Raw genomic sequence first — 115,343 nt, forward strand, 5'->3', positions numbered from 1 at the left:
ATGCTGTGCTCAATGGCGATGGCACCTGGAGTTTTGTCGATCAAACCAGCCACAGCGGCGACTGGGAGATTAAGACCCGGGTCGTGGATTTAGCAGGCAACAGTACGGAGCATTCGCAAGACATTACTCTGGATGCTGTGGCGCCTGATGCTCCTCAATCAGTGAGCCGCAGTGTCGATGAGGTGACTGTCGATCTCACCGACACCAACGCGAAAGCCGGAGACATGCTGTTTGTTACTGTGGGTGACCAGCAATTCAGCCGTGAACTTACACAGGGTGAGATTGAAAGCGGAACATTTCTGATCGATGTCCAGGGTTCGACGGGGGGCGTAGAGAGTTTTATTGTCGATGCCGCTGGAAATACATCGGATATACGGCTTGGCGCGCACACTGCCGTGGAAAGTTTTAACTTAGATCCTCTTTGGGAGATAAATGTAGGTGAAAGTTCTGAGTTTGACTTTTTCACGATGCGTCTTTTCAGCGACAACCCCTTAGATCGCACATACGCTACTCCGGGCGGCGACATGGTTCGGGTAGGGGCGACCACGAATGACACCTCTTTCTTAACTTTTGAGTTGGATAGAGCAGCATCCGAGGTTTCATTTACAGTAAGCGGTGTTAATAGCGCAAATAGTTTCGTTGAGTATAGGGACGACGGTGACAATTTAATTGCTCGTGTCCCGATCCCGGCGGGCACAGGGGCGCAAACAATACCCTTCACTCCTCCCTCCGGCGTATACATCTCAGAGGTTATATTTGAAATATTGGATGGGGCGGGGGTCGATATCGACGATTTTCAGTACGAAGTGCCAGACATCACTGTTCCTCATCCGGCCAACCAATCCATCGAAGATGCCATTCAGTATTTGGGCACCGACGAAAACAATATCTTCTCTGTTGATAACGTTGACCACTTGGACGGTACTGGGTCTGGTATTCATGCCGGCGCTGGTCGTGACACCCTGAAACTCGACGGTGAGAATCAGGTCCTGGACCTGACCGCGCTGGGTGACAAGCTCACTTCCATCGAAGTCATCGACCTCACCGGCTCCGGCAGCAACACCCTCAAGTTGTCCCTGGAAGATGTGCTTAACCATGGTGAAGCCGATCTGTTCCACATCAGCGGCAAGACCCAGATGACGATCAACGGCGATGGGGACGACGTAGTCGACCTGCAAGGCTTGATGGGGGCCGAGGATCCGGGTAGCTGGAGCGCTCAGGGCCAGATCAGTGTGGGGGGCAAGTTTTACGAGGTATACAGCCATTCTTCACTGGGTGCCGAGCTGCTGGTTGAGCAGGGGGTCACCGTCAACCTGGTGTAACCCGGGACCGCTATCCACTTCTCTTCATCTACTTTCTAAAACCCGGGCACCTGTTGGTGCTCGCGGTGGAGTTATGAGCATGTTCAAACGTACGACTTTGTTTCAAGCTGCGCTGCTGGGCCTCGCCCTGTGCAGCGTCCCCAAGGCATTGGCTGTTCAGGCCTTCGGCAACCAATACACGCCCGTCGCTCCGGTGTCTGCCGGGCAGGCGCAGGTGGTGTACTACCGTGCCGCGACGATGGGCGCGCAGAACGGTGCCGCCCATGTGTATGTCGACCGCGAATTCCACACCGGGCTGACGCCGGGTGGCTTTACGACGTTCTGCGTGGCTCCCGGCATGCATACCCTGGGGGCCTACCTCAACGATGCGCCGCACTACAACGGCAAAAACACCGACGTGTATTCAGCCAACCTCGAAGGCGGCAAGACCTATTTCCTGAAGGCCGGCGAAGGCGTCAGTAGTGCACCGCAGGCGATCAAGCGTGAAGACGCCGAGCGTGAAATGGTCGGCAGTCGTCAACAGATTCAGGCCTTGTCGCGGGCATCCGGTGTTCAGGCGTGTAATTACCAGGCCGCGCCGCCAGCGGCCGCACCGTTCAAGGACTATGCGCTGTCCGGTGATGTGCTGTTCAAATTTGGCAAGTCGGGCTACTCGGACATCTCGGTGCAAGGCCGTAAAGCCATCCGCGATCTGGTCAGTCAGCTCAAAACTGAACACACCGCACTGGAGCACGTTGAAGTGATTGGTCACACCGACCCGTTCGGTTCGGTGTCCAGCAACCAGGCCCTTGGCCTGAAGCGTGCGCAGACCGTTCGCCGTCTGTTGATCGACGGTGGCTTGCAGGCTTCGACTATCGAAGCTAGCAGTGCCGGCTCCAGTGAACCGGTGAGCGGGAGCTGTAGCGGCTCGCGTGCCGAGCAGATCGCCTGCTATGCCCAGGATCGGCGTGTGGTGGTACGCATCGACGTGCGTCGCTGATCACTGATATCGACCCACAGGAGCGGCGTAGTCCCTACGCCGCTCCTGTCATGAAGATACCGGTCATGGCAGTCGATCTGTTAATCGATAAGATACTGCAGTTGTGGGTAATCAGTCTTCTCGCACCCGTTGGTGAACAGGTTAAAGAGCGGAGACGTTAACATTTAACACTGACCTGAAATACGGTCATTTCCCCTCCGCGCCAAACGCTGTGACACTCTGCCAGGCCATGCTATGACGAACTCTCTACTGAAACCAAAAAAACGGGACCGTTCTTGCATAGTTATCAGTAGGATTAAGGTGCTTTTTGGGTGTCCTATAAATTAATGAGCAGCAATAATGAATTATTTGTCTTCTTCCGGCAGTTCGATGAGAGTATTAGTCGCCGATCATCAGTGTGAGCAGCGCATTGTTATTGAAAAATCGTTGGGTATCTTAAGGTACTTCAGGGTTTGTCCTGTTGCGTCTTTTCGTGAGCTCACGATGCTCACCCATTACAGTCCCAATCTATATGATCGCTTCGATCTATTAATTGTCAACGCTGACTTGATTTCGGCCGCCGGACTCAACGTCGTGGATTTTTGTGTGAACAATCCACGCTTGAGGCATGTACTTATCTATGGTTCGCGGTCAGGGGGCACCAAAACGTTATCTGATCAGCCGCAGCATCAGGTACGACGGATCGACACTATCAGCTACGAAGCACTGGTGGATTTTCTCTGGTTAATAGATAAAAGCTTCAGTGGTAACAATACAGATCCCACCTCCATTGATCTTGCGTGAAGCTTATTACGCGCTGATGAACTGTCCGACTAACGCCTTTCAGTGGGAGCAGCGGCCTGCGCGAAACTATTCAGTTTAAATAACAGGAATCAGGCAATGAACAATCGGATTGTTATTGTGGACGACCACCCAGCTGTTCGCATGGCCATCCAATTGCTGCTGGCGAGCGAAGGGTTTGACGTCGTTGCGGAAACGGGCGATGGCGCGGATGCACTCAAGCTGGTTGAGATGCTGGGTCCCTTGACAATGATTCTGGATATCGGAATTCCCACTGTCGATGGGCTAACGGTTATCAGTAAAGTCGTTGTACAACACCTGCCGGTGAAAATCGTTGTATTGACGGGGCTGTCGTCGAGCCATCTAGCTGAGCGTTGCCGGCAGATAGGTGCCCACGGGTTCGTCAGTAAACAAGAGCAGCTCTCTGAATTGGTGCGTGCCGTAAGGGCCGTTCGGGCCAACGAAGAATATTTTCCGTCTCTATCCTGTTTGCCGCGCCGTCGAGACGGCGCTACTCAGGAGAACGAGCTATTTGAGCGTTTGTCACTCCGTGAATTCAGGGTCATGCAACAACTGGTACAAGGCATGAACAATAAAGAAATTGCGGGCTGCATGTTGTTGAGCAGCAAGACCATCAGTACCTACAAAAGACGCCTCTTGCTTAAGCTCAATGTCAGTTCCTTGGTGGAATTGTATACATTGGCGAAACGTAATGGTCTAGCTTGACCTGAGCGTCTGGTGAATTAAAGATTCTTCAGGTGAACTTGCAATTTAAAGAGTTCAGTGTCGGTGCGAATCCCCAGTTTTCTAAAAGCCGCTTGTTTCTGCCCGCTGATTGTTTTGCGGCTACGAGAGAACTTGATAGCTACTTGGGAAACAGACAAGCCTTCCAGGCAACAGCGCAATACCTCTCGCTCCTTGGGCGACAGTTCAGGGTTATCAACCAGGGCCTGATCCGCATCAAAGATGTCATTGTTCTCTGTCGATTGTGGTACCGGTAGCTTTTCCAACTCCGCCACCATGGCCGGTGCCAAGTAAATACGGTCTAGAGCCGCCATCCGAACGGCCCTCAAAAGTTCGTCGGTTTCCTGTGATTTGCCCACAAAACCATTTGCACCTGCTCGAATGCACATATTGACCGTCGCGGGCCTTTCCGCCGACGAGAAAATTACAATGCGCAAATCTGGATGCTGGGTACGGATTGACTGGATCAGGCGCAGGCCATCAATCTCACCGTCGGCCAATTGGTAATCGAGTATCAGCAAGTCCGTCGAATGGGTGCGTAATCCCTCGATCAGATCGCGGCTAGTGGTATAGACACCCGTTACTTTGAAGTCTGTTTCCAGCGACAGGCGAATTTTCAACGCGTCACGAATCAATGCGTGATCATCCAGTAGGACAATTCGCAACGGTGATATCACGGACCATCTCATGGTCGAGCTCCTGTTTGCAATTGGATAGGAAAGATCTTACATCGTTCGGAAAGCAATCAGCGCCACATTATCCCAACTCGGCTCCCAAAGAAATCACCTGTCCCCGGTGCTTTACCTATACCCACTCTCTTCATTTTGCCTATTTCTCACGGATCAAGTTGTGGCCGGGTTTGAGACAAGTCTCGTTCTCGCGTGGCAGCACGCTCGTCAGAATTAACCGCATGACTTTAAGGCGACCATGATCCGAGTGCCAACGGCAGAGTAGGAAAACTCTACTTCTGACGAGCACTGATTTCAGGGGGAATTACCGATTTGAATCAGCGCCAACAATATGGAGCGCATATTAACACCGCTCATGAGAAATGAAAAAAACTAGGAATACCCGATATTAGCCTTCATGCATGGATAAAAAATAATCCGAATCATGAAGTTGGGATACATGGCAAAAAGATCGCCTTAAAAGATATGGCCAGGCTTGGGGCCGCTCCAGATACTGCGATCAAATATAAAGTAACGATAGAAGATGGGTTGTGACGCACTCCCATTCAAAAAATCGTTGAATCGAGGCCCTCGCTTGCTTGCTGGGACAATCCAGAGGCTAAGAATATTGCAATACGAGTGATGTTGGTGAGGCCGCGCCAACTCAAAAGTCATCGGATTCGAGTGACGAAGCTTTTGAGTGAGCGAGATCAGATCCGATCTCGCTCAGACATATAGCAGTTTCGATATTCACAATAGGAGGCGCTCTCTTGAGTCAAAGTCTGCGCGCGCGTCGTTTGAATTCAACACGCACACATGCTTTTACCTCCTAGGCGAGATCAGCAAATAACGCGATGAGGTGCGACAATTATCACGACTGGCTAAACATCTTGGGTGTGGCACCGTTACGGGATTTGTTTCGTTCATAGTGCTCGCCACGAAGTGCCCTAGTCTCCGTAGGCACACATATTCCAAGCCTCGCTTGTGCCCTATCTACGCTTAGCACGGTGATCGTGATGTTTTCATCAATGCGTAGTTGTTCATTCGTGAAACGGCTGATTATCAGCATAGTCCATTTCCTTGGAGTGTAGCAGTCCATATTTATTTACCGGGCTGATCAGGACCTTGGTCCTTTCATCACTCAATCCGAGTTGTATTAATTGATATTATAATATTTTTCGTTCGTGGCCCCTGATTGAAGAGTTTGTTTCTAATTTAGTTAGATAGCTATCAGCAGTGCATTGACCTCGATGAGAGCGGATTTTGTCCTGGTTGGGAGAGTGACTGGAGTCTCGAATCGTTAATTCGCAACAGACCTCCTGACGTCATTATCTCCGAAGACATAAGCGCCAAGGTTACGCAGGGAATTATTAGTATTTTTGACTAAAAAATATGTAGGTTTTTTGTAAGCGCTCCATAAGTCTATGGTCAGCGTGTGTATGATTTTTCATCGCCGAGCAGTCTCATGAACTGGAACATATGAACGTCCACCCATGGATACATGGCGTCCAGGAGGACCTTCCCACTGGTGAGACACATTTGCTTTGCTCAACTGCAGTTCTGCGTTCACACCTTCGCTTATCAAATTATCGAAGTCTCATTCAAAATAATTTGTAATCGCCAGCTAGGTTCTGTACGAAAAGTAATGTCGCAAACACCGTATGGCACAAGCCAGTGAGACCATCGCCGCATAACTTTTCGCGAGCTTGTCGAAGCGCGTAACGATGCGGCGGTTCTCTTTCAGCCAGCCGAACATGCGCTCGATGATGTTGCGCTGCCGATACTTTTGGCGATCAAACAGTCTAGGCAAGCCCGGCTTGGGTTTGGGCTTCATCGTGCGCCGGGCATTACCGGCTGCATCCGATAGCGGTCGCAGTAGCGGCGCAAAGCTTCGGCGTCATAGCCCTTGTCGGCCAGCAACCATCGACAGCGTTTGCGGGGGCGACCGCGCAAACTTGGGATGTAAGCCTTTTCCAGCAGCGGTTGCGCATAGGCGATGTCGCTGGCTTGCCCACCTGACAGTAGAAAGTTCAGCGGTACGCCATTGGCATCGCACAGCATGTGAATTTTCGTCGTCAGGCCGCCCCGGCTACGTCCGAGCGCATGGTCTTGCGGTTCTTCAGGCCCCCTTTTTTCCCAGCACCAGAAGAGGCTCGGGTTGCGCGTACCGCTGTGGAGTCAATCATCCAGGTCACCAGATCGATTAACCCTTGCTCGTTCAACCTGATGTGAAGCCGCTTGAGCATCTGGTTGAACGTCCCGCGATTGCGCCAGTCACGAAAGCGTTGATAGACCGTTGACCACGGGCCGAAGCGCTCCGGCATGTCGCGCCACGCAGCGCCCGAGCAGAGCACCCAGAGCACGCCGTTAAGCATCAGACGATCATCTGTTCGTGGGCGCCCGCTACGGCGAGGCTCAGTGAAGATATCCGCAACCAAATCCCAGGCTGCGTCAGGGAGTTCGTACCGTTTAGCAATCGTGGGCTCCTGCCTTTGATGGACGCGGACTCTACTGAATCCCGACGCTTGCAGGGCTCCAATACGTTTCGGCTGATTTCGTACAGAGCCTAGTAGGTAGCGGGAGCCAACAGAATTTTGAAAACACGTACTACAAGGGCTTCCCTGCCCTGCTGTAGTGGTGGCCTGTCCCATCTTCCAGCCCTCGGCTCTGTCGCCAGAGGTGCTCCCAGCCCCGCAGCGAAATGTATTGCAACAGATCGGTGCTCACCGGTTTCCTGCTTCAGACTTTATAGTCTGAATATAATAAAAGTACTGGTTGTAGTCTACCAATCAAAAGGAAGTCATGTTGTCATGTCGTATTATTTTAGTACTCACCATACTTGTTTCCACTCGAACTTTGGCTCTCGACTTTCGCTCCAGTCCGGCTATCGATGAGGTATTCAGTAAAGCCAAAGTAAGCGGTACGTTCGTTCTTTACGATGTCAGTAAGCAGCAGTTAATTGGCCATGATCAAAAGCGCGCAGAGGAGCGCTTTATTCCTGCATCGACCTTCAAAATACCCAATAGCCTCATCGGTTTATATACTGGGGCAGTCAGTAGTGTCGATGAAGTGCTTTATCGTCATGACGGCAACCCAAAAATGTTGAAATCTTGGGAGCATGACATGGGGTTGCGGGAAGCGATGAAGACTTCCAATGTTAATGCTTTTCAAGTACTCGCACGTCGCATAGGCTTAAAGCCAATGCAAGACAATATCAGTATACTAAATTTTGGTGGCGGTGATATTGGTAAGTCAGTGGATACATTTTGGCTTGACGGCTCACTGAAAATCAGTGCTATTGAGCAAACGGCATTTCTTGCGCACTTGGCGCAAGGGCAGCTACCCTACCCTGCAAGCATACAAGCTGACGTGCGTGAAATCATTAAACTAGAAGAAGGTAATGATTGGGCGCTCTATGGTAAGACTGGGTGGGCCAGTAAAGATCAACCTGGTATCGGCTGGCTTGTGGGCTGGGTTGAACAAAGTGGAAAAATATATAGTTTCGCGTTGAATATCGATATCCCTCAAGATACTACGCCACCTGTTTTGCCTACCGCTTTATCAAAACGGATGGAAGTTACTAAGGACAGTCTGCGGGCATTAGGCTTGCTGCACACGAGCAAGCAAGAAATTAAGCGTGTTCAAGTGCCTAACTCTGATGTTCCAGTTTCGCAGGCAGTGGTTGTACCACCGAATGCCAGTACTATTTATCTGAGCGGTATGTTGCCAGGGGTGAGTAATAAAGATGCCCCAAAACACTCATTAGAGGCGTTCGGCGATACTGAGACTCAAACAGTCTCAGTACTTCGTCGCATCGAAGCCGCTCTATCTAGGCAAGACCTAGCAATGGGGGACATTGTTCAACTAAAAGTGTTCTTGGTAGGGGATCCTCGCAAAAGCGGCAGCTTGGATTTCACCGGTTTCCAGGCTGGTTATAGCAAGTTTTTCTCGACCAACGAGCAACCTAATAAACCAGTACGATCGGTCCTCCAAATTGCTGGCCTTGCCCTGCCTGGTGCCTTGGTAGAAATTGAGGCAACAGCAGCAAAAGTGAGGTGACCCCCCAGGGGGATACGCATGAAATCCCCCCCCTCGTTGACTCTACCTAATTCCGTGTGGTTCAAAGAGTCTCTTGTGAATTTGAGACTGGTATGTGTGCGGAGAAACTGCTGGAGCATTTTTCGGGCATGGAAAGTCCACGCTGCGCTGGTAAGGTAGAGCACCGACTGCTGGACATCCTTGGCATTGCGGTCTGCGCAACGATCGCCGAAGCTGAGAGCTGGGAGGACATGGCGCTCTATGGGCGCAGTAAGCAGGTTTGGCCTATTACCTAACTACAGCGACGCACAATGATGCGCGAGTTCACGCGCAATAAATGCCCCTTTTCAAACCACATTAACTGAGACGCTAGCCACATTATGTGATTCCCAGCTGTTGGCGCTGATTGAAAACTGACCCAACAAGTATGTCGGTACTGGCGCCAAGCCCTCAGGCGCCGCAGCCAGCGCAATTGACCGCAATGGTCGCGTTTTGGACACCTCACAAACATCTGTATCCAAAATTCCAGAAATGCACATTCGTATCCCGAGGATCGTTTCGCGTCACGTACCCAAGGCAGGAGCCGTATGCGGTAATTCCGCACGTACGGATCTGGGCGGGGTGGCAGGTAACTGCCATCCCTACCGCGACCGGGGTAACGTCACTGTCGCCCCACGTACATTATCGAATTTTTCAGCAAAACTTCACCGGCTTTATGAACAAGCCCGCCGACTGAGCGCTCCGGAACAGCAACGGCGGATGGAGAAGTACATAACGCGATGGATGAGTTGATTAAAAGGGGGCGATGTCAATACGCGGCCCCACCCCACCGCACAGCGTGTATCCCACCCTGGGCTGGCGTTGTCCCTCCGCGTTAAATAACAATCCCACAGTCGAGCAGGATTGCCGGCGTAAGGGTTAAGCCCGGGAGAAAGGCTGCAAAAAATTCAACACCGGCGCTGTCGAAAGCCCGGTAGTGCTGAAATCATAGACCGCGGCCACCGCCAACTGGCGGAGTAGTGGTGGTAGCAAACACCCACCGGGATCGTTGGCGGCCGCATACTGCGCGGGAGCAACAACGAGGAATGCGCATATCGCAAAGGCGCGCAAAGAAATCCGGGTACAAACGAAACCAACTCGAGTCATCATAACTATACCTCACATCAGGATGGATGATGCCGAGGCGCGTCCTCAACCTCGATGCGGCCGTGGCGTCGAACCTCTCGTATCACGATAGACCACAGGACCGCCGGAGGGGATATCCAACCCGGAAAATATTTAGGATGCATCAAAATTTCTCAATAACGGCATGATAACCGTGTTTTAGGAGTCGAAAAGCACTGTTTTTATAATTCCTGGCGCTCCTGCTTGCTCTCTGTTCGACTCCCAAAGGCCTATTGCTGCATCACTATGATTGAATGAGTTTAGATGACCCCGGCAACGGGTGAAGGCTCTTTCTGTGCCCCCACGAAACCATCCTGGCACCAATACCCTTGCTGGCCCCAGGCTGCTATTGTCATTGTCATTGTCATTGTCATTGTCATTGTACATTGGCCATTGCGCTGATTTTTCTATCAACCCCCCGGTTCGAGAGCGAGGTTTGTGTGACGCGAGGCAGTTTGCTTCATCAACGTCTCTGGCGTTACGCCATAGTTTTCGTGTTAGTGGGGGCGGTACTAGTGGTCTCCCGTATGCGCACTGAACGGGCTGCCATGCCTCGCCCCTGACCGCCACCGTCAGCCGTCAGACGCTGGAAGAAACCGTGTTGGCCTCCGGTATCCTGCAGCCCGTGCGCAAAGTCGACGTCGGCTCACAGGCTTCCGGTCAGTTAAAGAGCTTGTTGGTTCATCCCGGAGATTTTGTTAACAAAGGCCAGCTGTTGGGCGAAATAGACCCGGCACTGTCGGTAAATGCGCTGCAGGATGCGCAGGTGGCGTTAAATAGCCTGCTGGCACAAAAAATGGCCAATGACGCGCAGGTGAATCAGTCTCGTCTGGCCCTGCAGCGGCAGCGGGAGATGTTTGCGCAACAGGCCGCCGCCCGCCAGGATGTGGAGTCCGCTGAGGTCGCGATGCAGGTTCAGCTGGCACAGCTGGCCTCGATGAAAGCGCAAATCCATCAACAGAAAATTCGTGTCGATACCGCCAAAACCAATTTGGGCTACACGCGCATCCTAGCCCCGGTCAGCGGCACGGTGGTGTCGGTGACTACCCAGGAAGGGCAGACCGTGGTGGCCTCTTATCAGGTCCCGGTAATTTTACAAATTGCCGACCTCAGCACCATGACGGTACGCGCACAAATTCCGGAGGCGGATATTGCGCGGCTGCGCATTGGCATGCAGGTGTGCTTCACCACTCTGGGGATAGCCAGCCAGCCGCATTGCAGCACGCTTAACGTCCTAGAGCCGGCACCGGAAAAAATCAACAATGCCCAGTTCTTTAATGCTCTGTTCAACGTCGCCAATACGGACGGGGCCCTGCGCCCGGACATGACCGCCCAGGTCACGGTAGTGCTGAAGCGGGCTGAAAATGTTCTGGCCATTCCGGTCACCGCGTTGGGTACGGCTCTGCCGGATCACCGTTATCAGGTTCAGGTGTTGACTCCCGAGGGGCAGTCGACCACACGCACGGTGCTGACCGGGCTGGATAACACGCTACTGGTAGAAGTCAAAGAGGGGCTGCAACTGGGAGACACGGTCGTTCTGGCCAGTGAAGATACCGCGCAGGCGGCGCCATGAACTCAGTGCCTGCGTCGGCGACAGGCGGCTTTCCGCTCTTGTCCCTGTCCGGTGTCAGTCGGCATTTTCAGGTGGACCAGGCAACCGTCACGGTACTCGATAACATCACGCTGGCGATTGACGCCGGTGAAATGGTGGCGATTATGGGGCCCTCTGGGTCTGGGAAATCCACCCTGATGAATATTCTCGGGTGCCTGGATACGCCAACCCACGGGCACTACCGGGTGGAGGGGCAGGATGTGCAACAACTGGACAACGATGCCCGGGCGCAATTACGGCGTGAACGCTTTGGTTTTATTTTTCAGCGTTATCACCTGATACCGTCATTGTCAGTTTTGGATAACGTGGAAATCCCTGCACGCTATGCCCAGCACACCCGCGCTTTTCGTGAGGATAACGCGCTGCGATTACTCGCCCGTCTGGGGCTGGCTGACTTTGCCCGGCGTGACGTCACCCGCCTGTCTGGCGGTCAGCAACAGCGGGTCAGCATTGCCCGGGCGCTGATGAATGGCGGTGAAATTATCCTGGCGGACGAACCGACCGGGGCGCTGGACAGTCAGCATGGGCGTGAAGTGATGCACCTGCTGCAGGCCTTGCATCGTCAGGGGCACACGGTGATTATCATCACGCATGACCCCCAGATTGCCCAGTATGCCCGACGTATCATTCAGTTGTCCGATGGCAAAATCCTCTCCGACCAGCCCAACCCGGCCCCCGGGGAGCAGGCCAACCTCATCCTTGTGCCACCCGAGACGTTTGCCATCAACACACCGCCTTCAGCCCGGCGGTCATGGCGGGCGCGATGGGACGGGGCAACGGATGTCCTGCACAGTGCCTTTGGCACGCTGCGCGCCCACCGCCTGCGATCCAGCCTGACGCTGTTGGGTATCGTTATCGGGATTATCTCGGTGGTGTCACTGAATGCCGCCGGGGAAGGGGCCAGAAAATACGTACTCAATACGCTGTCAACGCTGGGGGAAACGTGATCACCCTCTATCCCGGAAAGGGTTCGGCGATGACAATGCCTCCGGTGTTCGCTCTCTACGCGTCCGAGACCTAGAGGCGTTGGCCGAACAGCCCTGGGTGAGCGCCGCCACCCCCACGGTCAGCAGTACTCTGCGCATTCGCTGGCAACGGGCGGACACCGATGCCACTGTCAAGGGCGTCAGCGCCGGTTTTCTGAAAGTGAACACCCTGACACTGCACGCGGGGCGCGGGCTGTTGCCACGGGATATTCAGCAGCAGTCATCGGTGGTGGTGATTGATGAAAACCTGCGTAAGAAGCTGTTCCCTGCGACGGTCGACCCGCTGGGGCAAGTGATCCTGGTGGGGCCCCTGCCGTGTAGAGTCGTCGGTGTTGCCCGCAGTCTGTCGGCCTATGGCGGCAACACCCTTACCCTGTGGATGCCCTGGAGTACCGCGAACAGCCGCCTGCTGGGACAGGACTGGTTCAACAGCATTGCCGTCTCGCTGGATGACAACGTCTCGACCCCTGCCGCGAAAAAGATCCTCCAGTCATTACTGACGCGTCGGCATGGACGGCAGGACTTTTTTATCCAGGACAGCGCCGATTTTGTTAACACCATTGAAAAAACCAGCATGGCCTTGACGCTGTTTTTATCGTTGGTTGCGCTGATTTCCTTACTGGTTGGCGGTATTGGGGTAATGAACATCATGCTGGTCTCTGTCACTGAACGGACGCGTGAAACGGGGATCCGCATGGCGGTGGGGGCCCGCCAGCGCGATATTCAGCGCCAATTCCTGACCGAAGCGGTCTTGTTGTGCCTGGTAGGTGCCGTCGTGGGGGTACTGCTCTCGCTGAGTTTGGGGATGCTGCTTTCCTTGTTCATCCCGCACTGGCAGATGGTGTTTTCACCGCAGGCGATATTGATGGCCGTGGCCAGTGCGGTGGTCGTGGGGGTGCTGTCAGGCTGGCTTCCCGCGCGACAGGCCGCCCGACTTGACCCCGCGGAGGCACTGACACGCGAATGATCAAGAGAACGGGTTGCCGACGGCTTTTGGGGGTGCCCTGCTAATGCTATTGAGCGGATGCGGCCTATTACGCGGTTCACCGCCTGCGCCTGCGGTGATGCCCGCCCACTGGCTCACCAACGTGCCGGAGCCTAGCCCCAGTAGGGCGGAGGATTTCTGGTCCTCACTAGGAGACCCAGGATTGCAGACGGCGCAGGCCATCGCACGGCGGCAGAATAATGACCTCAGGTTGAGCGAGCTGCAACTCAAGTTGTCCCGGCTTCAGGCGTCGCTGACGGATCTGTCCCTCTGGCCTGGCGTCTCGCTGGGCGCCAGTGCCGGCGTCTCACGCCCTTTAGCTTCTGTTGGTGATTTCCCACTGACAACCAGTCGTTCTGCAGGGGTTGGTGCGTCACTTAGCTATCCGCTCGATATCTGGGGCGCGCAGCAGGCAGCGCGGCAGGCGGCGCAAAACGATGCGCAGGCCAGCGAAGTTGACTGGCAGACAGTCCGTCTGACGCTCAACGCCGCTGTGGCCGAGACCCGCTGGCAATCGGGCTATCTGAACCGCACGGTAGCCAATGCCAGGCTGGATCTGGAAACGGCGCAGGAAACCTTGCGACTGGCACAGGTGCGCTGGCAGATTGGCGCATCCGCCTGGAGCGACGTGGTATTTGCCCAACAGGCGCTGGAGGGGCAGCAAAGTGCCTTGTCACAGGACCTGCAACAGCGTGATGCCGCCCGGACAGCGTTTGCCGTGCTGATGGGGGACATGCCGGAAACACCGCCTCCGGAGCTCCAAGATTTGCCCGACACGCCGCTGCCCGTGCCGGATGTCGGTTTGCCAGCCAGCCTGCTTGCCCGGCGTCCTGACGTGCGCGCGGCTGAGCTGAGGGTGCGCAGCAGCCTTGCCAACGCCGATGCCACGCGGCTGAATTTTTACCCGTCGTTAGCGCTGACAGCAAACTACGGCACCTCCAGCCCCACACTGACTAATTATCTGAGCAATCCGGTCGGCTCGCTGGCCGCAGCGTTGACACTGCCGTTTGTGCAGTTCAATACCGCCCGCCTAACCAACGCACAAGGGCAGGTTGCAGTGGATATTGCCAGCGTCAGCTTCAGAAAAACCCTGTATACGGCCCTGCAGCAGGTGGAAGATGCGCTATCTGCCTGTCAGCGGCTTAACGAACAGGCGACATCCCTGCGTAAGGGTCTGGTTCTGTCGCGTGAAGCGGAACGCCTGTCGCAGGTGCGCTGGCAGCAGGGGGCCAGTGATATCCAGTCCTGGCTGGACGCACAGCGCGCCCGACGGCAGGCGGAGCTTAGCTTGCTGCAAAATACACTTTTACGCAGAAATAACGCGGTCGATCTGTATACGGCGCTGGGCGGTGATTATCATCAGGTTGGCGCACTACCATAAATGAAGCCCGTGGTGCTCCAATATGGGGGGCTTGGGCAATAAAAAAGGTTCTTCACGGATTACCGGGAAAGAACAAAAAAAACCTAGCACGTCGGCAGCCATCGAGCTTTTTGAACGGGCGTCGGTTCAAGTCCTCCAGCAAGACGGCGATGGCCTGATTAAGCGCATGCAGGCTGAAAAACTGCTGATGCCGCAACCGCGCCATGATCCAGCGCTCGACCACCTGCACCGCCACCTCCGCTTTGGCTTTGTCCTGCGGCTTGCGCGGGCGCGCCGGGAGCATGATGGTGCCGTAGTGCTGGGCGCATTCCAGTGCTGCGCGATTCAGGCCCGGCTCATAGCGGTCAGGCCGGGAAATCAAGGCGCGCGGGTTATCCGGCACAATCATTTCAGGGACGCCACCGAAGTAACAGAGAGCCTGGCTCAACGCCGTCAGCCAGTCCACTTGGGTCTCGCCCGGCGTGGCGCACGCGTAGGTGTAGTTCGAGGCACCGAAGGCCGCCACAAAAATGTGCACCTGGCTGATCTCACCCGTGGCGGCGTCGATCACCGTCAGCGTCGGCCCAGCGTAGTCGATGAACAGCTTCTCGTCGGCGCGGTGCTGCAGGACCTGCCTGGAACTGCTGCGCGAGAGTGTGCAGGAAGCTGGCATATCGGTGTTTGTGGTGGATAACTATTCGAACGATGCAAGCAGCGAATACCTGCGCACGCTGGACTGGATCTACCTGATCGAGCGTAAAAGCACCACTCCTGAAGCGGGGAGTGTTGCTCACGGAAAAGCTCTGGATCTGGCCCTGGAGCAGGTTGAAACCGAGTACCTGTTTTTGTTGCACACCGATACGTTCATTTACGACCCGGCAGTGTTCAGCCTGATGCTCAGCCAGTGCATAAGCCCGCAAGAAGTCGCGGCTGTCGGCTGCCTGGAGCAGCTGAATCGAGGCATGGCCCGATCGGCCTGGCGCCTGACATCACGGTTTTTCAAGCACTACACCCGGCGTAGTCTGTTGGCCTTGGGGTTGAATGCAAAGACGCCGAAGCCATTCAAGGAAGTTCACTTGAAGAGCTTTTGCACCCTGTGGAATGCTCGACTGATCAAACAGCACGGCCTGCACTTTCAAATGGATGGGCGCAATCCCGGTTACGAACTGCAAGATCGAATGGCGGCGTTGAACTACAAGATCGGCTTTATTTCGCCACGCAAGATATTCCGTTATCTGGACCATATTCAAAGCGGGACGGTTTCAGCGATGGGCGGTTATGCGCATAACCATCGCAGGGTCAAGATGTACAACCATATGAAGGGTAGGTTCTGTATGAAATCCCTTGAAATGTCGGGTCGTGTAAAGTCGCCGCCATAAAAGGCAGGACCCCTGATGGTAAAGTGTAGTGGTCTAATGAATCTGGACACCGACTTCGGCGAGAATGTTTTCCAGATCGAGGTGCTGGTCGTCCGTCGACGACGCGAGCGTATCCAATCAACATACGAATTCCCGTTTGTCCGTAGACAATCAGTTACAGTCGGACATTGAAAAATGGAAGCTGATAATGGATGCATTTTGCAGAGTGTCCGACGTAGTTGCGCATTTGGGTAATTGGCATCCGTCAAACCTTCGTTTAATGAACAAACTTCATGTAGCAATGATCGTAGCAATCAAATAGTGATTCCGGGAGGAACCGATCGAATGAACTCCATACGTCACCTTTGCCAGGGCGGAACCGCTGCTGAGCGGGTAAGAACGGTATTAGGCGAAAGTGTGCTCGAGATCCGGGACGATTACGCGATTGGTCCTCTGGTTGACGTTGATTCGTCTTCGCCTGACGCACGAATTGCTTTCTGGGCCGAGCTTTTCGCTTGGGACGAGGAAATACTGTCGGAAATGCGTACCGAATTTCGCGACGTCAACGAGGTGCTGGCGAATCTAGGGCGAGAAGCGACTGAGGTCGTTATCTGGGCTGGCTCGAATCCAATCGAGCAGGCGATGCGTCGCCGTATGCATTGGTGGCTGCAAGATGCACCGGTGTTGATAACGGAAGTACTTGTTGACACTCCGGTAGCAGTCGTTTCCATCGAGCACCTGCACTCACGCTTCGAGCGACGAACGCCATCGACGATTGAAGATCGCAGGCGACTGGCTGCTGATTGGGCAGCGTTGCGGGAGAAGGGGCACGGCGTCAGAATATGGGAAGCCGATTGTCTGTCCGAGCGCCCGATTGACCACTATGATACTCACCTGCTGTCTCTTGTTGGAACCGAGCCTGCGAAATTTCTAAAGGTGCTCGGCCAGGCAATGGCCGCCACAGGGCGAACTGACTCGTTTTGCGAATGGCGCTTTGCAGCGCTCATCCAGACAGGCCAAATGTCACTGACACACGCCGACATGCAGGACTGGCGTTCGGCAACCCGCCCTCGGGTATCCATTAGCATTCGGCATCGCGACTCAATGGTGCGCAGTCTATCCACTTAGAGGACTGTGCGCAGATTTGCGGAGACACCTCTCACAAAAAGCAAAAATGTGCTGTGGCCGCACACCGGCTGAGACATTTGAGGGTGGAAAGAAAATCTGGCAGGCCAAAATGATTAATTGAATTTGACCTGACAGTCACTACCGGAAACCCGGTTACTGTCAGATCAAGTCGGAACGGCTGTCTCAAGGACCAAGTGCAACACCTGATGTAAGGTGTCGCCATGCCAACGAAGTACACACATCTCAGCACTGAGTAGCGCGTCGCCATCATGGTGATGCAGCTTCAACAACTCACTCTGCGAGCTATCGCCGTTTTGCTAAGGCGTCATCCCAGTACCATTAGCCGTGAGATCAGGCGTCACAGCCAACTGGGGCGATACGATTCAGCTCACGCCGCAAGCAGGGCACGAGTGCTACGTCACACTCCGCGCCGTCAGTCTCGCTTGTGCTCTAGCTCTGAGCTGTTCCAAGTGATCATAGAAATGTTGCGCATTGGCTGCTCACCCCAGCAAATCGCCAGCAGACTACGCTGTATCTGGCCCGATCACCCCGAGCGACATGTGAGTCACGAAACCCTCTACCTGGCAATTTATGCCTATCCGCGAGGGGAGCTGAAACGCCAGCTCATCAGCTACTTGCGCCAAGGCAAGGGCAAGCGTCGCCCGCGGACCCAGAGCGCCATACGTCGAGAGCGCTATCCTGCGGAGCTCAGCATTCACTTGCGCCCACCGGAAGTCGCAGACCGCCTTGTCCCCGGCCACTGGGAAAACGACCTGGTCATCGGGGCCAACAATCGCTCCGCTGTCGCCACGATGGTTAAGCGCACCAGCCGTTTCGTGATCCTGGCAAAACTCGACGCACCGACCGCCGATGCAGCCGCTCAAGCCATTACCCGAGAAATGTCGCGGATGGTGCCATCATTGCTGAAAACCATGACACACGACCAAGGCAGTGAAATGGCCCGTCACGCCGAAATCACGGCCCACACCGGCATGAAGATTTACTTTGCAGATCCGCACAGCCCATGGCAGCACGCCAGCACGGCAGCAATGAAAACACCAATGGCTTACTGCGCCAGTATTTGCCAAAAGGCACGGATCTCTCCTTGGTCACCCAGGAGCGACTGGACGAAATTGCCGACATGCTGAACACTCGACCACGCCAGACGCGGAGCTGGAAATTTCCGGTCGAAGTACTGGTTGATTACCTTCAGCTATTAGCGAGCAACAAGCTCGAAACCATCAACTGACTGTTGCACTTGGTCCTTGAGACCGCCCACCCTAGGCTCTGTACGAAATCCGCCGAAACTCATTTGACTCCCACAAACGTCAGGAATCAGTAGAGTCCGCGTCCATCAAAGGCAGGAGCCCACGATGGCCAAACGGTACGAACTTCCCGACGTAGCCTGGGATCTGGTTGCAGACATCTTCAGTGAAGCCCGCCGAAACGGACGCCCACGGGCAGATGATCGGCTGATGCTCAACGGCGTGCTGTGGGTGCTCTGTTCAGGCGCCGCCCTGACGTGACATGCCCGAGCGCTTCGGCCCGTGGTCAACGGTGTATCAACGCTTTCGCGACTGGCCTAATCGCGGGGCTTTCGAGCAGATGCTCAAGCGACTTCACATCCGGTTGAGCGAGCAAGGCTTGATCGATTTGGAAACCTAGATGATTGACGTCTACTGACGTTCGTGCAACCCGAGCCACATCAGGCGCTGGGAAAAAAGGGGGCCTGAAGAACCACAAGACCATGCACTCGGGCGCAGTCGGGGCGGCCTGACGACCAAGATTCACATGTTGTGCGATGCCAATGGCGTGCCGCTGCGCTTTCTATTATCAGTCGGGCAAGCAAGTGATATCGCTTATGCCCAACCGTTGCTGGATGAGGCTTACATTCCAGGCCTGTGCGGTCGTCCCCGCAATCGCTGCCGCTGGTTGCTGGCCGACAAGGGCTATGACGCCGAAGCCCTGCGCCGCTACTGTGATCGTTACCGGATGCCGCCGATAATCCCGCTGCGCAGCATGAAGCCCAAGCCGAGGCCGGGCTCGCCAAGACTGTTTGATCGCCCCAAGTACCGGCAGCGCAACATCATTGAGCGCATGTTCGGGTGGCTGAAGGAAAACCGCCGCATCGTTACGCGCTTCGACAAACTCGCGAAAAGTTATGCAGCGATGGTCTCACTGGCTTGTGCCATGCGGTGTTTGCGACATTACTTTTTGTACAGAGCCTAGAACCTCATCACATCTGACCTGCAAGAGGAGTTCAGTATGTAAATAAGGTGTTTAAATCATAGAGGTTATTAACTTTTTTGTGGATTGGCTTGGAGTTTGTTTAATTTAATCAAATAGTTGGGTTGGGTATTTACATTTTTAGTCGGCAGAATGGCAGAACCCGGCCGGGTAGTCGTAGTGGGCGTGGTGCGTGCCGCCGGCCAGGTGGCAGGCCAGTCCATGTTCCAGTGCTTGTTCGGCCGCCAGCAATGAACCGCCGACCGCCCGCACCGTCCTGCGGGCCAGGGCTTCGTTCCAGGGCAGGCCGAGGCGCCGCTGGTCTTCGCGGGACAACCCGCCGCTCATGTAGCGTTCGATATACGCAGGGTCATGAGCGAGGGCGATAATCTCGGCAGGGCAGAGTTCCGGGCGCAGCAGGTCGGCGTCCCGGGTCAGACCGCTGTCCACCAGGTGATCGCGCAGCAGGCGAAACTTGTCCATGGGGAAGCGATGGCCCGCCGGGAACTCGGGACTGTAGTCTTCGTGGTAGATCAACGGCAGGGGCATGTCGGATTTATCTGGGAAGGCCTGTAGGAATCAGTGAAGGATCCTACCAGCGATGTAGACTCGGAGCATGGAATTGGAGGAGCACGATGGAGCCGATACTGGAACTCGAAAGCGCACGACTGCTGCTGAGGCAATGGCGCGATGAGGATTTGCCGGAGTTTGCGGCGATGTGTGCCGATCCACAGGTGATGCGTTATTTTCCGGCGCCGTTGAGTCGACTGGAAAGCGCTTCGCTGATCGGGCGGATTCGCGGGCATTTTGCCGAGCACGGTTTCGGTCTCTGGGCGCTGGAGCGCAAGGATACCGGCCAGTTCATCGGGTTTACCGGGCTGGCGGAAGTTAACTTCGATGCAGCGTTTGTGCCGGCCATCGAGATCGGCTGGCGCCTGGCCCGCGAGCATTGGGGGCTGGGTTACGCCAGTGAGGCCGCGTGGACCGCTCTGCGCTGTGGCTTTGATCGGTTGGCGCTGAAGGACGTCGTGGCCTTCACCACGCAAACCAATTTGCCGTCGGAGAAAGTCATGCAGGCCATCGGCATGCACCATGATTCAGCCAATGACTTTGAGCATCCGAGGCTCGCGGTCGATCATCCGCTGCGTCACCATGTGTTGTACCGCATCACCCGTGAGCAATGGCTGCAAACCTTGCATGGATAAGCAGGCACGGACGTTTACAATGGCCGCCATTGGCGTGAGCCATTCACTGAGTCGACCGCCGCAGCCAAGACTGCGCGGCATTGCGTTGTGTGAGGAGAGCCTGAATGAGCCAAGTGTTGGAAGATCTGGTAGACCTGCTGACCCTGGAACCGATTGAAGAAAACCTGTTCCGTGGTCGCAGCCAGGATTTGGGTTTCCGTCAGTTGTTCGGCGGCCAGGTGCTCGGCCAGTCCCTGTCGGCGGCCAGTCAGACCGTTGAAGAAACGCGGCATGTGCACTCGATGCACGGTTATTTCCTGCGCCCGGGTGATGCCAAGTTACCGGTGGTGTATCAGGTTGATCGGGTTCGCGATGGCGGCAGTTTCAGCACTCGTCGGGTGACGGCGATCCAGAAGGGCAATCCGATTTTCACTTGCAGTGCTTCCTTCCAGTACGACGAAGAAGGCTTCCAGCATCAGACTGAAATGCCACAAGTGGTCGGCCCGGAAAACCTGCCGTCGGAGCTGGAACTCACCCAGCAGCGCGCGCACTTGATCCCCGAGCACATGCGCGAAAAACTGCTGTGCCCGAAACCGATCGAAGTCCGCCCGGTGACCGAGAAAGATCCCTACAACCCGCAAGCGGCTGACCCGATCAAGTACGTGTGGTTTCGTGCTGACGGTGCCCTGGCCGACTCGCCGGCGCTGCACAAATACCTGCTGGCCTACGCCTCGGACTTCGGGCTGCTGACCACCTCGCTGCTGCCCCACGGCAAATCGGTCTGGCAGAAAGACATGCAGGTCGCCAGCCTCGACCACGCACTGTGGTTCCATTCGGACTTGCGCGCCGATGACTGGTTGCTCTATGCCATGGACAGCCCGTGGGCCGGCAATTCCCGCGGGTTCTCCCGTGGCAGCGTGTTCAATCGCGCCGGGCAACTGGTGGCGTCGGTCACTCAGGAAGGTCTGATTCGCCATCGCAAGGATTGGGCATGAGCCTGGCCGAGGTGCGGCACTGGGTGTTCGACATGGACGGCACCCTGACGGTGGCCGTGCATGACTTCGCGGCAATTCGCGTGGCGCTGGCGATCCCGCCTGAAGACGACATCCTGACCCACCTCGGCGCACTGCCTGCCGAAGAAGCCGCTGCCAAACATGCATGGTTGCTGGCGCATGAACGGGACTTGGCGTTGGGTTCCAAGCCGGCGCCGGGTGCCGTGGAATTGGTGCGTGAACTGGCCGGGCGCGGGTATCGCCTCGGCATCCTCACGCGCAATGCTCGCGAACTGGCTCACGTGACACTGGAAGCAATCGGCCTGGCCGACTGCTTCGCGGTCGAGGACGTGCTGGGCCGTGACGAAGCGCCGCCAAAACCGCATCCCGGTGGTTTGCTGAAGTTGGCCGAGGCCTGGAGGGTGCCGGCGCGCGAGATGGTGATGGTCGGGGATTACCGCTTCGACCTGGATTGCGGTCGAGCGGCGGGCACGCGGACGGTGCTGGTGAATTTGCCGGAAAACCCGTGGCCGGAGTTGGCGGATTGGCATGCGGCTGATTGTGTGGCGTTGCGGCAGATGTTGTTGGTTTGATTTTTAAGATCAAAAGATCGCAGCCTTCGGCAGCTCCTACAGGGGGCGCGATTCCAATGTAGGAGCTGCCGAAGGCTGCGATCTTTTTGCTGTTATTGAAACAACACCTTCTGCCCCTCGGGCGACGTAAACATCCCATCCCCGTCATGCCCAACCCCGGGCACTTCGACCAGGCGCTGATTCACCCCTTGTGGATTGCGCCGCAGCAAATAGTCGAAAAAGTTGTGTCCGCGAATCAGCCGATAAGCCCCTTGAGCCTCAGCTTCGCAGCCTTTGTCGAGCGCCGGATGCTGCGGGTCAGTGTCCTGCTGGCCGAGCAGATAAATCACGTCACGCTTGATGTAATTGCCTTCAATCTGCGAAGCCGTTTGCCCACCGGCATAGATCGGCATGTCCGTCAGACCATACTTCCAGCGATTGAAACCGGGGCACTGTGCATGAATGAACGCCACCGGTCGCTGCTCATTGAAGTAGGCGTAGGACGACGGGTTGGCCACCACGTAGCGAATCTTTACGCCGGCGGCAGTCAGCGCCGGTTGATCGTGCGCCAGCAGCGCATAACGCTGAACAACCTGGCCGCCGCCGGAGTGACCGGCGACGACGATTTGCTTCACGTCCGGAAATTGTCGGCGATCGCTGATCCGCTCGATGATTTGGTCGAGTGCCGCGTAGGCACTCACCGGAAACGGGCCTGTGGATAACCCTCCGGCCATCCAGTCATTGCCATGCCAGCGCAATACGCTGTCCGGCAGCGGGTGACGAACGATGTCGGTTTCATTGAGAAACTGCGGGGCGATCACCAGCGTCGTCGCGCTTTGCCCAGCGGCTTCAGCCGCTTTCTCGCCGCTGCGGCGGTAGGTTTCAGCGTTGCGCAATCGACCATGGATGATGATCAGCACCCGTTCGATTTTCGCCGGCGCCGGGCCGAGGCCCACCGCCATCTCACCTTCTTTCAAGAGTAGGCGCCCGGGGCTGATCTCTTTGACCCCGTGCTCGTCAGCCTGGGCAGTTGCGCAGGCGATCAACAGAACCAGCAGCCATCTATGCATTTACAGGTTTTTCGCCGCAAAGGTATCGCACTGGCCAACCTGGCCCTGGGCGAAACCGGTTTTGAACCAGCGCACCCTTTGCGCTGACGTGCCATGGGTAAACGAGTCGGGGACCACGCGGCCCTGACTTTGCTGCTGCAAGCGGTCGTCGCCAATGGCATTGGCGGCGTTCAAGGCTTCCTCGATGTCACCGGGTTCCAGCCAGTTCAGACGTTTCTGAGCATTGTTGGCCCAGACCCCGGCCAGGCAATCGGCCTGAAGCTCCTGGCGCACCAGTAAACCACCGTCGCCTTCCATCTGCCGACCTTGTTGGCGAGCAGCCTGAATTTTCGCGGAAACGCCGAGCAACGTCTGAACATGGTGTCCGACTTCATGAGCGATCACGTAGGCCTGAGCGAAGTCGCCCGCCGCGGAAAAGCGTTGCGACATTTCCTGGAAGAACGCCATGTCCAGATAAACCTTCTGGTCGGCCGGGCAGTAGAACGGGCCGGTCGCCGAAGTGGCCAGGCCGCACGCTGAGTTCACGCGGTTGCTGAACAGAACCAGGGTCGGGTTCTTATATTGTTTGCCGGCCTGCTGGAAAATCTGGCCCCAGGTGTCCTCGGTATCACCGAGGATCGAGCGCACGAACTCGGCCTGTTCGTCATTGGCCGGTGGCGCCTTGCGAGTCTGTGTCGTGGCCGGCGCCGATTGCTCGGTCATTTGCCCGGTCAGTTGTCCGAGGATCTGCAACGGATCCTGGCCGGTCATCCAGCCGATCCCGACGATCAACAGGATCGCCGTCAGGCTCAAGCCCTTGCCGCCGCCAAAGCGCATCCCGCCGCCACCACCACCACCGCCGCCGACATCACCACCACGGGCATCGACCACGTTGTCGCTGCGTCGGCCTTTTTCCATAGCATGTGAGAATCCTCATGTTGTTCGTGGTGATGAGTGTTGCTGGTGGGTAGGCGTGGCGCCAGTCCGGTCGTCCATCTTTTGCCGTGTACGCTAGCATTACGGCGACGTATTCGACGTTACGGGGAAAACTGCAGCGTTGTATTGAGCGTGAATACCCCGGCGAATTCCGTCAGCCGCCGGGTATTTGTCGGATGGGTGGAGGGATTACTGGTCGAACGCGTCCCACACGGGCGCAAAGTCCGGATTGACCTGACGTTCGCGCTTGGACAAACCGGCAATCAACGTGCGGTCTTCATCATCGAGTTTGACGTCGAGGGCTTGCAGATTAGCCAGTTGATTGGCCTTGCTGCTGGCCTTTGGGATCGCCGCGACGTAGGGCTGATCAAGCAACCACTTCAGCGCCACTTGGGTCGGCAATACGCCGTGCTTGGCGGCGATTTGCTGGATCTGCGGGATGTCCGAAACCTTATTACGCGCCAGCGGCGTGTAGGCCGTCAGCGCCAGGTCGTGTTGACGGGCGTAGTTCAGCAGGGTGTTTTGTCCGAGCAGGACGTGGTACTCGACCTGAATGGCTGACAGCGGTGCGCCCAGTTCCTCGATGACTGTGCGCAGCAGCGGCAGCGGAAAATTCGCCACGCCGATATTACGCGCCAGGCCTTGTTCCTTGAACGACACCAGGGTTTCAATCGTACGCACCAGGTCCCAATCGGTGGTCGGCCAATGGATCATGAACAGGTCGACGTAATCGCTGCGCAACGCCTTGAGGCTACGGTCTATGGAATGACGCATGGCATCTGGTTGCAACTGATCCCACCAGACCTTGGTGGTGACGTGAATCTGCTCACGAGGCGTAGGACTGTTCACCAGTGCTTGCCCGACGGCATCTTCGTTGTTGTAGGCCGCTGCCGTGTCGATGTGTCGATAACCCAACGCCAGGGCTTGCTCCACGGCACGGGTGCATTCCTCGCCGAGCATCGGCCAGGTGCCGAGCCCGAGTTTGGGCATGTTCAAACCGTGTGCGTTAACGATGCGTTGCATGGTCGTTCTCCTGTTCATAAGCCGTGATACCGGCGATGTGGCGTGCGGCGATGTAGCCGAACGTCAGCGCCGGGCCGAGATTGATGCCACCGGCGGGGTAGTGCCCGCCCATGATGCTGGCCATGTCGCCGCCGGCGGCGTACAGCCCGGCGATGGCGTGGCCGCGATCATCGAGGACCTGGGCGTGTTCGTTGACCTTCAGGCCGGCGAACGTGCCGAAGCAGCCGGGCTGGACCTTCACCGCGTAAAACGGCCCTTGTTCGATCGGGGCGACGCATGGGTTGGGATGGTGCGAGACGTCTCCCTGTTTACGGTTGTAGGGCGTTGAACCTCGCCCGAACAACGGATCTTCACCGTTGCGCGCGTGCCGGTTGTATTCGGACACGGTGCTGCTTAAACCGTTCGGGTCGATGCCGCAGGCCTGGGCGAGTGCCTCGATGGTGTTGCCGGTTTTCAGATAGCCGCTACGGATAAAGGACGACAGCGGCACCGGAAACGGCCGGGAGATACCCAAGCCATAACGTCGTTGAAATCCATGGCTGCAGATCAGCCACGAGGTCACTTCTTCGCCCGCCGGGGCCGCGTCGACCATGGCCGTCACGTAGTCGTAGTAACCGTTGGCTTCATTGACGAAGCGCCGGCCGTTGCTTAGTACGCCGATGATCCCCGGCTTGCCGCGCTCGATGATGTGCGGAAAGTGACCGACGCTGCCGTCCGGGTGCGGCACTTGCGAAACCGGCGCCCAGGCCACGGGCGAGGCGATGTCGGTGTTGACTCGCGCGCCAACGCTTTCGCCCAGGCGCAAGCCATCGCCGGATACGCCCACAGGCGGTAACGCCAGGTGCTCATGGCCGGTGGGTGTGCGAGGAAACAGGGCTTTGCGTCGCTCGATGTCATTGGCGAAACCACCGGCAGCGAGCACCACGGCATGTCGGGAGTGGATGCGGATCGAGCCTTTGTCCGTGCTGACGATGGCACCGCGCACATGATCGTTTTCGCGCAGCAACTCCGTCACCGGCGCGGATTCCCATAACAGCACGCCGAGGTCTTCGGCGGATTTTGCCAGCCGCGCCACCAAGGCCACTCCGTTGACCAGTTGCATCGCCCGACCATGAACGGCGAGGTCGAGCAGGTGTCGGGTGAAGCGCTTCGTCACGTGCCAGGCGGCCGGCAGCGAACGGGTCAAGTTAAGGAACGCCGACAGGTCTGCCCCCGCCATGATTGGCATGCCCATGAACGAAGTTTCCCGCATGGTTTTACGAAGACGCCCAAGCAACTTGCCGACTTTTCGTCCGTCATACGGCGCGGCAATCACCGAGCGTCCGCCGGTGCCGGCCCCCGGTGTGTCGCCATGAATGTCGGCAATGGCGTTACCGTCGGCAAACTGCAGGGTCGTGTGTTGTTCGAAGAACTCGACCATCCGAGGGCCGGCCTCAAGGAACGCGTCGATCATGGCTGGCGCGTAATGCTCGCCCAGTTCGTGTTTCAGGTAGGTGCGTGGTCGCTCGATGTCTTCGACGATGCCGGCGCGCCGGGCCAATGGATTGCACGGCACCCAGGCCCAGCCGCCGGACCACGCGGTGGCGCCGCCGAACCTCGAATCCTTCTCGACGACAATCACCTTCAAGCCGTGCCACGCTGCGGTGACGGCAGCCGATAGCCCGGCGGCGCCGGAGCCGACGATCAGGACATCGCAATCGATGTCTGGCAGATGATGAGATTCGGCAGGCATTGTCTGAAGCTCCAGTGCATGTGTTTTTAGAATTTGATTCCAAAAAATATAGTGACGCCGTCCCTCTCTACAACCTTCCAGCTAACAAAACGGGCGGTTATCGGACATTGGGTTCCAGATTTCGCATTCGGCGACTTGTCTTCTAGAATCGACAAAAATTTTCTCAGGAACCTCCCATGGCCGGCAGTCAGATTGAACGTGTTTTCAGCGTGCTGGAAAGCCTCACCAGCGACCCACGCGGCCTGCCGATGCAGACGCTGGCAGAGCAACTGGATATTCCGAAAAGCGCGACCCATCGTCTGCTCGCCGAGCTGATTCGATTGGGTTACGTACGTCAGAATCAAGAGACCTTGCGCTATCACTTGTCGACCAAACTGGTGGCGATGGGGTTTCGTTATCTGTCGAGCAGTGGCGCAGATATCGTGCAGCCGGTGCTTGATCGCCTGGCCCGGAAACCGGTGAGTTGGTGCGTCTCGGGGTGATCGAAGGTGAGCGCCAGATCTGGATCGCCAAGTCCCAGGGCGCACGTACCGGTTTGCGTTACGACCCGGACATGGGCCGGGATGCGCCGTTGTTCTATACCGCGTCCGGTCATGCCTGGCTGGCCTGCATGAGTGATGCCGAGGCTTTATCGCTGGTGGAGCGCCAAGGGGCAGAGCGGCCTGAAAATCTCGGGCCGAACGCACCGTGCTCCAATATTGAATTGCTTGAGCGTCTGCGGCTGGCGCGCGAGCAAGGCTATGCCTGGGTGGAGGAGAGTTCGGCGGTGGGGACCTCGGCGATTGCGGCGGTGGTCCGTCATCCGGGCGATGGGCGGGTGATTGGCGTGCTCAGCATTGCCGGGCCGAGCGCACGCATGCCCGGCGCACGGTTGCACGAGTTGGCGCCCGTGTTGTTGATGTTTACCGAGGAGTTGGCGGTGGCGAGCCTGGCCTCTGAATTGTTCGTTTGATTAAAGAGGGTGTGCGCTGTTCGCACACTTTTGCGGTTCACGAGTGTAAGAATCTGGAACCAGATTCTAAATTGTACGAGTTCACCCTCCAACAATAATCACAAGAGGATCGCTCCATGACTTCGCCCCTTCGCATCGCCCTGATCGGCGCCGGCAACATGGGCCAGCAGCATTACCAGCATTTGAAAGATCTGACGGAGGCGACCCTGTGCGCCGTGGCCGATCCAGGTTCGCAAGCGGCGAGCCTGGCGGCGGAATGGGGCGTGGGATATTTCGCCGATCATCGTCAGATGCTGGAACACGTGAAGCCAGACGCCGTGATCATCGCCAACCCGAACACGCTCCACGTCGGCACCGCGCTCGATTGCCTTGCTGTTGGTGTGCCCGTGCTGCTGGAAAAACCGGTGGGTGTGCACTTGAGTGAGGTTCGTGAGCTGGTGGCAATGTCGACAGCGACGGACGTGCCGGTGCTTGTCGGCCATCATCGCCGGCACAATCCGCTGATCGTCCGCGCTCACGAGTTGCTGCAAAGCGGCGCATTGGGGCGACTGACGACGGTCACGGCGCTCTGGCAGCTGCGCAAACCTGATGGCTATTTCGAGATTCCCTGGCGGCGAGAGGCGGGTGCCGGGATGTTGCTGACTAACCTGATTCACGACCTCGACCTGTTGCGTCATCTGTGTGGCGAAGTGCTGCAGGTGCAGGCCATCACCAGCAATGTGGTGCGCGGTTTTGCCAATGAAGATTGCGCGGCGGTATTGCTGCAATTCGCCAACGGCGCACTGGGTAGTTTGACCGGTTCGGATGCGGTTGCGGCGCCCTGGAGTTGGGAGCTGGGTTCCGGGGAGAACCCTGTGTATCCGCGCCAGGTCGATCAGCCGTGTTATTTGCTGGCCGGCACCGGCGGTGCCTTGAGTATTCCGCAGCTCAAGCGCTGGCATTACGCCGGGGCTGACGGGGGATGGCATCAAGCGTTGCTGCCGGTACAGGAAAATTTCAACGCCGATGATGCCTTGCGTTTGCAGTTGCAGCATTTCGTACGCGTTGCGCGGCGGGAAGTCGAGCCACTGGTGAGCGTCGCCGATGCTGCCCGGACCTTGGCGTTGATTGAAGCCATCCGCGAAGCCGCCGAAACCGGTCGCGCCTGCGCACCAGAATTGATCGAGGGATAAGCATGAACGAGCGAATTTTCTCCCTGGCCAGCCTGACAGTGTTGGAATTGTCACCGCCGGACATGGTCGATGTCGCCGCCAGGGTTGGTTACAGTCATGTCGGATTACGGCTGGTTCCGGCGACACCTGAGGAACATCACTTTGCGCTGGTAGCCGATGTCGATTTACGACGTAGGACTCTGGCCCGTCTGCGTGACACGGGCATTCGTGTCCTGGATGTGGAAATCCTGCGGCTCAAGCCGGAGACTGTCGTCGCCGAGTTGGAGAACATTCTGGCGGTCGGCGCCGAGTTGGGTGCCAGCGAGTTGCTGGTGGCCGGTAACGATCCTGACGAGCAGCGGCTCACCGAAAATTTCGCCAGACTGTGTGATCTGGCGGCGCGTTACGGGCTTCATCCGCATCTGGAGTTCATGCCCTGGACCGATGCACGCAATCTTGAGCAGGCTGCACGCATTGTCGAAAGCGCCGGCCGTGAAAACGGCGGGGTGTTGGTGGACGCCTTCCATTTCGACCGTTCGGGTTCGCGGCTGGAAGATCTGGCCAGGGTCGCCCCGTCGCGGTTACGGTATGCGCAGTTGTGTGATGTCGCGGGGCCGAGGCCGGCGGACATGACGGAGATTCTGCGCCAGGCACGTAATGAGCGGCGATTCCCTGGGGATGGCGATTGTGATTTGCCGGGTTTGCTCCGGTGTTTGCCGGCCGATATACCGTTAAGCCTGGAAATCCCGACCGTGCAATTGCTGGAACAAGGCGTCAGCGGTTTGCAGCGGGCGCAGATGGCGTTGAGTAAAACCCGCGAGTTGCTGGCGCGACTGTAAGCAGCGCTGCGCACCTATCGCGGGCAAGCCACGTTCCCACAGGTTCGCTACTGACTTTGGGGGGCGCGTGGCTTGCCTGCGGTGCTTTTGACTTTAAAAAAGGAAATCACATGACCATCAGCACCCCCTCTCTGGTGTTAACAAACCCTTCAAGGGGATTTTACTGATCGTCGCCGCGACCTTCCTGTTTTCCAGCCATGACGCGTTGTCGAAATACCTCTCCGGGTTCTACCCGATCATCATGGTGGTCTGGGCCCGTTACCTGGTCCACACCTTGTTGATGGCGGGGATTTTTCTGCCGCAATCCGGGTTGCGCGTCCTACGCACCAAACGGCCATTGCTGCAGTTGGCCCGAGCGTTGTGCCTGCTGGGCACCAGCCTGTTTTTCACCACCGGTTTGTTGTACATCCCTTTGGCCGAAGCCACGGCGGTCAACTTTCTTGCACCGGTACTGGTCACCGCGCTGTCGGTGCCGCTGCTCAAGGAACACGTTACCCGTGGCCAATGGATCGCGGTGATTTGCGGTTTTGTCGGCGTGCTGATCATCGTCCACCCCGGGGGAGAACTGTTCACCCCGGCGGTGTTGCTGCCGTTCTGCTCGGCGATGTTTTTCTGCTTCTATCAGTTGCTCACCCGCAAGCTCAGCCAGATCGACAGCCCGACCACCAGCAACTTCTTCGCCGGCTTGTGCAACACCCTGGTGATGAGTGCGCTGGTGCCGTTTTTCTGGCAGTTGCCAAGCCTCGGTCATGGGGTGTTGATGCTGGCGCTGGGGAGCTGCGGGATGACCGCGCATTTGTTCCTGACCCAGGCGTTCCGTTACGCCGCACCGGCATTGCTGGCGCCGTTTGGTTATTGTCAGATTGTGTTTGCCGGGCTGCTGGGCTGGCTGGTGTTTTCCCATACGCCGACCCTGACCACGGTGGTCGGTATCGCCGTTATTTGTTGCAGCGGCCTGGCGGCGGCGTGGCAGCAGAGTCGTCGGTGAAAGACCTGTGGGAGCGAGCCTGCTCGCGAAGGCGATATACCCATCAACATCGATGTTGAATGACAATCCGCTTTCGCGAGCAGGCTCGCTCCCACATGGTCAGTGATTACTTTCTTACTCGGTGACGGCAGGAATCTTGCGCGGTGCCATGAAGTACATCCAGATCAGCGCGATGAAGTACATCGCCGGAATCATGGTGAACAGCACGGTGTAGTTGTTGTTGGTCACCGTCAGGATGTGCCCGACCAACTGCGTCATGAACATCCCGCCGACGGCCGCGCACATGCCGCCGAAGCCGAACACCGTGCTCATCATGTGTTTAGGCGTGTAGTCCATCACCAGGCTCCAGATGTTCGCGGTCCAGGCCTGGTGCGCACCGATGGCCAGGGAGATGGCGAACACCGCGACCCACAAGTTGCTGGAACCCGCCGCCATGATCACGCCGATGATGCAGCAGGCGAACAGGAACATGGACATCAGTCGCGCCTTGATCGGGTTGACTCCGCGGCCGATCAGGAACGAGGACAGAATCCCGCCGCCGACGCTGCCGAAGTCCGCCGTCAGGTAAATGATGATCAGCGGGATGCCCATCTGGGTCACGTTGATGCCCAGGTTGTATTGCTGATTGAGGAACGGAGGCAGCCAGTAAAGGTAAAACCAGAACACCGGCGCGGTCATCGAGTAGGCGAGGGCGAAGGCCCAGGTGCCACGCATGCGCAGGATTTTCGAGAACGGGACGCGGGATTGTTCCGGCTCGACTTCCTTCTGGATGTAGTCCAGTTCCGACTGTTTAACGCTCGGGTGATCTTCAGGATTGAAGTACTTCAAACCCCAGAACACCAACCAGATCCCGCCCAATGCCGACATGCACAGGAACGCCGCCTGCCAGCCCCATGCGTGAAGAATCAGCGGCAACAGCATCGGGGTGAACATCGCACCGACGTTGGTCCCGGCGTTGAAGATGCCGGTGGCCACGGCGCGCTCGCCCGCCGGGAACCACAACCGGGTGGTTTTCACACATGCCGGGTAGTTCGCAGCCTCGGTCAAACCAAGAATAAACCTGCACACCATAAAGCCTGCGGCCGACGTGGCCAGGCCATGGGCACCGGTGGCCAGGCTCCAGAGCAGTACCGCGCAGAAGAACACCCGTTTAACGCCGACCCGATCGATCAACCGGCCTTGCAGCACAAAGCCGATGGCGTAGCCGACTTGAAACCAGAAGTTGATGTTGGCGTAGTCCATCGCCGTCCAGCTCATTTCCTTGGCCAGGATCGGCTGCATGACGCCCAGGGCGGCACGGTCTATGTAGTTCAGGGTGGTGGCGAAAAACACTAGCGCCAGCATGCCCCAACGGGTTTTGCCGACCGCCATGGCGCCGCGGATCTTGTCGCCGATGCCGCTACTGGCAGGAGTCATGGAGGAACGCTCCATGGGAGAGCTTTGAGAAGGAGTCATGTAGGCCACCCGATTATTTTTATGTGGTGTTCTAGGTCTTTGGTAACCGAGCCGGTGGTTCATGACCGGTCTCAATGTGCTGCCGATGTTGGGCAGTGGACGAAAAATCGTCAATTCGCCTATTGCCATTGTGTTCGATAATCGCCCATAAAACTAACCGGATAGTACACTTTGAATTGCTGTGCGGGTTCTTGCAGCCAATAATTTACCCCACGAAAAACGCGGCCCTTGTAGGAGCTGTCTCGTGAAACGAGGCTGCGATCTTTTGATCTTGTTTTCGAAAGGCAAAATCAAAAGATCGCAGCCTCGTTTCACTCGGCAGCTCCGGCAGATAGTAACGCGTGCAATGCCTCTAACAAGATGATCTCCACCCACCGGGAGTCGACATATGCAGCGTTCCATTGCCACCGTTTCCTTGAGCGGTACCCTGCCGGAAAAACTTGAAGCCATCGCCGCCGCCGGGTTTGACGGGGTGGAGATTTTCGAGAATGACCTGCTCTACTACGACGGCAGTCCCCGTGAAATTAAACAGATGTGCGCCGATCTCGGGATCGCCATCACGCTGTTTCAACCCTTCCGGGATTTTGAAGGCTGCCGCCGAGATCGGCTGCCGCGCAATCTGGAACGGGCGGAACGCAAGTTCGACCTGATGCAGGAGCTGGGCACCGATCTGGTGCTGGTCTGCAGCAATGCTTCGGCTGACTCCCTCGGCGATGAACACATCCTGGTGGATGACTTGCGTTTGCTGGCCGAGCGGGCCGGCGCCCGTGGCTTGCGAATCGGTTACGAAGCCCTGGCCTGGGGCCGTCACGTTAATATTTATCAACAGGTCTGGAACATCGTCCGTCAGGCCGATCACCCCAGTCTCGGTGTGTTACTGGACAGCTTTCACACGCTCTCGCTCAAGGGCGATCCGAGCGCCATCGCCGAGATTCCGGGCGACAAGATTTTCTTCGTGCAAATGGCCGACGCGCCGATCCTGGCCATGGACGTGTTGGAGTGGAGTCGGCACTTTCGATGCTTCCCCGGCCAGGGCGAATTTGATCTGGCGGGTTTCCTCGCGCCGATTATCAAGAGTGGCTACACCGGGCCGCTGTCGTTGGAAATCTTCAACGATGGCTTCCGCGCCGCGCCGCCACGGGCCAACGCCGCCGACGGTTTGCGCTCGTTGCTGTACTTGGAAGAGAAAACCCGCCAGCGCCTGGCCCAGGAAGCCAAGCCTGTGGCCAACGTCGATATCCTGTTCGAGACCCCCAAGGCCAGCGAGTACAACGGCATCGAGTTTCTTGAGTTCGCCGTGGATGAAAGCCTCGGCGCCAAGCTCTCGCACTGGCTGGAGCGGCTGGGTTTCGTCAAGGCCGGGCAACATCGCTCCAAGAGCGTCAGCCTGCTGCGCCAGGGCGATATCAACCTGATCCTCAACTCCGAACCGTACTCCTTCGCCCACAGCTTTTTCGAAGCCCACGGCCCGTCGTTGTGCGCCACCGCCGTGCGGGTCAAGGACAGCAATAGTGCCTTGGCGCGCGCCGTGGCCTATAAAGGCCAGCCTTATCGTGGACTGGTCGGTCCCAACGAGCTTGAGCTGGCCGCGGTGCGCGCACCGGATGGCAGCCTGATTTACCTGGTGGACCAGGACGCCGATGTCTACGGCACCGATTTCAATCTGCAACCGAGGGCCACGGCCAGCGGCGGCCTCAAGCGCATCGACCACATGGCCATGGCGCTGCCGGCTGACAGCCTCGACAGTTGGGTGCTGTTCTATAAAAGCCTGCTGGATTTCGAGGCGGATGACGAGGTGGTGCTGCCCGATCCGTACGGTCTGGTGAAGAGCCGGGCGCTGCGTAGCCGTGACAGTTCGATCCGCTTGCCGCTGAATATTTCCGAGAATCGCAACACCGCGATCTCACACGCGCTGTCGAGTTATCGCGGCTCCGGGGTGCATCACATCGCCTTCGATTGTGACGACATCTTTGCCGAAGTCAGCCGTGCGAAAGAGGCGGGCGTGCCGTTACTGGACATCCCGCTCAACTACTATGATGACCTGGCCGCGCGGTTCGATTTTGATGATGAGTTCCTCAGCGAACTGGCCTACTTCAACGTGCTTTACGACCGTGATGCCCAGGGTGGCGAGTTGTTCCATGTGTACACCGAGCCGTTCGAAGGGCGGTTCTTCTTCGAGATCATTCAACGCAAGAACGTCTATGCCGGTTACGGTGCGGCCAACGTCGCGGTGCGCCTTGCCGCGATGGCAAAATCGCGAAGTGGTGCCGTACGTCAGGCAAAGTTGTAGGAAAATCGTAAACACAGCGTTAAACCGCCGCCGCGCGGCTTCCTTCACTGTGCGGCGCGGCCCATAATCGCCAGCTTGTGCAGTAATGGCCGTGAGCCCGCAATGACAATAACTTCAGAACTCCCCGTTGCCACCGACGAACCGCTTGTCGAGCCTCGCAAGAGTCGCAAGAACAACCCGGAAAAGACCCGCGAAAACATCCTTCAAGAAGCGATTGTGGAGTTCGTCCAGCAAGGGCTTTCCGGCGCTCGCGTCGATGCAATCGCCGAACGTATCCATACCTCAAAACGCATGATCTATTACTACTTCGGCAGTAAGGAACAGCTCTATATCGAGGTACTGGAAAAGCTTTACGGGGATATCCGCAGCACGGAAAACCGTCTGCACCTGGCCGAACTGGCGCCGATGGAGGCGATTCGCCGACTGGTGGAATTCACCTTCGATCACCATGATCGCAACGTCGATTTCGTGCGGATCGTCAGCATTGAAAACATTCACAACGCCGAGTACGTGAAGCGCTCCGATGCGATCAAGGCGATGAATAACACCATCCTTGATTCTCTGGGCGATATCCTGCGTCGCGGCGCTGAAGACGGTCTGTTCCGCGCCGGCCTTGAGCCGCTGGATGTGCATTTGTTGATCAGTTCGTTCTGCTTCTATCGCGTGTCTAACCGCCATACCTTTGGTGAGATTTTCCAGGTCGACTTGCCGGATGAAGGCGTCAAGCAGCGTCATCGGGAGATGATTTGCGAGTCGGTGTTGCGGTATTTGCAGGCCTGAACATTTTTAAAAGATCGCAGCCCCTGTAGTGTAGGCGCTGCCGAAGGCTGCGATCTTTTGATCTTCACCCATTCATGCTTTGAAAATGCGCCAACATCCGCTGCGCATCCGGCACCACGCCACTGAACAACTCAAACGCCTTCACTGCCTGAAACACTGCCATGTTGCCACCATCGAGTGTCCGGCAACCCAGGGCGCGAGCGCTGCGCAGCAGTTCGGTTTCCAGCGGGAAGTAAACAATCTCCGCCACCCACATTTCAGTTCTCAACAGCGCCACCGGCACCGGCGTGCCTGGCAGCTTTTTCATGCCCATGGGCGTGGTATTCACCAGACCATCGGCCACGGCCAGGGTGCTCGCCAGATCATGCCCGGCCACCGCCCTCCGGGCACCAAAATGCTGATTGAGGTTGTTCGCCAGCGCCTGTGCCCGGCTGTCATCGACATCGAAAATGCTCAGTTGCTGGACGCCTTCGCTCAGTAGCGCGTGGGCCACCGCCGCGCCCGCGCCACCGGCGCCCATTTGGACGACACGTTCACGAACGACGTCCTTCAATCCCCGGCGAAAACCTTCGGCAAACCCCAGGCAATCGGTGTTGTGGCCAATGCGTTTTCCATCCTTGAGCACCACCGTGTTGACCGCGCCAATGCATCGGGCTTCCACAGACAATTCGTCGAGCAACGCAATGATGGCCTGCTTGCACGGGAAGGTGATGTTCAGCCCGGTGAAATTCATGCGCTCGGCGGCCATCAGCAAGTCGGGCAGGGCGTTGAAATCAAGCTTCAGTTGGTCGAGGTCGATCAAGCGATAGAGGTAACGCAGGCCTTGGGCATCGCCTTCATGTTCGTGCAACGCCGGCGTGCGAGACGCCTGGATGCCAGCACCGATCAGACCGGCGAGTACCACGGTGTTGTGTGTCATGGCGTGCATCCCTTCAAGCGCTGACTGAAATGCTCCAGCGCCAGGCGATAACCGTGGCTGCCGAAACCTGCCATAACGGCCGTGGCGATGGCCGAGACAAAGGAGTGGTGACGGAACGGTTCGCGGGCGTGGACGTTGGACAGGTGAACTTCGATCACCGGCAGTTCGCTGGCCACCAAGGCGTCGCGAATCGCCACCGAGGTGTGCGTCCATGCCGCCGGGTTGATGACAATCCCGGCGCAGCGGCCGCGGGCAGCGTGAATCCAGTCGAGCAATTCGCCTTCGTGGTTGGTCTGGCGGAACTCCACCGCCAGGCCGAACTCCTCGGCAGCACGACCGCACAACGCGGAAATGTCGGCCAGGGTTTCGTGGCCGTAGGTCGCCGGTTCACGGGTGCCAAGCAGGTTCAGGTTCGGGCCGTTGAGCACCAGAACGATAGGGGGCATGGGTGACTCTCCACTTATTGTTTTTGGCATGGGCTGTCAGTTTCAGCCTGTGGTGTTAAATTGTACTAGTTGGTTACTTTGGTCAAATTAAGAGGTCGTGTGACGGGCTTTTGTGGGCGGTGATCGGACATAAGAAAAAGCTCGCAGCCTTCGGCAGCTCCTACAGGTGCGATCTTTTAACGCGGCAAATGCTCAACCAGAAAATCGATGAAAGCCCTCAGGCGCAATGGCACATGCCGGCTCTGCGGATAGAGCAGGGTGAAGGGGCGCGAACGACCGCTGCATGATTGATTACGCCGGGGATCAAATGAAGAGTCTGGCTCTGTGTTTATCAAATGCCAGCGCATTAATACAACCGTTATCACGAAAGGATTGCTTACTATTTTCTGGCGTAGCGGGCAGGGCGGTGGTTGTCTCGAAAGCTAGTCTCAATCTCAGGTGATTGACTCGGGGAGTCAGCCCCAGTTGTCGGATTTACAGGGAATGTCGAGTCTTGCGGCTCATTAACCTAACGGATGGGTTATCATGAAATTATTCAGCTACAAAGGGTTGTCCGTGGTCGTGATGTTGCGCGATGAGCACTGCCCACCGCACGCGCATGTGGATGCCGGCACCTGGAGTGCACGCTTCAAATTCAGCTTTTGGCACAACGCTGTCGAGCTTTGGGATGTGGTGCCGCATTCGCGTCGCCCGCCGGTGGCGGTACTGGAAGGATTGCGTCATGCGCTTAGGCAGCCCGCTCATTTGCGTCGGGCCCGCGGCATCTGGTGGGACAAGTTGCACACCGTCTGCCTCGACAATCAGTTGTGGGATTGGGAGAGCAACGAGGTCGTGGTGATAAAACGGCTCGCCAGCACGACCTACATGATTGGCTCGGCGTGTTACGAGCCCGAGAAGAACAAGACCCTGCTGGCCCTGATGGGGGCACCGGAGGGCGTGGAGATCGAATTATGAAAACGATTAAGGCAAAAATGCAGGTGGATCGGCCAGCGACTGAAGCAGTACTGGACGAGGCGGTTGAACGGGGGCAACTTCGCCACAAAAGTGGTTTGCAGGCGACGGCGGTGACGTTTCAGGATGCGTGCCTGACGGTCAGCTTCGAGGATGGCACTGGCGTGTTGTTACCTGTGAAGCTCTTCCCTGAACTCGATAGTTTTGAGGCCGAGGATTTTGCCCGTCTGGCGGTCGGTTTTTCTGGCACTGCACTCTGCCATGAGGTGAAGGACCTGCACGTCTCCATTGCCGGGATGATTTCAGCCAGCAAGCCCCTGATGAATATGGCGGCCTCGGTCATTTCCTCGCGCAATGGTCGCCAAAGCAGCGCCGCCAAGGCCGAAGCTGCACGGGCCAACGGCAAAAAGGGTGGCCGCCCGCGCAAGGTCGACGTTGTCCAATAAGCAGCACCCACAAAAAAGCCGTCATCAAGACGGCTGGTTTGTATCGGGGACCTGCTATCAACGCCGGGTCAACAACACCCCGGATTCCATGTGATGCGTCCACGGGAACTGGTCGAACATCGCGCATTGGGTAATGCGGTGTGTGTCGTGCAACTGGGCGATGTTGGCCGCCAGGGTTTCCGGGTTGCAGGAGATGTAGAGGATGTTGTCGAAGCGTCTAGTCAGTTCGCAGGTGTCCGGGTCCATGCCGGCGCGCGGCGGGTCGACAAACACGCTGCCGAACTCGTAGCTCTTGAGATCGATGCCGTGCAGGCGTCGGAACGGCCGCACTTCGTTCAAGGCTTCGGTCAGCTCTTCGGCGGACAAGCGCACCAGGGTGACGTTATCCACAGCGTTTTCGCTGAGGTTGCTCAACGCAGCGTTGACTGAGGCTTTGCTGATCTCGGTGGCCAGCACTTTGCGCACGCGAGTGGCGAGCGGCAGGGTGAAGTTGCCGTTACCGCAATACAACTCCAGCAAATCGTCAGTGCGATCGCCGAGAGCGTCGTAGGCCCAGTTGAGCATCTTCTGGTTCACGGTACCGTTAGGCTGGGTGAACGCGCCTTCCGGCTGACGGTAACTGAAGGTGCGACCGCCGACTTCCATCTGCTCGACCACGTAGTCGTGGCCGATGACTTCGCGCTTGCCCTTGGAGCGACCGATGATGCTGACGTTCAAGTCCGCCGCCAGCTTCGACGCGGCGGTGTGCCAGTGCTCGTCCAGCGGGCGGTGATAGCACAGCGTGATCATCGCATCGCCGGCCAGGGTGGTCAGGAACTCCACCTGGAACAGCTTGTGGCTCAGGGCGGCACTGGCTTGCCATGCTGCCTTGAGCTGCGGCATCAACTGATTGATGCGCAGGCTGGCAATCGGGAACTCTTCGATCAGGATCGGCGTGCGTTTGTCTTCCTGGGAAAACATCGCGTAGTGACGCTCGCCGGCTTCGCGCCACAGGCGAAACTCCGCGCGCAGGCGGAAGTTCTTCAGTGGCGAGTCGAATACTGCAGGTGCTGGTGCGCCGAACGGGGCCAGCAGGTCACGCAAGCGCGTGACCTTTTCTTCGAGCTGAGCGGCGTAGGCCAGGGAGTCAAAAGTCATGCGTTGAACCAACCCAACTTGATCACAAACAGAATCGACAGAATCACCAGTGCCGGGTTCAGCTCACGAGCGCGCCCCGACAGCAACTTGATCACGGTCCAGGAAATGAATCCGAAGGCGATGCCGTTGGCGATGGAGTAGGTGAACGGCATGGCCAGGGCGGTAACCACCACTGGCGCTGCGACGGTGATGTCGTCCCAGTCTATTTCGGCCAGGCCGGATGTCATCAGCACGGCGACGAACAGCAGCGCCGGAGCGGTGGCAAACGGCGGGACGCTGGCGGCCAATGGCGAGAAGAACAGCGCCAGCAGGAACAGAATCGCGACCACGACGGCGGTCAGGCCGGTGCGGCCACCGGCACTGACGCCGGCTGCGGATTCGATGTAGCTGGTGGTGGTCGAAGTGCCCAGCAGCGAACCGGCCATGGCCGCGGTGCTGTCAGCGATCAGTGCGCGACCCATTTTCGGCATGTGACCGTCCTTGCCCATCAGGCCGGCGCGTTTGGCAACGCCGATCAGCGTGCCGGAGTTGTCGAACAGGTCGACGAACAGGAAGGCAAAAATAACGCTGACCAGGCCGATGTCCAGTGCGCCCTTGATGTCCAGTTGCAGGAACGTCGGGGCCAGGGACGGTGGCATCGACATCACGCCGCCGAACGGGGTGAAGCCCAGCGCGATGGAGGCGACGGTCACGACCAGGATGCCGATCAGTACCGCGCCGCGAACCTTCAGGGCTTCGAGGGCAACGATCAAGGCAAAACCCAGGGTCGCGAGGATCGGTGCCGGTTGCTTCAAGTCGCCTAGCCCGACCATGGTCGCCGGGTTGCTGACCACGATGCCGGCGTTGTGCAGGGCGATCAGTGCCAGGAACAGACCGATACCGGCGGCAATCGCCGACCGCAGGGGCAGCGGAATGCTGTTGATGATCCATTCACGGATGCGGAAGATCGACAGCAGGAAGAACAACACCGCCGAGATAAACACCGCCCCCAGCGCCACTTGCCAGGTATGGCCCATGTGCAGGACCACGGTATAAGTGAAGAACGCGTTCAGGCCCATGCCCGGCGCGAGTGCGATCGGGTAGTTGGCGATCAGGCCCATCACCGTCGAGCCGATGGCGGCAGCCAGGCAGGTGGCGACAAACACCGCGCCTTTGTCCATGCCGGTCTCGCCGAGGATGCTCGGGTTGACGAACAGAATGTAGGCCATGGCCAGGAAGGTCGTGACGCCCGCAAGAATCTCGGTGCGCACGTTGGTGTTGTGTGCCTTGAGTTGAAACAGCCTTTCCAGCATGTCTGCTCCCCGTGGCGCGCAATGCGCCGTGAATGTATCGACCTCAACAGCAAAGCACAGGTCGCCCAGGGCGCCCGGGAATTTTCTGTGGGTCGGAAAAAGCCGCGCATCATACCAGCCGCGTGGGGTAATGGCTGCGATCCTCGGCGATGTTTTGCCGTTAAGCGAAGTGAGCCATACTGCGCGCCTGTTTTGGGGGAGTCGTAATGGATTGCATCAAGCGCAAGATTGTTCGGTCGTGGGGGCTGTTTTTCGCGTTACTGGCCAGTGCGCCCGCCGTTTTGGCCGCGTCGGCACCGCCGTTGACCAGCGTTCAGGTACTTAAGGTCCAGTCCGCGGCGTGCGGTATTGAAAACATATCGGACGGGCAAGAGCAGACGAAGTGTGATCACGGCGGGGCGAACATCAAGGTGTATGTGCTGGAGATGGGTTACGGACGCGTTCCCCATGCCGGGATCGATGGTTTCAGCGTGGACGGGATGCAGGCCAAGGTCTGCGCCTACGGTAATGGCAACCTGACCGAGTGCAGCGGTGCCGCGACCAAGATTGTCGGCACGTTGTACATCTATGACCTGGGCGGCAAGCAGGAGGGGACGTTCACCTTTAGCAACACATCGATCAACGCGCCGGGCAACACGCTATCGACAGCGCTTTACATCAAGTAACGACCGGGCGCGAACAAGGGGCCTGAAAGCTGACTAAGCTTTAAGGACCCTCCTGTGGACCGTGCCCATGACCTTTAGAGCTCTGATTACCCTCGCCGAGGGCATCGATGACCTGCAATGCGTGACTCTGGTCGATGTGCTGCGCCGCGCCAAGGTCGAAGTGGTGGTGGCCAGCATCGAGGGCCGACGCATGCTCACCTGTGCCCGTGGCACTCGTGTGACCGCCGATGCGATGCTGGTGGATTTGCTGGCCCAGCCGTTCGACCTGATCGCCCTGCCCGGCGGTGCCGTGGGCGCGCAACATCTGGCGGCCCATCAACCCCTGGAACAACTGATCAAGGATCAGGCTGCCGCCGGGCGCCTGTTCGCCGGCATCGCAGAAGCGCCGGCGCTGGCGCTGCAAGCCTTTGGTGTTTTGCGTCAGCGGCGTATGACCTGTTTGCCCACGGTCAGCAATCAACTGTCGGGCTGCACCTTCGTCGATCAGCCCGTGGTGGTGGACGGCAACTGCATCACCGCCCAGGGCTCGGGGGCTGCGTTGCCCTTCGCGCTGGCGCTGGTGGAGCAGCTTTGCGGGAAAGCCACGAGAGCGGCGGTGGCGGGGGAGTTGGTGGTTTAACTGCCCTGGACCTTCGCCTCTTCCGCCGCCACGTGCATCCGGTCGCGGTTGGCCAGGGTCGGGAACAGTTTGATCCAGGTCCCGGTCACCACCAGCGTGCCGATGCCGCCCATGACCACGGCCGGTACGGTGCCGAACCAGTGGGCGGTCAGGCCGGATTCGAATTCACCCAACTGGTTCGAAGCGCCGATGAACAGTCCGTTCACCGCGCTGACCCGGCCGCGCATTTCGTCCGGGGTTTCCAGTTGCACGAAAGAGGCACGGATCACCATGCTGATCATGTCTGCCGCGCCCAGCACCACCAGCACCGCCAGGGAAAACCAGAACGAGGTCGACAGGCCGAAGGCAATGGTCGCGACGCCGAAGATACCCACGGCGGTGAACATCACGCGTCCGACCTTGCGTTCCACGGCAAAGCGCGCCAGGAACAGCGACATCAGCAGCGCGCCCACCGCCGGTGCTGAGCGCAACAGGCCCAACCCCCAGGGGCCGGTCAGCAGAATGTCCTTGGCAAACACCGGCAGCAGCGCCGTCGCGCCACCCAGCAGCACGGCGAACAGGTCCAGGGAAATTGCCCCGAGGATGTCCGGGCGACTGCGGATGAAACGGATGCCGGCCAGCAGTGAATCCATAGTCGCCTTGGCCTTGTTCAGCGGCGTCTGCCGGGCGGGCAGGTTGAGCATCAGCGAACAGGCGATGAGGTACAGAACCACCGTTGGGCCATAGACCCAGACGCTGCCGAAGGCGTAAAGCAAACCGCCGAGTGCGGGGGCGACGATGGTGGCCGATTGTTGCGCCGATTGTGCGGCGGCCACAGCCCGGGGAAAAGTGCGCTGGGCACGATACTCGGCAACAGCGCCTGGGTAGTCGGCATTTCGAAGGAGCGGGCGGCACCGAGCAGGAACGCGAGGATAAAGATCATTTCCCGGGTGACGTGGTTAGTGGCACTGCCGATGGCCAGGGACAGGGCGATCAAGGCTTGCAGGAACTGGCAGATTGCCGCGACCTTGCGCCGGTCATAGCGATCCGCAACGTGCCCGGTGTGCAACATGAACAGCACACGCGGGGCGAATTCCACCAAACCCACCAGGCCCAGGTCCAGCACGCTGCCGGTCAATTGATAGAGATTCCAGCCGATCGCCACCGTCAGCATCTGAAAACCGCTGGCGGTAAATACCCGTGCCAGCCAGAACGCAATGAAAGGACGGTGATGGCGTAACAGCAGGGGGCTTGGCTGGGCATCTGGAGGCAGGTCTTGAGCGGGGAGGCTCGAGATTATCACCAAGCTGTAACAAGAAGTTGCGCTGACAAAAATTTTAGATAGCTAGACATCGATCAATGCAGGCAGGCGTGCCACATCCCTTGTAGCCGCTGGCGAAGCCTGCGTTCGGCTGCAAAGCAGTCGGAAAACCAGGCCATGAGGTGTGTCAGTTGGATTGAAGTGGCTGGACCAACGACTGCTTCGCAGCCGAACGCAGGCTTCGCCAGCTGCTACATGGGCCGGGCCCTCGCTTCAGGGCCGCCGTGAGGCAACCTGTCACGCGGCAAAAGACCACACCGTCCATCGTCAAAAATGGGACTACTCTTTTAACGTTGCTTGATCCAGATCAATACCCCAAGGAATTGATCCGGCGGCCAAACGGCCAGACTCCCTACGTTGTGATGATTTAAAAAAAGAACGAATTGGAATTCGCCACACTCCATATCCGTGGGGGCAGAGTGGGTGCAGGGTCACAAGCCCTTCAGCCGGTATTACCTGACAGAGGAAGACTTATGTTCGGTTTGGAGGCACTTGATCTCGCCCGGATGCAGTTCGCGTTCACCATCTCGTTCCACATCCTGTTCCCGGCCATCACGATTGGCCTGGCGAGTTACCTGGCGGTACTCGAAGGACTGTGGCTGAAAACCCACAACGACACCTACCGGGATCTGTACCACTTCTGGTCGAAGATCTTTGCCGTGAACTTCGGCATGGGCGTGGTCTCCGGGCTGGTCATGGCCTATCAGTTCGGCACCAACTGGAGCCGCTTCTCGGACTTCGCCGGCGCCGTCACCGGGCCATTGCTGACCTATGAAGTGCTGACAGCCTTCTTCCTCGAAGCCGGTTTCCTCGGCGTCATGCTGTTCGGCTGGAACAAGGTCGGGCGCAACCTGCACTTTTTCTCCACCGTCATGGTCGCCGTCGGCACGCTGATCTCGACCTTCTGGATTCTTGCTTCCAACAGCTGGATGCAGACGCCTCAAGGCTTTGAAATCATCGACGGTCGAGTGATTCCGGTGGACTGGCTGGCGGTGATCTTCAACCCGTCGTTCCCGTACCGCCTGATGCACATGGCCACGGCGGCATTTGTGGCGACAGCATTCTTCGTTGGTTCTTCGGCGGCGTGGCACTTACTGCGCGGCAAAGACAACCCGGCGATTCGCACCATGCTCTCGATGGCCATGTGGATGGCATTGATTGTGGCGCCGATTCAGGCGGTCATTGGCGACTTCCACGGTCTCAATACCCTTGAGCATCAGCCGGCGAAAATCGCGGCAATCGAAGGTCACTGGGAAAACGTCGGTAATGAACCGACCCCGCTGATCCTGTTCGGCTGGCCGGACATGAAAGCCGAGAAGACCAAGTTTGCCGTAGAGATTCCGTATCTGGGCAGCCTGATCCTGACGCACTCCCTGGACAAACAGGTGCCGGCGCTCAAGGACTTCCCGCCTGAAGACCGGCCGAATTCGACCATCGTTTTCTGGTCGTTCCGGGTCATGGTCGGCCTGGGCTTCCTGATGATCTTCACCGGTTTGTGGAGTCTGTGGCTGCGCAAGCGCGACAAGCTGTATACCTCGCGTCCGTTCCTTTACCTGGCGTTGTGGATGGGGCCGTCCGGCCTGATCGCGATTCTCGCCGGTTGGTTCACCACTGAAATCGGTCGTCAGCCGTGGGTGGTCTACGGGTTGATGCGCACCGCCGATGCGTCTTCCAATCACAGCTTCGTGCAGATGAGCATCACCCTGGTGCTGTTCGTTGTGGTGTATTTCGCGCTGTTCGGCGCCGGCCTCGGCTACATGATGCGCCTGGTGCGCAAAGGGCCGAAGATCGACGAAGGCAAGGAAACCAACGACGGTGGTCCTGGCCAGAAACGCACGCCGTCCCGTCCGCTGTCTGCGGCCGACGACAACGCTGACAGCGATCACAGCCCCAGTCTGACCAAGGAGATTTGAACATGGGTATCGATCTTCCGCTGATCTGGGCCGTGATCATCATCTTCGGCATCATGATGTACGTGGTCATGGACGGTTTCGACCTGGGTATCGGGATTCTTTTTCCGTTCATCCCGGGCAAGACCGACCGTGACGTGATGATGAACACCGTCGCGCCCGTCTGGGACGGTAACGAAACCTGGCTGGTACTGGGCGGCGCGGCATTGTTCGGCGCCTTCCCGCTGGCCTATTCGGTGGTGCTGTCGGCGTTGTACCTGCCGTTGATCCTGATGCTGATCGGGCTGATCTTCCGCGGTGTGGCGTTCGAGTTCCGCTTCAAGGCCAAGGACGACAAGCGCCACCTCTGGGACAAGGCATTTATCGGTGGCTCCATCACGGCGACCTTTTTCCAGGGCGTGGCGTTGGGGGCATTCATTGATGGCATCCCGGTGGTCAATCGCCAGTTTGCCGGTGGTTCACTGGACTGGCTGACGCCGTTCACCCTGTTCTGCGGCCTGGCGCTGGTGGTGGCTTATGCACTGCTCGGCTGCACCTGGCTGATCATGAAGACCGAAGGCAAGTTGCAGGAGCAGATGCACAACCTGGCGCGGCCGTTGGCGTTCGTAGTCTTGGCGGTGATCGGTATTGTCAGCATCTGGACCCCGCTGGCCCATGCCGAGATCGCGGCGCGCTGGTTTACGCTACCGAACCTGTTCTGGTTCCTGCCGGTGCCGATTCTGGTGCTGGTGACCATGTACGGTCTGATCCGTGCGGTGGCCCGCAATGCTCACTACACGCCGTTCCTGCTGACCCTGGTGTTGATCTTCCTGGGTTACAGCGGCTTGGGCATCAGCCTGTGGCCGAACATCGTACCGCCGTCGATCTCGATCTGGGACGCCGCCGCACCGCCGCAAAGTCAGGGCTTCATGCTGGTCGGGACGCTGTTCATCATCCCGTTCATCCTGGGCTACACCTTCTGGAGCTACTACGTGTTCCGTGGCAAGGTCACCCATGAAGACGGTTACCACTAGCCCTACCCTGTAGGAGCAAAGCTTGCTCGCGATGGCGTCCTCACCGGCGCCATCAACTTCAAGAGAGGATTGAGTCATGTCCACCAAACCTTCCCTGCACGACATTGAACAAGCCGAAAAAAGCCGCTGTGGCAGCGGCTCGGATGGCTGGCAATGATCTGGACCGGCAGCGTCGTGGTGCTGTTCATCGCAGCCAGCCTGATGCGCATGTTCATGAATGCCGCAGGCTTGACCACTCATTGAAACACCCGGGATTCCCATCCCGTTGCCTGGCGGCACGGATTCATAACCCTCCTGCGGGAGGGTTTTTTTACCCGGTTATTTACGGGCCTTGAGGATCACGAACTTCGGTGTGGCCGCCACTTGCTCGACGCCGCGGAACAAGCGCGCGAGCTTGCTGTGATAACCCAGGTGACGATTGCCGACGATGTACAACGCGCCGCCGACCACCAGCGCCTCACGGGCTTGCTGGAACATCCGCCAGGCAAGAAAATCGCCGACCACTTGCTGCTGGTGAAACGGCGGATTGCACAGCACAACGTCCAGGGACTGCGCTTCCTGCCCGGCCAGGCCATCGCCCGCCCGAACAATCACGGCGCGCTCACCCAGTGCCGCGTGCCAGTTTTCGCTGGCCGATTGCACCGCCATGAACGACTCGTCCACCAGCGTGTAATGAGCTTCGGGGTTTTGCAGGGCGCTGGCGATGGCCAGCACGCCGTTACCGCAACCGAGATCGGCCACTCGCGCCGCGCCGAGGTTCTTCGGCAGGTGCGGTAGAAACGCTCGCGTGCCGATATCCAACCCTTCGCGACAGAACACGTTGGCGTGGTTGAGCAATTCAATCGCGGGCTCGTCGAGCTGATAGCGCGACGGGTAGGGGAAATGGCCGGCGCTTTGGGTTCAGGAGCGGCGATCAACAGCCGGGCCTTCTTCACTGCCAACGAGGCGTGTACCGGGCCAATGTAACGCTCCATCAAATCCCCGGCGGCGCGGGGCAGGTGTTTGACCATCGCCGCGGCAATGACCTGGGCACCCGGTGCCAGTTGCCCTTGCAGGCGGATCAGTTGCTCTTCCAGCAATGCGAGGGTTTTCGGCACCCGGATCAACACCCGGTCAAACGGCCCGACCAACGCCTCATTGGCCGGCACGCTTGGCACCGCGTCGAACGCGTGGCCATTGCGGATCAGATTCTTTTCCAGCCCTTGAAATGCGAGGAACGAGTCGCCGCTGCTGGTGACCTGAACCTTGCCCGACAGGCTGGCCGCCAATGCGCCAAAACTGTCGTTGAGCACCAACACTCGAGTGTCCGCTGTCGGTTGCTGCCCGGCCAGATGATTGAGCAGGTATTCGTCGGCGGCATCAAACGCTTGCAGCGGTTCGTCCTGCTGTTCGGGCTGGCGGATCAGGTCGAGTTGGGCAAAGGCTGTTTCGAGCAAGGGCATGGGGCAGGGGGCTCTGGATAATCGACGGATGTCCCGCGGCCCTGAGGCGTTGTAGCGGGCGGGGCCTGTCGAGTGGGCAGCGGCGTGATGTTTTACACGGCGACACTCGGGAAGGATCGCAAATGGTACGTTTTTTTCGTTTGGATTACTCGCAGGTTTTCTTGCCTCGGGCGGTTTCAGGCGGTTCCGGCCCCCGGTTTCTCGATAGCGCCGTGCACATGGACATACCCTGTGGGCTCGCTCAGGTTGAGAGTTCTGGACATCTCGTAAGCGCTCTTGCCATCGGCAGTCCGCTTCAAGACCTCGACTTCTCGGCGGGATAAATGCGCTGTACCGGGTTTTGGTACTTTATTCGTCAGGGGCCGGGTCGCCCGTGCGTGCCGGTGGCGGCGGATAAAAACCGCGAAGCCCAGGTTTTTATAGCGTACATAGGCTGTTATCGGGGAGTGGCTTCTGGCTATAAATGCTGGCGGGTTAGTGTTATCGGTAAATGATAGCTGGATAAGAATAGGAGGCATTGGCTAAAGCCAGCACAAACTGCCGGTGTTTAAGTCGTTTGCTTTGCGGGACACTGGACGCTCCTGTTGATGGAGTGCCCCATGACCGCCAGCGCAGAAAAATTCACGCATCAGACATTGCTCGACGTCCAGCCCCTGACCCCGAGTCTCTTTACCCTGCGCATAACCCGAGACGCGGGCTTTCGATTTCGCGCAGGGCAATTCGCTCGATTGGGTGTAACCAAGCCCGATGGCAGCACGGTGTGGCGCGCCTATTCCATGGTCTCTTCGCCCCATGACGAATTTCTTGAGTTCTTTTCCATTGTCGTGCCGGGCGGTGAATTCACCAGCGAACTGAGCCGCCTGGAAGTGGGTGACACGTTGATGGTCGAACGGCAGGCCACTGGCTATCTGACCCTGGATCGTTTCGTCGATGGCCGTGATCTCTGGTTGTTATCCACAGGCACAGGCGTGGCACCGTTCCTGTCGATCCTGCAGGATTTCGAGGTGTGGGAAAAATTCGAACGAATTGTTTTGGTCTACAGCGCGCGCGAAGGTCGTGAACTGGCCTATCAGGATCTGATTGCAGGGCTGGGGCAGCGTGACTACCTGGCCGAACATGCCCACAAACTGCGTTTTATCCCCACGGTCACGCGCGAGCAGCCTGCGGGCGTGCTGAATGGGCGGATCACCACCCTGATAGAAAATGGTGAACTGGAGCGTGCGGCGGGGCTGGAGCTGACGCCCGAGCACTCGCGGGTAATGATCTGTGGCAATCCGCAGATGATTGATGACACCCGCAAATTGCTCAAACAGCGCGATATGAATCTGAGCCTCAGCCGACGACCCGGGCAGGTCGCGGTTGAAAACTACTGGTAAAAAAAACGAGCCCCGAAGGCTAATGCCGATCAGTCAAGAAGATCTTGGGCGAAATGCGCTCTTTTGTAGCAGCTGGCGAAGCCTGCGTTCGGCTGCGAAGCAGTCGTGAAATCAGGCTGCGCGGTACTCCAGAAAGACCGCATGCTCAGGGTTTACGACTGCTTCGCAGCCGAACGCAGGCTTCGCCAGCTGCTACAGATTGCGTTTAGCTTAACTGATCGGCATTGGCCCCGAAGGCGCGGTCTTTTCAGGGCAATACCGCCATCAAGGCCGAGTGTTCTGAGCCTTGAGCAGATCGCGGATCTCGCTCAGCAGCTCTTCTTCCTTGGTCGGAACCGGTGGCAGGGTTGGTGCTACGGCCTCTTCGCGCTTCAGACGGTTGATGGCTTTGACGCCCATGAAGATCGCGAACGCGACGATCACGAAGTCAATCATGCTCTGGATGAATTTACCGTACGCCAACACAACCGCCGGGATGTTGCCATTGGCGGCCTTGAGCGTAATAGCCAGGTCACTGAAATCCACCCCACCGATCAGCAGGCCGATTGGCGGCATGACCACATCGCCGACGAACGACGAGACGATCTTGCCGAAGGAGGCGCCGATGATGATACCGACGGCCATGTCGACCACATTGCCTTTGACCGCGAAGGCCTTGAACTCGTTAAGCACGCCCATAGGTTATTTCCTTGTTACAGATGAGGTTGGTGAGCGCAGTGTAAATCAGCAAAACGCATCCTGCTCGACACAACTGCTTACATCGCTTGCCTGCTATCGACCTGCTGATGGGCAGAAAGTTTACAAAAGGCCATCATTCACGCGCGGTTTACCCGCTCTGGCCCCGGCCTTCCAGCACCTTTTTGCTATCGTCCCGGTTTGGCATTTCTATTTAGGTTTTGGGCTGTCGGTCACTAGCCTCTGTTGAGCGCACCTGGATGCGCTTTATAAAATCAGAGGAAAATCCTATGACAACTTCCCTTGGCCTCGGGGTTTTTCCCCATCGCCGCGCCCTGGGCATCTTGACCGCGAGCCTGCTGTCCTTTTCGGTGAGTGCCGCGACCCTGACCCGCGATAACGGCGCCGCCGTAGGCGACAACCAAAACTCGCAGACCGCCGGCGCCACAGGCCCCGTGCTGCTGCAAGACGTGCAACTGATACAGAAACTCCAGCGTTTCGACCGCGAACGGATTCCCGAGCGTGTGGTGCATGCCCGTGGCACCGGTGCCCATGGCACCTTCACCGTGACGGACGACCTCAGCGACCTGACCAAGGCCAACGTCTTTGCTGGCGGCCAGAGCACACCCGTGTTTGTGCGTTTCTCGGCGGTGGTGCATGGCAACCATTCCCCGGAAACCTTGCGAGACCCGCGCGGTTTCGCCACCAAGTTCTACACCGCAGAGGGTAACTGGGACCTGGTGGGCAACAACTTCCCGACCTTTTTCATCCGGGACGCCATCAAGTTCCCGGACATGGTCCACGCCTTCAAGCCGGACCCGCGGACCAACCTTGATGACGACTCCCGTCGTTTCGACTTCTTCTCCCATGTGCCGGAAGCGACCCGCACGTTAACCGAGCTGTATTCCAATTCCGGAACGCCCGCCAGTTATCGGGAGATGGACGGTAATGGGGTCCACGCCTATAAGTTGGTGAATGCCAAAGGCGAAGTGCACTACGTCAAGTTTCACTGGAAAAGTTTGCAGGGGATTAACAATCTCGATCCGAGAGCTGTTACCAAAGTTCAAGGTCAAGATTACAGTCACATGACTAATGACTTGGTCACTCATATCAATAAGGGCGACTTCCCAAAGTGGGACTTGTACGTTCAGGTTTTAAGTCCTGAGGATTTGTACACGTTTGATTTCGATCCCTTGGATGCAACCAAGATCTGGCCCGGTGTTCCTGAGCGAAAAGTTGGACAAATGGTCTTGAACCGTAACCCGGCAAATGTATTCCAGGAAACCGAACAAGTTGCCATGGCGCCTGCCAATCTTGTTCCCGGTATCGAACCCTCAGAAGATCGTTTGTTACAGGGTCGAGTGTTCTCCTATGCCGATACTCAAATGTATCGCCTTGGGCCCAATGCCCTCCAACTGCCGATCAATGCGCCAAAGGTTGCCGTGAACAACGGTAATCAGGATGGCGCCATGAACGGCGGCGCCAGCAGCTCCGGTGTGAACTATCAGCCAAGCCGATTGCTGCCTCGTGACGAGCCGCAAACCGCCCGCTACAGCCAGTCGGCCCTGTCGGGCAGCACCCAGCAGGCGAAGATCCAGCATGAGCAGAACTTCAAGCAGGCTGGCGATCTGTATCGCTCGTTCAGCCAGAAGGAACGCCAGGACCTGGTCGAGAGCTTCGGCGGCTCGCTGGCCGGCACTGACGACGAGAGCAAACACATCATGCTGTCCTTCCTCTATAAGGCCGACCCGGAATACGGGACTGGCGTGACCAAGGTCGCCAAGGGCGACCTGGCTCGGGTCAAGGCACTGGCGGCCAAACTGGCTGACTGATCCTGTTTGTTTGAAAAGCGGGGCCTCGTTCGAGGTCCCGTCTGACCAAGGAGTCTTCCCATGCGTTTTTATCTCTCCCTGTTTCTGGCAGCACTGTCGTTGAGTGTGTTTGCCGGGCCGATGGCAGAGGTCTCGAAAGACCCTGCCGCACTGAAAATCCAATTGCAGGATTACTACTTTGATGCTGCCCGTCGTGGCGATGTGCCGATGCTCGACACCTTTATCGAGGCCGGTTACTCCCTCGATACTCGCGACAGCAAGGGTTACACCGCGCTGATTCTGGCGGCCTATCACGGCCAGACCGGCGCAGTGGACCGCTTGCTGGCGGCTGGCGCCGATGCCTGCGCTCAGGACCAACGTGGCAACACGGCACTGATGGGCGCGATTTTCAAAGGCGAAGTGCAGATCGCCCGAACCCTGCTGGCGGCCAATTGCAGCCCTGATCAGCGTAATGGCGCTGGCCAGACCGCAGCTATGTACGCCGGGTTGTTTAACCGGGTCGAGTTGCTGGATGCGCTCAAAGCCAAGGGCGCCGATGTGAATGCCGAAGATTCACTGGGTAACAGCGCCGCGCGTCTGGCCAGCGGTGAAATCCGCAACCCGGTGCAGCGCTGATCCGGTCAAGCTGAGCTATCATCGCGGTTTTTGCCGGGAGTTCAGATGGCCAAGGCCAAGCGCATGTACGGCTGCACCGAGTGCGGCTCCACCTTCCCCAAGTGGGCCGGCCAGTGCGGCGAGTGCGGGGCCTGGAACACGCTGACCGAAACGATGGTCGAGAGCGGCGGCGCTGCGGCGCCAAGCGGTCGCACCGGTTGGACCGGCCAGCAGGCGCAGATCCGCACCCTGGCCGAAGTCAGCGTTGAAGAGATTCCGCGTTTTTCTACAGCCTCCAGCGAACTCGATCGGGTGCTGGGCGGCGGACTGGTGGACGGCTCGGTGGTGTTGATTGGCGGTGATCCTGGCATCGGCAAGTCGACCATCCTGTTGCAAACCTTGTGCAACCTTGCCAAGAGCATGCCGGCGCTGTACGTCACCGGTGAAGAATCCCAGCAGCAAGTGGCCATGCGTGCCCGTCGCCTTGGTCTGCCTCAGGACAAGCTGCGGGTGATGACCGAAACCTGCATTGAAACCATCATCGCCACGGCCCGGCAGGAAAAGCCCAAGGTCATGGTGATCGACTCGATCCAGACGATTTTCACCGAGCAACTGCAATCGGCGCCGGGTGGCGTTTCCCAGGTTCGCGAAAGTGCGGCGCTGCTGGTGCGCTATGCCAAGCAAAGCGGCACGGCGATTTTCCTGGTGGGCCACGTGACCAAGGAAGGTGCATTGGCCGGTCCGCGGGTCTTGGAGCACATGGTCGATACCGTGCTGTATTTCGAAGGCGAGTCCGATGGTCGGTTGCGTCTGCTGCGGGCGGTGAAAAACCGTTTCGGCGCGGTGAACGAGTTGGGTGTGTTCGGCATGACGGACAAGGGCCTGAAAGAAGTCTCCAATCCATCGGCGATTTTTCTCACCCGGGCTCAGGAAGAAGTCCCGGGCAGTGTGGTCATGGCGACGTGGGAAGGCACCCGGCCGATGCTGGTTGAAGTACAGGCGCTGGTCGATGACAGTCATCTGGCCAACCCGCGCCGGGTAACACTGGGGCTGGATCAAAACCGCTTGGCCATGTTGCTGGCGGTGCTGCACCGTCACGGCGGTATTCCGACCCACGATCAGGATGTGTTCCTCAACGTGGTCGGCGGGGTCAAGGTGCTGGAAACCGCCTCTGACCTGGCGCTGATGGCGGCGGTGATGTCGAGCCTGCGCAACAAACCGCTGCCCCATGATCTGCTGGTGTTTGGTGAAGTCGGTTTGTCGGGTGAGGTGCGTCCGGTGCCAAGTGGTCAGGAGCGCCTGAAAGAAGCCGCCAAGCACGGCTTCAAGCGCGCCATCGTGCCCAAGGGCAACGCGCCGAAAGAAGCGCCACCGGGGTTGCAGATTATTGCCGTGACCCGACTGGAACAGGCGCTCGACGCACTGTTCGAGTAACCGAACGCTGCAACTGAACAAACACAACCCCTGTACTGTAGGAGCTGCCGAAGGCTGCGATCTTTTGATCTTTTGATCTTTAGCGTCGTTAGCATCGCTGAAAATCAAAAGATCGCAGCCTTCGGCAGCTCCTACGCAGGGCTGATCAGATTTCGATCAGCGCACCCAGTTCGCGTTCCAGTTCCTCTGGATCACCCAGGTTGAACTCGATCAATCGCCGCAGGCGCTCGATCGATTCCAGGCTGATGTGTTTGCAAACGAACCCGAGCTGGCCACGGTCATCGTGGGTCAGCAGCACATCCATCTTGATAGCGACTTCTTCAGTCAGATGAATATCGACGCAAAAGTGATGCTCCCGATTGCCCCGCCACGGCTCGGGCTTCTCGACCAGCAGCCCTTTGAGTGACAGGTCAATCAGCTTCACCGGCCAGATGAAATCCCCCTGACTGAGCACGGTTCGGGCATCGAACGCGATACGTTTGAAACGGCGGCGATCGGCGGCTTGGTCGCTCATGGCGCAATCCTCGTGAAGGTTCGCTGACTATAGACCCGCCTTGCCAAAGGCTGCCAGCACTGTGATGGCTCTAGACCAATGTCGGGGTATGGTCTTTGCCGTCAGTAGAGCTAAACTCGGGGTGGCTGTCTTTCTTGTCCACCCTGGCTGGAATATAAAAATGAAAAATAATAATAGCCTGCTACGCCATTTACCCTGGCTTCTGCTGGCCATCGTAGGAGCGTGCGCCCTTGGCGTAGTGGCATTGCGCCGAGGCGAGCCGATCAACGCCTTATGGATTGTGGTCGCTGCCGTGGCCATTTATCTGGTTGCCTATCGTTACTACAGCCTGTTCATCGCCAACAATGTGATGCAACTCGACCCGCGCCGGGCCACCCCCGCCGTGCTCAACAATGATGGCCTGGACTACGTCCCGACCAATAAACACATCCTTTTCGGTCACCACTTTGCCGCCATCGCGGGTGCCGGGCCTTTGGTCGGTCCGGTCCTGGCAGCGCAGATGGGTTACCTGCCCGGCACGCTGTGGCTGATTGCCGGCGTGGTGCTGGCCGGTGCGGTTCAGGACTTCATGGTCCTGTTCATGTCCACCCGCCGCAACGGTCGCTCCCTGGGCGACATGGTCCGGGAAGAAATGGGCCGCATCCCCGGCACCATCGCGCTGTTCGGCTGCTTCCTGATCATGATCATCATCCTCGCGGTGCTGGCGCTGATCGTGGTCAAGGCCCTGGCCGAAAGCCCGTGGGGTATTTTCACGGTGATGGCGACCATCCCGATCGCGATGTTCATGGGCGTGTACATGCGCTACATCCGCCCGGGCCGCATTGGTGAAATCTCCGTCGTCGGCGTGCTTCTGCTGCTGGGCTCGATCTGGCTGGGCGGGCAGATTGCGGCCGATCCGGTGTGGGCCAAGGTCTTCAGCTTCACCGGGATCCAGATCACCTGGATGCTGATCGGTTATGGTTTTGTCGCGGCGGTGCTGCCGGTGTGGCTGATCCTGGCACCGCGTGATTACCTGTCGACGTTTCTCAAGATCGGCACCATCATCGCTTTGGCGATCGGCATCCTGATCACCATGCCCGACCTGAAAATGCCGGCGCTGACCCAATTTATCGACGGCACCGGGCCGGTGTGGAAGGGCGGGCTGTTCCCGTTCCTGTTCATCACCATCGCTTGTGGCGCGGTTTCGGGTTTCCACGCGCTGATCGCTTCTGGCACCACGCCGAAGTTGCTCGCCAGTGAAGGTCATGCCCGCTACATCGGTTACGGCGGCATGCTGATGGAATCCTTCGTGGCGATCATGGCCATGGTTGCCGCGTCGGTGATCGAGCCAGGCGTGTACTTCGCCATGAACAGCCCGGCGGCCATCGTCGGTGGTGATGTGGTGCACAGTGGCACAAACCGTCAGCAGTTGGGGTTTTGCAATTACCCCGGAAGCCCTGCAAGCGGTGGCCAGGGACATCGGTGAAACCACCGTACTGGCTCGTGCCGGTGGTGCGCCGACACTGGCGGTCGGTATTGCGCAGATCCTGCACAACATTCTGCCGGGTGAAAACACCATGGCATTCTGGTACCACTTCGCGATCCTGTTTGAAGCGCTGTTCATCCTCACCGCGGTCGATGCCGGCACCCGTGCCGGACGCTTCATGCTCCAGGACTTGCTCGGCTCCTTTGTCCCGGCGCTCAAACGCACGGAATCCTGGACTGCCAACCTTATCGCCACCGCCGGTTGTGTGGCGATGTGGGGTTACTTGCTCTACCAAGGCGTGATCGATCCGCTCGGTGGCATCAACACCTTGTGGCCGTTGTTCGGTATCTCCAACCAGATGCTTGCCGGTATCGCGCTGATGCTCGCCACCGTCGTGCTGATCAAAATGAAACGCCAACGCTACATCTGGGTGACCTTGTTGCCGGCCGCGTGGTTGCTGATTTGCACCACCACCGCAGGCTTCATCAAGTTGTTCGATGCGAACCCGGCGATCGGCTTCCTGTCCCTGGCCAGGAAATACAGCGATGCCCTGGCCAACGGTCAGATTCTCGCGCCGGCCAAGGACATCAACCAGATGCAGCACGTGATCTGGAACGCCTACACCAACGCAACGCTGACCGCGCTGTTCCTGTTCGTGGTGTTCAGCATCCTGTTCTATGCGCTCAAGGTCGGGATTTCCGCCTGGGGCAGCAAGGAACGTACGGATAAAGAATCGCCGTTCCAGGCTGTGCCAGACGCGTGATCGAGGATTGCCAACATGTTCAATGACCTGAGTCGCCTCGGTAAATACCTCGGTCAGGCCGCGCGCCTGATGGTCGGAATGCCCGACTACGACAATTACGTCGAGCATATGCAAACCAAACACCCGGACAAGCCGGTGATGAGCTACGAGATGTTCTTCCGGGAACGTCAGGAAGCGCGTTACGGCGGCAAGGGTGGGCCGAAGTGCTGTTGATTCAACAGCCGGGTTGACGTAACCCCTGTGGGAGCGGGCTTGCTCGCGAAGGCAATCTGTCATTCAACATTTATGCTGACTGACACACCGCCTTCGCGAGCAAGCCCGCTCCCACATTTGATTTGTATTGCTTTCTAATTTTGTGAAACAGGAGGTTCGAGTTGTCCTCTCCCATCCCGGTAACAATCCTCAGCGGCTTCCTCGGCGCTGGTAAAACCACGCTGTTGCGCCACCTGCTCAAAGCCGAGCACGGCCTGAAAATCGCCGTGATCGAAAACGAATTCAGCGACGCCGGTATCGACACCCAATTATTGGGCGATGAGCCGGTGCAAGTGATGACGCTGTCCAACGGCTGCGTCTGCTGCACCATTCACACCGACCTGACCAAGGCCCTGTACCTGTTACTCGAACGCCTGGACAGTGGCGAAATCACCTTCGACCGATTGGTGATCGAATGCACCGGCCTGGCCGATCCGGCGCCAGTGGCGCAAACCTTCTTCATCGATGAAGATCTGCGCGAGCGCTACCTCCTCGACGGCATCATTACCCTGGTGGACGCCGCTCACGCCGACACTCACCTGACCCAGACCATCGCGCAGGCGCAGATCGGTTTTGCCGATCGCTTGCTGGTGAGCAAACGGGATCTGGTGGATGAGGCGACTTTCAACGCGTTAAGTGAGCGCCTGACCCGCATCAACCGTCGCGCGCCAATCCGCGTGGTCGAGCACGGCAAAATTGATCTGGCCGAATTGCTCGATGTGCGCGGTTTCAACCTCAACGCCGACCTGGGTGGCGGCGTGAGCTTGCGGCCGGTGAGCAAGGCCCCGTCGATTGATCGTATTTCCAGCCTGGTGCTGCGCACCGACAAGCCGCTGGATATCGACAACCTCAGCGAGTTCATGAATGAACTGCTGGAAGACCATGGCAAGCAACTGCTGCGGTACAAGGGTGTATTGAGCATCGTTGGCGAGCCACGGCGCATGGTATTTCAAGGCGTGCTGAAGTTGTACGGGTTCGATTGGGACACGGAGTGGGCCGAGGGCGAGGTGCGGGAAAGTGTGATTGTGTTTATTGCCGATGACTTACCGGAAGAGAAGATTCGCGAGGGGTTTGCGCGGGTGGCAGCGGAATGAATCCTTTCGTTCGTCAGTGATGACGCCTTCGCGGGCAAGCCTCGCTCCTACAGGGGCGATGAGATACCTGTAGGAGCGAGGCTTGCCCGCGAAGGCGATCTAACCGGCGACACGACTTTGGCTGATTGTCGGCTCCCGGTTCAGCAATTCCATTTCCAAATGATCCAGATGCCGGCTCAGCAACGTCTCGGCCGTCACGACATCGCGGCGCTCTAGCGCATTCAAAATCCCCTGATGCACCTGCCAAACGCAATAACCCTCCAAACCCCGATCAAACTGCGCAATCGCCAACGAAGTCAGCGGCACCAGACTGCCGAGAAAATGCGCCAGCGGTGCATTCCCCGCCATCTGCGCCAACTGCAAATGAAACTCCCCCGATAACCGAATGGCCGGACCACGCGCGGTGCATTGGCGTTCGCCATCGATCAAGGCCCGCAGAGGTCCCAAGTCTTGCGGACGGGGTTGCTGGCAGGCCAGGCGCACCAGCGTGATTTCGGTCAACCGCCGTGCATGCAACATCTGCCGGGTTTGTTCGCTGTCGAGCGCGGCAACCCGGGGCCGATGATTCGCCCGAAGGACGACGATCCGCTCATGGGACAGTCGCGTCAGCACGCCACGAATCTCACTGCGCCTGGCGCTGAACATCTGCGTCAGGCTTTCTTCGGTAAAGCGACTGGCCGCATTAATGCGTTGTTCGAGAATGGCGTCGAAGACCCGCGAATAGAGATCGTCCACCCGGTGAGGAAAGGGCAGGGCGCTGAGTGTTTGCGCTGAGGCGAAGCTGTTCATGGCCAGTCTCCAGTTCGAAGCGGTTCAACTGCCGAGGTTGTCGTCCGGGATGTTCAGTTCGATACCCATGCGCTGGCCTTCCCGAAGGATGTGCCGGCGCATTTCGGCGCTGGCCTGGGCGCTGTTCTTGCTGCGGATCGCCCGCACCACGGCTTCGTTTTCCTCAAGCCGTTCGGCCAAATGCTCCGGCGAGTTGCGCAGCACTTCGGCACTTTGCTTGAGGGCGTTGCTGGTCTGTTGCACCACACTCTGGAAGATCGGGTTCGAGGTCAGGGTGAACAATTCTTCGTGGAATGCGATGTAGGCGCTGACCCCGGCTTCACTGTCGTTGGCCTCCAGGGCTTCGCGCATGTCCATCAGGGTCAGGCGCAGCTGCCCGACTTCCTTGCTGCTGATCGATTGCGCCACCAGCCCGACGATGAACGGCTCGAGGGTGTAGCGCAGTTGCAGCACGTCCTCCAGGCTCGCGCCGGCCACTGCGCTGTCGTGGCTTTGGCTGTCGCTGAGATTGGCCTCCAGCACCACCACGCCTTTGCCCGGCATGGAGCGCACCAGCCCGAGGGTTTCGAGCACGATCACTGCTTCGCGCAGGCTCGGACGGCTGATGCCCAGTTGTTCGGCCAGTTCGCGCTGGCCCGGCAACATGTCGCCGGAGCGCCATTGACCTCGGGCCAGAGCGGCCCTGAGTTTTGCTACGACTGAAGTGACGACGGTTGATGTGGTGATCACTGTTCGCTCCGTGAGTATTGATGACTATGGGTTGAGCGCCGAGAGGCAAGATCAAAGGATCGTCCGAACGCGGCCCGAGCCTTCGGCAGCGCCTGCAGGTGTTGTTGGTCAGAAGTCCTGTTGGTGGGCTGGGGCCACAGGTTTTCTGGCCTGGAAGGTGTAACCCTGCTGGCCGGACAGTACTTTGTTCGCTCGTTGGATATCGATGTCTTTTTCCCAGCGAGCGATGGCCACGGTGGCGACGCAGTTGCCGATCAGGTTGGTCAGCGCCCGGCCGATGCCCATGAACCAGTCCACCGCCAGCACCAGCACCAGACCGACCACTGGAATGGCCGGGATCGCGGTCAAGGTTGCCGCCAGAATCACCAGCGCCGAGCCGGGGATGCCGTGGGCACCTTTGGAGGTAATCAGCGACACCAGCAGAATCGTCAGCAGGTCGGTCATGGCCAGCGGCGTGCCGGTGGCATTGGCAATGAACACGATGGCCAGGGTCAGGTAGATCGAGAAACCGTCGAGGTTAAAGGAGTAACCGGTTGGAATCACCAGCCCGACCGTCGAGCTGCCGATGCCCAGGTGCTCAAGCTTGCGCATGATCTGCGGCAGCACGGCGTCGGACGAGGCGGTCCCCATGACGATCAACAGTTCTTCACGCAGGTACTTGAGCAGTGGCCACATCCGCAGACCGGACAGGCGCATGACCAGACCGAGAATCAGCGACACGAACGCGGCGCACGTCAGGTAAAACAAACCGACCAGACTGCCCAAATGTTGCAGCGAGTCCAGGCCATATTTGCTGGTGGTGAAGGCGATGGCGCCGAACACGCCAATCGGTGCCAGGCGCACGATCATGCCCATGATGCGGAAGATCACGTGGCTAAGTTCGTTAATCAGACGGGAAATGCCCGAGGCCGCTTCGCCAACGAGGTTCAGCGCGCTGCCGAACAGCACCGAAAACAGTAGGACCTGAAGGATATTGTTGTCGGCAAACGCGCCGATCACCGAGGTCGGAATCAGGTCCATCAGGAACTGCGTGGTGGTGTGCATCTGCTGGCCACGCTGGGCCAGATCGCCCATGTCGGCTTTGGCCAGTTGATCCAGATGAATGTTCGCGCCACTGCCGATGCCGGTACTGAAGGCGAACACCAGGCCAATCAACAGGGCGATGGTGGTCAGCACTTCAAAGTAGATGACCGACTTGAGGCCAATGCGCCCGACCTTCTTCAGATCACCCGCGCCACTGATGCCGCTGACCACCACGCAGAACACGATCAGGCCAATGAGCATCTTGATCAGTTTTATAAAGCCGTCGCCCAGTGGTTTGAGCTGTGCGGAGTATTCGGGAAGGGTCAGCCCACAGATGATGCCGAGCACCAGTCCGAGAACCACTTGGAGGAAGATTGAACGCGAGCACCATCTGAGCATGGGAGGAATCCTGGTCGGTGTCCTGGCTGCCGTGCGCTTACACGCATCAGATTCAGGACTTAATTATTGTGGTCTTACCGGTATGTCCAGTGCAGGCGCAGTCTACGCTCGGCTTTTTCCAGATGACAAGTGAAAATATAAAAATTGGCATGACCGGTCTGACCGGTGGTGCCGGTCCCTGTAGGAGCTGCCGAAGGCTGCGATCTTTTGATCTTGATCTTGATCTTCATCGGTCTATCGAACATCAAAATCAAAAGATCGCAGCCTTCGGCAGCTCCTACGCGCCTGTGGGCGCTTCCGAAGGCTGCGATCTTTTGATCTTTCTAACAGGCGAAAAAAAACCGGCCATCACTGACCGGTTTTTTACTGCTGCGATTTAGCGGTGCAATTAAGCGCCGTACACCGGCAGTTTCTTGCAGATGGTCTTGACCTTCTCACGAACGGCGTCGATCACCGCTTCATTGTTCAGGTCAGCCAGGATGTCGCAGATCCAGCCGGCCAGCTCTTTGCACTCTGCTTCCTTGAAGCCGCGAGTGGTCACCGCCGGAGTACCGAAACGCAGACCGGAGGTCACGAACGGGGAGCGTGGATCGTTTGGCACGGAGTTCTTGTTCACGGTGATGAAAGCCTTGCCCAGAGCGGCATCGGCGTCTTTACCGGAGATTTCCTGCTTGATCAGCGACAGCAGGAACAAGTGGTTTTCAGTACCACCGGAAACCACGTCGAAACCGCGCTCGATGAATACGCCGGCCATGGCCTTGGCGTTTTTCACCACTTGTTGCTGGTAAGTCTTGAACTCAGGCTGCAGTGCTTCCTTGAAGCAGATCGCTTTAGCGGCGATCACGTGCTCCAGCGGGCCACCCTGGGCGCCCGGGAATACCGCGGAGTTCAGCTTTTTCTCGATGTCGGCGTTGGCGCGAGCCAGGATCAGGCCGCCACGTGGACCGCGCAGGGTCTTGTGCGTGGTGGTGGTCACGACGTCAGCGAATGGAACCGGGTTCGGGTAGACGCCAGCGGCGACCAGCCCCGCAACGTGAGCCATATCAACAAAGAGATAGGCGCCGACCTTGTCAGCGATCTCGCGAAAGCGTGGGAAGTCGAGGATCTGCGAGTAGGCAGAGAAACCGGCCACGATCATTTTTGGCTTGTGCTCAACGGCCAGGCGCTCGACTTCGTCGTAGTCGATCAGGCCATTGGCATCGATACCGTACTGAACGGCGTTGTACAGCTTGCCGGAGGAGGAAACGCTGGCACCGTGGGTCAGGTGACCGCCGTGGGCCAGGCTCATGCCCAGAATGGTGTCGCCTGCTTGCAGCAGGGCCAGGTAAACGGCGCTGTTGGCTTGGGAGCCGGCGTGCGGCTGAACGTTGGCGTAATCGGCGCCGAACAGTTCTTTGGCGCGGTCGATTGCAAGCTGCTCGACCACGTCGACGAACTCGCAACCACCGTAGTAGCGCTTGCCCGGGTAACCTTCGGCGTACTTGTTGGTCAGTACCGAGCCTTGAGCTTCCATTACCGCAGGGCTGGTGTAGTTTTCCGAAGCGATCAGCTCAATATGTTCTTCCTGGCGCTGAGCTTCTTGCTCCATGGCGGCAAAGAGATCGGCGTCGTACTTGGCAATAGTCAAATCACGGCTGAACATGGCGGTCCTCAAGGATCGGGGCAGAAAAGGGGGGCATTCTAACCCAATGGGTTTTAGATGGCATATGAAAGGACATCATGTCGCAGACAAGTGGCGTTCATGACGGGATCAGCGGTGATTGTGCTGGCCTCATCGCGAGCAGGCTCGCTCCCACAGTGGATCTTTGGTGTTCACATTCATGGTGTTCACCCCAAAACCCTGTGGGAGCGAGCCTGCTCGCGATGAGGCCATCAGCCGCACCTCGAAATGTCAGTCAAACATGAAGAGCGCATCATTACTGAACTGCGCCTCAAACCGGCTCGCCGGCATCGGCCGCCCGAACAGATACCCTTGAACCTCATCACACCCATGCTCACGCAGGAAGTCGAGTTGCTCATGAGTTTCCACGCCCTCGGCGATCACTGCCAGGTTCAGGCTGTGGGCCATGGCGATGATCGCCCGGGCAATCTGTGCATCCTGCTCACCCGACGGCAGGCCGTCGACGAAGGTGCGGTCGATTTTCAGCACGTCGATCGGGAACTGCTTGAGGTAGTTGAGCGATGAATAGCCGGTGCCGAAGTCATCGACCGCAATGCTCAAGCCAAGGTTTTTCAAGCCGGCGAGAATCTGCATTGCTTCGCTGACTTCGCGCATCAGGATACTTTCGGTCAGCTCCAGCTCCAGGCACGCGGGTGGCAGGCCGGTTTCCTTGAGGATGTTGGCGATCCGCGTGCCGAGCTGGCCATCGGAGAACTGTCTGGCCGAGATGTTCACCGATACCTTCGGCACCCGCACTTTGGCTTGATGCCAGGTCTTGAGCTGGCGGCAGGCCTCGCTGATCACCCAGTCGCCGACATCCACCACCAGGCCAAGCTCTTCGAGCACCGGAATGAAATCCCCCGGCGGCACCAGCCCGCGACGCGGATGACGCCAGCGCAGCAAGGCTTCGGCGCCGGTCAGGCGTTTGCCGTCGCCGCTGAACTGCGGCTGGTAATACAGCACGAATTCGTCCTGTTCCAGGGCATGGCGCAAGTCGCTTTCCAGCTCCAGGCGCTCCAGGGCGCTGGCGTTCATGTCCGCTTGATAGAACTGGAAGTTGTTCTTGCCTCGCTCCTTGGCGTGGTACATCGCGGTGTCGGCGTTCTTCATCAACTGACTGAGCTCGTTGCCGTCCTGCGGGCTCAGGGCAATACCGATACTGGCGGTGACGAAGAACTCGCGACCTTCCAGCACAAACGGTTTCACCAGGCTGGCCAAGATCTGCTCGGCCACGTGAATGGCCCGGTTCAGCGCCACCTCACGGTTGATGCGCGGTTGCAGCAGCAAGGTGAATTCATCACCGCCCATGCGCGCCACGGTGTCGTCATCGTCGACGCAACCGAGCAGGCGCGTGGCCATTTCCTTGAGCATGCGGTCGCCGGCGGCGTGGCCCAGGGAGTCGTTGATCGGTTTGAAACGGTCGAGGTCGAGGAACATCAGCACCACCCAGGACTTCTGTCGCTCGGCCGATTGCAAGGCCGTGTGCAGGCGATCCTGGAACAGTGTGCGGTTGGGCAGGTGGGTCAGGGCGTCGTAATAGGCCAGGCGATGAATCCGCTGTTCGCTGGCCTTGCGCTCGCTGATGTCGCTGAAGAAGCACACGTAGCTGGCCAGGTCGCCTTCGTCGTCGAGCACCGCCGTAATGCCGACCCACGCCGGGTAATGTTCGCCATTGCGGCGTTTGAGCCAGACTTCGCCTTCCCAGGTGCTGTGCTGATGCAATTGCTTGAGCACATAACGCAGGTGGGCTTCCTGTTGTTCGTCGACGGTCAGCATATTCGGCAACTGATCGAGAACCTGTGACATCGCATAGCCGCTGACGCGACTGAACGCTTCGTTGGCCTGGACGATGTAGCCGGCCGGGTCGGTGATCAGGATCGCCGAGGTCGAATGCTCGAATACCGTGGCAGCCATGCGCAGGTCTTTCTCGGCGCGGCGTTGCTGGCTGATGTCGCGACCGACCCCGAGCACGCCTTCGAACGCGCCGTGTTCGTCCCAGACCAGTACCAGTCGCAGCTCGATCGGGATCTTGCGCCCGTCGGCCCGCAGGCAGTCGAACAGGAACAACTGGGTCTTCACCTGGCTGCGCAACAACGTCAATTGATCAGGTTTATCCAGGGCTTTGCTGACCCGGTCCATCAGGCTATAGATGCCGGTCAGTTGTTGCGGGTTGGCGATGGTCGATTGCCAGCCGTTCTGGAAAATCCAGTCGACGTCATAGCCGAGCACCGCTTGCACCGACGGGCTGACGTAATTGAGCGATAGCTTGTTGTCGGTGGAGAAAATCACGTCGCTGATGCTTTCGGCGAGCATGCGGTAGCGCTGTTCGCTGTCGCGCAAGGATTCGCTGGCCTCGATCTGCTCGGTGATGTCCTTGGCCACGCCGATGATCCGCGTGACCTGATCATTTTTATCCCGGGCGAGCGCTTGTTCGCGAATGTCGAAACGCCGCCAATTACCGTCGCGATGCCGGAAGCGCAGCTGGCATTGCAGCAACTGCGAGTAACCGGCGTGGCGCTGGGTCTGGCGCGAGCGGTGGTAATAGTCGGCATCTTCGGGGTGCAGGAGGATTTCCCAGAAGTACTCACCCATCTGGTGCAGCTCGGTCCGGTTGTAGCCCAGCGTCTGACCCAGGTGGTGATTGCTGAAGATCATCCGCTGGCTGATCACATCCTGCACGTACAGGTGATCCGGTACGGTGCGCACGACATCGGACCAGAAGCCTTCACGCTCCAGCAGTGACAGCTCGACGAGCTTGCGACTGGTGATGTCATTGATGCTCAGAATCACTGCTTTGTAGTCGTGTTGCTCTTCCGGCAGGCGCAGCACCAGCCACAAATGCTGGTCGCGACCGTTGGTGTCCTGGAGTTTGATTTCCAGTTCGAGTTGTTTCTGCTGGTTGAGTACCGCCTCGATCACTTGGTTGCCGATAGCGGTGCAGGCCAGTGGATAACCGTCGATCAGCAGTTTCCAGGCCTGTTCGCAAGAATTGACATTAAGCAGCTGCAGAGCAACCTGGTTGACTTCGGTGATGCGCAACTCTTGCAGCAGTTGTTGGCGCTGTTGCGGGACGTCGATCCAGGCCTTCAGTTGTTCGCTGCTGCTGATTTGGGTCTTGTCGAAAAAGTTTTTCAGCCCGGACAGGTCGAGCACGCAAAGCGCCACGCCGGTGCCGTCGAAAATATCCTGATAGCGTCGGCGGCCCTCATGCAGCTGACGCTGACGACGACGCATGCTCAACAGCGCGATAAACGGCAGTAGCGAGAAGGCCAGGCCCAGCAGGCATTTGCCGATGAACGCCGGCAACAGTTGTTCGATCACCTGTTGGCGGTCAAACAACCCGCGCAGTTGCCAGTCACTGCTGCTCAACGGCACGGTCAGCACGCTGTTGGCCAGGTCATCGTCGCTTAGCGCGCCCGGCTTGGCGGAGGGCAGGGCTTCGTCACGACTGATGATTTGATGATTGATGCGGTTCTCTACCAGCCATAGCGGCCGGATGCCGGCTTCGCTCTGTTTGGTCAGGGAGGAGAAAAACGTCGGCGTCAGGCGCAAGGCCCAATAACCGCGACTGCTACCACTGGCTTGATGCAGCAGCAAGTGCACCACCGAGCCATCGTCGGCGTTGCTGAAATAGTGGGCTTGCGCACGGCTGCGGCGTACCAGGTCGCTGAGGTAATCGGCGTCCTGGCTGTCGGTGGCGCTGTCGCTGAGAATTTTGCCGGACGGGCTCAGTAGCGCCAGACTGCGCAGGTCGGGCAGCGATTGCTGCACTTTGCGTAGCAATGCCTGCTGTTCGTCGGCTGATTGCGGTTGCTCGATGATCGGTAGCAGATTGAGCGCGATCTGCGCGTTCAGCGCCATGTTCAGGCTGACCTGGGAGGCGAGGTCGGCGGTGTAGTCGATGGTGTACTGGCGCTGGTTTTTCTGGGTTTGTGCAAGTTGATCCAGCAACTGCCAGAACAGCAGCGCGAGCAGCAACAGCACAAGTGTCGCCAGCGCGCCCTTCAGGGTTCCGCGCAGGGGGAGCCGAGCGCGGCAGCCGGTGCACGGGTAGAAAGAGGCGGCGTGACTTTAGACAAACTGAAATCCTGCGGTTTGGCTGGACTGGCGCGACATGCACTATAAGCCGGACGCCCGAAGGGCGGCTAGCATGCCTTGTGTTGTGGCTAAGTGCCAGCCCCTCGCGGCTGGACTGCCTTTCATCATTCAGGTAGCTTTGCCGGTTACGCGGGAGCGTTCCAGCTCCTAGACTCAGGCTTTTTCAGCGCGCACGCCTCGATACCCATCTGGCGAACGACGCGCACAGCCTGGCCCGGGCATCGCCTGCGCTCTGATCATTCATCTGTCACTGACCCAAGGTTCTCCATGGCTCAATACGTCTTCACCATGCATCGGCTGGGCAAAGTTGTTCCGCCGAAGCGGGAAATCCTGAAAAACATTTCGCTGTCGTTCTTCCCCGGCGCCAAGATCGGTGTACTCGGCCTCAACGGTTCGGGTAAGTCCACGCTGTTGAAAATCATGGCCGGCGTTGACACCGAGTTCGACGGCGAAGCCCGTCCGATGCCGGACCTGAACATCGGCTACCTGCCGCAGGAACCGATCCTGGATCCGACCAAGACCGTGCGTGAAGTGGTCGAGGAAGCGGTCAGCGTGATCAAGAACGCTCAGGCGCGCCTGGACGAGGTCTACGCGGCTTACGCTGAAGAAGATGCCGACTTCGACAAACTGGCGGCAGAACAGGCCAAGCTCGAAGCCATCCTGCAAGCCAGCGACGGTCACAACCTGGATCGCCAACTGGAAGTCGCCGCCGATGCGCTGCGTCTGCCGGCGTGGGATGCCAAGGTCGAATTCCTTTCCGGTGGTGAAAAGCGTCGCGTGGCCCTGTGCCGCCTGCTGCTGTCCGCCCCCGACATGCTGCTGCTCGACGAACCAACCAACCACCTGGATGCCGACTCCGTCGCCTGGCTGGAGCACTTCCTGCACGACTTCCCGGGCACTGTGGTAGCGATCACGCACGACCGTTACTTCCTGGACAACGTCGCTGGCTGGATTCTCGAACTCGACCGCGGCGCGGGTATCCCGTACGAGGGCAACTATTCGGGTTGGCTTGAAGCCAAGTCCAATCGTCTGGCTGCCGAATCCAAGCAGCAGTCGGCCCACGAAAAAGCCATGAAGGAAGAACTGGAGTGGGTGCGCCAAGGCGCCAAGGCCCGTCAGTCCAAATCCAAGGCTCGTCTGCAACGCTTTGAAGAAATGCAATCGCAGGAATTCCAGAAGCGCAGCGAAACCAACGAGATCTACATCCCGGCCGGTCCGCGCCTGGGTGACAAGGTCATCGAGTTCAAGAACGTCAGCAAGGGCTACGGCGATCGCGTGTTGATCGACAACCTGTCGTTCTCCATGCCTAAAGGCGCCATCGTTGGCGTGATCGGCGGTAACGGTGCCGGTAAGTCGACCCTGTTCCGTATGCTGATGGGCAAGGAAACACCGGACTCGGGCACCATCGAAGTCGGTGAAACCGTGCAACTGGCCTGCGTCGATCAGAGCCGCGAAGACCTGGACGGCAGCAAGACGGTGTTCCAGCAAATCTCCGACGGTTCGGATCAGATCCGCATCGGCAACTACGAGATCCCGTCGCGGACCTACGTCGGTCGCTTCAACTTCAAGGGTGGCGATCAGCAGAAGTTCGTCAAGGACCTGTCCGGTGGTGAGCGCGGTCGCTTGCACCTGGCCCTGACCCTGAAAGAGGGCGGCAACGTCCTGCTGCTCGACGAACCGTCCAACGACCTCGACGTTGAAACCCTGCGTTCCCTGGAAGAAGCCCTGCTGGACTTCCCGGGCGCCGCCATTGTGATCTCTCACGATCGGTGGTTCCTTGACCGCGTCGCGACTCATATCCTGGCGTACGAAGACGACTCGCAAGCCATCTTCTTCGAAGGTAACTACACCGAGTACGAAGCTGATCGTAAGAAGCGCCTCGGCGAAGCGGCTGCCCAGCCGCACCGTGTACGGCACAAGAAACTGGCCTGATATCGGGTTGGTTGCATGAAAACGGAGCCTTCAGGGGCTCCGTTTTTTTATGGTTTTTCAGTAAGACCGAGGTGCGGCCTTCGCGAGCAAGCCCGCTCCCACATTGGTTTGTGAACGCCACAGATCTAATGTGGGAGCGGGCTTGCTCGCGAAGGCGTCCTCAAGATCACTCAATATCTATGCCCAAAACCTCAATCAACAAATCCCCCGCCGGCCGCTTCCACAGCACTTCATCCCCGACCTGTGCCCCAAGCAACGCCCGACCCAATGGCGATCCCCAATTGATCAGTCCGCTGCCGGCATCTGCCTGATCCTCGCCAACCAATTGCACACGCTGCTCATTACCCTGTTCATCGGCAAACGTCACCCAAGCGCCAATCTGCACTTTGTCGGTTGAAGAGGCCGGTACGACTAGCTGAGCACTTTGCAGTCTTTGGTTGAAATACCGCCAGTCTCGCTCAAGGTCGGCCTGGCGCTGTTTATCGGCCAGTTCGCCCTTCGCACTCTGTTCATCCAGCAGGTTTTGCACCTCGGCGAGCTTTGCCTGAAGCAGGGCCAGCCCTGCCGGGGTGACGTAATTGGGCTGCGCGCTGACCTGCCGTTCCACTGGCTGGTCGGCTTGCGCGGCGGTGTTATCTTCATTGACGAAGGCACGACTCATGGTTTTCTCCCGTTATAGGGTTTGGGCCATGCTCGCAGGGTTTTAGTTTCGACAAATGTCTGTCAACGACCTATTGCGAGCGAAAGGCTCGCGCGGCGTCCTGATCTTTCTGCTGCTGCCAGGCTCTTTCGCGCTCATCCCAATAGTGGCTGCGGTAGTCCTCGCGATCCTGGTTTTCCAGCATCGCCTGGCACTGGCGAAAGCCATCGCTCCAGCCGTCGGCGTACTGCTTGTCCTTGAGATAGCGCGGCACGTTTTTACGGAATTCACCGGTCATCGCCCCGCCAGCCTGACGGCCACTGATGCAACCGTCATCGAAACCATCGGCGAATGCCGGCGGGTAACCCTTGGCGATCAGATCTTCATGAGTCGACTGGCAACCCGCGCACAACAGCAACAACCCCAGCACACCCACGCAACGCCACATTTCAGACTCCCGGCCTTTCGATGGCCTATGCCGAGAAGTCTAGAAGCCGATTCGTCAGACGGTTGTGAAAGGGCTGTGATTAATCTGTTGGCGTCGCCGCCAGGCGGGCATGTTCCGACAGTTCCTGTTCGATGAACGCGGCGATCATGGCGCGGTAAACCTGTTCGGTGACTTCGGGATTCGCGCCTGCGGCTGCGGCCAATGCCCGAACCTTGGCGATGACCTGTTCGACCCTGGCGGGTGCTTTTACCGCGTCGCGGTCTTTCTTGAAGCGAGCGGCTTGCGCCACGTAGGCGCCGCGCTCGGCCAGTAGCGTGACGATCTGGCCATCCAGCCGATCAATATGTTGGCGAACGTCTTCGAGGGAGTTGCAGGTAACAGCCATGTTGGTTGAACTCCATTTTTGGATATTCCCCCGTAGGAGCAAAGCTTGCTCGCGATGGCACCACCTCGGTCAATCTGAATGACCGCGTCGATGCCATCGCGAGCAAGCTTTGCTCCTACGGGGAAGGGGGTCAGTAGTGATACCACTTCACCTCAAGCATCACTTCGTTCTCGGGGAGGCGATGTGACTGAATTCGCGCTGGGCACTCAGCCGCAGGCCCAGGTTGCGCGACAACGCCCACTGCTGATTCAGACTCAGGCTACGGCGCACTTCGCCGTTGGTGAAGAAATCACCCTTGGTTTCCAGGCTGAAGTTGCCCAGCGGGTTCTTCCACAACACGCCGCTGTTGAAGCCGGCCGCCGGCGCGACAAAACCGGCGAAGTCGTTGTTGTGTTCGATGCGCACGGTGCCCAGCGCAAAACCGAGCACGTCTTCACCCAGCTGCCAGGTGCCGCCGGCGCCGCCATTGACGTGGCTGACCAGGGTTTCATCGTCATGTTTGCCCGGCACGCGTTCCAGGCCGCCCGTGACCTGCCACGACAGCGGCTGCAACAGCTCATTGCGCGGCGTCAGCGAACGAATAGTCGCCAGATCCAGTTGCTGCAATTGCCAGTGATTGCCTTCGTACTGGCGCAGTTTCATTTGCAGGATTTCAATTTGTGCGCCCAGCGGGAAGCTCTCGGCGTTGTCGTTGAGGTCGTGATACGCCATGCGCAAACCGTACTCGCCGAACGCCTTGTCGCCCGGGTGCCGAGGCCTGCCTGCCAGGTGCGGGATTCGTGGCCGTCCTCGGGCAGGCCAGGTTGCGGGATTTCCAGCTCCGGCGCGGGGTTCTGGTTGATCGCCCGCAGCAGTTCGAAGCTGCGCTGCGAGCGTTCTGGGTCACGCTCCTGGCCGTTGGCGCGGTAGCGTTCCAAGCGGTAGGCCGCATCGATGATCAACGCTTGGCGTTCGCGCGGTTGAGCCTTGAATGCAGGTGCCTGCAATTGCTTCTGATCGGCGCTGACTTTCAGCACCCATTGCTGTTCTTCAGGATTCAATGGCTCGGCGCGGCTCAGCAATTCTCTTTCGCGTGACGGACGATATTGAATGGACTCCACCAGACCGGCTTCTTTCACCGCTTTGACGGTATCGGTCGGGATTGCGGTCAGCGGGAATTGTTCGGTCAAGCGCAAGCTTGGTCGCGCCACTTGCAGCAGTTCCAGCAGGCGATAAGAGCAGTTTTCGTCGAAGAAGAAATAGTCGAATTGGATCTGCTTCAGCTCCCAGACGTGCTCGACCATGCGCTCGGTTTCTTGCTGGGTCAGGTTCAGTCGGTATTCCCACAGGTCGCGGTTCTCCAGGCTGCGATATTCCGAGAGTTTCTCCTGATAAGGCACCAGCGCAAACAAACCGGGATAGCCCCCATCAACCCTTTCCAGGCATACAGGATGCTGTTGTCCGAACCTTCGATGTAGGCGCCGAAGTTGATTGCGTAACTGAGCAGGGCGGTGTGATCGCTTTGCACGTCAGCCTGGTCGATGCGCAGCAAGGTGTGGCCAAACATCGAGGACGGACTGTTCAGGTACGCCGCCGGGAAAATCATCACCGCGCTATGGGGAGCGACGTCCTTGAACCACTGCTTGAATTCAGTGCAGTCCAGCGTCGGCAGGTCGGTCAGGTTGAGCTGTGCCTTCAACCAGCGAGTCCGGGCCGGGTAGACGCATTGGACGTGCTTTTCGCCGGCAGTGGCCGGGGCGTACAGCGCCTGGACCGTCGCCGCCAGTTCGCGGTCCGGGTGTTCGTTACCGTCGGGGGCGAGGAAGAACTTCTTGTCGCTGACATAGCTGCGCCAGCCGCCGAGCTTGGCGGTTTCGTAGTGGCCCAGGGAAATCCAGAAAGGGTCGTTGGCCAGTTGCTGCAAACGTTGATTGTCGATGTGTGGCGCGGCGGACAGCGGGACGCAGACACAGAGCGCCAGCCAGGCAAGGCGTTTGAGCATAGTGGGCAACTTAAGTCGAAAGAAACAAAGACCCAAAGAGGCGGGTGCCACCTACCCGTAGGAGCTGTCGAGTGCAACGAGGCTGCGATCTTGCCCGGCTCACTTGAGTCTCAAGCGAAAGATCAAAAGATCGCAGCCTCGTTGCACTCGACAGCTCCTACAGTCGGTTGGCATTCCCCAAAGAGGGGCAGGTCCAAAAAACAAAAGCCGCTCCCCGAAAGGAGCGGCCGGGTCGAGCTTAAGCTTGCGTCGCGTACTTGGCCAGGCGTGGATCGTTCTTCAGAACGGCCAGGGTATTGGTATGCACGTCGTCAGCGGTCACGTCAGCCTTGCTGAAGATTTGCTGGAAATGCTCGTGAGTCACGGCGGCGAAGTGCGCACGGTCTTGCGGCGCAACGCCCAGTACCACGGCGTAAGTGGTCAGCGCTTCGCCCTGACCTTTGGCCATGTCTTCGGACAGCTCGTTCATCATGCCATTCATGGCAATCCAGGATTTGCCGCCATAGGTCAGCGACGCATTGGTGGCGCAACCGTTGGTGCCGGACGTCATACCGAACGTCGCGTTACCGGAGGTGCCGTTGGTGGTGGATGCCAGGAAATGCGCCGGGGTGCCACGCTGCCCTTCGAACAGCATGTTGCCCCAACCGCAATCCGGGCCGCCTGGCGCCTGAGCCATGGCGTTGAGGGATACGACGGTGAAGAGAGTACCGAGAAGAATCCGTTTCATAGCTGAGTTCTCTTTGTGTGCATACCAATAGACAAGGGGTTCTGGCGTCACCTCGACGTCAGTGGGCCGGTTATTTAGTTCCAGCCGCGCAGTTTGGAGTTTAGGCACGATCCAGGGGTTCCGTGATTTTTTGCAAATCATTCCCCGCAATCATTGATTTGCGCCCGCCCCGCCTGGGGATGGCGAGTTGTCTATGCTTTGGCTTGAGGCGCGCCTTGCCAGTCGGGTATGGCAGCGCCAGAATGCCGCTATCTGCCCCGCCTGATGTAAGGAAGCCCGATGCCTGATCCTGTTGCTGCCAGCTTGCGTCTAGCGCCCGAAGCGCTGACTCGTCCGTTTTCCGCTGAACAGTTCAGCTTCTCTACCACCAATGATCTGGAGCCCTTCCGCGGTGTACTCGGCCAGGAACGTGCGGTCGAAGCCTTGCAGTTCGGTGTGGCCATGCCACGCCCCGGTTACAACGTATTTGTCATGGGCGAGCCCGGTACTGGCCGGTTCTCGTTCGTCAAACGTTACCTGAAGGCCGAAGGCAAGCGCCTGCAGACCCCGGCGGACTGGGTCTACGTCAATAATTTCGATGAACCGCGCGAACCCCGCGCCCTGGAGTTGCCATCGGGCACTGCCGGTGCCTTCATCGGTGATATCAACGGCTTGATCGACAACCTGCTGGCGACCTTCCCGGCGGTCTTCGAACACCCGTCCTACCAGCAGAAGAAAAGCGCCATCGACCGCGCCTTCAACCAGCGCTACGACCGCGCCCTGGATGTGATCGAGCGCCTGGCGCTGGAGAAAGAAGTCGCGCTTTACCGCGACAGCACCAACATCGCCTTCACCCCGATGAGTGAAGGCAAGGCACTGGATGAAGCCGAATTCGCCCAGTTGCCGGAAGTCGATCGCGAGCGTTTCCACGTCGATATTTCGTGGCTGGAAGAGCGCCTCAACGAAGAGCTCGCCAGCCTGGCGCAATGGAAGCGCGAGTCGAGCAATCAACTGCGCCAGCTCAACGAAGAAACCATCACCCTGGCGTTGCAGCCAATGCTGTCGCCGTTGTCGGAGAAATACGCCGAGAACGCCGCGGTGTGCGGCTACCTGCAAGCCATGCAGGTTTACTTGCTGAAAACCGTGGTCGAGCAACTGGTGGACGACAGCAAGACTGATGCCGTCGCCCGCAAACTGCTGGAAGAGCAATACGCCCCGAGCCTGGTGGTTGGTCATTCCTCCAGTGGCGGCGCACCGGTGGTGTTCGAGCCGCATCCGACCTACGAAAACCTGTTCGGCCGCATCGAGTACAGCACCGATCAGGGCGCGCTCTACACAACTTATCGCCAGCTGCGCCCGGGTGCCTTGCATCGCGCCAATGGCGGCTTTTTGATTCTTGAAGCGGAAAAAATGCTCAGCGAGCCGTTCGTGTGGGATGCGCTCAAGCGCGCCCTGCAATCGCGCAAGCTGAAAATGGAATCGCCGCTGGGTGAGCTGGGTCGTCTGGCCACCGTGACCCTGACGCCGCAACATATTCCGTTGCAGGTCAAAGTCATCATCATCGGCGCCCGGCAGCTCTACTACACGCTGCAGGACCTTGATCCGGACTTCCAGGAGATGTTCCGCGTCCTGGTGGACTTCGACGAAGACATCCCGATGGTCGACGAGAGCCTGGAGCAATTCGCCCAGTTGCTGAAAACCCGTACTTCGGAAGAAGGCATGGCGCCGTTGACCGCGGATGCGGTGGCGCGTCTGGCGACCTACAGCGCTCGCCTGGCGGAACACCAGGGGCGTTTGTCGGCGCGTATTGGCGATCTGTTCCAACTGGTCAGCGAGGCTGACTTCATTCGCGACCTGGCGGGTGACGACATGACCGACGCCGGTCACATCGAACGTGCGCTCAAGGCCAAGGCCACCCGCACCGGGCGTGTTTCGGCGCGGATTCTCGACGACATGCTGGCGGGGATCATCCTGATCGATACCACTGGCGCGGCGGTCGGCAAGTGCAACGGGCTGACAGTGCTGGAGGTCGGTGACTCGGCATTCGGTGTGCCGGCACGGATTTCTGCCACGGTGTACCCCGGTGGCAGCGGCATTGTCGACATCGAGCGCGAGGTCAATCTCGGTCAGCCGATTCACTCCAAGGGTGTGATGATTCTGACCGGTTATCTGGGCAGCCGTTATGCCCAGGAATTCCCGCTGGCGATTTCCGCGAGCATCGCGCTGGAGCAGTCCTACGGCTATGTTGATGGCGACAGTGCGTCGCTGGGCGAGGCGTGCACGCTGATCTCGGCCTTGTCGAAAACCCCGCTCAAGCAGTGCTTTGCCATCACCGGTTCGATCAACCAGTTTGGTGAAGTGCAGGCGGTCGGCGGGGTCAACGAGAAGATCGAAGGCTTCTTCCGCCTCTGCGAAGCGCGCGGGCTGACGGGCGAGCAAGGGGCGATCATTCCGCAAGCCAACGTGGCCACGCTGATGCTCGACGAGAAAGTGCTGTCGGCGGTGCGGGCGGGGCAGTTCCATGTCTACGCCGTGCGTCAGGCTGACGAGGCGCTGAGCCTGTTGGTGGGCGAGCCGGCCGGTGAGCCGGATGCCGATGGCCAGTTCCCTGAAGGCAGTGTCAACGCGCGGGTGGTGGAGCGCTTGCGAGTGATCGCGGAAATGATCAGCGAGGAAGACCTCAAGGAAGCCGAGAAGGAAATCGCGCTGGAGGCGTTGGCCGAAACCAAACCGGCCTGACTTGCCAGGATCGTTCCCTGTAGGAGCGAGGCTTGCCCGCGAAGGCCGCGATGCGGTTTACCTGAATGACCGCGTTATCGTTCTTCGCGGGCAAGCCTTGCTCCTACGGTGGGTTGGTGATTTGCCAAAAAGCGCCATCAGTCTGGCGTCAATATTCACACAATGACCATTCGGCGCCTTCTGGTTTCGCTTTGCTTGCACAGCGAACTTTTCCTCTATTCTCAGCTCAAGGATAAGGACAGTAATCACTGGATCGAAACAGCTTTCCCATGAGGGCTGAATACCGGATCTACCGAGGGTCGCCGCCATGTCGCGCAACCTCTGCCTCACCCGTCAATGCCTGGGTCTTGTGACCCGTATCGAGTGCGCCATCCGCCCATTGGCGGGAGATACGGGCATGTGGACCTTACTCTTCGCCGCCGGAATGGCCGGTGAACAGCCGTCAGCCATCAAGGCCCAAGGCCCGTTCCATGGCCCGTTTGTGGCTGAATCCATCCTCGACACCATCGTTGAAAGCCTGACGCTACATGGCTACGAGCTGGCCGATGACCCGCAAATCTGGTGCCTGCACCTGCAAGCCCAACTGCGGGAAATCAACGGTGGCCGCTGTCGCAGTCTGGGAGGCTTCGACCATTGAGTGCGGTTATTGGGCAGGGTTGGGCGTCTCGGTCTTGTCCAGTTTGACCTCGAAACCATATTCCACGGTGGCGAGGTTGGTGCGCTGGTAGCTCTCCAGCCGAGTGGGCTGGCCATAGAAGTAATGCACGCCGAATAGCGCGGGTCCTTCTGTGCTCGCGTCATGGCTGACCGAAAGAATCTCCTTCAGATAGTTACCGCTGTCGTCCTTGGCGAAAAAGCGCCAGTCCTGAGCGGGAAAAACCTTCAGGTCGACTACCAGCGCGTTGCCTTTGAGCTCCAGGCCTTTGGGCAGTTGGTGCGCGTCGAGGGTTTTCTGTTCGACCGTGGCCAGGAACAGCGGCATGGAACCCACCGCGAAGGCCGGGGTTTCCGGAAACAGGTTCAGATCGTAGGTGATCGTGCCGCGCAACGGGTCAACCTGATAAGCCTCTGTCGGCAGTTCGATCGGTCCATCGCGCTTGCCGTTATCGCCCGCCGTAAAGAACGTGACCGGGCTGTCAGCTGGGCTGAAGGAAGTACCGAGCAGTTCGTCATTGAAGGTACGGATGTGCTCGAACTCAATACGCGAAGCACTTGAATCATCCACCGACTGAGTGATGCTGACGTTCTTCTGCAATTGTTCCTCGGTCAAGGTCGCGCCCTTGAGCCAGGTCGTCGCCTGATCGTCATACACCACCACCGGCACTGACAGTGGCTGGATGGCTTTCTCCGTGGTGTTCGGGTCAAACCTGAGGACAGGCAGTTGCAGGTCCCTGCGGGTTACCGTGGCGGCCGAGAAGTCGAGCACGCTGACTTCCAGCGTGTCGACGCTACCGTTGAAGTAAACCCGGGTGTAATGATGGTTTTGTTGTTCGAAGGCTTGCTGCTCATCCTTGAGCTGCTTTTCGAACGTGTCGCTCCAGGCCGTTTGCGCCTGCATCTCCCCTAACTGCTTTTCGTAGAACGCGATTTGCGCGGCGCTTTCGTTGATCGATCCCGAGTGGGACAGAAAGCCTCCGGTCGTATCCCTGGCCTGGACGATCAACGGGTTGAGCGGGGTTTCGCGGACTTCCGGTATCAGCGGCGCGGTGTTGCTCAGTTCAAGCTCTGCCACGTTGTTGTCGAGGCTGAGCAACGTCACGCTGATGTTGTCGTCGACGCGGGCCTTGCCCACATCCTTTTTCGTCAGCGCTACCGTGAACACCCGGTGAGGGGCGATCACTTCAGCTTTACCTTTGAGCATCAACGGTTGCGGTTGTTTTTTGTTGTCGACCTCCAGACCTTCGATGAACGGGTAGGTCACCGTCAGATCGTCCGGATTATCGACGTTGGAACTCGAGGGGCTGAGCTGAATGCCCGGATCGGTTTCCGACCATTCGGGCTGGAAAGAGATCACTTTTTTGTTGCTAAGGGTTACTGACTGCCATTCCAGCCCGTGGGGGAAAGGGAACTGTGCAGGCATGGTGAAGCTGAAAGGGAACACCGGCGACAGATCGGTCAGGTAATCGGAGCTTGAGGGTTTACGCAGAACAAACAGGCCATCGAGGTAGGTGTCGACCAGGGCCTGAGGGGTTGGGTAGTGTTTGAGCAGGCGCATGGCGTCTTCGCCATATTCCGTTTCTATCGGTTTGGTCTTGAGCTTCAGTTCTGCGCGTTCAAGCAACAGCAGCGAGCCACCGAGGTCAGCGACGGCGTCCTTGAGCTTCTGATCCGCAATGGCATCCAGGGATTTCTCGAATTGCGCGGTTCTTTCTTCGAGGCTGACGGTCTTTTTTTCATCGGCGGGTGAACAGCCGTTGAGCAGTAGCATCACGCCAAAAACGGCACTCGTTAAAGGTAATCGCACATCCATTTCCTGTCTTCCTGTCCGGTGTCGCTAACCTGTCATTGGTTTGGACACTAGCAGAAAAACTTCGTCATACATGCGCAGGTTGCGGATTTTCGGGCGGTTTCTGGGTGTAACGGGCGGCTGTTATACTCGCCGCCATTTACCAGCCCTTGTGTGAGATTCAATGGAACGCTTTATCGAAAATGCAATGTACGCCTCCCGCTGGCTGCTGGCACCGATCTACTTCGGTTTGTCCCTGGGCTTGTTGGCGCTGGCGTTGAAGTTTTTCCAGGAAGTCTTCCATGTCATCCCCAACGTCTTCTCGATGGCGGAATCGGACTTGATCCTGGTGCTGCTGTCGTTGATCGACATGGCGCTGGTGGGCGGCTTGCTGGTGATGGTGATGATCTCCGGCTATGAGAACTTCGTGTCCGAACTGGACATTGACGAGGGCAAAGAGAAACTCAACTGGTTGGGCACCATGGATTCGTCTTCGCTGAAGATGAAAGTGGCCGCCTCGATCGTGGCGATTTCGTCGATCCACCTGTTGCGGGTTTTCATGGACGCCAAGAACGTCGATCCCGAGCATCTGAAGTGGTACGTCATCATTCACATGACCTTCGTGGTGTCGGCGTTTGCGATGGGGTATCTGGATAAGCTGACCAAGCACTGATCTCTGGCCTGTAGGAGCAAGGCTTGCCGCGATTGGGGAGACTCGGTATCTCTGATGTCAAGTCCGCTATTGCGAGCAAGCTTTGCTCCTACACATCGTGGTGTTTTGCGAAACAGACAAGCGGTGTAACTCGTGACTTGTACTTTGATGCGCCGAAGCCTATCCCTGTAAGTATCTTGGTCCGCCACTGTTTGAGGTGCGCTCATGAACTTGCAAGAATTAAATGCCTACGCGATCGCCGGGAAGGTCGATGAGCTGAACCTGATCTCACTGGAAGGCGGGATCTACCTGCTGGAGGCGCGCATGCATGGCGCGGCGTATCCGTTGAGTGATGCCCGCGGCCAGATGTTTCACCTGCGTTCGGTCGAGCATGCACGTGAAGTGCTCCACGCCTGTCCCGCCGTACGGTTCAACCTTGTGCACACTTCGGTTCACGACGAAATGTGCGGGCTCGGCGACAGTGCGCAGGAAAGCCTGAAGGTGCCGATCGCCTTTCGTAGTACATGGCAGCACTGACGCCCTCATCAATACCACGGCATCTGTGCTAGTCTGCTCGCCCTTTTGGTTCCGGGCGCTCCGGGATGCGCTGTGCACGCACGGCAAGTTCCAGGGCTGTCCGCACAGCGGAGCAGTGTCATGTCCGAAGTAAATCTGTCCACCGACGAAACCCGCGTCAGCTACGGTATCGGCCGTCAGTTGGGCGACCAACTGCGCGACAACCCGCCACCGGGCGTTAACCTGGATTCGATCCTGGCTGGCCTGACTGATGCGTTCGCCGGTAAGCCAAGCCGTGTGGGTCAGGAAGAAATGTCCGCCAGCTTCAAAGTGATCCGCGAGATCATGCAAGCCGAAGCGGCTGCCAAAGCTGAAGCCGCTGCTGGCGAAGGCCTGGCATTCCTGGCTGAAAACGCCAAGCGTGACGGCATCACCACCCTGGCTTCCGGCCTGCAATTCGAAGTACTGACTCAAGGTGAAGGCGCCAAGCCGACCCGTGAAGATCAAGTGCGCACTCACTACCATGGCACCCTGATCGACGGCACTGTGTTCGACAGCTCCTACGAGCGCGGCGAGCCTGCAGAATTCCCGGTTGGCGGCGTGATCGCTGGTTGGAGCGAAGCCCTGCAACTGATGAACGCCGGCAGCAAATGGCGTCTGTACGTGCCGAGCGAACTGGCTTACGGCGCTCAAGGCGTTGGCAGCATTGCACCGCACAGCGTACTGGTATTCGACGTCGAGCTGCTCGACGTTCTGTAAGACCGTGATCCCGTGATCCTGCGGTCGCGTGATCAACGTCATCCTGCAGGAGCGAGGCTTGCCCGCGAAGGCGTCAACTCGGTTTCAAGTTGGAACCGAGTTGCCTGGTTCGCGAACAAGCTTCGCTCCTACAGGGTTTTTAGCGTTACTCATACTTCGAGCTTATGGTGCAGTTCACTGGTCGGGCGCAACGCCCGGGCATAGCAGAACAGAAACAGATTACGCACCAGTTCCTTGAGCACGACCGGCTCGCTGGAACTCAAGCCGCTGACGTCCAGATCACCCTGATCCTGCAGCTCGCTCAAGGCTTCCTCTTCAAGTACCGCACAAACTTCCCCGGTTTCCCGATGCAGGATCCTGAGGTAAGGGTGTGGGCGGTCCAGCCAGGCATCGATCAAATAAGTCATGGGTCTCATCTCCGTTGATTGGTTTCAATGAGAATAATTCTTATTCATCAAATAGCAAGGACCTATTGGCAGTTTGCAGGTTTTTAAGGGTAAAGGTTGCGTAAGGTCAAAACGGCTGGCGTTTGGCTACTGCGGGGGTGTGGGCGAAGCGGGGGAGGGCGAAGCACCACCCCGCGCCGGGCGCGGGATGGAAGACAACAGAATCAGACTTTTCTGACGAACTCGGATTTGAGCTTCATTGGGCCGATGCCGTCGATCTTGCAGTCGATGTCGTGATCACCATCGCACAGACGAATGTTCTTGACCTTGGTGCCGACCTTGACCACCAGGGAGGTGCCCTTGACCTTGAGGTCCTTGATCACGGTGATGGTGTCGCCGTCCTGCAGGACATTGCCCACCGAGTCCTTCTTCACGGTGTCATCGGACGCCACTTCAGCTTCGCCGCTGGCGGACCATTCGTGGGCGCACTCCGGGCAGATCAGCTGTGCGCCGTCTTCGTAGGTGTATTCGGAATTGCATTTCGGGCAGGGTGGCAACGTGCTCACTAAGGCTCCTTGGTTTGAGGATCGCTAAAAGTCGCACATTATATAGGGTTTTATCGTGCGAGGGGCAGACAGCAAAAGATCGCAGCCTTCGGCAGCTCCTACAGGGTGCACATTCCCATGTAGGAGCTGCCGAAGGCTGCGATCTTTTGATCTTGCTGTTGCTGCAATCAGTGCGTACGGGCTACTGCAAACTCGCTTAATTCAACCAGTGCGTCGCGATACTCGCTGGCCGGCAGGGCGTCGAGGCATTTGATTGCACGGGCCACGTAATCACGGGCCAGTTGCGCGGTGTACTCCAGCGAGCCGGACGCTTCAACAGCCTCGCGGATGCTTTCGAGGTCTTCGATGCCACCTTTCTGGATCGCCTGGCGCACCAGTGCGGCCTGTTCGGGCGTACCCTCGCGCATGGTGTAGATCAGCGGCAGGGTCGGCTTGCCTTCGGCCAGATCGTCACCGACGTTCTTGCCCAGGGTTTCTGCATCACCTTTGTAATCCAGCAAGTCGTCGACCAATTGGAAAGCGACGCCCAGGTGATCACCGAAGGTGCGCAGCGCTTCGCTCTGTTCCGACGTGGCTTCGCACAAGGCGGCAGCACTGTGGGTCGAGGCTTCGAAGAGCATCGCGGTTTTACCGCGGATGACTTCCATGTAGGTTTCTTCGGTGGTGCTGGCGTCACGGATCTTCGACAGTTGCAGCACTTCGCCTTCGGCGATGATCCGCGTGGCTTGCGAAAGGATCTTCATCACCGGCATGGAGCCCAGTTCGACCATCATTTCGAAGGAGCGCGAATACAGGAAGTCGCCCACCAGCACGCTTGGGGCATTGCCCCACATGGCGTTGGCGGTCGAGCGGCCACGGCGCATGCCGGACATGTCGACCACGTCGTCATGCAGCAGGGTGGCGGTGTGCAGGAACTCGATAGTGGCGGCCAGCAGGCGCAAGTCGTCACCTTCGCGACCCAGGGCCTTGCCACACAGCAATACGAGTAGAGGGCGCAGGCGCTTACCGCCGGCCGAGGTAATGTAGTCGCCGATTTTCGATACCAGCGGCACTCGGGAAGTCAGCTGCTTCTTGATGATGCCGTCGACGGCGCTAAAATCGTCCGCCACCGCGCGGTAGAAAGCTTGGGGTTGCATCAGCGACAGTTGCTCCAGAAGGGTTGCGCGGCATGCTAGGACCCACGTCCGGACCTGTCAAGGCGCGATGGACGGCCACTTGCAACACTTCGGCAGCTTGCGTACAATCGCGCACCCTGAACTTCCTGGGCAGCACCTGCCTTACGCAATTGCAATCAGGCCTTCCAGCCCTATGCAGCCATGCCAGCCAATACCTCTTCTTATAAAGAGCTGGGTGAGCAGGATTATCGGAGAAATACCATGTCGTACGCAGTAATTGTTACTGGTGGCAAGCAATACAAGGTCGCCCCAGGTGAATACCTGAAGATCGAAAAACTGGAAATCGCTACCGGCGAATCCGTTACTTTTGATCGCGTTCTGTTGGTCGCTAATGGCGATGACGTGAACATCGGCGCTCCAGTTGTTCCTGGCGCTACCGTTGTGGCTGAAGTGATCTCCCAAGGTCGTCACGATAAAATCCGCATCATCAAGTTCCGTCGTCGTAAGCACCACATGAAGCGTATGGGCCACCGCCAGTGGTACACCGAGATCAAAATCACCGGTATTCAGGCTTAATTTCAGCCTAATTCCTCACTAGGAGAATTGACTCATGGCACACAAAAAAGCTGGTGGTAGTACCCGTAACGGTCGCGACTCAGAAGCCAAACGCCTTGGCGTGAAGATGTATGGCGGCCAGGTTATCATTCCGGGCAACATCATCGTGCGTCAGCGCGGCACCCAATTCCACGCCGGTTACGGTGTTGGCATGGGTAAAGATCACACTCTGTTCGCTAAAATCGACGGCGTGATCAAGTTTGAAGTAAAAGGCGCTTTCAATCGCCGTTACGTGAGCATTGTCCCGAAGACTGCAGTCGTCGCGGCATAATTACGTAGATGCTGGAAAAGCCCTGTCTCGCGACGGGGCTTTTTCGTTTGTGGGGTGAGTCTCTTGCAAAGCTGTTTGTGATGGGCGAAAGCAGCTGGATTTGCGGTAGTTGCTTGAGGTCGCTGCGCTCATTTTTGCAAGAGTCTTATGTCTTAGTGTTTTTAGGCTCGTCCGTATGACGAGAGGCGTTTTGTTATGAAGTTTGTTGATGAAGTATCTATTCGAGTAAAGGCTGGCGACGGCGGCAACGGTTGCATGAGCTTTCGTCGCGAAAAATTCATTGAAAACGGTGGCCCGAACGGCGGTGACGGTGGTGATGGCGGCTCGGTCTACATGATCGCCGACGAAAACCTCAACACCCTGGTGGACTACCGCTACACCCGGCACTTCGATGCCGAGCGCGGTTCCAACGGCGGCAGCACTGACTGCACCGGTAAAAAAGGTGAAGAGCTGGTACTGCGCGTTCCAGTCGGCACGACCGTTATCGACTCCGCCACTCAGGAAGTCATTGGTGACCTGACCAAGGCCGGCCAGCGTCTGCTGGTGGCTCATGGCGGCTGGCACGGTCTGGGTAACACCCGTTTCAAATCCAGTACCAACCGTGCTCCGCGTCAGACCACTCCGGGTAAGCCGGGTGAGGCGCGTGATCTCAAGCTGGAAATGAAAGTGTTGGCGGACGTTGGCCTGCTGGGCTTGCCGAACGCTGGCAAAAGTACCTTTATCCGTTCGGTCTCGGCCGCCAAGCCGAAAGTTGCTGACTACCCGTTCACCACGTTGGTGCCGAACCTGGGCGTGGTCTCCGTCGATCGTTGGAAAAGCTTCGTGGTCGCGGACATCCCGGGGCTGATCGAAGGCGCTTCCGACGGCGCGGGCCTGGGGATTCGCTTCCTCAAGCACTTGTCGCGTACCCGTCTGCTGCTGCACCTCGTGGACATGGCGCCGCTCGATGACGCCAGTGCGCCGGATGCTGCTGAAGTCATCGTCAGCGAGCTGACCAAGTTCAGCCCGTCCCTGGCTGAGCGTGATCGCTGGTTGGTGCTGAACAAGTGCGACCAGATCCTTGAAGAAGAGCACGATGAGCGCGTCAAGGAGATCGTTGATCGCCTGGAGTGGACTGGTCCGGTCTACGTGATCTCGGCCATCTCCAAGCTGGGTACCGAGCGTCTGTGTCACGACATCATGCGTTACATGGAAGATCGTGCTGATCGCCTGGCGAACGACCCGGCCTACAAGGAAGAGTTGGCCGACCTCGATCAGCGCATCGAAGACGAAGCCCGTGCTCAGTTGCAGGCCTTGGATGACCAGCGTGCCCTGCGCCGTAGCGGCGTGAAGTCGGTCCATGACATCGGCGACGATGATTGGGATGAAGAAGATGTGGATGACGAAGACGGTCCGGAAATCATTTACGTGCGTGACTGATTCGTTGCGATAGACTTAAACGCCGCTCTCTGGAGCGGCGTTTTAGTATCTGGAAATCGGTAGTCACCGAATAACGTTATGGGCAGCGCTGGGTCGCGCTGTCCTCAAACTAAGGTTGAAGATGATGCGGAGCAAGGTGACAGGTGCGCAGCGTTGGGTCGTGAAGATCGGCAGCGCTTTGCTGACGGCGGACGGCAAGGGCCTGGATCGCGCGGCAATGGGTGTCTGGGTTGAGCAGATGGTGGCCTTGCATGAGGCGGGCGTCGAGCTGGTGCTGGTGTCCTCCGGGGCAGTGGCTGCTGGCATGAGCCGTCTGGGCTGGACCGTGCGACCCAGTGCAATGCACGAGTTGCAGGCAGCTGCCGCCATCGGTCAGATGGGGTTGGTGCAGGCCTGGGAGTCGAGCTTCGGCGAGCATGGCCGGCATACCGCGCAGATTCTCCTGACGCACGACGACCTGTCCGACCGCAAGCGCTACCTGAATGCCCGCAGTACCTTGCGCGCGCTGGTCGAGCTCAAGGTCATTCCGGTGATCAACGAGAATGACACCGTGGTCACTGACGAAATTCGTTTCGGCGACAACGACACGCTGGCGGCGCTGGTGGCCAACCTGGTCGAGGCTGACCTGTTGGTGATCCTGACCGATCGTGACGGCATGTTCGACGCTGATCCGCGCAACAACCCTGACGCCAAGCTGATTTATGAAGCGCGCGCTGATGATCCGGCGCTGGATGCGGTGGCGGGCGGTACGGGTGGTGCGCTGGGTCGTGGCGGCATGCAGACCAAGTTGCGTGCGGCGCGCCTGGCGGCACGTTCCGGTGCCCACACCATCATCGTCGGCGGACGCATTGATCGCGTGCTGGATCGTCTCAAGGCTGGCGAGCGCATCGGCACCTTGCTGTCGCCTGAGCGCGGTATGTTGGCGGCGCGCAAGCAGTGGCTGGCCGGGCATCTGCAAACCCGCGGTACCCTCGTGTTGGATGCGGGGGCGGTGACGGCGCTGTCACAGGGCAATAAAAGTTTGCTGCCGGTGGGTGTCAAGCTGGTTCAGGGTAGTTTCCGTCGTGGCGAAATGGTGGTGTGTGTAGCGCCGGACGGTCGAGAAATCGCCCGCGGCCTCGCTAACTACAGCGCCCTTGAGGCACAAAAAATCATCGGTCAGTCGTCTGAGGCGATTGTCGGTTTATTGGGGTATATGGCGGAGCCGGAGCTGGTTCACCGCGATAACCTGATTCTGGTCTGAAGGAATATCTGAATGCGCGTGGCAAAAGGATTGTTGGGGCTGCTGCTGGCAATGCCGCTGCTGGCCTCGGCCGAGGAAATTGGCCAAGTGTCGACGGTGTTCAAATTTGTCGGCCCGAATGACCGCATCGTGGTTGAGGCTTTCGACGATCCGAAGGTCGATGGTGTGACCTGCTACCTGTCGCGTGCCAAAACTGGCGGGGTGAAGGGTGGCTTGGGTCTGGCTGAAGATCGCGCTGAAGCGTCTTTGGCTTGCCGCCAGGTTGGGCCGATCAACTTCAAGGGCGAGCTGAAGGATGGCGAGGAGGTGTTCAAGGAGCGCACTTCGCTGGTCTTCAAGACCATGCAGGTAGTGCGGTTCCTCGACAAGAAGCGCAATACGCTGGTGTACCTGGTCTATAGCGATCGCTTGATCGAAGGCAGTCCGCAGAACGCGGTGACGGCGATCCCGATCTTGCCGTGGGCTCACGCTCAATAAGTTAGTGCCGATCCAGAATGTGGGAGCGGGCTTGCTCGCGAAAGCCGTGTGTCAGTCAATACAGATGTCGATTGATGCGCCGCCTTCGCGAGCAAGCCCGCTCCCACATTTTTTTGTGTTGGATTCGGCAAGTCGCAGGCAATAAAAAACCGACCCTAGGGTCGGTTTTTTAACAAGCTTATCGCTTATGCGGCAACAGCAAGGTTCAGAGCCTTGACGTGACCGTTCAGGCGGCTCTTATGACGAGCAGCCTTGTTCTTGTGGATGATGCCTTTATCGGCCATACGGTCGATAACTGGCACGGCCAGAACGTAAGCAGCTTGAGCTTTTTCAGCGTCTTTTGCGTCGATGGCCTTAACTACATTCTTGATGTAGGTACGAACCATGGAACGCAGGCTGGCGTTGTGGCTGCGACGCTTCTCAGCCTGTTTTGCACGTTTTTTGGCGGAAGGTGTGTTGGCCACCGTCGAGCTCCTCGAAAGACTTTTTAGGAAATAGCAAACAAAATAGGCCGCGAATCATGCCGATGAGTTGATGTCTTGTCAAGGGCGGTTGAGACGTTCCGCTAAGTGGTAGGTATAAAGAGGCGGGATATTTATTTCCGGCGCTTGACCTGTAAACTCGCGAGCTTTGGCTCTGTGCTGCTGCGGCGCGGAGTATCGCATAAGTAGGCGCTTTGTTCGCCTGCTGTTTATCGACAGGCACAAACTCTTTCAATGAATCTGCTCAAATCGTTAGCCGCCGTCAGCTCTATCACGATGCTTTCCCGCATTTTGGGGTTCGTTCGTGACACGCTCATCGCACGTACATTTGGTGCGGGGATGGCGACCGACGCCTTCTTTATCGCCTTTAAATTGCCCAATCTGTTGCGGCGGATCTTTGCCGAAGGGGCGTTTTCCCAGGCATTCGTGCCGATTCTTGCCGAATACAAGAGCCAGAAAGGCGAGGAGGCGACACGAACCTTTGTTGCCTACGTCTCTGGCCTGCTGACGTTGGTGCTGGCGCTGGTGACGGCGCTGGGCATGATCGCCGCACCCTGGGTGATCTGGGCCACGGCACCGGGTTTCACCGATACACCGGAAAAATTCGAACTGACGTCCAGTCTGTTGCGGGTGACGTTCCCCTACATCTTGTTGATCTCCCTGTCTTCACTGGCCGGGGCGATCCTCAATACCTATAACCGTTTCTCGGTGCCGGCGTTTGTGCCAACGCTGTTAAACGTCAGCATGATCATCTTTTCGGTTTTCCTGACGCCGTACTTCAATCCGCCGGTCATGGCGCTGGGCTGGGCGGTGCTGGTCGGTGGCCTGGCGCAACTGCTCTATCAACTGCCGCACCTGAAAAAGATCGGGATGCTGGTGTTGCCGCGCCTGAACCTGCGCGATACGGGCGTCTGGCGGGTAATGAAGCAAATGTTGCCGGCGATTCTTGGGGTTTCGGTCAGCCAGATTTCCCTGATCATCAACACCATCTTCGCCTCGTTCCTGGTCGCCGGCTCTGTATCGTGGATGTATTACGCCGACCGCTTGATGGAGTTACCGTCCGGCGTGCTGGGCGTGGCGTTGGGCACGATTTTACTGCCGACCTTGGCCAAGACTTACGCCAGCAAGGATCGCCACGAGTATTCGCGAATCCTCGATTGGGGCCTGCGCCTGTGTTTCGTGCTGGTGTTGCCGTGCTCCCTGGCACTGGGGATCCTGGCGGAGCCGTTGACCGTTTCGTTGTTCCAGTACGGCCAGTTCAGCGCGTTTGACGCCTCGATGACCCAGAGGGCGCTGGTCGCTTATTCGGTCGGTTTGCTCGGGATTATCGTGATCAAAGTGCTGGCGCCGGGCTTTTATGCGCAACAAAACATCCGCACACCGGTGAAAATTGCGATTTTCACCCTCATTGTTACCCAGTTGTTCAACCTGGTGCTGATCGGTCCATTGGCCCACGCCGGCCTGGCACTGGCAATCAGTGTGGGGGCCTGCATTAACGCCAGTTTGTTGTTCTATCAACTGCGTAAACAGCAGATGTACCAACCGCAACCGGGCTGGGGGAAATTCGGCCTTAAGCTGGTGATTGCCGTGCTGGTAATGTCCGCGGTATTGCTGGCCGGAATGCATTTCATGCCGGCCTGGGACCAGGGGCATATGCTTGAGCGTTTCCTGCGTCTGGGCGCATTGGTGGCGGCGGGCGTGGTGTCCTACTTTGGCATGCTGCTGTTGATGGGCTTCCGTTTGCGCGACTTCAATCGCAAGGCGTTGAGCTGAGGTCTTTACCTCGATAAACACGGGCGGGCCGGCAGTTTTGTCGGCTCGATCACTTTGGGTTACGGTGTTGCCTGTCGTCGGCCGCCGGGTGTGGTTATAATCGACCACTTTATGAGCAAGAAGCGCGTTATGCAGCTGGTTCGAGGCCTCCACAATCTGCGCCCCCAGCATCGGGGCTGTGTCGCCACTATTGGCAACTTTGACGGTGTTCACCGTGGTCACCAGGCTATCCTGGCCCGGCTGCGTGAGCGTGCGCTCGAGTTGAACGTTCCCAGCTGCGTGGTGATTTTCGAGCCGCAGCCGCGGGAATTCTTCGCCCCCGACACGGCCCCGGCCCGTCTGGCCCGGTTGCGGGACAAACTGCAGCTGTTGGCCGACGAAGGGGTCGACCGGGTCCTGTGCCTGGCGTTCAACCAGCGCCTGAGCAAACTCAGCGCCAGCGAATTCGTCGATACTATTCTGGTGGACGGCCTGGGGGTGCAGCATCTGGAGGTCGGTGACGACTTCCGTTTTGGCTGTGGTCGGGTAGGGGATTTCGATTTCCTGCAACAGGCCGGCGTCCTGCAGGGGTTTACCGTCGAGGCTGCGCAAACCGTCGAGATGGACGGTATTCGCGTCAGCAGCACCCAGGTGCGTAATGCACTGGCCGCTGCCGATTTTGCTTTGGCCGAACGCTTGCTCGGTCGTCCGTTCCGGATTGCCGGGCGCGTCCTGCATGGCCAGAAGCTGGCGCGCCAACTGGGTACGCCGACCGCCAATGTACAACTCAAACGCCGTCGCGTGCCGCTGACCGGGGTTTACCTGGTCAACGTCGACATCGATGGCAAGACCTGGCCAGGCGTCGCCAACATTGGCGTGCGGCCAACGGTCCAAGGTGATGGCAAAGCCCACCTCGAAGTGCATCTTTTAGATTTTGCCGGCGATCTGTATGACCGGCGTTTGACGGTGGTTTTCCACCACAAGCTGCGTGAAGAGCAGCGTTTCGCCTCTCTGGAGGCGCTTAAGACGGCGATCAATGCGGATGTCGCCGCCGCCCGTGCCCTGTCGCACCTAGCGCCAATCGCTAATGAAGAGCCTTAAATGACCGACTATAAAGCCACGCTAAACCTTCCGGACACCGCCTTCCCAATGAAGGCCGGCCTGCCCCAGCGCGAACCGCAGATTCTGCAGCGCTGGGACAGCATTGGCCTGTACGGTAAGTTGCGCGAGATTGGCAAGGATCGTCCGAAGTTCGTGCTTCACGACGGTCCTCCGTACGCCAACGGCACGATTCACATCGGTCATGCGCTGAACAAGATTCTCAAGGACATGATCATCCGCTCGAAGACCCTGTCGGGTTTCGACGCGCCTTATGTTCCGGGCTGGGACTGCCACGGCCTGCCGATCGAGCACAAAGTCGAAGTGACCCACGGCAAGAACCTGGGCGCGGACAAAACCCGCGAACTGTGCCGTGCCTACGCCACCGAGCAGATCGAAGGCCAGAAGTCCGAATTCATCCGTCTGGGCGTGTTGGGCGATTTCGCCAACCCGTACAAGACCATGGACTTCAAAAACGAGGCCGGTGAAATCCGCGCGCTCGCCGAAATCGTCAAGGGCGGTTTCGTCTTCAAGGGCCTCAAGCCTGTGAACTGGTGCTTTGACTGCGGTTCGGCCCTGGCTGAAGCGGAAGTCGAGTACGAGAACAAAAGTCCTCGACCATCGACGTCGCCTTCCCGATTGCCGACGAAGCCAAACTGGCTGCCGCTTTCGGTCTGGCGTCGCTGGCCAAGCCGGCTTCGATCGTGATCTGGACCACCACCCCGTGGACCATCCCGGCCAACCAGGCGCTGAACGTTCACCCGGAATTCAACTACGCCCTGGTCGATGTCGGCGACAAACTGCTGGTACTGGCTGAAGAGCTGGTCGAGTCGTGCCTGGCCCGTTACAGCCTGGAAGGTTCGGTCATCGCGACCACCACCGGTAAAGAGCTGGAACTGATCAATTTCCGTCACCCGTTCTACGATCGCTTGTCGCCGGTTTACCTGGCCGAGTACGTTGAGCTGGGCGCTGGCACCGGCGTGGTTCACTCCGCACCGGCCTACGGCGTGGACGACTTCGTGACCTGCAAAGCGTATGGCATGGTCAACGACGACATCCTCAACCCGGTACAAAGCAACGGCGTGTACGCGACGTCGCTGGAGTTCTTTGGCGGCCAGTTCATCTGGAAAGCCAACCCGGCCATCGTCGACAAGCTGACCGAAGTCGGTGCGCTGCTGCACACCAGCATCATCGAACACAGCTACATGCACTGCTGGCGTCACAAGACCCCGCTGATCTACCGCGCCACCGCGCAGTGGTTCATCGGCATGGACAAAGTGCCGACTTCCGGCGAAACCCTGCGCAAGCGGGCGATCAAAGCCATCGAAGAAACCAAGTTCGTTCCGGCCTGGGGCCAGGCGCGCCTGCACTCGATGATCGCCAACCGCCCGGACTGGTGCATCTCCCGTCAGCGCAACTGGGGTGTGCCGATCCCGTTCTTCCTGAACAAGGAAAGCGGCGAGCTGCACCCACGTACCGCCGAGCTGATGGAAGAAGTCGCCAAGCGCGTCGAAGTCGAAGGCATCGAAGCCTGGTTCAAGATGGACGCTGCCGAGCTGCTCGGTGACGAAGCGCCGCTGTACGACAAGATCAGTGACACCCTGGACGTCTGGTTCGATTCGGGCACCACGCACTGGCACGTCCTGCGCGGTTCGCACCCGATGGGCCACGAGACCGGCCCGCGTGCCGATCTGTATCTGGAAGGCTCCGACCAACACCGTGGCTGGTTCCACTCGTCGTTGCTGACCGGTTGCGCCATCGACAACCACGCGCCGTACCGCGAGCTGCTGACCCACGGTTTCACCGTGGACGAGTCGGGCCGCAAGATGTCCAAGTCCTTGGGCAACGTGATCGCGCCGCAAAAGGTCAACGACACCCTCGGCGCCGACATCATGCGCCTGTGGGTCGCTTCTACCGATTACTCGGGTGAAATGGCGGTTTCCGACCAGATCCTGCAACGCAGTGCGGACGCCTACCGGCGTATCCGTAACACCGCGCGCTTCCTGCTCTCGAACCTGACCGGTTTCAACCCGGCCACCGACATCCTGCCGGCCGAAGAAATGCTGGCGCTGGACCGTTGGGCCGTGGACCGTACCCTGCTGCTGCAGCGCGAGTTGCAAGAGCACTACGGTGAATACCGCTTCTGGAACGTCTACTCCAAGATCCACAACTTCTGCGTGCAGGAGTTGGGTGGTTTCTACCTTGATATCATCAAGGACCGTCAGTACACCACTGGCGCCAATAGCAAGGCTCGCCGTTCGGCGCAAACCGCGCTGTACCACATCAGCGAAGCGCTGGTGCGCTGGATCGCGCCGATCCTGGCGTTCACCGCCGACGAACTGTGGGAATACCTGCCGGGCGAGCGTAACGAATCGGTGATGCTCAACACCTGGTACGAAGGCCTGACCGAGTTGCCGGACAACGTTGAACTGGGCCGCGCCTACTGGGAACGGATCATGGCGGTGAAGGTCGCGGTCAACAAGGAAATGGAAATCCAGCGTGCAGCGAAAGCTGTCGGTGGCAACCTGCAAGCCGAAGTGACGCTGTTCGCCGAAGAAGCGCTGAGCGCCGACCTGGCCAAGCTGAGTAACGAACTGCGCTTTGTGCTGATCACCTCGACCGCCAGCGTTGCGCCATTTGTTCAGGCGCCAGAGGACGCGGTAGTCACCGAAGTCAGCGGCCTGAAGCTGAAAATCGTCAAGTCGGCCTTCGCCAAGTGCGCCCGTTGCTGGCACTGCCGTGAAGACGTCGGCGTGAACCCGGAGCATCCGGAAATCTGCGGTCGTTGCGTCGACAACATCAGCGGCGCGGGCGAGGTTCGTCATTATGCCTAACGCGGCTGGCCGTTTCGGACGGCTGAGCTGGCTCTGGTTGAGCCTGCTGGTCCTGGTCATTGACCAGGCCAGCAAGTTCTACTTTGAAGGCAAGCTCGAGATGTACCAGCAAATCGTGGTGATCCCCGATTTGTTCAGCTGGACCCTGGCCTACAACACCGGCGCGGCGTTCAGCTTCCTGGCCGACAGCTCCGGCTGGCAGCGCTGGTTGTTTGCGCTGATAGCCGTGGTGGTCAGTGCAGTGCTGGTGGTCTGGCTGAAACGCCTGGGCCGCAACGAAACCTGGCTGGCTGTCGCCTTGGCACTGGTGCTGGGCGGTGCGTTGGGCAACCTGTATGACCGCATTGCCCTGGGCCATGTGATCGACTTCATTCTGGTGCATTGGCAGAACCGCTGGTACTTCCCGGCGTTCAACTTTGCCGACAGTGCAATTTCCGTCGGTGCTGTGATGCTTGCGCTGGACATGTTCAAAAGTAAGAAGACCGGAGAAACCGTTCATGACTGAACAGGTATTGGCTGAGCAACGCATCCGCCAGAACACGGAAGTCACCTTGCACTTTGCACTGCGCCTGGAGAACGGCGATACCGTCGACAGCACCTTCGACAAAGCCCCGGCGACCTTCAAGGTCGGCGATGGCAACCTGCTGCCAGGTTTCGAAGCGGCGCTGTTCGGCTTCAAGGCTGGCGACAAGCGGACGCTGACCATCGCGCCGGAAAACGCCTTTGGCCAGCCTAACCCGCAAAACGTACAGATCATCCCGCGCTCGCAGTTCAAGGACATGGAGCTGTCGCCGGGTTTACTGGTGATCTTCAACGATGCGGCCAATACTGAGCTGCCCGGTGTGGTGAAAACCTTCGATGACGAGCAAGTGACCATCGACTTCAACCACCCGCTGGCCGGCAAGACATTGACCTTTGAAGTCGAGATCTTCGACGTCAAATCGCTGTAACTGACCCAACACGGTCAATGTAGAAGCAAAGCTTGCTCGCGATGGCGTCATAACATCCAACATCATTGTTGACTGACCCACCGCTTTCGCGAGCAAGCTTCGCTCCTACAGGGTTGTAATGATCTAATTTCTTGCGCGCAAGACACGAGGCACAGCATGCAAATCAAACTCGCCAACCCCCGTGGCTTCTGCGCCGGCGTGGACCGGGCGATCGAAATCGTCAACCGCGCCCTGGAAGTCTTCGGGCCGCCGATCTATGTGCGCCACGAAGTGGTCCACAACAAATTCGTCGTCGAAGACCTGCGTTCCCGCGGGGCGATCTTCGTCGAAGAACTGGATCAGGTGCCGGATGACGTCATCGTGATCTTCAGTGCCCACGGCGTTTCCCAGGCGGTACGTACCGAAGCTGCTGGCCGAGGCCTGAAGGTGTTCGACGCCACTTGCCCGCTGGTGACCAAAGTGCACATCGAAGTCGCGCGCTATAGCCGTGACGGCCGTGAATGCATCCTGATTGGTCACGCCGGTCACCCTGAAGTCGAAGGCACCATGGGCCAGTACGATGGCAGCAATGGGGGTGCGATCTATCTGGTCGAAGACGAAAAAGACGTCGCCACGTTGCAAGTGCAAAACCCCGAGAAGCTGGCGTTCGTGACCCAGACCACCCTGTCCATGGATGACACCAGTCGTGTGATTGACGCCTTGCGTGCACGATTCCCGGCCATCGGTGGTCCGCGTAAGGACGACATCTGCTACGCCACGCAAAACCGTCAGGATGCGGTCAAGCAACTGGCCGACGAATGCGACGTTGTATTGGTAGTCGGCAGCCCGAACAGCTCCAACTCCAATCGCCTGCGTGAGCTGGCCGAACGCATGGCCACTCCGGCCTACTTGATCGACGGTGCCGAAGACCTGCAAAAGAGCTGGTTCGACGGCGTCGAGCGCATCGGTATCACTGCTGGCGCCTCCGCACCTGAAGTGCTGGTGCGTGGTGTGATCCAGCAGTTGCAGGCCTGGGGCGCTACCGGAGCCGACGAACTGACCGGTCGCGAGGAGAACATCACCTTCTCCATGCCTAAAGAGTTGCGCGTGCGCTCTTTGCTTTAAGGCTTTTCCCTCCTGGACATAACGCCTGCTCAGTCTTATCGCTGCCCAGGCGTACCCGGCCGGTTGCGGCCAACACCACTTGCAAGTGACTGATGGGTTCGCGGGTCGCGCATAGGTGCAGTGTCCCTGCTTGAAAGGCCAGCCCAGGCAGCAACGGTTGGCCTAGCGGGCTGAAGCGTACAAATCTGCGAACATGAAAATTGCCGACAATCGGCACCCGAGCGTCACTCGCACGCTCGACCAGCAGCGGATTGCTGCCGTCCTCCGGACCTTTGCCACTGATGTCCAGAATGATCCGCCAACCCTGGCTCCAATCGCCGTTGATACCGTGAATCACCACATTCTGGTTGTGCGTGAGGGCCGCAGTCCGGGCATTGCGTATACCACTGATCAGTGACTGCGCTGCCTCCTCACGATGATTCGATTCGGTAAGCACTGCAAATGCCGGGCTGACCAGCAACAGAACAATCCCGGCAATTGCCAGTCCCATAAGCAGTTCGATCAGGCTGAAACCTTGCTGATGCATGTATTGCCCTCCCTGGAGTGCTGCGTTCGCGCAACCCTTGCGCAAGTAATGGCAAAACAACCGTACATCTGCCGGTCGAATGTTCTAGCGTGTAAGGGCAGGTATAGCCGACGGCAACGGAGGGCACCGATGGATCACCGTACAAAAGGTTTCACGCTGATCGAGGTGTTGATCACGCTCGCGGTTTTTCTGATCCTGATCACCATGGCCGTGCCGGCGTTTACCCGTTCGATACAAGGCACCCGGGCCGATACCGAGATCGGCGACTTGCAGCGAGGGCTCAATTACGCCCGGCTGGAAGCCATCGACCGGGGCATTACCACGCGGCTGCGCCCGACGGCGGGTGGCAGTGTCTGGACCGGGGAACTGACGGTCTACGACAGTACTGGCACACCGGCCAATGTATTGCGGGTTGTTCCAGCGATGAGCAGCGGTGCGACTCTGACGCTAACCTCAGGAGTGACCACCATCGATTTCAACAATCTGGGCGGTTTGTCGGCACCGTCCACGGCGGTGGTGATCAGTTATGTGTTGGGGGCGCAGAGCAGGACGCTGAATGTGTGCTTGAACGGACGGATTCTACTGGGTGGAAGTTGCGGATGAGGGAACGGAGAAAGGGCGCTCAGGAGGGCATGACGCTGATCGAGGTGCTGGTCGCGTTGTTGATTCTGACGGTGGGGTTGTTGGGGGCGGCGGCGGTTCAGTTGAACGCGCTCAAGTACACCGACAGCTCGCGAATGACCAGCCAGGCGAGTTTTATCGCCTACGACATGATGGACCGCATCCGCGCCAACTCCGGCGCCGACTACACCGTCACGCCTCCGACGTCGGGCAACCTGAGCGTCACCCGGGATCAGGACCTCTACGATTTCACCAGCAACATCGTCAACTTCGGCGGTGTGAGCGCCACTGGCAGCGTTACGCTGAGTCTGCGGGTGTACACCATCACCATCACCTGGGATGACTCACGAGCCGCTAATGTCGCCAACACCCGCCGCAGTTTCGTCCTGACCAGTCGCGCAACCACCGACCCGGCGCCGACACCATGAAACATTACAGCCGAGGCTTTGGCCTGATCGAATTGATGATTGCGCTGATATTGAGCCTGATCGTGGTGCTGGGTGTGGCGCAGGTTTTCATCTCGGCCAAAAACACCTACGTCAGCCAGAACACCGCCGCCGGCATGCAGGAGGATGCGCGGTTCGTGTTGAGCAAGATGATTCAGGAAATCCGCGGGGTCGGTATGTTTGGTTGCCTGACGATCGTGACTGACGCAAGCTCGGCAGGTGACTTCAATGCCAGTCAGTTAGTGCCGATCAGTTGGGACAACACCAATCTCAAGCTCACGCTGGTCACGGCAGATGTGGGTGGCAACGGCGGGACGCCGACCTGGACGGTCGTTTCCGACTGTCGAAACAGTGCCTTGGCCTACACAGGCGTGCGGGCACCGGCTTCCGGACAAATGGCTTTCCCGATTCGCCGGCTGATTTACAGCTTCAGCAACAACCAACTGTTGATGGGTGTCGGCAGCGGCACACCGACCCAGGCGGTGCTGGTCAACAACGTCAGAGCGTTCAACGTGTCGTTCGGTGTCGCCACCAGCACCACTGACGTGGGGGCCTCCAGTTACAGCAGCAACCCGGCCAACCCCGCGCTGATACGCAGTGTTCGCCTGACCCTGACCCTGTTCGATCCAAATAATCGCGTGGGCAATCAAACCTTCAACGTGGTTGCCGCTTTGCGCAACCGGCTGCAGTAGGTGAGTGCCGGATGAGAACCCTGACAAAAATGCAAAAAGACCAACAGGGAATGGCCTTGTTGATCAGCCTGGTGTTTCTGTTGCTGCTGACGTTGATCGGCATTTCATCGATGCAGAACGCAACTCTCCAGGAAAAAATGGCCGGCAGCGTGACCCTGCGCAATCAATCCTTTCAACTGGCCGAGATGAACTTGCGCATCGGCGAAAGCGCGGTGCAACTGGCGACCTATACGCTGGCAGTGTGCGGCTCCACGGCTCAATGCGCGCCGCCGGCTGAATCCTCAACGGTGACCGGTGCCGGGCTCAACTCCACGTCGGGGGTCAATTGGATCGCCGCCGGCGGCGGTTTTTATGGGGTGCAGAACATCGGTACCACGACGGGCGCTGTTAATCTTCTGACCAACCCCTCGGTGACGCTGTATCGAGTCACGGCGGTGGGCATCGTGGGCAACAACATTCGCAGTGTGGTGGAGAGCATCTATGCCAAGTAATGATGCTCGTGGTGGCGGGTGCCGACGATGGGCGCAAGTGGTTTACGGCGCCTTATTGGCCTTGTACCTGGCGGCGCCGGCCTATGCCTTCACGCCCTCGGATTCACCACTGTTGAGTGCAGCGGCGGTGCCACCGAATCTCATGCTGCTCATCGACGATTCGGGGAGCATGAACACCATCATCTATGCGGCGGGATTCGATCCGACAGTGACGGGCCGAACGCCGGCAAGGCAGTGTAATTTGTTCCTGGGTTTGTGTTTCAGCGGAAGCGATATCGTCGGTGATTCGATCTTTCTTTCCAGCCTTCCCCAGTCCGGTTGTTCCGGCAATGCCTACGCCTTCTACAACAACAGCCTGACTCCACAATGCATCAAGCTTCCCGACCCGGTCGGCAATGAAAATACCCGTTACACCGATGACTACATCTCGTACCTGGTGGGATTGGCGAACGGCAGCAACCATGACTTCACCAACGGTTCAATTCCCAACGACTATCGAGTCAACGTCGCGCGTAACGTGTCCACGGCATTGGTGACCAGTAACCGGAGCCTGCGTATCGGCTTGGCGACCTTCAATCCGCCGACCAGCAGCAACCCGGCCAATGGCGGTTACATCGCACGTTCCGTCAGCGATCTGGCAGTCGTCACGGGCAGCGTCACCCAGTCTCAGGCTGACACCAATTACAACAACCTGATCTCCGCCATCAACAACTTGAGTGCCATCGCCAACACGCCATTGGCCGAAACCTACTACGAAATCACCCGTTACTTTCGTGGCATGACGCCGTACTACAACGCCACGCCGACAACCTACACCAGCCCGATCCAGTACCGCTGCCAAAAGAATTACGGCGTGGTGATCACCGATGGCCTGCCGACCTACGACCGCACCTTCCCGACCAACGACCCTCTGGGCGGCAGCCGTTTGCCGAACTGGGACGGGATCAACAACGATGGCAACAACCTCAATGGCGACAATGAGGGCGACACGCTGTATCTGGACGATATCGCCAAGTTCGCCTTTGACATCGACATGCGTTCGACCGGTACGGATCTGGCGGGCAAGGCCTGGAATTCCGCGGATTTCCCAAAGCAGAACATGAACACTTATACCGTCGGATTCACCTCGTCCAACCAGATGTTGTCGGATGCAGCGGCTTACGGCCAAGGCCTGTATTACCAGGCTAACGATGCTGCCGGTCTCAACACGGCGTTGTCTTCTGCCCTGAGTAACATCACCTCCAAGGCTGGATCCGGCGGCAGTGGTGTCACCAGCAGCAGCACGCTGGCCAGCGGTTCGAGTTACTACCAGACCACCTACGACCCCAAGGACTGGCGCGGGACGATCAAGTCCTATGGCTTCACGTCCAGCGGTTCGGTGAACACCGCATCGGTGTTATGGACCACCGACACAGTCATCGTGCCCGGCGCCACGGCCCCGATCTACCAGTCCTGGAACAGCCTGACCAACGCTGTGGTTGCGCTGGCCTACAGCAACTTTTCCCCGGCCCAGCAAACGTCACTCGGCCTGAGCCTGCCGACCGGCATCGTCGGCAATGATCTGGTGGAATGGAGCAAGGGCACCAACAAAACCGGGCTGAAAGTACGCAGCGTACTGCTGGGAGACATCATCAACTCGCCGCTGGCACTGGCTTCACCCACCGATCAAACCGCTTCGGACCTGGTGGGTGACTCCACCTACACCGCCTATCTGGCGACCAAAGCGGCGAATATGAGCGCCAGCCTGGTGGTCAACGCCAACGACGGCTTCCTCAACGTCATCAACGCCGCCAACGGCGCCCGACGTTATGCCTATATGCCTTCGAGCGTGCTGCCATCGTTGCACTACATCGCCGATCCCGCCTACATCAACGGGGTGAGCCACAAATTTCTGGTCGATGGCCAGGTTGGTGTGTTTGATATGCAACTCAACAGCGCCTGGAAAACCCTGGCCCTTGGCGGTGTAGGGGCCGGTGGCAAGGCGTTCTACGCCGTGCAGTTGTTCGATGCCTCGGCGGGCAACGTATTCAACGCATTGTGGGAAATCAGTGCGCCGACCACTGCGAACACGGCAAACGTGTTCAATGACCTGGGTTATGCCTATGCCCGCCCCGAAGTGGCACGCTTGGCCGATGGGCGCTGGGCGGCCTTCATCTCCAATGGTTATGGGAGCAATTCTGGTGTCGCGGCGTTGTATGTGGTGGATGTTCGTGACGGTTCGCTGATCAAGAAAATCGTCATCGACAGTACTGAAACCACTAATGGCTTGTCTTCGGTCAAGCTCAAGGTCAACTCGCAGAACGTGGTCCAGGCCGCTTATGGTGGCGACTTGAAAGGGCGCATGTGGAAGTTCGACCTGAGCGGTGCCACCACCGACACCTGGGGCGTGGCATTTTCCGGCAAGCCGCTGTTCACGACTCCGGGTGGCAGCACTCAGCCGATCACCGCGCAACCGTTGCTGGCGGACAACTCCCTGGGTGGCAAGGAGGTGTTTTTCGGCACCGGTAAATTCAACGAGACCGCCGACAAGACCAGCAAGGATCTGCAGGGTTTTTACGCGGTATGGGATGCCAATGGCGGCACTGGTCAACTGACCGTGTCGAGTTTGCAGGCCCAGGCGGTGACCGGAGTGACCACCAGCAGCACCGGCGGACAGTTCATCACCACGACTCAGAATGAAACGACTTATCCGGCGGAGCAGGGCTGGTACCTGCCGCTGGTTTACAACAACGTGCTGACCGGTGAGCGGGTGATCAATCAGGCCAGTCTGGTGGCCGGTCGGATCGTGTTCACCACGGCCAGCGTGGACACCACCGACCCTTGCGCCAGTTTCGGCACCGGCAAACTGGTCGAACTGGATGCATTCAGCGGTAAGATGCTCAACTACGCAGTGCTCGACACCAATGGCGACGGGGTGGTCGACAGCAACGATGCGATTTCCAGCGGGGTGATTTTCACCGGTGGTATTCCAACGCTGAATGCCGTCGTCAACAATGCATCCCGCAAGATCGTGAACGACTCCAGCGGTAGCATCACCTCCCTGGTGGAGAAATCCGGCGGTGGCGGCAGCCGTCGCATCATGTGGCGACAAATACAGTAAGTGAGAGTTGAGGCCATGCGCAGATCCAACCGAGGTTTTACCCTGATCGAAATCATGATCGTAATTGCGATCATCGGTATCGTCATCACCATTGGCTATCCGAGCCTCACCGAATACGTGAAAAAGGGTCGTCGCGCCGACGCGGTCGGATTGCTTTCCGATCAGGCGCAGATTCTTGAACGGTTCTATTCGAAAGGTAGCGTCTACACAGGCGTCACGGGCCTGAGCGCGGGCAACGACTACTACACCATTACGCCGACCATCACCGATCAGACCTTTCTGGTGACGGCGGTGCGCAAGGCCGGTACGGCCATGGCCACTGACAAATGCGGGGATTTCACCATCACCAGCACCGGCGTCAGAAGCATGGTCAATGCCACGGCCGGGCTGGTCACCAAGGATTGCTGGGGCCGCTGAGTTTCCTTTTCGGGTGCCTTTTGCGCCCTCTGTCTATTGAACGGTTGGATCAGAACATGAGCAGGCAACAGCAAGTGGTGATTGTCGGCGGCGGGGTGATTGGACTGCTGACTGCGTTCAATCTCGCGTCCGAAGTGCAGAGCGTTGTGCTGCTGGATCGCTCGAACGTCGGCCAGGAGTCATCCTGGGCTGGGGGGGCATCGTTTCGCCGCTCTATCCGTGGCGCTACAGCCCGGCGGTTACTGCATTGGCTCACTGGTCTCAGGATTTCTATCCACAGCTGGGTGAAAGGCTTTTTGCCGCTACCGGTGTCGACCCCGAAGTGCACACCACCGGGCTGTACTGGCTGGACCTGGACGACGAAACCGAGGCGCTGGCCTGGGCCAAACGGGAAAATCGGCCGCTGCGGGCTGTGGATATCTCGGCGGCTCATGACGCTGTGCCGGTCTTGGGTAGTGGTTTCTCCCGGGCGATCTACATGGCCAATGTGGCGAATGTGCGCAACCCACGGCTGGTGAAGTCCCTGAAGGCGGCGTTGTTGGCACTGCCGAACGTGACAATCCATGAGCGCTGCGAAGTCAGCGGATTTATCCGTGAAGGCGGCGCGGTGGTCGGGGTAACGACGTCAACGGGTGCGATTTATGGCGATCAGGTAGTGCTGACGGCCGGTGCCTGGAGCGGCGACTTGCTCAAAAGCCTCGGCCTGGAGCTCCCGGTCGAGCCGGTCAAAGGCCAGATGATTCTCTACAAGTGCGCGGCGGACTTTCTGCCGAGCATGGTGCTGGCCAAGGGGCGTTATGCGATCCCGCGACGCGACGGGCATATCCTGGTTGGCAGTACGCTGGAGCACGAAGGATACGACAAGACCCCGACCGAATCGGCGCTGGAAAGCCTGAAAGCCTCGGCAGTGGAGTTGATTCCGGCGCTGGCGGATGCCGAGGTGGTGGGCCACTGGGCCGGGTTGCGGCCGGGTTCGCCAGAAGGCATTCCCTACATTGGTCGGGTGCCGGGGTTTATCGGGCTCTGGCTTAATTGCGGGCATTATCGCAATGGGCTGGTGCTGGCGCCGGCGTCGTGTCAGTTGTTTGCGGATGTGATGTTGGGCAGGGCGCCGATCATTGATCCGGCGCCGTATGCGCCAGTTGGGCGGATCTAAGGCGAAGATCAAAAGATCGCAGCCTTCGTCAGCTCCTACAGGAAAGATCGCACATCCCGTAGGAGCTGCCGAAGGCTGCGATCTTTTAGGGTATCAATCCAGCCCCAGTTTCTTCAGCCTGTAGCGCATCGACCGAAACGACAGATTCAACCGCTGCGCGGCCGCCGTGCGGTTCCAGCGGGTTTCTTCCAGCGCCTGGAGGATGAGTTTGCGTTCGACGTTTTCCAGATAATCTTCCAGATTGTCGATCCGGGTCAGGTCCGGCACGCCGGCTTCGGCGGTGCAGTTACCGTCGGCCAGGCGCAAGTCACTGGCGTCGATCTGCTTGTTCTCGCACAAGGTGTGGGCGCGTTCGAGCATGTTCTCCAGTTCCCGCACGTTGCCCGGGAAGCGGTAGCTTTTCAGCGCATCAAGGGCTAGCGGGTGGAGTTTTGTCGCGGGTTGGCCGGTGCCGGCCGCCAGGCGCTTGAGTACATGGCTGGCGAGTGTCTCGATATCGTCCCGGCGTTCACGCAGGGGCGGCACCCGCAACTCGATCACGTTGAGCCGATAGTACAAATCCTGACGAAAACGTTCGGCACTGACTTCGGCGTCGAGGTCTTTATGGGTGGCGCAAAGGATGCGCACATCGACCACGGTTTCCTGCTGGCCGCCGACGCTGCGCACGGCTTTCTCCTGAATCGCCCGCAGCAGCTTGACCTGCATCGCCAACGGTAAATCAGCCACTTCATCGAGGAACAGAGTGCCGCCATGAGCTGCCTGGAACAGTCCTGGCTTGTCTTCGATGGCGCCGCTGAAACTGCCTTTGCGATGGCCGAAAAACTCGCTTTCCATCAATTCCGACGGTATCGCCCCGCAGTTGACCGGGACGAAGGGACGATTGGCGCGCGGGCCTTGTTCGTGAATCAGACGAGCGACCAGTTCCTTGCCGCTGCCGGATTCACCGCTGATGTACACCGGTGCCTGGCTGCGGGCCAGTTTGTCGATTTGTTTACGCAGGCTGCGCATGGGCAGCGAATCGCCGAGCAATCGGCGATCAATGGCGGTACTGGCGCCACCGGGTGTGGGCAGGCGCAGGGCGCTGGTGACCAGTTCCCGGAGTCGGGTCAGGTCCACCGGTTTGGTCAGGAAGTCGAAGGCGCCAGCCTTGAGGGCGTTGATGGCGGTTTCCAGGCTGCCGTAGGCGGTGATCATCGCCACCGGCACTTGGGCGTAGCGTTGCTGGATGTGTTGCACCAACTCCAGGCCGGTGCCGTCCGGCAGGCGCATGTCGGTCAGGCACAGGTCGAATGACTCTCGGGCCAGCAGGGCTTGGGCTTCGCCAAGGTTGCGGGCACTGAAAGTGTCGAGTTTCATCCGTCCCAGGGTGATTTCCAGGAGTTCGCGGATATCCGGTTCGTCGTCGACGATCAGGACTTTTTGCCGTGGGCTCATGTTCAACTTTGTTTCCGTCCGTGTGCAAAGGTGATGCGAAAGCAGCCGCCGCCTTGGCGTGGTTTGAAGTCTAGGCGGGCCTGGTTGCTTTCGCACAGCTCACGGGACAGATAAAGCCCCAGGCCAGTACCCTGGCTGCTGGTGGTGAAGAAGGGTTCGAACAAGTGCAACTGCTGGTCCGGCGCCACACCGGGGCCATTGTCCAGCACCTCGAGCACCGGCAGCTGGCTGTCGGGGTCGACAAACAATTCAAGCCGGACCTCTGCCTGCTCATGAATCAGGGCGCTGTGACGCCAGGCATTGCGCAACAAATTGTCGAGAATCTGTGTCAGTTGATTCGGGTCCATCAGCGTTGTGACGTGGCCGGCGCCGATGTGCAGGTGAATGGTCTGGCGTTCGGTCGCGGTCTCGCGGGCTTCGGCGACGAACCGTGCCAGCCACGGCTTCAGATCGAGCCGTTGCTGCGTAGTTTGCTGACGGCGGGACAGTTGCAGGACGTTTTCGATAACCCGATTCATTCGCTGGGAGTGGTCTTGAATAATCTGGGTCAGACGTCGATCTGCGCCGTTCAGTTCCTCGGATTCCTGCAGCAACTGTGCGGCATGACTGATAGCGCCCAGTGGATTGCGGATCTCGTGGGCGATACCGGCGGTCAGGCGACCCAGGGCGGCGAGTTTCAGTTGCTGGGCCTGCTGGGAGATCTGGGCGAGGTCTTCGAGAAAGACCAGGGTCTGATAATGCGGGCTTTGCTCCAGGGCAATGAAGCTTGGCTGCAACTCGAGGCCGGAGCTGGCGATTTTCAGGCTCTGAGGGCGCAAGGTCGGGTTGTTGAACCACAGTTGCAGGCGTTCGACCAAGATCGGTGAGTAATCATCGATCAACTCGCCGTCGAGGTAGTCCTGGCCCAGTTGGGACAGGGCGCTGTGATTGGCCAGTTGCACCCGCCGCTGGTCATCGAGCACCAGGATACCGGTGCGCATGCGTTGCAGAATCAGCGCGTTAAGGGCTTCGAGGCCGACCACTTCGCTGGCCCGCTGCTCGGCGAGGTGTTCGCTGACCTCCAGGCGCCGGATCAAACCTTGCACCAGCAATGCCGCGGCAAAGCACAGGGCGCCGAGTGTACCGGCTTGCAGGTAGTCGCTGGGGCTGGTGGGGCTGGTGGGGCGGCTGAAACTCAGCAGGAAGCTCAAACCGACAATGCCAATGGCCGCGACGGCGGCGATCAGCAAGCCAATACGCCCGCGCAACAGGGTGTTGCCGATGGCCACGGACACGATCAGCAAATTACCAATGGCGCTGGCCGCACCGCCGGCAGCGTAGAACAGGCCGCACAGCAGCAACACATCGGCCAGGGCCAGGCTGAACAGCTGCCCGGGGCGTCGGGTATTCTCCAGGAACACCACCAGCAGAATATTCAGCACCAGGTACAACCAGCTGCCACTGCGCAGCAGGTCGTTATTGGCGAGTGCCAGCAACTGGTTGTCCATGTTGCTGGAGATCAACAGCACCAAGGTGATGCCGATGCTTAAACGGTAGAGATGATAGAGGCGCAGCAATCGCTGGGCTTGTTTGCTGCCGGGGCTGGAAGCCTCAGCGATCACTGGAGCCTGGGCCTTGCTCAAGGTGAGCCTGGCTGCAATACCACTGTTGTTGAAGACTCAGCGCACGGTCGCGTGGCAGGTGCACGCCGCAGTGGGCGCAACGAACCATCGGTGCAGCTTCCAGTTCGGCATTGGGCCGGGCGGCAGGCGCCGGGCTTTTGAACTTGCGCCAGAACCATACCGCAGCGGCAATCAGGGCGATCCAGAACAGTAAACGAAGCATGGCGGGCTGCTTTATGAATGATGATCAGGCAGTTTAGCCAAGGACATGGCGGGCGCACAGCGTAATAAGTGCTTCACAAAAAAGGGCCATAAAAAGGGAGACTCGAAAGTCTCCCTTTTTGCGTAACCGCAGGTGTCAGTCAAACACACCGAAGGTCATGTAGCTGAACCACGAACGGTCGCTGTTGTTGCCTTGCGCTTCGTGTTGTTCTTCCTGGATCACTTCGCCGTTGCCATCTTTAGGCTTGAGCTCGCTGGGAATCGAATCTTTCGCGTCCTGGAACTGCTTCTGCACGTCCTGGTTGGCGCGGGTTTCACCCGGCGGCAGCGGCGGACGGGATTCGATCAGGCCCAGGGTCGCCTTGCTCAGCCACGAACGGTTGTCTGCTTCGGCTACCGATGGCTTGAACTGACCGTCCACCAGGCTTGGGTGGTTCGGATAGTTGAGCTTCAGGGTTTCGAGGCTGGTGTTGGCCAGTTCATCCAGGTGCAGACGCTGGTAGGACTCGACCATCACCGCCAGGCCATCACCGACCGAAGGGGTTTCCTGGAAGTTCTCCACGACATAACGACCACGGTTCGCGGCGGCGACGTAGGCCTGACGAGTCAGGTAGTAGTCGGCAACGTGAATCTCGTAGGAGGCCAGCAGGTTGCGCAGATAAATCATGCGCTGCTTGGCATCCGGCGAGTAGCGGCTGTTCGGGTAGCGGCTGGTCAGTTGGGCGAACTCGTTGTACGAGTCGCGGGCAGCGCCCAGGTCACGCTTGGTCATGTCCAGCGGCAGGAAGCGCGCCAGCAGGCCGACGTCCTGGTCGAAGGAGGTCAGACCCTTGAGGTAATACGCGTAATCCACGTTCGGATGCTGTGGGTGCAAACGAATAAAACGCTCGGCGGCGGACTTGGCAGCCTCAGGTTCGGCGTTCTTGTAGTTGGCGTAGATGAGCTCGAGTTGAGCCTGATCAGCGTAGCGCCCGAACGGATAACGCGACTCCAGGGCCTTCAGCTTGGCTGTGGCACTGGTGTAGCTACTGTTATCCAGATCTTTCTGAGCCTGCTGGTACAGCTCGACTTCGCTAAGGTTTTCGTCTACGACTTCCTTCGATGAGCAAGCAGCGGTCAATGCGAGGATGGCGATCAGCAGCAGGTGTTTCACTTGCATGGCGGCTTGCGTCCCTATGACGGCCGCTGTCTTGGGCGGGGCCGTCCTGTTATGATGAGCGCCCCTTTGAATAGCATCGGGGCAAAAGACGCCGTATTTAACCACAAGCGCGCAGCCGAAACCAAAGGCTGTGCCGACGCCTAGTCTGAGCATGTCCGATAAAATTGAACTTCGCGCAGAGGTGCCGTCCGAATTGGGCGGCCAACGCCTCGATCAAGTCGCCGCACAATTATTCGCTGAGCACTCGCGCTCGCGCCTTTCCGCCTGGATCAAAGACGGCCGCCTGACTGTGGATGGGGCGGTTATCCGCCCGCGAGACATCGTTCATGGTGGCGCCATTCTTGAGCTAACCGCCGAGCAGGAAGCTCAGGGCGAATGGATCGCTCAGGACATTGAGCTGGACATCGTCTATGAAGATGACGACATCCTGGTGATCAACAAACCTGCGGGTCTGGTGGTGCATCCGGCTGCCGGTCACGCTGACGGCACCTTGCTCAACGCCTTGCTGCACCACGTGCCGGACATTATCAATGTGCCCCGCGCCGGTATCGTGCATCGCCTGGACAAGGACACCACCGGTCTGATGGTGGTGGCCAAGACCATTCAAGCGCAGACGCAGCTGGTAACACAGTTGCAGAGTCGCAGCGTCAGCCGGATCTACGAGTGCATCGTGATCGGCGTGGTGACCGCCGGCGGCAAAATCAACGCGCCGATCGGTCGTCACGGCCAGCAGCGCCAGCGCATGGCGGTAATGGAAGGTGGCAAGCAAGCCGTCAGCCACTACCGCGTGCTCGAGCGTTTCCGCTCCCACACTCACGTGCGGGTGAAGCTGGAAACCGGTCGTACGCACCAGATTCGTGTGCATATGTCCCACATCAACTTCCCGTTGGTCGGAGACCCTGCCTACGGCGGTCGCTTCCGCATCCCGCCGGCAGCCAGTGTGACCATGGTCGAATCGTTGAAGGCGTTTCCACGCCAGGCACTGCATGCGCGGTTCCTGGAACTGGATCATCCGACGACCGGTATACGCATGAGCTGGGAATCGCCACTTCCGGACGATTTCGTCTGGTTGCTGACCCTGCTCAAGCAAGACCGTGAGGCGTTCATCGGATGAGCGACTGGCTGATTCCCGACTGGCCTGCGCCTGCCGGGGTGAAAGCCTGTGTGACCACCCGTGCGGGCGGCGTCAGTCTGGCGCCGTTCGACAGCCTCAACCTCGGCGATCACGTCGACGACAGCCCTGAGGCTGTGGCCGAAAATCGCCGTCGCCTCACCGATCATTTCTCTATTCAACCGGCCTGGCTGCAGCAGGTTCACGGCATTGCCGTGTCTCATGCTGATCCGAGTCTGGTAGTCACTGCCGACGCCAGTTGGACGGCAACGCCCGGGATTGCCTGCGCGGCGATGACGGCGGATTGCCTGCCGGCACTGTTTTGCGACCGTGCCGGCACTCGCGTCGCGGCGGCCCATGCCGGCTGGCGCGGGCTGGCGGCCGGTGTGCTGGAAGCGACCCTCGACAGTCTGGCCGTGGCACCGGAAGAGGTGCTGGTCTGGCTCGGTCCGGCCATTGGTCCGCAAGCTTTTGAAGTCGGCCCGCAAGTGCGGGAAGTCTTCATCCAGCAGCTACCTGGAGCCGCCAAAGCCTTCGTCCCGAGTCAGAATGCCGGCAAGTTCATGGCCGACATCTACGAGCTGGCGCGCTTGCGGCTGGCTGTTCGCGGTGTCACTGCTGTTTATGGTGGCGGTTTCTGCACCGTGACCGATCCACGCTTCTTTTCTTACCGCCGTAGTCCACAAACCGGTCGGTTTGCCTCCCTTGTCTGGTTCGAACGCTAGACTTCGCTGATCTACATCAACTGTACGACGCTTGAAACTCCCAGAATCGACCACATCTAGTGAAGCATCTGGCAGGTTTCTTCATTCAGGATGGTTTCTTAGGTCCGGCCTGCTCAAAAGGAAGGTGACCCATGCGTATAGACCGTTTAACCAGCAAATTGCAGTTAGCTCTATCCGACGCCCAATCCCTGGCCGTTGGCCTCGATCATCCGGGCATTGAGCCCGCGCACTTGATGCAGGCCATGCTTGAACAACAGGGTGGTTCGATCAAACCCCTGTTGATGCAAGTGGGTTTTGACGTCAACAGCCTGCGCAAAGAGCTGACCAAAGAGCTCGATCAACTACCGAAAATCCAGAACCCGACCGGCGACGTGAACATGTCGCAGGACTTGGCGCGCCTGCTCAACCAGGCCGATCGTCTGGCCCAGCAGAAGGGTGACCAGTTCATCTCCAGCGAACTGGTGTTGCTCGCCGCCATGGACGACAACAGCAAACTCGGCAAACTGCTGCTCGGCCAAGGCGTGAGCAAAAAAGCCCTGGAAAATGCGATCAACAACCTGCGTGGCGGCGAAGCGGTCAACGACGCCAACCACGAAGAGTCGCGTCAGGCGCTGGATAAGTACACCGTCGACCTGACCAAGCGCGCCGAAGAAGGCAAGCTCGATCCGGTGATCGGCCGTGACGACGAGATTCGCCGGACCATTCAGGTGTTGCAGCGCCGTACCAAGAACAACCCGGTGCTGATCGGTGAGCCTGGCGTGGGTAAAACCGCCATCGCCGAAGGCCTGGCCCAGCGGATCATCAACGGCGAAGTGCCAGATGGCCTGAAAGGCAAACGGCTGTTGTCCCTGGACATGGGCGCGCTGATTGCTGGCGCCAAATATCGCGGCGAGTTCGAGGAACGCCTCAAATCCCTGCTCAATGAGCTGTCGAAGCAGGAAGGGCAGATCATTCTGTTCATCGACGAACTGCACACCATGGTCGGCGCCGGTAAAGGCGAAGGCTCGATGGATGCCGGCAATATGCTCAAACCGGCATTGGCTCGTGGCGAGTTGCACTGCGTCGGCGCTACCACGCTCAACGAGTACCGCCAATATATAGAGAAGGACGCGGCCCTCGAGCGACGCTTCCAGAAAGTATTGGTGGAAGAGCCGAGTGAAGAAGACACCATCGCGATTCTGCGGGGCTTGAAAGAGCGCTACGAAGTTCACCATAAGGTGGCGATCACTGACGGTGCGATCATCGCGGCGGCCAAGCTCAGCCATCGCTACATCACTGACCGTCAGTTGCCGGACAAGGCGATCGACCTGATCGACGAGGCTGCCAGTCGCATCCGCATGGAAATCGACTCCAAGCCGGAAGTGCTCGACCGTCTGGAGCGTCGTCTGATTCAGTTGAAGGTGGAATCCCAGGCGCTGAAGAAAGAAAGCGACGAAGCGGCGATTAAACGCCTGGAAAAACTCCAGGAAGAAATCGCTCGGCTGGAACGTGAGTACTCGGACCTCGAAGAAATCTGGAACGCGGAAAAAGCCGAAGTCCAGGGTTCGGCGCAGATCCAGCAGAAAATCGAGCAGTCCCGTCAGGAACTGGAAGCGGCCCGCCGCAAAGGTGACTTGAACCGCATGGCCGAGCTGCAATACGGGGTTATCCCGGACCTGGAGCGCAGCCTGCAAATGGTCGACCAGCACGGCAAAAGCGAAAACCAGTTGCTGCGCAGCAAGGTGACTGAGGAAGAGATCGCCGAAGTCGTGTCGAAGTGGACCGGCATCCCGGTGTCGAAAATGCTTGAAGGCGAGCGCGACAAGCTGATGAAGATGGAAAGCCTGTTGCACCAACGTGTGATCGGCCAGGACGAAGCGGTGATTGCGGTCTCCAACGCAGTGCGGCGTTCTCGTGCCGGGTTGTCCGACCCGAATCGCCCGAGCGGCTCATTCATGTTCCTCGGCCCGACCGGCGTCGGTAAAACCGAGCTGTGCAAGGCGCTGGCCGAATTCCTCTTTGATACTGAGGAGGCGATGATTCGCATCGATATGTCCGAGTTCATGGAGAAACATTCCGTGGCTCGACTGATTGGCGCGCCACCAGGCTACGTAGGTTATGAAGAGGGCGGTTACCTGACCGAGGCGGTGCGTCGCAAGCCTTACTCGGTGATCCTCCTGGACGAGGTCGAGAAGGCCCACCCGGACGTCTTCAACATCTTGCTGCAAGTGCTCGAAGACGGCCGACTGACGGATAGCCATGGCCGTACGGTGGATTTCAAAAACACCGTGATCGTCATGACCTCCAACCTGGGCTCGGTACAGATCCAGGAACTGGTCGGTGATCGTGAAGCCCAGCGCGCGGCAGTAATGGATGCGATTTCCACGCACTTCCGGCCGGAGTTCATTAACCGGGTCGACGAAGTGGTGATCTTCGAGCCGTTGGCGCGGGATCAGATTGCGGGCATTACCGAGATCCAGTTGGGTCGCCTACGCAGTCGCCTGACCGAGCGTGAGCTGAAACTGGAGCTCAGTCCTGAGGCGATGGATAAGTTGATCGCGGTGGGTTACGACCCGGTCTATGGCGCACGGCCGCTCAAACGAGCGATCCAGCGCTGGATCGAGAACCCGTTGGCGCAGTTGATTCTGTCCGGTCGTTTCCTGCCGGGCGAGACGGCTGTCGGTCGTGTAGAAAACGACGAAATCGTTTTTCCTGAGCCGTAATGCCAGTGAAATAAAGAAGGCCTCGCATTGCGAGGCCTTTTTTTCTCCAGGCTGTTGAACTCTAAGGAAAAGGCTTGTAAAGTGCGCCCCGCAGTAAGTCACCCGGAAGGGTTTCTGCTCCCCAAGCAGAAATCTGAAATAAGTTGCAAATCATTAACTTGAATGCAATTTAGGGGGTTGACAGAGGTGCTTAAGATTGTAGAATAGCGCGCCTCAGACACACGAACGCAGCGATGCGAACGGGTCGAAGAGATGCAGCAAGCTTCACCGTTGTAAATTGAAATATGTAGTTCCGTGATAGCTCAGTCGGTAGAGCAAATGACTGTTAATCATTGGGTCCCAGGTTCGAGTCCTGGTCACGGAGCCAATTTCAAACCGGGGTATAGCGCAGTCCGGTAGCGCGCCTGCTTTGGGAGCAGGATGTCAGGAGTTCGAATCCCCTTACCCCGACCATTTTTGGGTCGTTAGCTCAGTTGGTAGAGCAGTTGGCTTTTAACCAATTGGTCGTAGGTTCGAATCCCACACGACCCACCATTTTTGAAACCAGTTAACGCTGGAATCAGATCTTAAGATCAGAGGCCAAAAGCACTGATCGAAGAAGGCGACTTGTAAAGGTCGCCTTTTTTTACCGGGGTATAGCGCAGTCCGGTAGCGCGCCTGCTTTGGGAGCAGGATGTCAGGAGTTCGAATCCCCTTACCCCGACCATATTAAAAATCCTCGTATCGAAAGATACGGGGATTTTTTTGTTCTCGGAAAAGTGAATCGGCTTCAAGTCATCGTACAACTTGCCGATAACGAGCCATCGGAGCGCAAACAGCGCCTCCCTCCCGCCCATAAAAAGAAAAGGCGCTCGTTATGTTTCTTCGTCAGCTGAATATTGCTCCTCGTGCAGCGCTGGGTTTTGCCTTGATTGCGGTGCTGGTGGCATTGCTTGGGGTATTCGCACTGGGGCAGATGTCGAGCATTCGTGACAGCGAGGTGGCGGTGGAAAGCCAGTGGCTGCCGAGCATCCGTGGCGGCGATGAGATCCGCGAGATCATGCTGCGCATTCGCACCATTTCCCTGCGCATGGCTCTGGACCAGGACCCGAAGAATATTGCGCAGTACCGCAGCCAGATGGACACCGGGACAAGGAGCTGAGCGACAAGATTGCCGCCTATGACACGTTGGTCACCACCGCTCAAGGCAAGCAGTTGTATGACCAATTCAAAAGCACCTTCGCCGCATACCGCTCGGGCATCGCCCAGTCGTTCACTCTGGCCGAGCAAGGTCGTCGGGATGAGTTGACTAAACTGCTGCTGGTGGACATGAAGACCGTGGTCGATGGTTCCGGCAAACAGCTCACTGACCTGGCAGATCTGTTCACCAAGCAAGTCGCCGCCGAAAGCCGGAATTCTGCCGCGCACTACGAAACCTCGCGGACGATCGTCAGCCTGTTCATCGCCCTGGCGGCGCTGGCCACCGTCGGTTTGGCGATGTTGCTGACTCGCAGCATCGTGCGTCCCCTGAATGAAGCCTTGAATGCTGCGCAAAACGTGGCCCGGGGCGATCTCACCCATCCGATCCAGACCCATGGCAATGATGAAGTCAGCCGCTTGCTCAAGGCACTGGCAGCCATGCAGCAGAACCTGCGCGAAACCCTGCAAGGCATCAGCGGTTCGGCCACCCAGCTGGCCACGGCGGCCGATGAGTTGAACGCGGTGACCCTCGACAGCACCCGGGCCTGCAACAGCAGAACAATGAAATCGAGCAGGCTGCCACCGCAGTCAACGAGATGAGCACTGCCGTGGAAGAAGTTGCACGCAACGCGGTCTCGACGTCCGACGCCACACGCCAGTCCAGCGAGTCGGCGCATCTGGGCCAGGAACGAGTCAGCGAAACCGCGAGCGCCATCAGCGCCCTCGCCAGCGATGTACAACACACGGGTGAATTGGTGCAGTCGCTGGCCAATCAGTCCCAGGACATCGGCAAAGTGCTGGACGTGATTCGGGCCATCGCCGAGCAAACAAACCTGTTGGCGCTCAACGCTGCGATTGAAGCGGCACGGGCGGGGAGAGTGGCCGCGGTTTTGCGGTGGTGGCTGATGAAGTGCGTGCACTGGCGCATCGCACGCAGCAATCGACCCAGGAGATCGAGCAAATGGTCCAGGGCATGCGCAGCGGGTCGAGTCTTGCGCTCGACTCGATGCAAGCCAGCGCCTCTCGCGCCGCCAGCACGTTGGTCCTGGCCGAGCGTGCAGGTGAGGCCTTGCAGACCATCACCACCTCGGTGCACGAGATACACGAACGAAACCTGGTGATTGCCAGCGCGGCCGAAGAACAGGCGCAAGTGGCGCGGGAAGTCGATCGTAACCTGGTGAATATCCGTGACCTGTCGGTGCGCTCTGCCGCTGGCGCCGATCAGACCAGCGCCTCCAGTCATGAACTGTCCAAACTGGCCAATGCACTGCAAGGCATGGTGCAACGCTTTCGGGTGTAATTCTCCAGACGAAAAAAGCCCCGCTTATCTAAAGCGGGGCGAGATTCGGTAAGACACCCATCTGCAGGTTGATGAGTAAAAAATGTGGGAGCGAGCCTGCTCGCGAAGAGGGATTAACATTCAATAAATGAGCTGAATGTCAGACCGCTTTCGCGAGCAGGCTCGCTCCTACAGTGGATCTGCATCAGTGAAGTTTCAATCGCGGCTCAGTCCCGCGCCCAATCTTGCTACCGAGCATCAACATCGCCGTACGAAATGCGCCATACAGTGCCATCTGGTGCATCCGGTACAACGACACGTAAAACATCCGCGCCAGCCAGCCTTCCAGCATCACGCTGCCGGTGAGGTTGCCCATCAAGTTACCCACAGCCGAAAAACGCGACAGCGAGATCAGCGAGCCGTAGTCGGTGTACTTGTACTCCGGCAATGTTTTACCTTCGATCCGCAGCTTCAGCGATTTGGCCAGCAACGACGCCTGTTGATGCGCGGCCTGGGCCCGTGGCGGTACGTTGCGGTCGGTGCCCGGTTGCGGGCAAGCGGCGCAGTCTCCGAAGGCGAAGATGTTCTCGTCGCGGGTGGTTTGCAGGGTCGCCAGCACTTGCAGCTGATTGATGCGGTTGGTTTCCAGGCCATCGATGTCCTTGAGGAAACCCGGTGCACGAATCCCGGCAGCCCAGACTTTCAGGCTGGCGTTGATCACTTTGCCATCTGCAGTGATCAGGCTGTCGGCGGTGACTTCACTGACCGCCGCATTGGTCATGACGTTGACCCCGAGTTTCTCCAGGGTTTTATGCACAGGCCCGCCGATACGTTCCGGCAGGGCTGGCAGTACCCGGGGCCCGGCTTCAATCAGGGTAATGTGCATGTTTTCCGGTTTGATCCGGTCCAGACCGTAGGCCGCCAATTCATGGGCGGCATTGTGCAGTTCTGCGGCCAGCTCGACGCCAGTGGCCCCGGCGCCGACGATGGCCACGCTGATTTGCTCCACGACATCCGTTTGCCCGGCATGGGCGCGCAGGTAGTGGTTGAGCAATTGCTGATGGAAGCGCTCGGCCTGTTTGCGGGTGTCGAGGAACAGACAATGTTGCGCCGCGCCCTGGGTGCCGAAATCGTTGGTGGTACTGCCGACGGCAATCACCAGCGAGTCGTAACCCAGTTCACGGGCCGGTACCAGTTCCACGCCGGCGTCGTCGTAGGTGGCGGCCAGCTGGATTTTTTTCTGTGCGCGATCGAGCCCGCTCATGCGCCCCAGCTGGAACTCAAAGTGGTTCCATTTGGCCTGGGCAACATAGTTGAGTTCGTCTTCGGAAGAGTTCAGCGACCCGGCCGCCACTTCGTGCAACAGCGGTTTCCAGATATGGGTCAGGTTCGCGTCGACCAGCATCACACTGGCCGTGCCGCGCTTGCCCAGAGTCTTACCCAGACGGGTAGCCAACTCCAGACCGCCGGCGCCGCCGCCAACGATGACAATACGATGAGTCATGGGGATATCTCGCAAGGCTAAAAGAAATCGGTGCAATCACCCGAGCGAGCGCGAAGCGGCTCATAGCGTCAGGTAACTGATCAGTCGGCTCAACAGGCCCAAACCAATGGTCACTGCCAGCACCACCACCAGGAGCATCCACGGCCGAAATGGCCGGCGCTCGACTTGGTGCTGAGACAAGTGCAGGTACTCTTCGACATGCTTCTGGTCGTCGGGGTTCAGGCGGCTGGTCATATAAGGCCTCGTCAGGGGTAGACGTTGCTGAATGAATAGAAGCTACAGGCAGATTTAACGAACGTTGAACGGAGCATAGCCGCTGTCCGGGATGGGTTCGACACTCACCGTATCGGCCAGTCGAATGATTCCACTTTGTATCACCCGGGCAGTGATTCCGCCATGGCCGCGAATGGCCTGGAAGGTCCCGGGGCCGAGGTTGTTTTGCAGGCGTACGCAAGGTTGGCACCAGCCGGTGGTTTCGAAAATCGCCTGGCCGATTTTGAAGCGACGTCCCTTCAGGCTGAACAGGTTGATACCGCTGATAGCGAGGTTGCGCCGCAATTCATCAGGTCGCAGCGGTTTATCGTCCGGGCGCCCCATCAGCGAACTGATCACGGCCAGATGTTCCCACTGAATCAGTGTCACTTGCCGCGCATTGCGTACGCCGGGGCGGGCGCGATCACCGGTCAGGCCGGACTCGAGTCGCGCTTCCACGGCATCCAGTTCGATCATCGGCATGTGAGGCTCCGGGCGCACACCGATCCAGCAAACGCGACCTTGTTGCGGCACTTCGGCAATCAATTCCTGCAGCGGGCTCACAGGCTGATCCCGACATCGAAGACGATGCTGCGTCCCAGGTTGCTGCGCAGGAAATCCGGGGCATCCGGATGGGCGAACAGCACGCGGGCGAACGTCGGGCCGACCAGCGACAACGAGCGCCAGCCCTGGCGCAGGTATTCGGTGGGCGGGGGAAGTGGCTGTTCAGGTCCAGCACTTCGCGCTTGAGGCTGGCGAAGGCGATGATGTCCAGCTCCCCCAGGTCCATGCCGCGCTCTTTGTAGTTGTGAGCTTTTTGCGCAAGGTCGGCGCCAGTCTCAGCAAGAACTCATTGGCCGGAATGCGCCGTGGCTTGGCTTCGCGGCGCACCAGCGAACTCAGGGAAAACGCGCTGCGTCGACGTTGCAGTTCGTCGCGCCATTCGTCGTTGAGGCGTCGGCCTTCGTCGAGCACGAAAAACACCTCGAAACTGGCATCCCGAAACAACACATCCGGCGGCTCACCGGCCGGGGCGAACTCGTCGGCGCGATAGGGAATGTTCAAGCCTTGCAGCAGGCG

90 protein-coding genes, 4 tRNA genes and 20 pseudogenes (1 of these 114 running past the window's edge) are annotated in these 115,343 nt (G+C 58.5%); 70 read left to right on the forward strand and 44 right to left on the reverse strand.

The genetic code is table 11. The annotated features are described in order from the left end of the window. The 4 genes from JFV26_RS18375 to JFV26_RS18390 all read left to right on the forward strand — a co-directional run. On the forward strand, window positions 1-1,322 hold a 1,322-nt coding region (locus tag JFV26_RS18375; protein ID WP_201194488.1), incomplete at its 5' end, for a hypothetical protein. A 79-nt stretch (window positions 1,323-1,401) separates the two neighbouring features. After that, window positions 1,402-2,301 (forward strand): OmpA family protein, encoded by a 900-nt coding sequence (locus tag JFV26_RS18380; protein WP_201194491.1) that lies wholly within the window; start codon window positions 1,402-1,404, stop codon window positions 2,299-2,301. Between the two features lie 339 nt (window positions 2,302-2,640). Further along, on the forward strand, window positions 2,641-3,084 hold the full coding sequence (locus tag JFV26_RS18385) for a hypothetical protein (protein ID WP_201194493.1): 444 nt from the start codon (window positions 2,641-2,643) through the stop codon (window positions 3,082-3,084). Between the two features lie 96 nt (window positions 3,085-3,180). Continuing rightward, window positions 3,181-3,807: a response regulator transcription factor gene (locus JFV26_RS18390; protein WP_201194495.1), complete on the forward strand. Its 627-nt coding sequence runs from the start codon at window positions 3,181-3,183 to the stop codon at window positions 3,805-3,807. A 17-nt stretch (window positions 3,808-3,824) separates the two neighbouring features. On the opposite strand, the gene JFV26_RS18395 is transcribed toward JFV26_RS18390, so the two are convergent. The 3 genes and pseudogenes from JFV26_RS18395 to JFV26_RS18405 all read right to left on the reverse strand — a co-directional run bounded on the left by JFV26_RS18395 (window position 3,825) and on the right by JFV26_RS18405 (window position 6,970). After that, on the reverse strand, window positions 3,825-4,514 hold the full coding sequence (locus tag JFV26_RS18395) for a response regulator transcription factor (RefSeq protein ID WP_201194497.1): 690 nt from the start codon (window positions 4,512-4,514) through the stop codon (window positions 3,825-3,827). A gap of 850 nt (window positions 4,515-5,364) precedes the next feature. Next, complete coding sequence (locus JFV26_RS34965) at window positions 5,365-5,592, reverse strand: carbon storage regulator (RefSeq protein WP_446739939.1); 228 nt, start codon at window positions 5,590-5,592, stop codon at window positions 5,365-5,367. A 525-nt stretch (window positions 5,593-6,117) separates the two neighbouring features. Continuing rightward, window positions 6,118-6,970 (reverse strand): annotated as a pseudogene (locus JFV26_RS18405) (IS5 family transposase). A gap of 325 nt (window positions 6,971-7,295) precedes the next feature. On the opposite strand from JFV26_RS18405, the pseudogene blaOXA reads away from it, so the two are divergent. The 6 genes and pseudogenes from blaOXA to JFV26_RS18430 all read left to right on the forward strand — a co-directional run. Then, a pseudogene (gene blaOXA, locus JFV26_RS33685) lies at window positions 7,296-8,105 on the forward strand (class D beta-lactamase); the annotation flags it as partial. Between the two features lie 33 nt (window positions 8,106-8,138). After that, window positions 8,139-8,552, forward strand: a complete 414-nt coding sequence (locus JFV26_RS33690; RefSeq protein ID WP_342215467.1) for a RidA family protein — start codon at window positions 8,139-8,141, stop codon at window positions 8,550-8,552. Window positions 8,553-8,644: 92 nt separating this feature from the next. Next, entirely contained in the window at window positions 8,645-8,827 is a 183-nt protein-coding gene (locus tag JFV26_RS34970; RefSeq protein ID WP_207203984.1) for a transposase family protein, read from the forward strand. Window positions 8,828-10,254: 1,427 nt separating this feature from the next. After that, window positions 10,255-11,268, forward strand: a complete 1,014-nt coding sequence (locus JFV26_RS18420) for an efflux RND transporter periplasmic adaptor subunit (protein ID WP_274610367.1) — start codon at window positions 10,255-10,257, stop codon at window positions 11,266-11,268. Then, window positions 11,265-13,260: pseudogene (locus JFV26_RS34975) on the forward strand (MacB family efflux pump subunit). The gene JFV26_RS18420 and the pseudogene JFV26_RS34975 overlap by 4 nt, the downstream one beginning before the upstream one ends. 43 nt (window positions 13,261-13,303) lie before the next feature. Next, complete coding sequence (locus JFV26_RS18430) at window positions 13,304-14,659, forward strand: efflux transporter outer membrane subunit (protein ID WP_201194506.1); 1,356 nt, start codon at window positions 13,304-13,306, stop codon at window positions 14,657-14,659. Between the two features lie 79 nt (window positions 14,660-14,738). Here the strand turns inward: JFV26_RS18430 and istA are convergent. Beyond that, window positions 14,739-15,287, reverse strand: a pseudogene (gene istA, locus JFV26_RS18435) (IS21 family transposase); the annotation flags it as partial. Here istA and JFV26_RS18440 point away from each other — a divergent pair. From JFV26_RS18440 to JFV26_RS18455, 4 genes and pseudogenes are all read left to right on the forward strand, one after another. Then, on the forward strand, window positions 15,235-16,017 hold the full coding sequence (locus JFV26_RS18440) for a glycosyltransferase (RefSeq protein ID WP_446739940.1): 783 nt from the start codon (window positions 15,235-15,237) through the stop codon (window positions 16,015-16,017). The pseudogene istA and the gene JFV26_RS18440 sit on opposite strands and share 53 nt — an antisense overlap. A 324-nt stretch (window positions 16,018-16,341) precedes the next feature. After that, the gene (locus tag JFV26_RS18445) at window positions 16,342-17,124 is read left to right on the forward strand and encodes a DUF1835 domain-containing protein (RefSeq protein ID WP_201194507.1); all 783 of its coding nucleotides are present in this window, start codon (window positions 16,342-16,344) and stop codon (window positions 17,122-17,124) included. 269 nt (window positions 17,125-17,393) lie between these two features. After that, window positions 17,394-18,373, forward strand: a pseudogene (locus tag JFV26_RS18450) (IS30 family transposase). 124 nt (window positions 18,374-18,497) lie between these two features. After that, window positions 18,498-19,353: pseudogene (locus JFV26_RS18455) on the forward strand (IS5 family transposase). A gap of 153 nt (window positions 19,354-19,506) precedes the next feature. Here the strand turns inward: JFV26_RS18455 and JFV26_RS18460 are convergent. Continuing rightward, window positions 19,507-19,899 (reverse strand): annotated as a pseudogene (locus tag JFV26_RS18460) (histone deacetylase); the annotation flags it as partial. 86 nt (window positions 19,900-19,985) lie between these two features. Between JFV26_RS18460 and JFV26_RS18465 the strand changes: the two are divergent. The 3 genes from JFV26_RS18465 to JFV26_RS18475 all read left to right on the forward strand — a co-directional run bounded on the left by JFV26_RS18465 (window position 19,986) and on the right by JFV26_RS18475 (window position 22,119). Beyond that, window positions 19,986-20,555, forward strand: a complete 570-nt coding sequence (locus JFV26_RS18465) for a GNAT family N-acetyltransferase (RefSeq protein ID WP_201194508.1) — start codon at window positions 19,986-19,988, stop codon at window positions 20,553-20,555. 104 nt (window positions 20,556-20,659) lie between these two features. Further along, a complete protein-coding gene (gene tesB / locus JFV26_RS18470; RefSeq protein WP_201194509.1) occupies window positions 20,660-21,529 on the forward strand; it encodes an acyl-CoA thioesterase II in 870 nt (289 codons plus the stop codon). Then, the gene (locus tag JFV26_RS18475; RefSeq protein ID WP_201194511.1) at window positions 21,526-22,119 is read left to right on the forward strand and encodes an HAD family hydrolase; all 594 of its coding nucleotides are present in this window, start codon (window positions 21,526-21,528) and stop codon (window positions 22,117-22,119) included. The genes tesB and JFV26_RS18475 overlap by 4 nt, the downstream gene beginning before the upstream one ends. 92 nt (window positions 22,120-22,211) lie before the next feature. On the opposite strand, the gene JFV26_RS18480 is transcribed toward JFV26_RS18475, so the two are convergent. The 4 genes and pseudogenes from JFV26_RS18480 to JFV26_RS18495 all read right to left on the reverse strand — a co-directional run bounded on the left by JFV26_RS18480 (window position 22,212) and on the right by JFV26_RS18495 (window position 26,838). Continuing rightward, entirely contained in the window at window positions 22,212-23,168 is a 957-nt protein-coding gene (locus JFV26_RS18480; RefSeq protein ID WP_201194513.1) for an alpha/beta hydrolase, read from the reverse strand. Further along, a pseudogene (gene ypfJ, locus JFV26_RS18485) lies at window positions 23,169-24,070 on the reverse strand (KPN_02809 family neutral zinc metallopeptidase). 202 nt (window positions 24,071-24,272) lie between these two features. Continuing rightward, complete coding sequence (locus JFV26_RS18490; protein WP_201194515.1) at window positions 24,273-25,106, reverse strand: aldo/keto reductase; 834 nt, start codon at window positions 25,104-25,106, stop codon at window positions 24,273-24,275. After that, window positions 25,090-26,838, reverse strand: a complete 1,749-nt coding sequence (locus JFV26_RS18495; RefSeq protein WP_201194516.1) for an FAD-dependent oxidoreductase — start codon at window positions 26,836-26,838, stop codon at window positions 25,090-25,092. The genes JFV26_RS18490 and JFV26_RS18495 overlap by 17 nt, the downstream gene beginning before the upstream one ends. 176 nt (window positions 26,839-27,014) lie before the next feature. Between JFV26_RS18495 and JFV26_RS18500 the strand changes: the two are divergent. The 4 genes and pseudogenes from JFV26_RS18500 to JFV26_RS18515 all read left to right on the forward strand — a co-directional run bounded on the left by JFV26_RS18500 (window position 27,015) and on the right by JFV26_RS18515 (window position 30,768). Next, window positions 27,015-27,790, forward strand: a pseudogene (locus JFV26_RS18500) (IclR family transcriptional regulator). Window positions 27,791-27,906: 116 nt separating this feature from the next. Next, on the forward strand, window positions 27,907-28,962 hold the full coding sequence (locus JFV26_RS18505) for a Gfo/Idh/MocA family protein (RefSeq protein WP_201194517.1): 1,056 nt from the start codon (window positions 27,907-27,909) through the stop codon (window positions 28,960-28,962). Between the two features lie 2 nt (window positions 28,963-28,964). After that, window positions 28,965-29,780, forward strand: a complete 816-nt coding sequence (locus JFV26_RS18510; RefSeq protein ID WP_201194520.1) for a sugar phosphate isomerase/epimerase family protein — start codon at window positions 28,965-28,967, stop codon at window positions 29,778-29,780. 157 nt (window positions 29,781-29,937) lie between these two features. Beyond that, window positions 29,938-30,768, forward strand: a complete 831-nt coding sequence (locus JFV26_RS18515) for an EamA family transporter (RefSeq protein WP_201194674.1) — start codon at window positions 29,938-29,940, stop codon at window positions 30,766-30,768. Between the two features lie 114 nt (window positions 30,769-30,882). On the opposite strand, the gene JFV26_RS18520 is transcribed toward JFV26_RS18515, so the two are convergent. Beyond that, the gene (locus JFV26_RS18520) at window positions 30,883-32,199 is read right to left on the reverse strand and encodes an MFS transporter (protein ID WP_242487869.1); all 1,317 of its coding nucleotides are present in this window, start codon (window positions 32,197-32,199) and stop codon (window positions 30,883-30,885) included. Window positions 32,200-32,611: 412 nt separating this feature from the next. Here JFV26_RS18520 and quiC point away from each other — a divergent pair, with 412 nt between their 5' ends. Further along, window positions 32,612-34,513 (forward strand): 3-dehydroshikimate dehydratase QuiC, encoded by a 1,902-nt coding sequence (quiC, locus tag JFV26_RS18525; RefSeq protein ID WP_201194522.1) that lies wholly within the window; start codon window positions 32,612-32,614, stop codon window positions 34,511-34,513. Between the two features lie 102 nt (window positions 34,514-34,615). Beyond that, a complete protein-coding gene (locus JFV26_RS18530; RefSeq protein WP_201194523.1) occupies window positions 34,616-35,293 on the forward strand; it encodes a TetR family transcriptional regulator in 678 nt (225 codons plus the stop codon). Between the two features lie 64 nt (window positions 35,294-35,357). Here the strand turns inward: JFV26_RS18530 and JFV26_RS18535 are convergent, their stop codons facing one another. The 3 genes and pseudogenes from JFV26_RS18535 to JFV26_RS18545 form a co-directional block, all read right to left on the reverse strand. Then, window positions 35,358-36,212, reverse strand: coding sequence for a shikimate dehydrogenase (locus JFV26_RS18535; RefSeq protein WP_201194525.1), 855 nt, complete (start codon window positions 36,210-36,212; stop codon window positions 35,358-35,360). After that, window positions 36,209-36,658: a type II 3-dehydroquinate dehydratase gene (gene aroQ / locus JFV26_RS18540; RefSeq protein ID WP_201194527.1), complete on the reverse strand. Its 450-nt coding sequence runs from the start codon at window positions 36,656-36,658 to the stop codon at window positions 36,209-36,211. The genes JFV26_RS18535 and aroQ overlap by 4 nt, the downstream gene beginning before the upstream one ends. Before the next feature lie 176 nt (window positions 36,659-36,834). Beyond that, a pseudogene (locus JFV26_RS18545) lies at window positions 36,835-36,936 on the reverse strand (LysR family transcriptional regulator); the annotation flags it as partial. A gap of 247 nt (window positions 36,937-37,183) precedes the next feature. Between JFV26_RS18545 and JFV26_RS18550 the strand changes: the two are divergent. After that, the gene (locus JFV26_RS18550; protein ID WP_201194529.1) at window positions 37,184-37,612 is read left to right on the forward strand and encodes a DUF4160 domain-containing protein; all 429 of its coding nucleotides are present in this window, start codon (window positions 37,184-37,186) and stop codon (window positions 37,610-37,612) included. Further along, window positions 37,609-38,055: a DUF2442 domain-containing protein gene (locus JFV26_RS18555; RefSeq protein ID WP_201194531.1), complete on the forward strand. Its 447-nt coding sequence runs from the start codon at window positions 37,609-37,611 to the stop codon at window positions 38,053-38,055. Before JFV26_RS18550 ends, JFV26_RS18555 begins: the two co-directional genes overlap by 4 nt. 57 nt (window positions 38,056-38,112) lie before the next feature. Here JFV26_RS18555 and trmA read toward each other — a convergent pair whose 3' ends face one another. Continuing rightward, window positions 38,113-39,192: a tRNA (uridine(54)-C5)-methyltransferase TrmA gene (gene trmA, locus JFV26_RS18560; RefSeq protein WP_201194534.1), complete on the reverse strand. Its 1,080-nt coding sequence runs from the start codon at window positions 39,190-39,192 to the stop codon at window positions 38,113-38,115. After that, window positions 39,189-40,484 carry an NCS2 family permease gene (locus tag JFV26_RS18565; protein WP_201194536.1) on the reverse strand — a complete coding sequence of 432 codons (1,296 nt, stop codon included), beginning with the start codon at window positions 40,482-40,484 and terminating at the stop codon, window positions 39,189-39,191. Before JFV26_RS18565 ends, trmA begins: the two co-directional genes overlap by 4 nt. A gap of 206 nt (window positions 40,485-40,690) precedes the next feature. Between JFV26_RS18565 and JFV26_RS18570 the strand changes: the two genes are divergently transcribed. Beyond that, window positions 40,691-41,149, forward strand: coding sequence for a DUF4879 domain-containing protein (locus JFV26_RS18570; protein WP_201194538.1), 459 nt, complete (start codon window positions 40,691-40,693; stop codon window positions 41,147-41,149). A 67-nt stretch (window positions 41,150-41,216) separates the two neighbouring features. Then, complete coding sequence (locus JFV26_RS18575) at window positions 41,217-41,768, forward strand: DJ-1 family glyoxalase III (RefSeq protein WP_201194540.1); 552 nt, start codon at window positions 41,217-41,219, stop codon at window positions 41,766-41,768. On the opposite strand, the pseudogene JFV26_RS18580 reads toward JFV26_RS18575, so the two are convergent. Beyond that, window positions 41,765-43,020: pseudogene (locus JFV26_RS18580) on the reverse strand (MFS transporter). The gene JFV26_RS18575 and the pseudogene JFV26_RS18580 overlap by 4 nt on opposite strands. A 521-nt stretch (window positions 43,021-43,541) precedes the next feature. Between JFV26_RS18580 and JFV26_RS18585 the strand changes: the two are divergent. The 3 genes and pseudogenes from JFV26_RS18585 to JFV26_RS18595 all read left to right on the forward strand — a co-directional run bounded on the left by JFV26_RS18585 (window position 43,542) and on the right by JFV26_RS18595 (window position 46,234). After that, the gene (locus JFV26_RS18585; RefSeq protein ID WP_201194542.1) at window positions 43,542-44,981 is read left to right on the forward strand and encodes a cytochrome ubiquinol oxidase subunit I; all 1,440 of its coding nucleotides are present in this window, start codon (window positions 43,542-43,544) and stop codon (window positions 44,979-44,981) included. Window positions 44,982-44,983: 2 nt separating this feature from the next. After that, window positions 44,984-45,991: a cytochrome d ubiquinol oxidase subunit II gene (gene cydB / locus JFV26_RS18590; protein WP_201194543.1), complete on the forward strand. Its 1,008-nt coding sequence runs from the start codon at window positions 44,984-44,986 to the stop codon at window positions 45,989-45,991. A 76-nt stretch (window positions 45,992-46,067) separates the two neighbouring features. Beyond that, window positions 46,068-46,234 (forward strand): annotated as a pseudogene (locus tag JFV26_RS18595) (DUF2474 domain-containing protein). 75 nt (window positions 46,235-46,309) lie between these two features. Here the strand turns inward: JFV26_RS18595 and JFV26_RS18600 are convergent. Continuing rightward, window positions 46,310-47,433: pseudogene (locus JFV26_RS18600) on the reverse strand (methyltransferase). A 176-nt stretch (window positions 47,434-47,609) separates the two neighbouring features. Next, the gene (locus JFV26_RS34215; RefSeq protein WP_201194544.1) at window positions 47,610-47,951 is read right to left on the reverse strand and encodes a helix-turn-helix domain-containing protein; all 342 of its coding nucleotides are present in this window, start codon (window positions 47,949-47,951) and stop codon (window positions 47,610-47,612) included. Window positions 47,952-48,032: 81 nt separating this feature from the next. Between JFV26_RS34215 and JFV26_RS18610 the strand changes: the two genes are divergently transcribed. Continuing rightward, on the forward strand, window positions 48,033-48,809 hold the full coding sequence (locus JFV26_RS18610; protein ID WP_201194545.1) for a ferredoxin--NADP reductase: 777 nt from the start codon (window positions 48,033-48,035) through the stop codon (window positions 48,807-48,809). Between the two features lie 264 nt (window positions 48,810-49,073). Here the strand turns inward: JFV26_RS18610 and mscL are convergent, their stop codons facing one another. Beyond that, complete coding sequence (gene mscL / locus JFV26_RS18615) at window positions 49,074-49,487, reverse strand: large-conductance mechanosensitive channel protein MscL (RefSeq protein ID WP_201194546.1); 414 nt, start codon at window positions 49,485-49,487, stop codon at window positions 49,074-49,076. A gap of 287 nt (window positions 49,488-49,774) precedes the next feature. Here mscL and JFV26_RS18620 point away from each other — a divergent pair, with 287 nt between their 5' ends. Genes JFV26_RS18620 through radA form a run of 3 tightly spaced genes read left to right on the forward strand, consistent with a single transcriptional unit; the run spans window position 49,775 to window position 53,344 of the window. After that, complete coding sequence (locus JFV26_RS18620) at window positions 49,775-51,316, forward strand: catalase (protein ID WP_201194547.1); 1,542 nt, start codon at window positions 49,775-49,777, stop codon at window positions 51,314-51,316. A 60-nt stretch (window positions 51,317-51,376) separates the two neighbouring features. After that, complete coding sequence (locus tag JFV26_RS18625) at window positions 51,377-51,931, forward strand: ankyrin repeat domain-containing protein (RefSeq protein WP_201194548.1); 555 nt, start codon at window positions 51,377-51,379, stop codon at window positions 51,929-51,931. A 45-nt stretch (window positions 51,932-51,976) separates the two neighbouring features. After that, window positions 51,977-53,344 carry a DNA repair protein RadA gene (gene radA / locus JFV26_RS18630; RefSeq protein ID WP_123404825.1) on the forward strand — a complete coding sequence of 456 codons (1,368 nt, stop codon included), beginning with the start codon at window positions 51,977-51,979 and terminating at the stop codon, window positions 53,342-53,344. Window positions 53,345-53,489: 145 nt separating this feature from the next. On the opposite strand, the gene JFV26_RS18635 is transcribed toward radA, so the two are convergent. Next, the gene (locus JFV26_RS18635) at window positions 53,490-53,858 is read right to left on the reverse strand and encodes a PilZ domain-containing protein (protein ID WP_201194549.1); all 369 of its coding nucleotides are present in this window, start codon (window positions 53,856-53,858) and stop codon (window positions 53,490-53,492) included. A 160-nt stretch (window positions 53,859-54,018) separates the two neighbouring features. Between JFV26_RS18635 and JFV26_RS18640 the strand changes: the two are divergent. The 3 genes and pseudogenes from JFV26_RS18640 to yjiA all read left to right on the forward strand — a co-directional run bounded on the left by JFV26_RS18640 (window position 54,019) and on the right by yjiA (window position 57,432). Continuing rightward, window positions 54,019-56,086: pseudogene (locus tag JFV26_RS18640) on the forward strand (carbon starvation CstA family protein). A 15-nt stretch (window positions 56,087-56,101) separates the two neighbouring features. Beyond that, window positions 56,102-56,299 (forward strand): YbdD/YjiX family protein, encoded by a 198-nt coding sequence (locus tag JFV26_RS18645; RefSeq protein WP_007895266.1) that lies wholly within the window; start codon window positions 56,102-56,104, stop codon window positions 56,297-56,299. A 161-nt stretch (window positions 56,300-56,460) separates the two neighbouring features. After that, the gene (gene yjiA, locus JFV26_RS18650; RefSeq protein ID WP_201194551.1) at window positions 56,461-57,432 is read left to right on the forward strand and encodes a GTPase; all 972 of its coding nucleotides are present in this window, start codon (window positions 56,461-56,463) and stop codon (window positions 57,430-57,432) included. Window positions 57,433-57,531: 99 nt separating this feature from the next. Here the strand turns inward: yjiA and JFV26_RS18655 are convergent, their stop codons facing one another. The 3 genes from JFV26_RS18655 to JFV26_RS18665 form a co-directional block, all read right to left on the reverse strand. Next, window positions 57,532-58,221 (reverse strand): GntR family transcriptional regulator, encoded by a 690-nt coding sequence (locus JFV26_RS18655; RefSeq protein ID WP_201194554.1) that lies wholly within the window; start codon window positions 58,219-58,221, stop codon window positions 57,532-57,534. 24 nt (window positions 58,222-58,245) lie between these two features. Beyond that, window positions 58,246-58,950, reverse strand: coding sequence for an FCD domain-containing protein (locus JFV26_RS18660; RefSeq protein WP_201194556.1), 705 nt, complete (start codon window positions 58,948-58,950; stop codon window positions 58,246-58,248). A gap of 108 nt (window positions 58,951-59,058) precedes the next feature. Then, window positions 59,059-60,372 (reverse strand): C4-dicarboxylate transporter DctA, encoded by a 1,314-nt coding sequence (locus tag JFV26_RS18665; protein WP_201194558.1) that lies wholly within the window; start codon window positions 60,370-60,372, stop codon window positions 59,059-59,061. 17 nt (window positions 60,373-60,389) lie between these two features. Between JFV26_RS18665 and JFV26_RS33705 the strand changes: the two genes are divergently transcribed. After that, the gene (locus JFV26_RS33705; protein WP_242487866.1) at window positions 60,390-60,752 is read left to right on the forward strand and encodes a hypothetical protein; all 363 of its coding nucleotides are present in this window, start codon (window positions 60,390-60,392) and stop codon (window positions 60,750-60,752) included. A gap of 8 nt (window positions 60,753-60,760) precedes the next feature. On the opposite strand, the gene glyA is transcribed toward JFV26_RS33705, so the two are convergent. Together glyA and JFV26_RS18680 are read right to left on the reverse strand one after the other, a co-directional pair. Then, window positions 60,761-62,014 (reverse strand): serine hydroxymethyltransferase, encoded by a 1,254-nt coding sequence (gene glyA, locus JFV26_RS18675; protein WP_123509173.1) that lies wholly within the window; start codon window positions 62,012-62,014, stop codon window positions 60,761-60,763. A gap of 249 nt (window positions 62,015-62,263) precedes the next feature. Next, a pseudogene (locus JFV26_RS18680) lies at window positions 62,264-66,111 on the reverse strand (sensor domain-containing protein). A gap of 286 nt (window positions 66,112-66,397) precedes the next feature. On the opposite strand from JFV26_RS18680, the gene ettA reads away from it, so the two are divergent. Continuing rightward, window positions 66,398-68,062: an energy-dependent translational throttle protein EttA gene (gene ettA / locus JFV26_RS18685; RefSeq protein WP_201194561.1), complete on the forward strand. Its 1,665-nt coding sequence runs from the start codon at window positions 66,398-66,400 to the stop codon at window positions 68,060-68,062. 166 nt (window positions 68,063-68,228) lie between these two features. Here ettA and JFV26_RS18690 read toward each other — a convergent pair whose 3' ends face one another. From JFV26_RS18690 to JFV26_RS18710, 5 genes and pseudogenes are all read right to left on the reverse strand, one after another. Beyond that, window positions 68,229-68,723 (reverse strand): GreA/GreB family elongation factor, encoded by a 495-nt coding sequence (locus JFV26_RS18690; protein ID WP_201194564.1) that lies wholly within the window; start codon window positions 68,721-68,723, stop codon window positions 68,229-68,231. A gap of 70 nt (window positions 68,724-68,793) precedes the next feature. Then, entirely contained in the window at window positions 68,794-69,150 is a 357-nt protein-coding gene (locus tag JFV26_RS18695) for a hypothetical protein (RefSeq protein WP_201194566.1), read from the reverse strand. Window positions 69,151-69,229: 79 nt separating this feature from the next. Further along, window positions 69,230-69,535, reverse strand: coding sequence for a chorismate mutase (locus tag JFV26_RS18700; protein WP_201194567.1), 306 nt, complete (start codon window positions 69,533-69,535; stop codon window positions 69,230-69,232). Window positions 69,536-69,665: 130 nt separating this feature from the next. Further along, window positions 69,666-71,516, reverse strand: a pseudogene (locus tag JFV26_RS34980) (Lnb N-terminal periplasmic domain-containing protein). Between the two features lie 238 nt (window positions 71,517-71,754). Next, a complete protein-coding gene (locus JFV26_RS18710; RefSeq protein ID WP_201194568.1) occupies window positions 71,755-72,243 on the reverse strand; it encodes a DUF3015 domain-containing protein in 489 nt (162 codons plus the stop codon). 279 nt (window positions 72,244-72,522) lie between these two features. On the opposite strand from JFV26_RS18710, the gene JFV26_RS18715 reads away from it, so the two are divergent. Both JFV26_RS18715 and JFV26_RS18720 read left to right on the forward strand, forming a co-directional pair. Then, window positions 72,523-74,961, forward strand: coding sequence for a Lon protease family protein (locus JFV26_RS18715; RefSeq protein WP_201194569.1), 2,439 nt, complete (start codon window positions 72,523-72,525; stop codon window positions 74,959-74,961). Between the two features lie 307 nt (window positions 74,962-75,268). Beyond that, the gene (locus JFV26_RS18720; protein ID WP_201194570.1) at window positions 75,269-75,598 is read left to right on the forward strand and encodes a PA4575 family protein; all 330 of its coding nucleotides are present in this window, start codon (window positions 75,269-75,271) and stop codon (window positions 75,596-75,598) included. A gap of 6 nt (window positions 75,599-75,604) precedes the next feature. On the opposite strand, the gene JFV26_RS18725 is transcribed toward JFV26_RS18720, so the two are convergent. Beyond that, a complete protein-coding gene (locus JFV26_RS18725; protein ID WP_201194572.1) occupies window positions 75,605-77,431 on the reverse strand; it encodes a hypothetical protein in 1,827 nt (608 codons plus the stop codon). A gap of 160 nt (window positions 77,432-77,591) precedes the next feature. Between JFV26_RS18725 and JFV26_RS18730 the strand changes: the two genes are divergently transcribed. The 3 genes from JFV26_RS18730 (at window position 77,592) to JFV26_RS18740 (ending at window position 79,334) form a co-directional block, all read left to right on the forward strand. Further along, a complete protein-coding gene (locus JFV26_RS18730) occupies window positions 77,592-78,080 on the forward strand; it encodes a TIGR00645 family protein (RefSeq protein ID WP_201194574.1) in 489 nt (162 codons plus the stop codon). A 204-nt stretch (window positions 78,081-78,284) separates the two neighbouring features. Next, on the forward strand, window positions 78,285-78,596 hold the full coding sequence (locus JFV26_RS18735) for a DUF6482 family protein (RefSeq protein WP_201194576.1): 312 nt from the start codon (window positions 78,285-78,287) through the stop codon (window positions 78,594-78,596). 120 nt (window positions 78,597-78,716) lie between these two features. After that, the gene (locus JFV26_RS18740) at window positions 78,717-79,334 is read left to right on the forward strand and encodes an FKBP-type peptidyl-prolyl cis-trans isomerase (RefSeq protein WP_201194578.1); all 618 of its coding nucleotides are present in this window, start codon (window positions 78,717-78,719) and stop codon (window positions 79,332-79,334) included. Between the two features lie 149 nt (window positions 79,335-79,483). Here the strand turns inward: JFV26_RS18740 and JFV26_RS18745 are convergent, their stop codons facing one another. From JFV26_RS18745 to JFV26_RS18755, 3 genes are all read right to left on the reverse strand, one after another. Beyond that, the gene (locus JFV26_RS18745; protein ID WP_201194580.1) at window positions 79,484-79,741 is read right to left on the reverse strand and encodes a PA4570 family protein; all 258 of its coding nucleotides are present in this window, start codon (window positions 79,739-79,741) and stop codon (window positions 79,484-79,486) included. Between the two features lie 203 nt (window positions 79,742-79,944). After that, window positions 79,945-80,286, reverse strand: a complete 342-nt coding sequence (locus JFV26_RS18750; RefSeq protein WP_007901863.1) for a zinc ribbon domain-containing protein YjdM — start codon at window positions 80,284-80,286, stop codon at window positions 79,945-79,947. 167 nt (window positions 80,287-80,453) lie between these two features. After that, complete coding sequence (locus JFV26_RS18755; RefSeq protein ID WP_201194582.1) at window positions 80,454-81,422, reverse strand: polyprenyl synthetase family protein; 969 nt, start codon at window positions 81,420-81,422, stop codon at window positions 80,454-80,456. 240 nt (window positions 81,423-81,662) lie between these two features. On the opposite strand from JFV26_RS18755, the gene rplU reads away from it, so the two are divergent. The 5 genes from rplU (at window position 81,663) to JFV26_RS18780 (ending at window position 85,426) form a co-directional block, all read left to right on the forward strand. Further along, window positions 81,663-81,977 carry a 50S ribosomal protein L21 gene (rplU, locus tag JFV26_RS18760; RefSeq protein ID WP_003443915.1) on the forward strand — a complete coding sequence of 105 codons (315 nt, stop codon included), beginning with the start codon at window positions 81,663-81,665 and terminating at the stop codon, window positions 81,975-81,977. Between the two features lie 34 nt (window positions 81,978-82,011). Next, a complete protein-coding gene (rpmA, locus tag JFV26_RS18765) occupies window positions 82,012-82,287 on the forward strand; it encodes a 50S ribosomal protein L27 (RefSeq protein WP_046048788.1) in 276 nt (91 codons plus the stop codon). 195 nt (window positions 82,288-82,482) lie between these two features. Beyond that, window positions 82,483-83,706 (forward strand): Obg family GTPase CgtA, encoded by a 1,224-nt coding sequence (gene cgtA, locus JFV26_RS18770; protein WP_150744295.1) that lies wholly within the window; start codon window positions 82,483-82,485, stop codon window positions 83,704-83,706. A gap of 124 nt (window positions 83,707-83,830) precedes the next feature. Next, on the forward strand, window positions 83,831-84,949 hold the full coding sequence (gene proB / locus JFV26_RS18775) for a glutamate 5-kinase (RefSeq protein WP_201194678.1): 1,119 nt from the start codon (window positions 83,831-83,833) through the stop codon (window positions 84,947-84,949). Window positions 84,950-84,961: 12 nt separating this feature from the next. Then, complete coding sequence (locus JFV26_RS18780) at window positions 84,962-85,426, forward strand: CreA family protein (RefSeq protein ID WP_201194584.1); 465 nt, start codon at window positions 84,962-84,964, stop codon at window positions 85,424-85,426. A gap of 185 nt (window positions 85,427-85,611) precedes the next feature. Here the strand turns inward: JFV26_RS18780 and rpsT are convergent, their stop codons facing one another. Continuing rightward, window positions 85,612-85,890, reverse strand: coding sequence for a 30S ribosomal protein S20 (gene rpsT / locus JFV26_RS18785; RefSeq protein WP_008154937.1), 279 nt, complete (start codon window positions 85,888-85,890; stop codon window positions 85,612-85,614). A 252-nt stretch (window positions 85,891-86,142) separates the two neighbouring features. Between rpsT and murJ the strand changes: the two genes are divergently transcribed. From murJ to ispH, 6 genes and pseudogenes are all read left to right on the forward strand, one after another. Continuing rightward, the gene (gene murJ, locus JFV26_RS18790) at window positions 86,143-87,681 is read left to right on the forward strand and encodes a murein biosynthesis integral membrane protein MurJ (protein ID WP_201194586.1); all 1,539 of its coding nucleotides are present in this window, start codon (window positions 86,143-86,145) and stop codon (window positions 87,679-87,681) included. A gap of 129 nt (window positions 87,682-87,810) precedes the next feature. After that, the gene (gene ribF / locus JFV26_RS18795; RefSeq protein WP_201194588.1) at window positions 87,811-88,761 is read left to right on the forward strand and encodes a bifunctional riboflavin kinase/FAD synthetase; all 951 of its coding nucleotides are present in this window, start codon (window positions 87,811-87,813) and stop codon (window positions 88,759-88,761) included. After that, window positions 88,762-91,592, forward strand: a pseudogene (gene ileS / locus JFV26_RS18800) (isoleucine--tRNA ligase). Continuing rightward, window positions 91,585-92,097, forward strand: a complete 513-nt coding sequence (gene lspA, locus JFV26_RS18805) for a signal peptidase II (RefSeq protein WP_201194590.1) — start codon at window positions 91,585-91,587, stop codon at window positions 92,095-92,097. Before ileS ends, lspA begins: the two are co-directional and overlap by 8 nt. Before the next feature lie 7 nt (window positions 92,098-92,104). Further along, complete coding sequence (gene fkpB / locus JFV26_RS18810; protein WP_201194680.1) at window positions 92,105-92,542, forward strand: FKBP-type peptidyl-prolyl cis-trans isomerase; 438 nt, start codon at window positions 92,105-92,107, stop codon at window positions 92,540-92,542. A gap of 156 nt (window positions 92,543-92,698) precedes the next feature. After that, window positions 92,699-93,646, forward strand: coding sequence for a 4-hydroxy-3-methylbut-2-enyl diphosphate reductase (ispH, locus tag JFV26_RS18815; protein ID WP_201194592.1), 948 nt, complete (start codon window positions 92,699-92,701; stop codon window positions 93,644-93,646). Here the strand turns inward: ispH and JFV26_RS18820 are convergent. After that, window positions 93,615-94,172, reverse strand: coding sequence for a GspH/FimT family pseudopilin (locus JFV26_RS18820; RefSeq protein WP_201194594.1), 558 nt, complete (start codon window positions 94,170-94,172; stop codon window positions 93,615-93,617). The genes ispH and JFV26_RS18820 overlap by 32 nt on opposite strands. 129 nt (window positions 94,173-94,301) lie before the next feature. Here JFV26_RS18820 and JFV26_RS18825 point away from each other — a divergent pair, with 129 nt between their 5' ends. The 7 genes and pseudogenes from JFV26_RS18825 (at window position 94,302) to thiO (ending at window position 101,095) form a co-directional block, all read left to right on the forward strand. After that, a complete protein-coding gene (locus JFV26_RS18825) occupies window positions 94,302-94,775 on the forward strand; it encodes a GspH/FimT family pseudopilin (protein WP_201194596.1) in 474 nt (157 codons plus the stop codon). Next, complete coding sequence (pilV, locus tag JFV26_RS18830; protein ID WP_274610364.1) at window positions 94,772-95,221, forward strand: type IV pilus modification protein PilV; 450 nt, start codon at window positions 94,772-94,774, stop codon at window positions 95,219-95,221. Before JFV26_RS18825 ends, pilV begins: the two co-directional genes overlap by 4 nt. Then, on the forward strand, window positions 95,218-95,931 hold the full coding sequence (locus JFV26_RS18835; RefSeq protein ID WP_201194600.1) for a PilW family protein: 714 nt from the start codon (window positions 95,218-95,220) through the stop codon (window positions 95,929-95,931). The genes pilV and JFV26_RS18835 overlap by 4 nt, the downstream gene beginning before the upstream one ends. Window positions 95,932-95,942: 11 nt before the next feature. Further along, window positions 95,943-96,422, forward strand: coding sequence for a pilus assembly PilX family protein (locus JFV26_RS18840; RefSeq protein WP_201194601.1), 480 nt, complete (start codon window positions 95,943-95,945; stop codon window positions 96,420-96,422). Further along, window positions 96,412-99,522, forward strand: coding sequence for a pilus assembly protein (locus tag JFV26_RS18845; RefSeq protein WP_201194602.1), 3,111 nt, complete (start codon window positions 96,412-96,414; stop codon window positions 99,520-99,522). The genes JFV26_RS18840 and JFV26_RS18845 overlap by 11 nt, the downstream gene beginning before the upstream one ends. Before the next feature lie 15 nt (window positions 99,523-99,537). After that, window positions 99,538-99,939 (forward strand): type IV pilin protein, encoded by a 402-nt coding sequence (locus JFV26_RS18850; protein WP_201194603.1) that lies wholly within the window; start codon window positions 99,538-99,540, stop codon window positions 99,937-99,939. Between the two features lie 56 nt (window positions 99,940-99,995). Continuing rightward, window positions 99,996-101,095, forward strand: a pseudogene (gene thiO / locus JFV26_RS18855) (glycine oxidase ThiO). Between the two features lie 93 nt (window positions 101,096-101,188). Here the strand turns inward: thiO and JFV26_RS18860 are convergent. The 4 genes from JFV26_RS18860 to JFV26_RS18875 all read right to left on the reverse strand — a co-directional run bounded on the left by JFV26_RS18860 (window position 101,189) and on the right by JFV26_RS18875 (window position 105,511). Then, entirely contained in the window at window positions 101,189-102,529 is a 1,341-nt protein-coding gene (locus tag JFV26_RS18860; RefSeq protein ID WP_201194604.1) for a sigma-54-dependent transcriptional regulator, read from the reverse strand. A 2-nt stretch (window positions 102,530-102,531) separates the two neighbouring features. After that, a complete protein-coding gene (locus tag JFV26_RS18865) occupies window positions 102,532-104,130 on the reverse strand; it encodes an ATP-binding protein (protein WP_201194682.1) in 1,599 nt (532 codons plus the stop codon). Further along, window positions 104,120-104,353 carry a PP0621 family protein gene (locus JFV26_RS18870; protein ID WP_201194605.1) on the reverse strand — a complete coding sequence of 78 codons (234 nt, stop codon included), beginning with the start codon at window positions 104,351-104,353 and terminating at the stop codon, window positions 104,120-104,122. The genes JFV26_RS18865 and JFV26_RS18870 overlap by 11 nt, the downstream gene beginning before the upstream one ends. A gap of 135 nt (window positions 104,354-104,488) precedes the next feature. Then, window positions 104,489-105,511, reverse strand: coding sequence for an outer membrane protein assembly factor BamD (locus JFV26_RS18875; RefSeq protein WP_201194606.1), 1,023 nt, complete (start codon window positions 105,509-105,511; stop codon window positions 104,489-104,491). Between the two features lie 151 nt (window positions 105,512-105,662). On the opposite strand from JFV26_RS18875, the gene rluD reads away from it, so the two are divergent. The 8 genes and pseudogenes from rluD to JFV26_RS18915 all read left to right on the forward strand — a co-directional run bounded on the left by rluD (window position 105,663) and on the right by JFV26_RS18915 (window position 112,528). Further along, window positions 105,663-106,625, forward strand: coding sequence for a 23S rRNA pseudouridine(1911/1915/1917) synthase RluD (gene rluD, locus JFV26_RS18880; RefSeq protein WP_201194608.1), 963 nt, complete (start codon window positions 105,663-105,665; stop codon window positions 106,623-106,625). Next, entirely contained in the window at window positions 106,622-107,347 is a 726-nt protein-coding gene (gene pgeF / locus JFV26_RS18885; protein ID WP_201194610.1) for a peptidoglycan editing factor PgeF, read from the forward strand. The genes rluD and pgeF overlap by 4 nt, the downstream gene beginning before the upstream one ends. Before the next feature lie 131 nt (window positions 107,348-107,478). Then, window positions 107,479-110,049, forward strand: coding sequence for an ATP-dependent chaperone ClpB (gene clpB, locus JFV26_RS18890; protein WP_201194612.1), 2,571 nt, complete (start codon window positions 107,479-107,481; stop codon window positions 110,047-110,049). Between the two features lie 291 nt (window positions 110,050-110,340). Then, window positions 110,341-110,416, forward strand: a tRNA-Asn gene (locus JFV26_RS18895). A 9-nt stretch (window positions 110,417-110,425) separates the two neighbouring features. Continuing rightward, window positions 110,426-110,502: transfer RNA gene (locus tag JFV26_RS18900), tRNA-Pro, on the forward strand. A gap of 5 nt (window positions 110,503-110,507) precedes the next feature. Next, window positions 110,508-110,583, forward strand: a tRNA-Lys gene (locus JFV26_RS18905). A 95-nt stretch (window positions 110,584-110,678) separates the two neighbouring features. Then, a tRNA-Pro gene (locus JFV26_RS18910) sits at window positions 110,679-110,755 on the forward strand. 150 nt (window positions 110,756-110,905) lie between these two features. Next, window positions 110,906-112,528: pseudogene (locus JFV26_RS18915) on the forward strand (methyl-accepting chemotaxis protein). Between the two features lie 184 nt (window positions 112,529-112,712). Here JFV26_RS18915 and JFV26_RS18920 read toward each other — a convergent pair. The 4 genes and pseudogenes from JFV26_RS18920 to JFV26_RS18935 all read right to left on the reverse strand — a co-directional run. Beyond that, the gene (locus tag JFV26_RS18920; RefSeq protein ID WP_201194614.1) at window positions 112,713-114,011 is read right to left on the reverse strand and encodes an NAD(P)/FAD-dependent oxidoreductase; all 1,299 of its coding nucleotides are present in this window, start codon (window positions 114,009-114,011) and stop codon (window positions 112,713-112,715) included. Window positions 114,012-114,071: 60 nt separating this feature from the next. Next, window positions 114,072-114,245, reverse strand: a complete 174-nt coding sequence (locus tag JFV26_RS18925; protein ID WP_007938396.1) for a DUF3094 domain-containing protein — start codon at window positions 114,243-114,245, stop codon at window positions 114,072-114,074. Window positions 114,246-114,299: 54 nt separating this feature from the next. Further along, entirely contained in the window at window positions 114,300-114,827 is a 528-nt protein-coding gene (locus JFV26_RS18930; protein ID WP_201194616.1) for an MOSC domain-containing protein, read from the reverse strand. Then, a pseudogene (locus JFV26_RS18935) lies at window positions 114,824-115,343 on the reverse strand (DUF1780 domain-containing protein) (it continues 105 nt past the right edge of the window). The gene JFV26_RS18930 and the pseudogene JFV26_RS18935 overlap by 4 nt, the downstream one beginning before the upstream one ends.

Source organism: Pseudomonas sp. TH31 (assembly GCF_016650815.1).
In the GTDB taxonomy this organism is placed as follows: Bacteria; Pseudomonadota; Gammaproteobacteria; order Pseudomonadales; family Pseudomonadaceae; genus Aquipseudomonas.

Bases quoted from the DNA above. Each gene is read 5' to 3' on its own strand.
- JFV26_RS18380 (WP_201194491.1), top strand. From the start codon at position 1,402: ATGTTCAAACGTACGACTTTGTTTCAAGCTGCGCTGCTGGGCCTCGCC.
- JFV26_RS18385 (WP_201194493.1), top strand. From the start codon at position 2,641: ATGAATTATTTGTCTTCTTCCGGCAGTTCGATGAGAGTATTAGTCGCC.
- JFV26_RS18390 (WP_201194495.1), top strand. From the start codon at position 3,181: ATGAACAATCGGATTGTTATTGTGGACGACCACCCAGCTGTTCGCATG.
- JFV26_RS18395 (WP_201194497.1), bottom strand. From the start codon at position 4,514: ATGAGATGGTCCGTGATATCACCGTTGCGAATTGTCCTACTGGATGAT.
- JFV26_RS34965 (WP_446739939.1), bottom strand. From the start codon at position 5,592: ATGGACTGCTACACTCCAAGGAAATGGACTATGCTGATAATCAGCCGT.
- JFV26_RS34970 (WP_207203984.1), top strand. From the start codon at position 8,645: ATGTGTGCGGAGAAACTGCTGGAGCATTTTTCGGGCATGGAAAGTCCA.
- JFV26_RS18430 (WP_201194506.1), top strand. From the start codon at position 13,304: ATGCTATTGAGCGGATGCGGCCTATTACGCGGTTCACCGCCTGCGCCT.
- JFV26_RS18440 (WP_446739940.1), top strand. From the start codon at position 15,235: ATGAACAGCTTCTCGTCGGCGCGGTGCTGCAGGACCTGCCTGGAACTG.
- JFV26_RS18445 (WP_201194507.1), top strand. From the start codon at position 16,342: ATGAACTCCATACGTCACCTTTGCCAGGGCGGAACCGCTGCTGAGCGG.
- JFV26_RS18465 (WP_201194508.1), top strand. From the start codon at position 19,986: ATGGAGCCGATACTGGAACTCGAAAGCGCACGACTGCTGCTGAGGCAA.
- tesB (WP_201194509.1), top strand. From the start codon at position 20,660: ATGAGCCAAGTGTTGGAAGATCTGGTAGACCTGCTGACCCTGGAACCG.
- JFV26_RS18475 (WP_201194511.1), top strand. From the start codon at position 21,526: ATGAGCCTGGCCGAGGTGCGGCACTGGGTGTTCGACATGGACGGCACC.
- JFV26_RS18480 (WP_201194513.1), bottom strand. From the start codon at position 23,168: ATGCATAGATGGCTGCTGGTTCTGTTGATCGCCTGCGCAACTGCCCAG.
- JFV26_RS18490 (WP_201194515.1), bottom strand. From the start codon at position 25,106: ATGCAACGCATCGTTAACGCACACGGTTTGAACATGCCCAAACTCGGG.
- JFV26_RS18495 (WP_201194516.1), bottom strand. From the start codon at position 26,838: ATGCCTGCCGAATCTCATCATCTGCCAGACATCGATTGCGATGTCCTG.
- JFV26_RS18505 (WP_201194517.1), top strand. From the start codon at position 27,907: ATGACTTCGCCCCTTCGCATCGCCCTGATCGGCGCCGGCAACATGGGC.
- JFV26_RS18510 (WP_201194520.1), top strand. From the start codon at position 28,965: ATGAACGAGCGAATTTTCTCCCTGGCCAGCCTGACAGTGTTGGAATTG.
- JFV26_RS18520 (WP_242487869.1), bottom strand. From the start codon at position 32,199: ATGGAGCGTTCCTCCATGACTCCTGCCAGTAGCGGCATCGGCGACAAG.
- quiC (WP_201194522.1), top strand. From the start codon at position 32,612: ATGCAGCGTTCCATTGCCACCGTTTCCTTGAGCGGTACCCTGCCGGAA.
- JFV26_RS18530 (WP_201194523.1), top strand. From the start codon at position 34,616: ATGACAATAACTTCAGAACTCCCCGTTGCCACCGACGAACCGCTTGTC.
- JFV26_RS18535 (WP_201194525.1), bottom strand. From the start codon at position 36,212: ATGACACACAACACCGTGGTACTCGCCGGTCTGATCGGTGCTGGCATC.
- aroQ (WP_201194527.1), bottom strand. From the start codon at position 36,658: ATGCCCCCTATCGTTCTGGTGCTCAACGGCCCGAACCTGAACCTGCTT.
- JFV26_RS18550 (WP_201194529.1), top strand. From the start codon at position 37,184: ATGAAATTATTCAGCTACAAAGGGTTGTCCGTGGTCGTGATGTTGCGC.
- JFV26_RS18555 (WP_201194531.1), top strand. From the start codon at position 37,609: ATGAAAACGATTAAGGCAAAAATGCAGGTGGATCGGCCAGCGACTGAA.
- trmA (WP_201194534.1), bottom strand. From the start codon at position 39,192: ATGACTTTTGACTCCCTGGCCTACGCCGCTCAGCTCGAAGAAAAGGTC.
- JFV26_RS18565 (WP_201194536.1), bottom strand. From the start codon at position 40,484: ATGCTGGAAAGGCTGTTTCAACTCAAGGCACACAACACCAACGTGCGC.
- JFV26_RS18570 (WP_201194538.1), top strand. From the start codon at position 40,691: ATGGATTGCATCAAGCGCAAGATTGTTCGGTCGTGGGGGCTGTTTTTC.
- JFV26_RS18575 (WP_201194540.1), top strand. From the start codon at position 41,217: ATGACCTTTAGAGCTCTGATTACCCTCGCCGAGGGCATCGATGACCTG.
- JFV26_RS18585 (WP_201194542.1), top strand. From the start codon at position 43,542: ATGTTCGGTTTGGAGGCACTTGATCTCGCCCGGATGCAGTTCGCGTTC.
- cydB (WP_201194543.1), top strand. From the start codon at position 44,984: ATGGGTATCGATCTTCCGCTGATCTGGGCCGTGATCATCATCTTCGGC.
- JFV26_RS34215 (WP_201194544.1), bottom strand. From the start codon at position 47,951: ATGCCTCCTATTCTTATCCAGCTATCATTTACCGATAACACTAACCCG.
- JFV26_RS18610 (WP_201194545.1), top strand. From the start codon at position 48,033: ATGACCGCCAGCGCAGAAAAATTCACGCATCAGACATTGCTCGACGTC.
- mscL (WP_201194546.1), bottom strand. From the start codon at position 49,487: ATGGGCGTGCTTAACGAGTTCAAGGCCTTCGCGGTCAAAGGCAATGTG.
- JFV26_RS18620 (WP_201194547.1), top strand. From the start codon at position 49,775: ATGACAACTTCCCTTGGCCTCGGGGTTTTTCCCCATCGCCGCGCCCTG.
- JFV26_RS18625 (WP_201194548.1), top strand. From the start codon at position 51,377: ATGCGTTTTTATCTCTCCCTGTTTCTGGCAGCACTGTCGTTGAGTGTG.
- radA (WP_123404825.1), top strand. From the start codon at position 51,977: ATGGCCAAGGCCAAGCGCATGTACGGCTGCACCGAGTGCGGCTCCACC.
- JFV26_RS18635 (WP_201194549.1), bottom strand. From the start codon at position 53,858: ATGAGCGACCAAGCCGCCGATCGCCGCCGTTTCAAACGTATCGCGTTC.
- JFV26_RS18645 (WP_007895266.1), top strand. From the start codon at position 56,102: ATGTTCAATGACCTGAGTCGCCTCGGTAAATACCTCGGTCAGGCCGCG.
- JFV26_RS18655 (WP_201194554.1), bottom strand. From the start codon at position 58,221: ATGAACAGCTTCGCCTCAGCGCAAACACTCAGCGCCCTGCCCTTTCCT.
- JFV26_RS18665 (WP_201194558.1), bottom strand. From the start codon at position 60,372: ATGCTCAGATGGTGCTCGCGTTCAATCTTCCTCCAAGTGGTTCTCGGA.
- glyA (WP_123509173.1), bottom strand. From the start codon at position 62,014: ATGTTCAGCCGTGATTTGACTATTGCCAAGTACGACGCCGATCTCTTT.
- ettA (WP_201194561.1), top strand. From the start codon at position 66,398: ATGGCTCAATACGTCTTCACCATGCATCGGCTGGGCAAAGTTGTTCCG.
- JFV26_RS18690 (WP_201194564.1), bottom strand. From the start codon at position 68,723: ATGAGTCGTGCCTTCGTCAATGAAGATAACACCGCCGCGCAAGCCGAC.
- JFV26_RS18695 (WP_201194566.1), bottom strand. From the start codon at position 69,150: ATGTGGCGTTGCGTGGGTGTGCTGGGGTTGTTGCTGTTGTGCGCGGGT.
- JFV26_RS18700 (WP_201194567.1), bottom strand. From the start codon at position 69,535: ATGGCTGTTACCTGCAACTCCCTCGAAGACGTTCGCCAACATATTGAT.
- JFV26_RS18710 (WP_201194568.1), bottom strand. From the start codon at position 72,243: ATGAAACGGATTCTTCTCGGTACTCTCTTCACCGTCGTATCCCTCAAC.
- JFV26_RS18715 (WP_201194569.1), top strand. From the start codon at position 72,523: ATGCCTGATCCTGTTGCTGCCAGCTTGCGTCTAGCGCCCGAAGCGCTG.
- JFV26_RS18720 (WP_201194570.1), top strand. From the start codon at position 75,269: ATGTCGCGCAACCTCTGCCTCACCCGTCAATGCCTGGGTCTTGTGACC.
- JFV26_RS18725 (WP_201194572.1), bottom strand. From the start codon at position 77,431: ATGGATGTGCGATTACCTTTAACGAGTGCCGTTTTTGGCGTGATGCTA.
- JFV26_RS18730 (WP_201194574.1), top strand. From the start codon at position 77,592: ATGGAACGCTTTATCGAAAATGCAATGTACGCCTCCCGCTGGCTGCTG.
- JFV26_RS18735 (WP_201194576.1), top strand. From the start codon at position 78,285: ATGAACTTGCAAGAATTAAATGCCTACGCGATCGCCGGGAAGGTCGAT.
- JFV26_RS18740 (WP_201194578.1), top strand. From the start codon at position 78,717: ATGTCCGAAGTAAATCTGTCCACCGACGAAACCCGCGTCAGCTACGGT.
- JFV26_RS18745 (WP_201194580.1), bottom strand. From the start codon at position 79,741: ATGACTTATTTGATCGATGCCTGGCTGGACCGCCCACACCCTTACCTC.
- JFV26_RS18755 (WP_201194582.1), bottom strand. From the start codon at position 81,422: ATGCAACCCCAAGCTTTCTACCGCGCGGTGGCGGACGATTTTAGCGCC.
- rplU (WP_003443915.1), top strand. From the start codon at position 81,663: ATGTCGTACGCAGTAATTGTTACTGGTGGCAAGCAATACAAGGTCGCC.
- rpmA (WP_046048788.1), top strand. From the start codon at position 82,012: ATGGCACACAAAAAAGCTGGTGGTAGTACCCGTAACGGTCGCGACTCA.
- cgtA (WP_150744295.1), top strand. From the start codon at position 82,483: ATGAAGTTTGTTGATGAAGTATCTATTCGAGTAAAGGCTGGCGACGGC.
- proB (WP_201194678.1), top strand. From the start codon at position 83,831: ATGCGGAGCAAGGTGACAGGTGCGCAGCGTTGGGTCGTGAAGATCGGC.
- JFV26_RS18780 (WP_201194584.1), top strand. From the start codon at position 84,962: ATGCGCGTGGCAAAAGGATTGTTGGGGCTGCTGCTGGCAATGCCGCTG.
- murJ (WP_201194586.1), top strand. From the start codon at position 86,143: ATGAATCTGCTCAAATCGTTAGCCGCCGTCAGCTCTATCACGATGCTT.
- ribF (WP_201194588.1), top strand. From the start codon at position 87,811: ATGCAGCTGGTTCGAGGCCTCCACAATCTGCGCCCCCAGCATCGGGGC.
- lspA (WP_201194590.1), top strand. From the start codon at position 91,585: ATGCCTAACGCGGCTGGCCGTTTCGGACGGCTGAGCTGGCTCTGGTTG.
- ispH (WP_201194592.1), top strand. From the start codon at position 92,699: ATGCAAATCAAACTCGCCAACCCCCGTGGCTTCTGCGCCGGCGTGGAC.
- JFV26_RS18820 (WP_201194594.1), bottom strand. From the start codon at position 94,172: ATGCATCAGCAAGGTTTCAGCCTGATCGAACTGCTTATGGGACTGGCA.
- JFV26_RS18825 (WP_201194596.1), top strand. From the start codon at position 94,302: ATGGATCACCGTACAAAAGGTTTCACGCTGATCGAGGTGTTGATCACG.
- pilV (WP_274610364.1), top strand. From the start codon at position 94,772: ATGAGGGAACGGAGAAAGGGCGCTCAGGAGGGCATGACGCTGATCGAG.
- JFV26_RS18835 (WP_201194600.1), top strand. From the start codon at position 95,218: ATGAAACATTACAGCCGAGGCTTTGGCCTGATCGAATTGATGATTGCG.
- JFV26_RS18840 (WP_201194601.1), top strand. From the start codon at position 95,943: ATGAGAACCCTGACAAAAATGCAAAAAGACCAACAGGGAATGGCCTTG.
- JFV26_RS18845 (WP_201194602.1), top strand. From the start codon at position 96,412: ATGCCAAGTAATGATGCTCGTGGTGGCGGGTGCCGACGATGGGCGCAA.
- JFV26_RS18850 (WP_201194603.1), top strand. From the start codon at position 99,538: ATGCGCAGATCCAACCGAGGTTTTACCCTGATCGAAATCATGATCGTA.
- JFV26_RS18860 (WP_201194604.1), bottom strand. From the start codon at position 102,529: ATGAGCCCACGGCAAAAAGTCCTGATCGTCGACGACGAACCGGATATC.
- JFV26_RS18870 (WP_201194605.1), bottom strand. From the start codon at position 104,353: ATGCTTCGTTTACTGTTCTGGATCGCCCTGATTGCCGCTGCGGTATGG.
- JFV26_RS18875 (WP_201194606.1), bottom strand. From the start codon at position 105,511: ATGCAAGTGAAACACCTGCTGCTGATCGCCATCCTCGCATTGACCGCT.
- rluD (WP_201194608.1), top strand. From the start codon at position 105,663: ATGTCCGATAAAATTGAACTTCGCGCAGAGGTGCCGTCCGAATTGGGC.
- pgeF (WP_201194610.1), top strand. From the start codon at position 106,622: ATGAGCGACTGGCTGATTCCCGACTGGCCTGCGCCTGCCGGGGTGAAA.
- clpB (WP_201194612.1), top strand. From the start codon at position 107,479: ATGCGTATAGACCGTTTAACCAGCAAATTGCAGTTAGCTCTATCCGAC.
- JFV26_RS18920 (WP_201194614.1), bottom strand. From the start codon at position 114,011: ATGACTCATCGTATTGTCATCGTTGGCGGCGGCGCCGGCGGTCTGGAG.
- JFV26_RS18925 (WP_007938396.1), bottom strand. From the start codon at position 114,245: ATGACCAGCCGCCTGAACCCCGACGACCAGAAGCATGTCGAAGAGTAC.